Source organism: Flavobacterium zhairuonense (genome assembly GCF_004352915.1).
GTDB lineage: Bacteria > Bacteroidota > Bacteroidia > Flavobacteriales > Flavobacteriaceae > Flavobacterium > Flavobacterium zhairuonense.
Window position 1 is genome coordinate 115,344 of the sequence record NZ_SJSY01000073.1, and the last position, 115,343, is coordinate 230,686.

103 protein-coding genes and 2 tRNA genes (2 of these 105 cut by a window edge) are annotated in these 115,343 nt (G+C 33.8%); 50 read left to right on the forward strand and 55 right to left on the reverse strand.

The genetic code is table 11. The features are described from left to right. The 6 genes from EYY60_RS12685 to EYY60_RS22285 all read left to right on the forward strand — a co-directional run. A protein-coding gene (locus tag EYY60_RS12685) for a CinA family nicotinamide mononucleotide deamidase-related protein (protein WP_132989690.1) crosses the window boundary here: on the forward strand, nucleotides 1-430 show its 3' end. The gene continues 824 nt to the left of window position 1, outside the view; only the last 430 of its 1,254 coding nucleotides appear in the window; the start codon falls outside the window, past its left edge; the stop codon is at nucleotides 428-430. Nucleotides 431-501: 71 nt separating this feature from the next. Next, on the forward strand, nucleotides 502-738 hold the full coding sequence (gene rpmB / locus EYY60_RS12690) for a 50S ribosomal protein L28 (protein WP_008468080.1): 237 nt from the start codon (nucleotides 502-504) through the stop codon (nucleotides 736-738). A gap of 27 nt (nucleotides 739-765) precedes the next feature. Beyond that, nucleotides 766-948 carry a 50S ribosomal protein L33 gene (gene rpmG, locus EYY60_RS12695; protein ID WP_008253902.1) on the forward strand — a complete coding sequence of 61 codons (183 nt, stop codon included), beginning with the start codon at nucleotides 766-768 and terminating at the stop codon, nucleotides 946-948. Between the two features lie 74 nt (nucleotides 949-1,022). Beyond that, nucleotides 1,023-1,175 (forward strand): DUF4295 domain-containing protein, encoded by a 153-nt coding sequence (locus EYY60_RS12700; protein WP_008468081.1) that lies wholly within the window; start codon nucleotides 1,023-1,025, stop codon nucleotides 1,173-1,175. A gap of 189 nt (nucleotides 1,176-1,364) precedes the next feature. Continuing rightward, on the forward strand, nucleotides 1,365-2,318 hold the full coding sequence (gene ftsY, locus EYY60_RS12705; protein ID WP_132989691.1) for a signal recognition particle-docking protein FtsY: 954 nt from the start codon (nucleotides 1,365-1,367) through the stop codon (nucleotides 2,316-2,318). Between the two features lie 6 nt (nucleotides 2,319-2,324). Beyond that, nucleotides 2,325-2,489 (forward strand): hypothetical protein, encoded by a 165-nt coding sequence (locus EYY60_RS22285; RefSeq protein ID WP_162847883.1) that lies wholly within the window; start codon nucleotides 2,325-2,327, stop codon nucleotides 2,487-2,489. 72 nt (nucleotides 2,490-2,561) lie between these two features. Here the strand turns inward: EYY60_RS22285 and EYY60_RS12710 are convergent, their stop codons facing one another. Beyond that, a complete protein-coding gene (locus EYY60_RS12710) occupies nucleotides 2,562-3,626 on the reverse strand; it encodes a serine hydrolase domain-containing protein (RefSeq protein WP_132989692.1) in 1,065 nt (354 codons plus the stop codon). 259 nt (nucleotides 3,627-3,885) lie between these two features. Here EYY60_RS12710 and EYY60_RS12715 point away from each other — a divergent pair, with 259 nt between their 5' ends. The 3 genes from EYY60_RS12715 to EYY60_RS12725 are packed head-to-tail and all read left to right on the forward strand — an operon-like array spanning nucleotide 3,886 to nucleotide 5,066. Beyond that, nucleotides 3,886-4,326 (forward strand): hypothetical protein, encoded by a 441-nt coding sequence (locus tag EYY60_RS12715; RefSeq protein ID WP_132989693.1) that lies wholly within the window; start codon nucleotides 3,886-3,888, stop codon nucleotides 4,324-4,326. Next, nucleotides 4,307-4,603, forward strand: coding sequence for a DUF721 domain-containing protein (locus EYY60_RS12720; RefSeq protein ID WP_026728031.1), 297 nt, complete (start codon nucleotides 4,307-4,309; stop codon nucleotides 4,601-4,603). The genes EYY60_RS12715 and EYY60_RS12720 overlap by 20 nt, the downstream gene beginning before the upstream one ends. 28 nt (nucleotides 4,604-4,631) lie before the next feature. After that, nucleotides 4,632-5,066: a hypothetical protein gene (locus EYY60_RS12725; protein WP_132989694.1), complete on the forward strand. Its 435-nt coding sequence runs from the start codon at nucleotides 4,632-4,634 to the stop codon at nucleotides 5,064-5,066. A gap of 134 nt (nucleotides 5,067-5,200) precedes the next feature. Here the strand turns inward: EYY60_RS12725 and EYY60_RS12730 are convergent, their stop codons facing one another. The 3 genes from EYY60_RS12730 to bshC all read right to left on the reverse strand — a co-directional run bounded on the left by EYY60_RS12730 (nucleotide 5,201) and on the right by bshC (nucleotide 8,935). Then, nucleotides 5,201-5,620: a nucleoside-diphosphate kinase gene (locus EYY60_RS12730; RefSeq protein ID WP_115888905.1), complete on the reverse strand. Its 420-nt coding sequence runs from the start codon at nucleotides 5,618-5,620 to the stop codon at nucleotides 5,201-5,203. Between the two features lie 243 nt (nucleotides 5,621-5,863). Continuing rightward, complete coding sequence (locus EYY60_RS12735; RefSeq protein ID WP_132989695.1) at nucleotides 5,864-7,135, reverse strand: acyltransferase family protein; 1,272 nt, start codon at nucleotides 7,133-7,135, stop codon at nucleotides 5,864-5,866. Nucleotides 7,136-7,345: 210 nt separating this feature from the next. Further along, nucleotides 7,346-8,935, reverse strand: a complete 1,590-nt coding sequence (gene bshC / locus EYY60_RS12740; protein WP_132989696.1) for a bacillithiol biosynthesis cysteine-adding enzyme BshC — start codon at nucleotides 8,933-8,935, stop codon at nucleotides 7,346-7,348. Nucleotides 8,936-9,208: 273 nt separating this feature from the next. Here bshC and EYY60_RS12745 point away from each other — a divergent pair, with 273 nt between their 5' ends. The 4 genes from EYY60_RS12745 (at nucleotide 9,209) to EYY60_RS12760 (ending at nucleotide 12,899) form a co-directional block, all read left to right on the forward strand. Further along, a complete protein-coding gene (locus tag EYY60_RS12745) occupies nucleotides 9,209-10,486 on the forward strand; it encodes an MFS transporter (protein ID WP_132989697.1) in 1,278 nt (425 codons plus the stop codon). 99 nt (nucleotides 10,487-10,585) lie between these two features. Continuing rightward, nucleotides 10,586-10,840 carry an autorepressor SdpR family transcription factor gene (locus EYY60_RS12750; protein ID WP_132989698.1) on the forward strand — a complete coding sequence of 85 codons (255 nt, stop codon included), beginning with the start codon at nucleotides 10,586-10,588 and terminating at the stop codon, nucleotides 10,838-10,840. A gap of 5 nt (nucleotides 10,841-10,845) precedes the next feature. Continuing rightward, nucleotides 10,846-11,514 (forward strand): SdpI family protein, encoded by a 669-nt coding sequence (locus EYY60_RS12755; protein ID WP_132989699.1) that lies wholly within the window; start codon nucleotides 10,846-10,848, stop codon nucleotides 11,512-11,514. A 20-nt stretch (nucleotides 11,515-11,534) separates the two neighbouring features. After that, nucleotides 11,535-12,899, forward strand: a complete 1,365-nt coding sequence (locus EYY60_RS12760) for an alpha/beta hydrolase family protein (RefSeq protein ID WP_132989700.1) — start codon at nucleotides 11,535-11,537, stop codon at nucleotides 12,897-12,899. A 78-nt stretch (nucleotides 12,900-12,977) separates the two neighbouring features. On the opposite strand, the gene EYY60_RS12765 is transcribed toward EYY60_RS12760, so the two are convergent. Then, entirely contained in the window at nucleotides 12,978-17,087 is a 4,110-nt protein-coding gene (locus EYY60_RS12765; protein WP_132989701.1) for a DUF7948 domain-containing protein, read from the reverse strand. A 137-nt stretch (nucleotides 17,088-17,224) separates the two neighbouring features. Here EYY60_RS12765 and EYY60_RS12770 point away from each other — a divergent pair, with 137 nt between their 5' ends. Then, complete coding sequence (locus EYY60_RS12770) at nucleotides 17,225-19,417, forward strand: B12-binding domain-containing radical SAM protein (protein WP_132989702.1); 2,193 nt, start codon at nucleotides 17,225-17,227, stop codon at nucleotides 19,415-19,417. Between the two features lies 1 nt (nucleotide 19,418). Here EYY60_RS12770 and EYY60_RS12775 read toward each other — a convergent pair whose 3' ends face one another. The 3 genes from EYY60_RS12775 to EYY60_RS12785 all read right to left on the reverse strand — a co-directional run bounded on the left by EYY60_RS12775 (nucleotide 19,419) and on the right by EYY60_RS12785 (nucleotide 22,222). Further along, nucleotides 19,419-20,183: an MBL fold metallo-hydrolase gene (locus tag EYY60_RS12775; RefSeq protein WP_132989703.1), complete on the reverse strand. Its 765-nt coding sequence runs from the start codon at nucleotides 20,181-20,183 to the stop codon at nucleotides 19,419-19,421. Nucleotides 20,184-20,276: 93 nt separating this feature from the next. After that, nucleotides 20,277-20,963 carry a response regulator transcription factor gene (locus tag EYY60_RS12780; protein WP_132989704.1) on the reverse strand — a complete coding sequence of 229 codons (687 nt, stop codon included), beginning with the start codon at nucleotides 20,961-20,963 and terminating at the stop codon, nucleotides 20,277-20,279. Further along, nucleotides 20,960-22,222: a sensor histidine kinase gene (locus tag EYY60_RS12785; protein ID WP_132989705.1), complete on the reverse strand. Its 1,263-nt coding sequence runs from the start codon at nucleotides 22,220-22,222 to the stop codon at nucleotides 20,960-20,962. Before EYY60_RS12785 ends, EYY60_RS12780 begins: the two co-directional genes overlap by 4 nt. A gap of 165 nt (nucleotides 22,223-22,387) precedes the next feature. Here EYY60_RS12785 and EYY60_RS12790 point away from each other — a divergent pair, with 165 nt between their 5' ends. Both EYY60_RS12790 and EYY60_RS12795 read left to right on the forward strand, forming a co-directional pair. Then, nucleotides 22,388-22,801, forward strand: coding sequence for a DUF1573 domain-containing protein (locus EYY60_RS12790; RefSeq protein WP_132989706.1), 414 nt, complete (start codon nucleotides 22,388-22,390; stop codon nucleotides 22,799-22,801). Between the two features lie 156 nt (nucleotides 22,802-22,957). Continuing rightward, nucleotides 22,958-24,535 carry a L,D-transpeptidase family protein gene (locus EYY60_RS12795; RefSeq protein ID WP_132989707.1) on the forward strand — a complete coding sequence of 526 codons (1,578 nt, stop codon included), beginning with the start codon at nucleotides 22,958-22,960 and terminating at the stop codon, nucleotides 24,533-24,535. Between the two features lie 139 nt (nucleotides 24,536-24,674). Here EYY60_RS12795 and EYY60_RS12800 read toward each other — a convergent pair whose 3' ends face one another. Beyond that, complete coding sequence (locus EYY60_RS12800; RefSeq protein ID WP_132989708.1) at nucleotides 24,675-25,181, reverse strand: C40 family peptidase; 507 nt, start codon at nucleotides 25,179-25,181, stop codon at nucleotides 24,675-24,677. Nucleotides 25,182-25,398: 217 nt separating this feature from the next. On the opposite strand from EYY60_RS12800, the gene EYY60_RS12805 reads away from it, so the two are divergent. From EYY60_RS12805 to bglX, 3 genes are all read left to right on the forward strand, one after another. Further along, nucleotides 25,399-26,493: an SGNH/GDSL hydrolase family protein gene (locus EYY60_RS12805; protein WP_132989709.1), complete on the forward strand. Its 1,095-nt coding sequence runs from the start codon at nucleotides 25,399-25,401 to the stop codon at nucleotides 26,491-26,493. Continuing rightward, nucleotides 26,483-27,862: a sialate O-acetylesterase gene (locus tag EYY60_RS12810; RefSeq protein WP_132989710.1), complete on the forward strand. Its 1,380-nt coding sequence runs from the start codon at nucleotides 26,483-26,485 to the stop codon at nucleotides 27,860-27,862. Before EYY60_RS12805 ends, EYY60_RS12810 begins: the two co-directional genes overlap by 11 nt. Nucleotides 27,863-28,223: 361 nt before the next feature. Then, complete coding sequence (bglX, locus tag EYY60_RS12815) at nucleotides 28,224-30,521, forward strand: beta-glucosidase BglX (protein WP_132989711.1); 2,298 nt, start codon at nucleotides 28,224-28,226, stop codon at nucleotides 30,519-30,521. Nucleotides 30,522-30,615: 94 nt separating this feature from the next. Here the strand turns inward: bglX and EYY60_RS12820 are convergent, their stop codons facing one another. Both EYY60_RS12820 and EYY60_RS12825 read right to left on the reverse strand, forming a co-directional pair. Next, nucleotides 30,616-30,939, reverse strand: a complete 324-nt coding sequence (locus tag EYY60_RS12820; protein WP_235832328.1) for a DUF5615 family PIN-like protein — start codon at nucleotides 30,937-30,939, stop codon at nucleotides 30,616-30,618. Between the two features lie 11 nt (nucleotides 30,940-30,950). Next, entirely contained in the window at nucleotides 30,951-31,181 is a 231-nt protein-coding gene (locus tag EYY60_RS12825) for a DUF433 domain-containing protein (protein WP_132989713.1), read from the reverse strand. Nucleotides 31,182-31,292: 111 nt separating this feature from the next. Between EYY60_RS12825 and EYY60_RS12830 the strand changes: the two genes are divergently transcribed. After that, nucleotides 31,293-32,249 carry an aldo/keto reductase gene (locus EYY60_RS12830; protein WP_132989714.1) on the forward strand — a complete coding sequence of 319 codons (957 nt, stop codon included), beginning with the start codon at nucleotides 31,293-31,295 and terminating at the stop codon, nucleotides 32,247-32,249. A gap of 117 nt (nucleotides 32,250-32,366) precedes the next feature. On the opposite strand, the gene EYY60_RS12835 is transcribed toward EYY60_RS12830, so the two are convergent. The 9 genes from EYY60_RS12835 to EYY60_RS12875 all read right to left on the reverse strand — a co-directional run bounded on the left by EYY60_RS12835 (nucleotide 32,367) and on the right by EYY60_RS12875 (nucleotide 44,353). Further along, nucleotides 32,367-34,346 carry a glycoside hydrolase family 97 protein gene (locus tag EYY60_RS12835; protein WP_132989715.1) on the reverse strand — a complete coding sequence of 660 codons (1,980 nt, stop codon included), beginning with the start codon at nucleotides 34,344-34,346 and terminating at the stop codon, nucleotides 32,367-32,369. A 3-nt stretch (nucleotides 34,347-34,349) separates the two neighbouring features. Beyond that, nucleotides 34,350-35,909: a glycoside hydrolase family 28 protein gene (locus EYY60_RS12840; RefSeq protein ID WP_132989716.1), complete on the reverse strand. Its 1,560-nt coding sequence runs from the start codon at nucleotides 35,907-35,909 to the stop codon at nucleotides 34,350-34,352. A 166-nt stretch (nucleotides 35,910-36,075) separates the two neighbouring features. Beyond that, on the reverse strand, nucleotides 36,076-37,362 hold the full coding sequence (locus EYY60_RS12845; RefSeq protein ID WP_132989717.1) for a glycoside hydrolase 5 family protein: 1,287 nt from the start codon (nucleotides 37,360-37,362) through the stop codon (nucleotides 36,076-36,078). Between the two features lie 168 nt (nucleotides 37,363-37,530). Beyond that, nucleotides 37,531-38,766: a glycoside hydrolase family 26 protein gene (locus EYY60_RS12850; RefSeq protein ID WP_132989718.1), complete on the reverse strand. Its 1,236-nt coding sequence runs from the start codon at nucleotides 38,764-38,766 to the stop codon at nucleotides 37,531-37,533. 8 nt (nucleotides 38,767-38,774) lie between these two features. Further along, nucleotides 38,775-39,329: a hypothetical protein gene (locus EYY60_RS12855; protein WP_132989719.1), complete on the reverse strand. Its 555-nt coding sequence runs from the start codon at nucleotides 39,327-39,329 to the stop codon at nucleotides 38,775-38,777. Nucleotides 39,330-39,370: 41 nt separating this feature from the next. Then, entirely contained in the window at nucleotides 39,371-40,561 is a 1,191-nt protein-coding gene (locus EYY60_RS12860) for an AGE family epimerase/isomerase (protein WP_132989720.1), read from the reverse strand. Nucleotides 40,562-40,567: 6 nt separating this feature from the next. After that, nucleotides 40,568-41,758: a glycoside hydrolase family 130 protein gene (locus EYY60_RS12865; RefSeq protein ID WP_132989721.1), complete on the reverse strand. Its 1,191-nt coding sequence runs from the start codon at nucleotides 41,756-41,758 to the stop codon at nucleotides 40,568-40,570. A 29-nt stretch (nucleotides 41,759-41,787) separates the two neighbouring features. Next, a complete protein-coding gene (locus EYY60_RS12870; protein WP_132989722.1) occupies nucleotides 41,788-43,179 on the reverse strand; it encodes an MFS transporter in 1,392 nt (463 codons plus the stop codon). 37 nt (nucleotides 43,180-43,216) lie between these two features. Then, nucleotides 43,217-44,353 (reverse strand): glycoside hydrolase family 26 protein, encoded by a 1,137-nt coding sequence (locus EYY60_RS12875; RefSeq protein WP_132989723.1) that lies wholly within the window; start codon nucleotides 44,351-44,353, stop codon nucleotides 43,217-43,219. A gap of 293 nt (nucleotides 44,354-44,646) precedes the next feature. On the opposite strand from EYY60_RS12875, the gene EYY60_RS12880 reads away from it, so the two are divergent. From EYY60_RS12880 to EYY60_RS12910, 7 genes are all read left to right on the forward strand, one after another. Continuing rightward, complete coding sequence (locus EYY60_RS12880; RefSeq protein ID WP_026728055.1) at nucleotides 44,647-45,525, forward strand: AraC family transcriptional regulator; 879 nt, start codon at nucleotides 44,647-44,649, stop codon at nucleotides 45,523-45,525. 312 nt (nucleotides 45,526-45,837) lie between these two features. Next, entirely contained in the window at nucleotides 45,838-49,029 is a 3,192-nt protein-coding gene (locus tag EYY60_RS12885; RefSeq protein ID WP_132989724.1) for a SusC/RagA family TonB-linked outer membrane protein, read from the forward strand. Between the two features lie 13 nt (nucleotides 49,030-49,042). Beyond that, nucleotides 49,043-50,641 carry a RagB/SusD family nutrient uptake outer membrane protein gene (locus EYY60_RS12890; protein ID WP_132989725.1) on the forward strand — a complete coding sequence of 533 codons (1,599 nt, stop codon included), beginning with the start codon at nucleotides 49,043-49,045 and terminating at the stop codon, nucleotides 50,639-50,641. Nucleotides 50,642-50,661: 20 nt separating this feature from the next. After that, nucleotides 50,662-51,696 (forward strand): IPT/TIG domain-containing protein, encoded by a 1,035-nt coding sequence (locus EYY60_RS12895; RefSeq protein ID WP_132989726.1) that lies wholly within the window; start codon nucleotides 50,662-50,664, stop codon nucleotides 51,694-51,696. A gap of 93 nt (nucleotides 51,697-51,789) precedes the next feature. After that, nucleotides 51,790-53,022, forward strand: coding sequence for a glycoside hydrolase family 27 protein (locus EYY60_RS12900; protein WP_132989727.1), 1,233 nt, complete (start codon nucleotides 51,790-51,792; stop codon nucleotides 53,020-53,022). Nucleotides 53,023-53,033: 11 nt separating this feature from the next. Next, nucleotides 53,034-53,999: a glycoside hydrolase family 5 protein gene (locus EYY60_RS12905; protein WP_132989728.1), complete on the forward strand. Its 966-nt coding sequence runs from the start codon at nucleotides 53,034-53,036 to the stop codon at nucleotides 53,997-53,999. Between the two features lie 595 nt (nucleotides 54,000-54,594). Next, nucleotides 54,595-55,668 (forward strand): outer membrane beta-barrel protein, encoded by a 1,074-nt coding sequence (locus tag EYY60_RS12910; RefSeq protein ID WP_132989729.1) that lies wholly within the window; start codon nucleotides 54,595-54,597, stop codon nucleotides 55,666-55,668. Nucleotides 55,669-56,030: 362 nt separating this feature from the next. On the opposite strand, the gene EYY60_RS12915 is transcribed toward EYY60_RS12910, so the two are convergent. From EYY60_RS12915 to EYY60_RS12935, 5 genes are all read right to left on the reverse strand, one after another. Further along, nucleotides 56,031-56,936 carry an N-acetylmuramoyl-L-alanine amidase gene (locus EYY60_RS12915; RefSeq protein WP_132989730.1) on the reverse strand — a complete coding sequence of 302 codons (906 nt, stop codon included), beginning with the start codon at nucleotides 56,934-56,936 and terminating at the stop codon, nucleotides 56,031-56,033. A 35-nt stretch (nucleotides 56,937-56,971) separates the two neighbouring features. Continuing rightward, nucleotides 56,972-57,517, reverse strand: a complete 546-nt coding sequence (locus EYY60_RS12920; protein WP_132989731.1) for a hypothetical protein — start codon at nucleotides 57,515-57,517, stop codon at nucleotides 56,972-56,974. Nucleotides 57,518-57,557: 40 nt separating this feature from the next. Continuing rightward, complete coding sequence (gene rimO / locus EYY60_RS12925) at nucleotides 57,558-58,871, reverse strand: 30S ribosomal protein S12 methylthiotransferase RimO (protein ID WP_132989732.1); 1,314 nt, start codon at nucleotides 58,869-58,871, stop codon at nucleotides 57,558-57,560. Between the two features lie 200 nt (nucleotides 58,872-59,071). Next, nucleotides 59,072-60,577, reverse strand: coding sequence for an OmpP1/FadL family transporter (locus tag EYY60_RS12930; RefSeq protein WP_132989733.1), 1,506 nt, complete (start codon nucleotides 60,575-60,577; stop codon nucleotides 59,072-59,074). A 45-nt stretch (nucleotides 60,578-60,622) separates the two neighbouring features. After that, entirely contained in the window at nucleotides 60,623-61,633 is a 1,011-nt protein-coding gene (locus tag EYY60_RS12935) for a hypothetical protein (protein WP_132989734.1), read from the reverse strand. Nucleotides 61,634-61,734: 101 nt separating this feature from the next. Here EYY60_RS12935 and proS point away from each other — a divergent pair, with 101 nt between their 5' ends. The 4 genes from proS (at nucleotide 61,735) to rpsT (ending at nucleotide 63,885) form a co-directional block, all read left to right on the forward strand. After that, a complete protein-coding gene (gene proS / locus EYY60_RS12940) occupies nucleotides 61,735-63,213 on the forward strand; it encodes a proline--tRNA ligase (RefSeq protein WP_132989735.1) in 1,479 nt (492 codons plus the stop codon). A 78-nt stretch (nucleotides 63,214-63,291) separates the two neighbouring features. Next, nucleotides 63,292-63,363 (forward strand) — tRNA-Glu (locus EYY60_RS12945). A 45-nt stretch (nucleotides 63,364-63,408) separates the two neighbouring features. Further along, nucleotides 63,409-63,480, forward strand: a tRNA-Glu gene (locus EYY60_RS12950). Nucleotides 63,481-63,633: 153 nt separating this feature from the next. After that, the gene (gene rpsT, locus EYY60_RS12955; protein WP_089052957.1) at nucleotides 63,634-63,885 is read left to right on the forward strand and encodes a 30S ribosomal protein S20; all 252 of its coding nucleotides are present in this window, start codon (nucleotides 63,634-63,636) and stop codon (nucleotides 63,883-63,885) included. Nucleotides 63,886-64,025: 140 nt separating this feature from the next. On the opposite strand, the gene EYY60_RS12960 is transcribed toward rpsT, so the two are convergent. Both EYY60_RS12960 and EYY60_RS12965 read right to left on the reverse strand, forming a co-directional pair. After that, entirely contained in the window at nucleotides 64,026-64,439 is a 414-nt protein-coding gene (locus tag EYY60_RS12960) for a response regulator (protein WP_132989736.1), read from the reverse strand. A 4-nt stretch (nucleotides 64,440-64,443) separates the two neighbouring features. Next, a complete protein-coding gene (locus EYY60_RS12965; protein WP_132989737.1) occupies nucleotides 64,444-66,153 on the reverse strand; it encodes a PAS domain-containing sensor histidine kinase in 1,710 nt (569 codons plus the stop codon). Nucleotides 66,154-66,322: 169 nt separating this feature from the next. On the opposite strand from EYY60_RS12965, the gene typA reads away from it, so the two are divergent. After that, on the forward strand, nucleotides 66,323-68,119 hold the full coding sequence (gene typA, locus EYY60_RS12970) for a translational GTPase TypA (protein WP_132989738.1): 1,797 nt from the start codon (nucleotides 66,323-66,325) through the stop codon (nucleotides 68,117-68,119). A 92-nt stretch (nucleotides 68,120-68,211) separates the two neighbouring features. Here the strand turns inward: typA and EYY60_RS12975 are convergent, their stop codons facing one another. The 4 genes from EYY60_RS12975 to EYY60_RS12990 all read right to left on the reverse strand — a co-directional run bounded on the left by EYY60_RS12975 (nucleotide 68,212) and on the right by EYY60_RS12990 (nucleotide 74,825). After that, the gene (locus EYY60_RS12975) at nucleotides 68,212-70,653 is read right to left on the reverse strand and encodes a T9SS type B sorting domain-containing protein (RefSeq protein ID WP_132989739.1); all 2,442 of its coding nucleotides are present in this window, start codon (nucleotides 70,651-70,653) and stop codon (nucleotides 68,212-68,214) included. A 62-nt stretch (nucleotides 70,654-70,715) separates the two neighbouring features. Further along, nucleotides 70,716-73,001, reverse strand: coding sequence for a T9SS type B sorting domain-containing protein (locus tag EYY60_RS12980; protein WP_235832329.1), 2,286 nt, complete (start codon nucleotides 72,999-73,001; stop codon nucleotides 70,716-70,718). A gap of 72 nt (nucleotides 73,002-73,073) precedes the next feature. Further along, nucleotides 73,074-73,910, reverse strand: a complete 837-nt coding sequence (locus tag EYY60_RS12985) for an ABC transporter permease (RefSeq protein ID WP_132989741.1) — start codon at nucleotides 73,908-73,910, stop codon at nucleotides 73,074-73,076. A gap of 3 nt (nucleotides 73,911-73,913) precedes the next feature. Then, nucleotides 73,914-74,825: an ABC transporter ATP-binding protein gene (locus EYY60_RS12990; RefSeq protein ID WP_132989742.1), complete on the reverse strand. Its 912-nt coding sequence runs from the start codon at nucleotides 74,823-74,825 to the stop codon at nucleotides 73,914-73,916. A 107-nt stretch (nucleotides 74,826-74,932) separates the two neighbouring features. Between EYY60_RS12990 and EYY60_RS12995 the strand changes: the two genes are divergently transcribed. Both EYY60_RS12995 and EYY60_RS13000 read left to right on the forward strand, forming a co-directional pair. After that, a complete protein-coding gene (locus tag EYY60_RS12995; RefSeq protein WP_132989743.1) occupies nucleotides 74,933-75,985 on the forward strand; it encodes a hypothetical protein in 1,053 nt (350 codons plus the stop codon). Nucleotides 75,986-76,075: 90 nt separating this feature from the next. Further along, nucleotides 76,076-76,933, forward strand: coding sequence for an SdiA-regulated/phytase-like domain-containing protein (locus tag EYY60_RS13000; protein ID WP_132989744.1), 858 nt, complete (start codon nucleotides 76,076-76,078; stop codon nucleotides 76,931-76,933). Between the two features lie 91 nt (nucleotides 76,934-77,024). Here EYY60_RS13000 and EYY60_RS13005 read toward each other — a convergent pair whose 3' ends face one another. Beyond that, nucleotides 77,025-80,771, reverse strand: a complete 3,747-nt coding sequence (locus tag EYY60_RS13005; protein ID WP_132989745.1) for a metallophosphoesterase — start codon at nucleotides 80,769-80,771, stop codon at nucleotides 77,025-77,027. A gap of 27 nt (nucleotides 80,772-80,798) precedes the next feature. Between EYY60_RS13005 and EYY60_RS13010 the strand changes: the two genes are divergently transcribed. Continuing rightward, nucleotides 80,799-81,986, forward strand: coding sequence for a Pycsar system effector family protein (locus tag EYY60_RS13010; RefSeq protein WP_132989746.1), 1,188 nt, complete (start codon nucleotides 80,799-80,801; stop codon nucleotides 81,984-81,986). A gap of 85 nt (nucleotides 81,987-82,071) precedes the next feature. Here the strand turns inward: EYY60_RS13010 and EYY60_RS13015 are convergent, their stop codons facing one another. Then, complete coding sequence (locus tag EYY60_RS13015) at nucleotides 82,072-84,441, reverse strand: GAF domain-containing protein (protein WP_132989747.1); 2,370 nt, start codon at nucleotides 84,439-84,441, stop codon at nucleotides 82,072-82,074. A 229-nt stretch (nucleotides 84,442-84,670) separates the two neighbouring features. Between EYY60_RS13015 and EYY60_RS13020 the strand changes: the two genes are divergently transcribed. Both EYY60_RS13020 and EYY60_RS13025 read left to right on the forward strand, forming a co-directional pair. Next, on the forward strand, nucleotides 84,671-85,423 hold the full coding sequence (locus EYY60_RS13020) for an SDR family oxidoreductase (protein WP_132989748.1): 753 nt from the start codon (nucleotides 84,671-84,673) through the stop codon (nucleotides 85,421-85,423). A 73-nt stretch (nucleotides 85,424-85,496) separates the two neighbouring features. Further along, nucleotides 85,497-86,078, forward strand: a complete 582-nt coding sequence (locus tag EYY60_RS13025; protein WP_132989749.1) for a TetR/AcrR family transcriptional regulator — start codon at nucleotides 85,497-85,499, stop codon at nucleotides 86,076-86,078. 67 nt (nucleotides 86,079-86,145) lie between these two features. Here the strand turns inward: EYY60_RS13025 and EYY60_RS13030 are convergent, their stop codons facing one another. The 11 genes from EYY60_RS13030 to EYY60_RS13080 all read right to left on the reverse strand — a co-directional run bounded on the left by EYY60_RS13030 (nucleotide 86,146) and on the right by EYY60_RS13080 (nucleotide 94,846). Further along, the gene (locus EYY60_RS13030; RefSeq protein ID WP_132989750.1) at nucleotides 86,146-87,108 is read right to left on the reverse strand and encodes a hypothetical protein; all 963 of its coding nucleotides are present in this window, start codon (nucleotides 87,106-87,108) and stop codon (nucleotides 86,146-86,148) included. Beyond that, nucleotides 87,105-88,157, reverse strand: a complete 1,053-nt coding sequence (locus tag EYY60_RS13035) for a hypothetical protein (RefSeq protein ID WP_132989751.1) — start codon at nucleotides 88,155-88,157, stop codon at nucleotides 87,105-87,107. The genes EYY60_RS13030 and EYY60_RS13035 overlap by 4 nt, the downstream gene beginning before the upstream one ends. A 192-nt stretch (nucleotides 88,158-88,349) precedes the next feature. Further along, complete coding sequence (locus tag EYY60_RS13040) at nucleotides 88,350-89,408, reverse strand: nucleoid-associated protein (protein WP_132989752.1); 1,059 nt, start codon at nucleotides 89,406-89,408, stop codon at nucleotides 88,350-88,352. Nucleotides 89,409-89,454: 46 nt separating this feature from the next. Continuing rightward, nucleotides 89,455-89,814 (reverse strand): four helix bundle protein, encoded by a 360-nt coding sequence (locus EYY60_RS13045; protein ID WP_132989753.1) that lies wholly within the window; start codon nucleotides 89,812-89,814, stop codon nucleotides 89,455-89,457. Nucleotides 89,815-89,909: 95 nt separating this feature from the next. Then, entirely contained in the window at nucleotides 89,910-90,452 is a 543-nt protein-coding gene (locus EYY60_RS13050) for an IS1096 element passenger TnpR family protein (protein WP_132989754.1), read from the reverse strand. A 226-nt stretch (nucleotides 90,453-90,678) separates the two neighbouring features. Beyond that, entirely contained in the window at nucleotides 90,679-91,278 is a 600-nt protein-coding gene (locus EYY60_RS13055) for an HPP family protein (protein WP_132989755.1), read from the reverse strand. 84 nt (nucleotides 91,279-91,362) lie between these two features. After that, nucleotides 91,363-92,643 carry a chloride channel protein gene (locus EYY60_RS13060; RefSeq protein WP_132989756.1) on the reverse strand — a complete coding sequence of 427 codons (1,281 nt, stop codon included), beginning with the start codon at nucleotides 92,641-92,643 and terminating at the stop codon, nucleotides 91,363-91,365. A gap of 307 nt (nucleotides 92,644-92,950) precedes the next feature. Further along, complete coding sequence (gene gloA2 / locus EYY60_RS13065; protein ID WP_132989757.1) at nucleotides 92,951-93,340, reverse strand: SMU1112c/YaeR family gloxylase I-like metalloprotein; 390 nt, start codon at nucleotides 93,338-93,340, stop codon at nucleotides 92,951-92,953. After that, nucleotides 93,340-93,915 carry a sugar O-acetyltransferase gene (locus tag EYY60_RS13070; protein WP_132989758.1) on the reverse strand — a complete coding sequence of 192 codons (576 nt, stop codon included), beginning with the start codon at nucleotides 93,913-93,915 and terminating at the stop codon, nucleotides 93,340-93,342. Before EYY60_RS13070 ends, gloA2 begins: the two co-directional genes overlap by 1 nt. 2 nt (nucleotides 93,916-93,917) lie before the next feature. Further along, nucleotides 93,918-94,373 (reverse strand): YciI family protein, encoded by a 456-nt coding sequence (locus tag EYY60_RS13075; protein WP_132989759.1) that lies wholly within the window; start codon nucleotides 94,371-94,373, stop codon nucleotides 93,918-93,920. A 14-nt stretch (nucleotides 94,374-94,387) separates the two neighbouring features. Beyond that, entirely contained in the window at nucleotides 94,388-94,846 is a 459-nt protein-coding gene (locus EYY60_RS13080; protein ID WP_132989760.1) for a DinB family protein, read from the reverse strand. A 141-nt stretch (nucleotides 94,847-94,987) separates the two neighbouring features. On the opposite strand from EYY60_RS13080, the gene EYY60_RS13085 reads away from it, so the two are divergent. The 12 genes from EYY60_RS13085 to EYY60_RS13140 all read left to right on the forward strand — a co-directional run bounded on the left by EYY60_RS13085 (nucleotide 94,988) and on the right by EYY60_RS13140 (nucleotide 103,116). Then, nucleotides 94,988-97,153, forward strand: coding sequence for a TonB-dependent receptor (locus tag EYY60_RS13085; protein WP_132989761.1), 2,166 nt, complete (start codon nucleotides 94,988-94,990; stop codon nucleotides 97,151-97,153). A gap of 345 nt (nucleotides 97,154-97,498) precedes the next feature. Then, nucleotides 97,499-97,906 (forward strand): DUF2141 domain-containing protein, encoded by a 408-nt coding sequence (locus EYY60_RS13090; protein ID WP_208749473.1) that lies wholly within the window; start codon nucleotides 97,499-97,501, stop codon nucleotides 97,904-97,906. Nucleotides 97,907-97,955: 49 nt separating this feature from the next. Continuing rightward, a complete protein-coding gene (locus EYY60_RS13095; protein WP_132989762.1) occupies nucleotides 97,956-98,579 on the forward strand; it encodes a hypothetical protein in 624 nt (207 codons plus the stop codon). A gap of 22 nt (nucleotides 98,580-98,601) precedes the next feature. Continuing rightward, on the forward strand, nucleotides 98,602-99,960 hold the full coding sequence (locus tag EYY60_RS13100) for a 2TM domain-containing protein (RefSeq protein WP_132989763.1): 1,359 nt from the start codon (nucleotides 98,602-98,604) through the stop codon (nucleotides 99,958-99,960). Then, a complete protein-coding gene (locus tag EYY60_RS13105; RefSeq protein WP_132989764.1) occupies nucleotides 99,960-100,289 on the forward strand; it encodes a 2TM domain-containing protein in 330 nt (109 codons plus the stop codon). The genes EYY60_RS13100 and EYY60_RS13105 overlap by 1 nt, the downstream gene beginning before the upstream one ends. 2 nt (nucleotides 100,290-100,291) lie before the next feature. Next, nucleotides 100,292-100,594: a 2TM domain-containing protein gene (locus EYY60_RS13110; RefSeq protein WP_132989765.1), complete on the forward strand. Its 303-nt coding sequence runs from the start codon at nucleotides 100,292-100,294 to the stop codon at nucleotides 100,592-100,594. Nucleotides 100,595-100,596: 2 nt separating this feature from the next. Continuing rightward, the gene (locus EYY60_RS13115) at nucleotides 100,597-100,899 is read left to right on the forward strand and encodes a 2TM domain-containing protein (protein WP_132989766.1); all 303 of its coding nucleotides are present in this window, start codon (nucleotides 100,597-100,599) and stop codon (nucleotides 100,897-100,899) included. A 2-nt stretch (nucleotides 100,900-100,901) separates the two neighbouring features. Further along, nucleotides 100,902-101,231, forward strand: a complete 330-nt coding sequence (locus EYY60_RS13120) for a 2TM domain-containing protein (RefSeq protein ID WP_132989767.1) — start codon at nucleotides 100,902-100,904, stop codon at nucleotides 101,229-101,231. Further along, entirely contained in the window at nucleotides 101,222-101,539 is a 318-nt protein-coding gene (locus EYY60_RS13125; RefSeq protein WP_132989768.1) for a 2TM domain-containing protein, read from the forward strand. Before EYY60_RS13120 ends, EYY60_RS13125 begins: the two co-directional genes overlap by 10 nt. An 18-nt stretch (nucleotides 101,540-101,557) precedes the next feature. Further along, on the forward strand, nucleotides 101,558-101,926 hold the full coding sequence (locus EYY60_RS13130) for a 2TM domain-containing protein (protein ID WP_132989769.1): 369 nt from the start codon (nucleotides 101,558-101,560) through the stop codon (nucleotides 101,924-101,926). A gap of 18 nt (nucleotides 101,927-101,944) precedes the next feature. After that, nucleotides 101,945-102,313: a 2TM domain-containing protein gene (locus tag EYY60_RS13135; RefSeq protein ID WP_132989770.1), complete on the forward strand. Its 369-nt coding sequence runs from the start codon at nucleotides 101,945-101,947 to the stop codon at nucleotides 102,311-102,313. A 35-nt stretch (nucleotides 102,314-102,348) separates the two neighbouring features. Then, complete coding sequence (locus EYY60_RS13140; RefSeq protein WP_132989771.1) at nucleotides 102,349-103,116, forward strand: LytR/AlgR family response regulator transcription factor; 768 nt, start codon at nucleotides 102,349-102,351, stop codon at nucleotides 103,114-103,116. Here the strand turns inward: EYY60_RS13140 and EYY60_RS13145 are convergent. After that, entirely contained in the window at nucleotides 103,097-104,122 is a 1,026-nt protein-coding gene (locus EYY60_RS13145) for a COX15/CtaA family protein (protein WP_132989772.1), read from the reverse strand. The genes EYY60_RS13140 and EYY60_RS13145 overlap by 20 nt on opposite strands. A 113-nt stretch (nucleotides 104,123-104,235) precedes the next feature. Beyond that, nucleotides 104,236-105,699: a CCA tRNA nucleotidyltransferase gene (locus tag EYY60_RS13150; protein ID WP_132989773.1), complete on the reverse strand. Its 1,464-nt coding sequence runs from the start codon at nucleotides 105,697-105,699 to the stop codon at nucleotides 104,236-104,238. Between the two features lie 490 nt (nucleotides 105,700-106,189). Here EYY60_RS13150 and yaaA point away from each other — a divergent pair, with 490 nt between their 5' ends. Then, the gene (gene yaaA, locus EYY60_RS13155; protein ID WP_132989774.1) at nucleotides 106,190-106,948 is read left to right on the forward strand and encodes a peroxide stress protein YaaA; all 759 of its coding nucleotides are present in this window, start codon (nucleotides 106,190-106,192) and stop codon (nucleotides 106,946-106,948) included. A 193-nt stretch (nucleotides 106,949-107,141) separates the two neighbouring features. Here yaaA and EYY60_RS13160 read toward each other — a convergent pair whose 3' ends face one another. The 9 genes from EYY60_RS13160 to trpB form a co-directional block, all read right to left on the reverse strand. Next, a complete protein-coding gene (locus tag EYY60_RS13160; RefSeq protein ID WP_132989775.1) occupies nucleotides 107,142-108,731 on the reverse strand; it encodes an MDR family MFS transporter in 1,590 nt (529 codons plus the stop codon). Between the two features lie 5 nt (nucleotides 108,732-108,736). Next, nucleotides 108,737-109,816 carry an HlyD family secretion protein gene (locus EYY60_RS13165; RefSeq protein ID WP_132989776.1) on the reverse strand — a complete coding sequence of 360 codons (1,080 nt, stop codon included), beginning with the start codon at nucleotides 109,814-109,816 and terminating at the stop codon, nucleotides 108,737-108,739. Between the two features lie 12 nt (nucleotides 109,817-109,828). Further along, the gene (locus tag EYY60_RS13170) at nucleotides 109,829-111,169 is read right to left on the reverse strand and encodes a TolC family protein (RefSeq protein WP_132989777.1); all 1,341 of its coding nucleotides are present in this window, start codon (nucleotides 111,167-111,169) and stop codon (nucleotides 109,829-109,831) included. Further along, nucleotides 111,159-111,788: a TetR/AcrR family transcriptional regulator gene (locus EYY60_RS13175; RefSeq protein WP_132989778.1), complete on the reverse strand. Its 630-nt coding sequence runs from the start codon at nucleotides 111,786-111,788 to the stop codon at nucleotides 111,159-111,161. The genes EYY60_RS13170 and EYY60_RS13175 overlap by 11 nt, the downstream gene beginning before the upstream one ends. Before the next feature lie 288 nt (nucleotides 111,789-112,076). Further along, nucleotides 112,077-112,499, reverse strand: a complete 423-nt coding sequence (locus tag EYY60_RS13180; protein ID WP_132989779.1) for a hypothetical protein — start codon at nucleotides 112,497-112,499, stop codon at nucleotides 112,077-112,079. A 31-nt stretch (nucleotides 112,500-112,530) separates the two neighbouring features. Beyond that, nucleotides 112,531-113,292, reverse strand: coding sequence for a tryptophan synthase subunit alpha (trpA, locus tag EYY60_RS13185; RefSeq protein ID WP_132989780.1), 762 nt, complete (start codon nucleotides 113,290-113,292; stop codon nucleotides 112,531-112,533). Between the two features lie 166 nt (nucleotides 113,293-113,458). Continuing rightward, on the reverse strand, nucleotides 113,459-114,196 hold the full coding sequence (locus EYY60_RS13190) for a carbon-nitrogen hydrolase family protein (protein ID WP_132989781.1): 738 nt from the start codon (nucleotides 114,194-114,196) through the stop codon (nucleotides 113,459-113,461). 15 nt (nucleotides 114,197-114,211) lie between these two features. Beyond that, nucleotides 114,212-114,529, reverse strand: a complete 318-nt coding sequence (locus EYY60_RS13195; RefSeq protein WP_132989782.1) for a gamma-glutamylcyclotransferase family protein — start codon at nucleotides 114,527-114,529, stop codon at nucleotides 114,212-114,214. Nucleotides 114,530-114,688: 159 nt separating this feature from the next. Then, nucleotides 114,689-115,343 carry the 3' portion of a tryptophan synthase subunit beta gene (trpB, locus tag EYY60_RS13200; RefSeq protein WP_132989783.1) on the reverse strand. Its footprint extends 527 nt past the window's final position, so 655 of the gene's 1,182 nt are visible here — the last part of the coding sequence; its start codon lies off the right edge, out of view; its stop codon occupies nucleotides 114,689-114,691.

The window sequence follows — 115,343 nt, forward strand, 5'->3', positions numbered from 1 at the left end:
AATTTCGACTGCGGAAAGTTGTACAGGAGGGAGAATTGCTTCGCTTTTATCTTCCGTGCAAGGGGCATCTAAATATTTTAAAGGAAGTGTAGTTTCGTATGCAACAGAAGCGAAAGTCAATATTCTTGGGGTTTCGCAGGATTTGATTGATGAATATTCGGTGGTAAGTGCTCAAGTTGCGTCGGCTATGGCTTTGAGTGTGAAAGAGATGCTTGAAACAGACTATGCGATTGCAACGACAGGTAACGCCGGACCATCAAAAGGAGACTCAGATGCTGAAATCGGCACTGTTTTTATAGCTTTGGCAACGCCAAATGAAGTAATTGTAGAAGAATTTAACTTCGGACAACCGCGTGAAAAAGTGATAGATAGAGCGACTATTAAGAGTTTGGAAATATTACAGAAAGAAATTTTAAAAATTGTGCAATAATTTTTTGCTACAATGGTTTATTTTTCTTTTCTTTGCACCCTGATTTTGAATAACGATAAAAGATAAGTATAATGTCAAGAGTTTGTGACCTTACAGGTAAAAGAGCGATGGTAGGAAATAACGTTTCTCACGCTATGAACAAAACTAAGAGAAAGTTTTCTGTAAACTTAGTTAAAAAGCGTTTTTATCTTCCAGAAGAAGATAGATGGATTACTCTTAGAGTAGCAGCATCTACGATAAAAACAATTAATAAAAATGGAATCACTGCAGTTTTGAAAAAAGCGCAGTCAGAAGGATTTATCAAATAATCTTTTCCTAAATAAATATATAGCAAGATGGCAAAGAAAGGTAATAGAATCCAAGTAATTTTAGAATGTACTGAGCACAAGACTTCTGGTGTTCCAGGAACTTCTAGATATATTACAACTAAGAACAAAAAAAATACTCCAGACAGATTAGAGATTAAAAAATTTAATCCAATCTTGAAAAGAGTAACTGTTCACAAAGAAATTAAGTAATAATTAGAGATTTTTATAAATCTCAAATGGTTTGGCCATTCGAGTTTTATGAAAAGTTCAATAACATTTGAATCATGGCAAAGAAAACCGTAGCATCGTTACAAACATCTTCTAAGAGATTATCAAAAGCCATCAAAATGGTGAAATCTCCTAAAACTGGTGCATATACATTCGTAGAATCTATTATGGCCCCTGAAGAAGTTGATGAATTCTTGAAAAAGAAATAATTACAATTACATTATATAGAAAAGCTACTTTCTTTCAGGAAGTAGCTTTTTTATTACCTATATTTGTCTAAAAATTTAAAGAATCGCAACAATTGCTCTTTTTTTGAAAAACAATTACGCTTTCTTTAATAAATTGGATTTCTTGCTTGAAAATCTAGAAATCTAGTAAAACTAAATAAACTACAAAAAATGAGTTTTTTTAAAAAATTATTCTCTACCGAAAAAAAAGAGACTTTAGACAAAGGTCTTGAAAAAACAAAAACTACTTTTTTCTCGAAGTTAAGCAAAGCCGTTGCTGGAAAATCTAAAGTTGATGACGATGTTTTAGATAATCTGGAAGAAGTTCTTGTAGCATCAGACGTTGGTGTAAATACGACTTTGAAAATCATAGAACGAATTGAAAAACGTGTTGCTGAAGATAAATATCTTGGAACTGACGAATTAAACCAGATTCTTCGTGACGAAATTGGTGCTTTATTGTCTGAAACGAATACAGGCGAAGCAACAGAATTTGAAGTTCCTGCAACTAAAAAGCCTTATGTTTTAATGGTTGTTGGGGTAAATGGAGTTGGGAAAACTACAACAATTGGAAAATTAGCTTATCAATTTAAAAAAGCTGGACATAAAGTAGTTTTAGGTGCTGCCGATACTTTTCGTGCTGCAGCAATTGATCAATTGCAAGTATGGGCAGATAGAGTACAGGTGCCTATTGTAAGACAGCAAATGGGTAGTGATCCAGCTTCTGTAGCTTTTGATACTTTGCAATCTGCAGTTGCTCAAGATGCCGATGTTGTGATTATTGATACTGCAGGCCGTTTGCATAATAAAATCAACTTGATGAACGAGCTTACAAAAGTAAAAAGAGTAATGCAAAAAGTCGTTGCCGATGCTCCTCATGATGTGCTTTTGGTTTTAGATGGTTCAACTGGGCAAAATGCCTTTGAACAAGCAAAACAATTTACTGCTGCGACAGAGGTAACATCATTAGCAGTTACTAAGTTAGACGGAACAGCAAAAGGTGGTGTTGTAATTGGTATTTCTGATCAGTTTAAAATTCCGGTAAAATATATTGGTGTTGGTGAAGGAATTGAAGATTTACAGGTCTTTAATAAATATGAATTCGTTGACAGTTTCTTTAAATAATATATAATGAAAAACATATCAGCTCTAACTTTTTATTTTGCTAGCGTAATAGCTTTTGTTCTGGCAAATGTCTTGAAGGATAAGAATCTCTCAGTGTATTATGCTTTGCTGGTTCTGGGAATTGTCTTGTTCTTTTTAGGAGTTTTTAAAAGAATAAAAACTAACCGCTAGTTTTTCGATCTTAAAATATTTGAGCTTTTAAATAAAAGTGTTTTTAATGACTTTTATTTAAAAGCTCTTTTTTTATTGATATAATGCATTGATTTTTTCCCAAAGCGTTTTATCGAAATCAGATAAGGCTAGGTTTACGTTATCTGCGGCATCTCCCATTCTTATTACTACCATTTTCTTGCTTGGAATTACGTAAATTTTCTGATCATTTTTTCCTAAAGCCATGAACATGTCGCTTGGACCGGTTGGAATTACGCTTCCTTGAAAGGTAAGTTGTGATTGTGGTAAATGATAAGAAGTTTTTCCGTTGAGCCACCATAAATAACCATATCCTAAATTAATGTTTTGTGAAGTTGTTGTTGCTTCATTAAAATAAGCTTCGTTCAAAATAGTATTGTTTTTCCATTTTCCTTTATTGAGCATTAACAATCCAAAGCGTGCCATGCTTCTTGTGGTGCTTGTATAGACGCTGTTGACATCGATTTGAACCCAATTACCGTTCATTCCGATTTTATCTCTTAATTTAGTGTTGAAATAGGTTTCCCATTTTTGCCCGCTTGCTTTTTCGACAACGTCTTGTAGCTTTACGTATACATTATGATATGCCCATCGAGAACCGGCATCGGCTTTGTATTTTAAATTGGCAGGTTCAACATCGTCTGTGCTGTCGTCTAATCCCGATGTCATCGTTAATAAATGTTTGCAGGTAATTAGGTTTTCCTGTGCTAATGTTTCGCTTGTCCAGCCAGTGCCCAGATATTTTGAAACTTTATCATTTATATTTAATAAATTTTCTTGCTGTGCAATTCCGGTAACGGTTGAAGTTAATGTTTTCCCAGCGCTGGCCCAATACCATGGTGTTGTTGCTGAATGTCCGTTGAAGTAATTCTCTAACACGATTCGGCCGTTAACTAGGATTATGAACGATTTGGAGTTTTTGAGCTGCAAATAATCTAAAAGAGGCTGAACGGCATTTTGATTCCATTTTAGATCTGCTATTGATTTTGTTTCCCAAGTGTTTCCTGTTAATGGCGGAAAATACATACTTTCTGAAGGAGTTGTTTCTGGTTCAGTAGAATCTTTGCTACAACTCACAAACAATAAGATTGTCAGGATAGTACAAATAGTTTTGGTCATGGTTTTTTGGTTTTAGTTTTGGGGTTTGACCAAAAATATGTAAAATAGTTTAATGGGTTTTGCAAATTTTTATTTCTTTTGAAATTTATAAGTTTAACTTTGTAGTTCACTAAATTTTCTTTTGAAAACGGGTGCCCTAGCCCTGATGGGAGCGGCATCTCCCGATTTAGAAAAACAAGGCTTTTTTAGCCGTAGTTTTTGTTTATCGGGAATACAGCGGACAGCAGGAAGCAGCTCCTAATTAATATTACAAATTATTATGAAAAACATTTTTATGATTTTGGTTTTATCACTTTTGTTTGTGGGGTGCAAACAGGAGATTAAACCGGCAGATATTGCAAAACTTAATGGCTACTGGGAAATTGAAAAAGTTGTTTTTGATAAAGGTGAGGAGAAGGCTTATGGAATGAATGAAAACTTTGATTTTTTTAAAATTAAGGGAACAAAAGGAACGAGGACGAAAGTGATGGCGCAATTGGATGGGACTTTTTTGACTACGAATACTTTTGAGAATTTTTCGGTTAGATTTACAGACAAAGGAACTTTTTTGGATTATAAAACGAATTATGCGAAGTGGAGCGAAGAATTGATTTCAATTTCGGATAAAGAGTTTGTGGTGAAAAATGACCAAAATAAAGAGTATCATTATAAAAAAGCAGGACCAGTTAATATTTTAAACGATGGCAAAGAGACTAAATAACGAAAGTACGATTGGTGCTGTTTTGAAGCAGATTATTCAAACAAACAAACTTCAGTCCGGAATGGATGAAATTGATGTTCGTGATGCTTGGAAACAACTAATGGGAAGTGGTGTGAATACATACACAAGAAATGTTGTTTTGAAGGGAAGCACGCTTTATGTTGAATTAGGTTCGGCAGTTTTGCGTGAAGAGCTTAGCCATGGAAAGTCGAAAATCGTTAAAATGATTAATGAGGAACTTGGGCGCGACGTCGTGAAAGATGTTGTTTTGAGATAGATTTTTTTTGATTAAAGGCAGTTTAATTATGATGATGGTAAAATCGAAATTTAAAATCTTCCCAATTGTTCTAATTTCATATTTAAGTGCTTTGCCACTTTTGCTAATAATTGTATGCCTTGTTTCGCCAAAGCTAAATGTGATTTTAGCTGCTTCGGTTGTATTGTCTATTGTGGTTGTTTTCTGGATGACAATTTTGAAAAGTAAATCACACAGTGTAGAAATGAGTGAAGATGATATTTCTGTGAAGCGCTACTTTGGATTGGGTGAATTGGTTGTTTATAAATATAGTAAGTTAGATGGTTTTGTAACTGTAATGGAATCTGCAAAGGGCAGTGTTTATGAAACTATTTTTATTCTGGAAAATGGAAAGCGAATAAGCTGTATTTCTAGTTTTTATCATAAAAATTTTGAGAACCTAAAGTTGAGATTAAAAGAGAATTTAGTTGATTTAGGAGAGTAAAGCAATTTTAAATAAGAGAAGTTTAGAATTGTTTTGAGTAAGATCAATAAAAAAAATGCTGTTTGGTTTACAAACAGCATTTTTTTATGAATGGCAATCACTGAAAACTGTGACTGCGACTGAAAACTATTTTATTAAAATTGCTCTCTTCCTGCAAAGTGGAATGCACTTTCGATAGCAGCGTTTTCGTCGCTGTCAGATCCGTGAACTGCATTTTCTCCAATTGAAGTAGCGTATGCTTTACGAATAGTTCCTTCAGCAGCTTCAGCTGGGTTTGTAGCACCAATTAAAGTTCTGAAATCTTCTACTGCGTTGTCTTTTTCTAAAATTGCAGCAACAATTGGTCCGCGTGACATAAATTCAACTAATTCTCCGTAGAAAGGTCTTTCTGCGTGAACTGCATAAAATGCTTGAGCATCAGCTACAGTTAATTGAGTTAATTTTAATGAAACGATTTTGAAACCTCCGTTAGTAATCATTGCTAAGATATTCCCGATGTGTCCGTTTGCAACAGCATCTGGTTTAATCATTGTAAAAGTTCTATTTGTTGCCATTTTATTGTGCTTTTTAAATTTTGTGCAAAAGTAGACTTTTTTTATGAATTGATTTTAATAAATTCATAATTTAAACATCTTAGAATGCTGTTTTGAACAAGAAAAGCTTTTTTTTGAACGATATAAGTTATATGAGTTCATTTAAATTGTAGAGATGCACAGCTGTGCATCTAACGCACAGTTGATCTTGGAATAGAAAAAGACGCACCGCAGTGCGTCTCTACATATATTTTAGAATGTTTTTTAGACTTTGAAAATTAATTTGTTTCTGTAGAAGATCCACAAAATAAATGTCCAAATGCAGACATAAACCAATGCGCCTGCCAATGAAGCATTCATAGGATTGGTGAAAAATGGTGCAATCCAGAAACTATACAAGTAATTCAATAAATTTATTTTTTCGGAAGTTTTATGTGGATTTTGAAATTCAATCATTACCAATGCCTGCGGAATAATTTGCGAGCTAAAAAACACAATCATTGGGTTGACTCCCCAAATCAAAAACAGTTTGAATCCTTTTTTGTAATCTGCAATATCTATTATTAAATACAATATTGTCAAGAATACAGTTGCTAATCCGGTTGTATATAAAACATAACTGCTGGTCCAGATTGATTTGTTAATTGGAAAAATGGTGTCCCAAAGCAACCCGAAAAAAATAAGTATTGTTCCTATAATACCCATTTTTTGAGCTTTCTGAATTTTGGTAATATCAAGCAGTAAAAGTTTTCCAATTAATAAACCGATGATTCCGTTTACGATTGATGGAATTGTGCTTAAAACTCCTTCTGGATCCCAAGTTAGGGTTTCACGATACATGTGTCCTTTTAATAAAACGCTATCGAGCCAAGCTGATAAATTTGTCCCTTTTTCAAGATTTGCCTCTCCAATGCCGGGAACGGGAATTAAAGTCATAAAAGCCCAATACCCAAATAATAAGACAATTCCAGTTAAGATTTGCATTTTTTGAGAAGTTTTTAAATACAATAAAGAAACTACAAAATAAACAATAGCAATCCTTTGCAATACTCCCGGAAGCCTTACATCTTGGTAAGCTTCTATGCCACTGTAAGCCAGAAATAAGTATATGAATAGAATCGAAAAAGCTAAAATGTTTTTAATTTTTGAACTGAAATTCCCCATTAAAGCATAACCGACAGCAATAGTTATTCCCAAGCGCCCAATCAAAAGTGGGACACCTTCAAGTCCAAACAGCTGAATTTTTCCGAAGAAGTTGAAGAAAATCCCTAAACAAAGCATTCGTAAGGAACGAATCAGGATTTTGTTGAATGTAGTGCCGTCATAAAATTTATCCGGCATTGCAAGCGGAACTGCAACTCCCATTATAAAAACAAAAAATGGAAAAACTAAATCGGTTGGGGTACAGCCATTCCATTCGGCGTGGAGTAGTGGCGGATAAACATGGCCCCAGTCTCCAGGATTGTTGACGATTGTCATTAATAAAATTGTGAGTCCGCGAAAGACATCTAGCGAAATTAAGCGTTCTTTTACCATTTGTTTTGGGTAAATAGGTTAGTTAATAATTTAAAAAATCGCTATTTGGTTTGGAGAATAATAGTTTTGAGAAGAGAGGTGGTTATTTGGTTTCTCAGAACAATTACTTTATTTTTTAGCCACGAATTGCACAAATTGACGCTAATTTCTTTTTGCAAAAAAAAAATAAAAAATAATTCGTGGGAATTAGTGCAATTCGTGGCTATTTTTTTAAATGGTTATGATGTTAAAATTCATTTCTAATGGTTTCAGTTTTTGGATTAAAAGCGGGATTAACTGATCGCCTTTTTCCATATAAAATTCAGAAAAATTGCTTTGACGTTCTTGTAAGCTGTTATTTGGAAACAATTCGCATTGCAAATCGATTACACGTTGCAATTGATCGTTTAGGTTTCTTTTTTGAGCTTTTAATAATCGTTTTTCTAAGTTTTCTAAGCCTTTTGTCTGTTTTGCTTCCTGTGCTTTTACAGCTCCAGAAAATGATTTGTCAGTCTGATTGGCTAAGTTGTAAAGATATTCAAATTGTGTTTTCAGTGCTTCTTTTTGAGGTGTTAAATCAATTGGAAAAGCAGAAATTTTATGCGTAATAGCATTTACTAAATTCTCTTGTTTTGTAAATAAATCTTTCCAGCTTAAATTTAAATTATCGGCTTTTTTGGCTTGTTTTTCAGTTGTCAAAAGCACCGAATTACGTACTAAAAGGATTGGGAAAGTAATGTTTGCCGCATCGAAAAAAGATTTCAATTCTAGCCAATATGCAATTTCTCCGCCTCCGCCAATGTAGCATAAATTTGGGAGGATGATTTCCTGGTACAGCGGACGCATGATTACATTTGGGCTGAATTTCTCTGGATTGCTTTCTAGCAAATTGAATATTTCATCTTTTGTAAAAGCAATTTTAGTATTGTTTACATGGTATTTGTCGTTCTCAAAAATGATTCTTTCACGCAAATCATCTTCAATATAAAATAAATTGATTTCGCGTGGATTTACCTGAACGGTGTAATCTTTTAGTGATTCAATTGTTTTTTGGACTGCTTTGTATGAAGTGTTCTTTTCTAGTTCTTCTTTAGCAAACGGAATAAAAGCTTGCTTCAAAGCGGCATCGTCGGCATCAATAATAACTAATCCATAATTTGAAAATAAGCTGTCAGCCAAAAAGCGTGTTGCGTTAGCCAAATTATCATGCTTCAAATAAGCGTCTTCAAAAAGCTTTTTTAGCGTATTTGCATTTGTGCTCGATCCTAATTCTAAGGAATATATTTCTAAAAATTCAGCTAAACCTTCAGTTGAAAGTCGGCCCACAGGACCAGTACTTTCTTTGTTCCATCTGAATTTTTTTCCTTTAAAATTAAAATAATTGATTTCTTCAAAATCATGATCTTCGGTCGCCATCCAATAAATCGGAACAAAGTTATTTGATGGATATTTCGATTTTAATTCTTTAGTCAAATTAATTGTCGAAATGATTTTGTACAAGAAATATAAAGGCCCACTAAATAAATTCAACTGATGCCCAGTTGTAATTGTAAAAGTATTTTCAAGTGCTAAAAGCTCAATATTTTGTTTTGTTGAATCTGAAATCTCAATATTTTGATATTGTTTTTGTAAGGTTTCAACCAATGGGATTCGGTTCTTACTATCAAAATTGGATTGTTTTTCTTGGATTTGTTTTTCGAAATTTTCCAAAGTTGGAAAATTGTTATATAAAGATTGCAGTGCTGGTTTTTGATCTAAATAATCTTGTATCAAGGCAGAGAAATATCCTGAGGTTTGATAGCTGATACAGTCGGTAGGCATAATTTTAGATTTATTTTTGATAGCTGTAAATTTAATGAAAATATACAGTTAAAAATGTTTTTAACGATAGCTTATGATTTGATTTTTTGTTAATGATTATTAAAGGTCATAAAATCAAGTTTTTAATTTTAGCCGAAATAAAAATCTGTAAAATGTAAAACACATGAAATTTGTTAAAAAGCAATTGTTGTTTTAAAACTATTTCTGTTAAATATGAATTATTAATAATGAAACTATATTTTTGTAATCAAAAAAAAGTTATATCTATTTTACATGAAAAATAACCCAAATCAAAAGAACTCATTAAAACACGTTCTTTTTGGAAGCCTCATAGGCACCACAATTGAATTTTTTGATTTCTATATTTATGCCAATGCTGCAGTATTGGTTTTTCCTCAATTATTTTTTCCAAGTGCCGATTCAACTATGGCAACCCTAGAATCATTAGCTACTTTTTCGATTGCTTTTTTATCGCGTCCGTTGGGTTCAGCTTTTTTTGGACATTATGGAGATAAAATTGGCCGTAAATTTACCTTGGTTGCAGCTTTACTGACGATGGGAATTTCGACCGTTGCAATTGGATTTTTACCGAGTTATGCTAGTATTGGGGTTGTAGCGCCTTTATTATTAATGCTTTGCCGATTTGGCCAAGGAGTTGGTTTAGGTGGAGAATGGGGCGGAGCTGTTTTGCTTGCGATTGAAAATGCGCCACCACATAAACGAGCTTGGTACGGAATGTTTCCGCAATTAGGCGCGCCAATTGGTTTGTTGCTTTCTGGTGGAACCTTTTTATTGCTGACAGATTCTATGAGTAATGAGGATTTTATGAATTATGGTTGGAGAATTCCGTTTATTGCCAGCGCGCTTTTAGTGGTTGTAGGTTTTTATATCCGAACAAAAATTACGGAAACACCTTCTTTTGAAACTGCTAAGAAAGAACAAGAAGAGGTTAAAGTGCCTTTTTTTGAGTTGGTTAAATCATATAAAAACCAATTGGTTTTCGGTACTTTCGCAGCAATTACTACTTTTTTGGTTTTTTATTTAATGACCGTTTTTACGCTAAGTTGGGCAACATCAGATTTGGGAATCGTTAAAAGAGATGGATTATTGATACAATTATTCTCAGTATTGTTTTTTGCGCTTTTTATTCCGGTTTCGGCTGTAGTGGCTGATAAAATTGGGCGCCGTAAAATGCTTATTTTGGCTACAGCGGCAATTGCAGTTTTTGGATCTTTCTTTTCGTTCTTTTTAAGTACAGGAAATATTACGTTAGTGACCACATTTGCTTGTATCGGAATGGCTTTAATGGGATTTACTTATGGCCCGTTAGGAACCTTTTTGTCCGAGTTGTTTCCAACGAATGTTCGTTATTCTGGTGCTTCTTTGACTTTTAATTTGGCAGGAATTCTAGGCGCGGCTTTTGCGCCAATGATTGCTATTTGGCTGGCTAAAACTTACAGCGTAAGTTATGTTGGCATATATTTAATGATTGCCGCTTTTATTTCATTGATTTCTTTATTAGTGATTAGTAAGGACGAGCATAAGTTTTAGTTTAATTTTCAATTATATAAAAAAGCGGCAATAAGAAAATTGCTGCTTTTTTTTTGCTAATTAAAAAAGTATTTAGATATTTGTCTAAATATATAAATAATGAACGAGATTTTTAAAGCATTAAATGATGCAACCCGAAGAGAAATTCTGGAACTGTTGAAAGAGAAAGATTTGACAGCGGGAGAAATTGCCGATGCTTTTAATATTTCGAAACCTAGTATTTCTCATCATTTAGATATTTTAAAACGAGCCGATTTAATTACATCAGAGAAAAACGGGCAATTCATTATTTATTCCATCAATACCACCATAATGGAAGATGTTTTGCAGTGGATACTAACCTTTAAGAAATAATAAAAATGAATTTAGAATTTAAAAAAGAGCTTCCAATTATTGGAATTGTTCTTATTCCGTTTGCGTATTTGGCATTTATTTGGAACAGTCTTCCGGAAAAAGTACCAATTCACTGGAATATGAATGGCGAAATTGATAATTGGGGAAGCAAGTTTGCTTTAGTGTTTTTGGTTTTTATGTTGCCAGTTTTAATGTACATTATACTATCAGTGGCGCCAAAAATTGATCCTAAAAAAAGGATTTCTTTAATGGGGAAAAAGTTTTATCAATTAAAGTTTTTTTTAGTACTGTTGATGTCTTTACTTTCTTTATTTCTTCTTTATGTTGCAAAAAATCAATCTACTTCTAGTCTAAATTTTATGCACATATTAGTCGGACTTTTAATAATGGTTTTAGGAAATTATTTTAAAGTTATTCAGCCTAACTATTTTATCGGGATCAGAACACCTTGGACTCTGGAAAACAAGGAAGTTTGGAAAGCTACTCATACGTTTGCTGGTAAGCTTTGGTTTTTTGGAGGTTTGGTTATTGTTCTTGGAGGCATCCTGTTTTCGGGATTTATTTTCGCGAAAGCGTTTGTTGGTATCGGAATTACTTTGGCTTTAGTGCCAGTTGTGTATTCTTTTTTCAAATTCAAGCAATTGGAGAAAAAAGAAGGAAATCATAATTCTTAATTATTTAAAGTATCTAAAAAATGATAAAAACAATACTTATTATAATTACAGCTTTAATTTCATTTATAATGAATGGGCAAGAAATAGAAGGACAATGGAATGGACTTTTGAAAGTGCCCGGAACGCAATTAAGAGTTGTGTTTCATGTCAATAAAACTGAAACCGGATACAGTGCAACAATGGACAGTCCGGATCAGAAAGCTCTGGGAATTCCGATGGAAAAAGCGAGTTTTGAAAATTCAGTTTTAAAATTAGAAATGCCAAAAGCATTGATTTCTTATGAGGGGATTTTGAATAAGGACAATACAATTTTTGGGAAATTTACGCAAGGCGGACAATCTTTAGAGTTGAATTTGTCTAAAGAATTGCTTCAGAAACAAGTTTACGGGAGACCACAAGAACCTCAAAAACCGTATTCATATTATACTGAAGATGTAAAATTCGAAAATAAAACAGATAAAGTAGTTTTGGCTGGAACGCTGTCTCTTCCAAAAAAAGAGGGTAATTTTCCGGCTGTGATTTTGATTTCAGGAAGTGGTGGACAAAATAGAGATGGAGAAACTCTAGGACATAAACCATATCTTGTTTTGGCCGATTTTTTGACCAAAAATGGTTTTGCGGTATTGCGTTTTGATGATCGTGGTGTTGCACAATCGACAGGAGATATTTTAAAAGCCACAACTGCTGATTTTGCGCGAGATGTTCAGGCCGGAGTTGATTATTTGCAAACCAGAAAAGAGATTAATAAAAAGAAAATTGGATTAATTGGTCATAGTGAGGGGGGAATAATTGCTCCAATTGTTGCTAGAAATTCATCTGCAATTGATTTTATTGTTTTGCTGGCAGGACCAGGAATTCGAGGTGAGAAATTATTGCTTTTGCAAAAAGAAGCGGTTGAAAGAGTAAGTGGCGTTCCAGAAAGTGAAATTCAAAAAGCACAAGAAATTTTTAGAGGTGCTTATGATATTATTATTGCCTCTTCCGTAAATGATGAAAATTTGAAAAAAAATATCACGGCTTATTTTACGTCAAAATATAATGAGGATTTTGCAAAAACATTAACGCGACAAATTACAAATAATTGGATGTATTATTTTTTAAAAATGGATCCAGCGGTAAATTTAGCAAAAGTAAAATGTCCAGTTTTAGCACTTAATGGCAGTAAAGATTTGCAGGTTCCTTCAGCTCTTGACTTAGCAGCTATTAAAAATACGTTGTTAAAAGCAGGAAACAAAAATGTAACAGTAAAAGAACTTCCTGATTTAAATCATATGTTTCAGGAATGTAAAACAGGTTCTCCCGAAGAATATGAAAAAATAGAGCAGACTTTTTCACCATTGGCTTTAGAAGAGATTTCAAGCTGGATGGTGTTGCAGACGAAATAGATACATTTTGAATTTATGGATTGAAGTTCGCATTGATTTAGATTTTTGTTTAAATCAATGCGAACTTTGTAATTAAATTTACCTTTTCAAGCTGAAATGGCCTCTAAATTCTTTTCCATTTGCTCGCGTAACGATAAACCAATAATCTGAAGCAGGTTGTTGTTGGCCTAGATAATTTCCATCCCAAGCTGCGCCGTTGCTTAATTCTTTGATGAATTTCCCGTATCGGTCAAATATTCTAATTGCGGTATTTGGAGCCAAATAGGCAAAGTCAATTGCCCAATGGTCATTGTAGCCGTCGCCATTTGGTGTGAAGAATTTAGGAAAAGGAAGCTCGTCTACAAAATTGATGCAATTGCTTGTTGTTGCGTCAAGGATTGAGATTGTTACTGGAATTCTGTTGCTTTCACATCCATTAATAGTTTCTGAAGCATAATATGTGGCTCCATTTTCAAGCAAAGTTGATTCAGATAAACTGATATTTGAAACGAGGCTTTCAAACCATTTTATATTCTCTCCAGTAGCGTCAATATCACTAATTTTAGCCTTTTGCTGTATGCAGAATACTTGCGGTGATGCAACAATTGGAGCTTGCTTGTCTTGAACTTTTACACTGATTGCAAACCTTTGGCTTTCGCAATTATTAAGTGTTTGGCTAACGTAGTAGGTTTGATTTTGCAATAAAGCAGTTGTTGGCAAAAGCGCGCCGTTTGTTGCAGAATCATACCATTTGATATTTGTTCCAATGATATTAAGATTTGCAATTGTAGCATTTTCATCAATACAAAAAAGCTGACTGCTATTTCCTGTGGGCATTGCAGTGTCATAAACCTGAACTAAAATTGGAATCCTGTCACTTTCGCATCCAATAGTTTGTGAGGCGTAATACGTTCTGTTGTTTTCCAATAAACTTGTGTTTGGCAAAGTTGATGCAGACATTGCAGTATCGAACCATTTTATGTTTTGTCCAGAAATTTGAATATTGTTTAATGTTGCATTTTCGCTTTTACAGAATGTCTGATTTGCATTTGCAGTAGGAGCAGGTGGAGTATTTACAATCGAAATCGTAACTCCAAATCTCGGACCTTCGCAACCATTTACAGTTTGTGAAGCATAATAAGTTTTGCCATTAACAAGATTTGTTGTTTCTGACAATAAAGAACCATTAGTTTGTGCATCATACCATTTTATTGTAGTTCCAGAAACTTGAATATTAGCGATTGTTGGATTTTGGCCTGTGCAAAAAGATTGATTTGCATTTCCTGTTGGCGCAGAAGTAACTTGGATATTAATGGTAACCGGAATTCTATTGCTTTCGCAACCGTTTATAGTTTGTGAAGCATAATAGGTTGTCTTGTCTTGAGCAACAGTTGTAGGTGAAACAAGTGTTCCGTTTGTTAAGTTACTGTACCATTTTATGTTTTGACCTGTTATTTGAATTTCATTTAAAGTCGCATTTTGCTGCACACAAAAAGTTTGTGGAGAATTTGCTGTTGGCAATGGTTGACTTGTAATGGTTACAGTTTGGTTTTGAGTAGACGAATTTCCGTTTCCATCACTGTAATTCCATACAATTGTATAAGTTCCTGGCAAAGCATAAGACAACGGACTTGTGGTTGTTGCATTGATTATTCCTGCACAAGCGTCATTAGCTGTTGGAATTGTTGTGACCATCGTATTGCAATCTCCCATTATTGTTGGAAGAGTTGCTAAAGCAGGAATTGGAGCTTCTTTGTCGCCAATAATTACCTGAAAATCATAATTTTTTTGACAACCACAGTTATCGCTCGCTGTTAATTTATAAGTTCCGCTATTTAAGTTTGATACATTTGTAATTATTGGATTCTGTAAATTACTTGTAAAACCATTTGGTCCAGTCCATGAATAATTATAGCCAGAATCAGCATTAAGAAGTAGTGTTCCGTTAAGACACACTGGTGAGTTTGTCGTAGGATGAACATCGATGTTGCAACTAATTTCTTCAGAAAAATTTATTAAATAGAAATTCTTCCTTCCGTTTAGATTTTGCTGATAGGAATTCGAATCAGTTATTTTGTTATCTTCAATAGGAGTGTCTGAAAAGACGGCATCTGAACCTGTAGTTCCTCCAATTATAATATTATTATTTTGAAAGCAAATTCTGTTTTTTGAATATTGATCAAAACCATTAACATAAGTTCCAAAAACTAAACTGCCAGATTTAGTGAATTTCCCTATATAACCTTCTGCAAATCCTTTTCTTTTATACGCACATGGAGTAGTTATTGTATTATCTCCACCCATCCCTCCAAGATACAATGAATTATTTTTGAAAATAATAGAATATATTATCGACGATTTTCCTAGATATGTTCCCCATACTCTTTGTCCGTTACTATTTAATTTAGCTAAAAAACCAGCTTCTGTCCATTGTTTGTAATCGTCAAAACTTCCTGGAGTGGCAATATTATCGCCAGTATCACTACTACTTACAGTTCCGCCAATATATACGTTATTTTCGTCATCCACCTCGATAGATTCTACTCTATTCCTAGCTCCATAATAGGTACTCCAAATTGGCTCACCGTCTAATGTAAATTTGTAAACAGTACCGCCTACATAATTACTTGTTCCAAGAGGGAAAGGGTTTTCCTGAAAAGTTCCGGGAGTAGAAATGTAATTTAAACTAAATGTTTTTCCTCCTACAACAAGATAATCAGATGCAACCTTAATCGTATATAAATAATCGAGGCTTTCTCCGCCTACATAAGTACTCCAAATTAAATTGCCGCTAGAAGTGAATTTAGCCAAAAAACCATCGGGTACATTAGTAAAGAATGGAGAACTGGAATGGTTTATGAAAGGTTGAAAATTATTATTTATAGATATCCCAATATTGCTGCTTGTACTCCCGATAATGTAGATGTTATTATTGCTATCAATATCGACATCTTCTGAATAATCTGATTCAGAATTACCAAAATATGTTGCCCATAACCTAATTCCAGATGAGCTAAATTTAGCAAGAAAAGCATTTGTAGAACTACTGCTATTTACTGTTTGAAGATAAGCTCCTGGCGTTGAAATATTTTTTTTACTATCTGTGCTACCAGTAACAATAACATTATTTTGCTTGTCGATTTTAATTCCAGATGCTCTGTCCCAGCTTTCGCCACCATAAAAAGTACCCCATACTCTTTTTCCAGAAGCATCAAATTTTACAATTATTGCATCAGATTGTACAGTTCCTGAATCGAAAACTGTAGTTTGATGCGCGCCAGTTGTCGCATAAATTTTTGATGTACTTGTCGTATAACCTGAAAAATATACATTTCCAAAACTGTCAGTATCGATATCTCCAAAATCATTTGAGTCGCCCTCACCGTAATATGTTCCCCATAATCTCGTTGGCACCGGATCAATAACAACAGTTTTTCCATTTACAGAATTAGAAGAACTAAACCCATAAACATTTTTTTTAACCTTAGTATATCCAATTTCAATTTCCTTTTTGTTTCTCCCATCTTCGATCCAACTGGCTGGTAATGTTTCTTCCATTTTTCCAAAACGAACATTCATTTGGATTTTGTTGTCAACCAAATCTGTTTCAGCGCCATTAAATTTCAATTGAATGTCTGAAATTTTTCCTTTCGGATGAATTACGAAATTATATTCAACGGTTTTTTGAGGATCAGCTGGAATTGTAAAAACAACATCAATATTTGGATAAATGTTTTTATAAGTAACTTGTTTGAATTGATAAACACCAAGAACTCCTTCAGGTTTGTTTGGAACATTATAATAATTATCATAATCAGAAGATTTCTGCTCTGCAATTAATTCAACTTTAGAATTTGAATTTACAAAGTCAATATCAATTCTATGAAAAGTGTATTCTAGTTTAAAATTAGTTTCTTGCTCATTTTTGTTATTTTGAAAATGTGAAGAATTTTCTCGTTCATTTCTAGGATCAATAGGTTGTGCTACAGCAGTTTTTTTTACCTCATAAACATCATATGAAAATCCATTTTTCTTCAATTGAACATTTAATCCGTTGGAATTTAGTAAATACAAAACCGAAGTATTCATCTTTCCTTTTTGATCAACAATCTGACCTTTATTTTCCTTGAAACCAATAGATTGATTTTTGGTTTGAGAAAATAATTGAGTAAAAACTAAAAAGAAAATTACAAGTAATTTTTGTTTCATTTAAAAATGATTAGGACTGTCGCAAATGTAATTAAATATCTACAAAACCAAATCAAAAAATCAAAACGGCATCCGCCAAAATCTTTTCCTGAAAAAGTCCCCAATAACCCGTATTTTTGCAAAAAAAATAAATCCTTTTGAAAACGAAACTTTTTGTAATTACACCTCCATTTACGCAACTGAATACTCCGTATCCAGCGACGGCGTATATAAAAGGTTTTTTAAACACCAAAAACATTGAATCAGTTCAGGCTGATTTGGGTATTGATGTAATCTTAGAATTGTTTTCGAAAAAAGGACTTTTGGATTTGTTTCAATCCATCAACCATCAACCAATAACTGACAACTGTAAAAGAATTTTTGCTCTTCAAGATGAATATGTAAAAACAATCGATTCTGTAATTCAGTTTTTGCAGGGAAAAAATCCAACTTTGGCATTGCAGATTTGTCAAGAAGATTTCTTGCCCGAAGCTTCTCGTTTTGCACAATTAGAAGAGCTCGATTGGGCTTTTGGAACAATGGGAACGCAGGACAAAGCAAAGCATTTGGCGACTTTGTATCTTGAAGACATTTCGGATTTTATTGTGGAATGTGTCGATGAGAATTTTGGCTTTAGCCGATATGCAGAACGGTTAGGTCGAAGCGCCAATTCGTTTGACGAATTGTATTTAGAACTCCAAAAAGATCTAACTTATATCGATTCGATTTTAATTTCGCTTTTAAAAGCTAAAATTGAAGCGGTAAAACCAACCTTGTTTTTAATTTCAGTTCCCTTTCCGGGAAATTTATATAGTGCGTTTCGATGCGCACAATGGGTCAAACAAAATCATCCTGAAATCAAAATTTCGATGGGTGGCGGTTTCCCAAATACCGAATTGCGTTCGCTTTCTGATAAACGTGTTTTTGAGTTTTTCGATTTCATCACTTTAGATGATGGCGAAGTGCCAATTGAAGAATTAATTTCTCATTTAGAAAATACAAATTTGGATTCTTTCAAAAGAACTTTTTTGTTAGAAAACGGAGAGGTTGTTTACAAAAACAATTCTTTAAAACACGATTACAAACAATCGCAAGTTGGAACTCCAGATTATTCGGATTTGCCATTGGACAAATATATTTCGGTTATCGAAATCGTAAATCCAATGCATAGAATGTGGAGCGACGGACGTTGGAATAAACTCACGATGGCACACGGCTGTTATTGGGGGAAATGCACGTTTTGTGATATTTCATTGGATTACATCAAAGTGTACGAACCCGTTGCTGCAAGTTTGCTTTGTGATCGAATGGAAGAATTGATTGAACAAACTGGTCAAAACGGATTTCATTTTGTTGATGAAGCTGCGCCTCCTGCATTAATGCGTGCCGTAGCTCTTGAAATATTGAAACGAAAACTGGCTGTAACTTGGTGGACGAATATTCGTTTTGAAAAAAGCTTTTCAAAAGATTTGTGTTTATTATTGAAAGCTTCTGGTTGTATTGCTGTTTCGGGTGGTTTGGAAGTTGCTTCTGACCGTTTGTTGAAATTGATTGATAAAGGCGTGACGGTTGAACAAGTTGCTAAAGTTACGCGAAATTTTACCGAAGCTGGAATCATGGTGCACGCGTATTTAATGTACGGATATCCAACACAAACAATTCAAGAAACAATTGACAGTCTCGAAATGGTACGCCAATTGTTTGAAGCCGGCGTTTTGCAATCTGGATTTTGGCATCAGTTTGCGCTTACAGCACACAGTCCTGTTGGATTGTATCCGGAGCAATTTGGCGTGACCAAAAAAACTGAAGCAATTGGAACTTTTGCTAACAATGATATTGAATACACTGATTCTACCGGAATCAATCATGATAAATTCAGTTTCGGATTAAAAAAATCTCTTTTCAATTTCATGCACGGAATCTGTTTTGATTATGAATTGCAAGATTGGTTTGACTTTAAAATTCCGAAAACAAAAATCCATCCCGATTTTATTTTTAATGCTTTAGAAGAACAAAACGATTTCAACACAAAACCAAATGCAAAAGTAGTTTGGCTAGGAGGAAAGCCTTCAGCAGAAATCTTCACAAAATCAAAAAAAGGAAGAAGCTGGGAAATGATGTCGCTGACTTTTCATGATAAAAAAGAAAGTTTTACCATTCAGACGAGCAAAAACGAAGGCGAATGGTTGCTTTCAATATTGACAAATATCTCGGTTTCGGGTCCTAAAAATTACACTTTTCAGGAAGTAAAAAATGATTTCGAAAATCAGGATTCTTTAGAAGATTTTGAATTGTTTTGGTATTCAAAACCTGTAAATACGTTGCGAGAATTTGGATTGTTGGTTTTATAAATCAATACTCTACAAAAGTTCCATCGCTGGGAATTGCGGTTTTAGATAACAAATCATTTTCCGAAAGTGCTCTTTTTAATTCCTCACGAGTTGTTGGGCAATGATTTAAAGCTTCTAGATGATTCGCAAAAACTTTTCCAGATGCAAGTGCGGCAAATTTTAAAATGTCATTCATTCGCATTAATAATGGTTGTCCAAAATCAAGTCTGGCACTTCCGCAGGCAACAGTGGCAATATCTGGTTTGAGTTCTACAAGGACTTTTTGGACATCATCAGTAAAAATAGTGTCAGAACTTATGTAAACCGATTTTTCATCGGCAAGCTCAATGTAAAACCCCATTACATTGCCCATAAGTTTTGCAATGAATCCGTAACCATGGAGAGCAGGAATACCGATAATTCTTCCGTCAAGAAAAGGTTGAGGTTCCCAATAATTTAAAGTTTGAACAATTTTTAAGCCTCGTTTTGTCAGTTCTTTTTCATCTTTTGAACTGCATATAACTGGAATGCTTTTTCGTCTTAAATAAACTTCGCCCGCTTTGTCGATATGATCTGGATGCAAATGCGTAATCAAGCAATGCGTTACGTTGCTTAAAATTTCTCTGCTGTTTTTGGGTAACGCAACTAGAGGATTTCTTTTGGGTTTATAACGGAAAATGGTGAATGGCGGGATTGTTTTTCTTTTTCCCAACATTGGGTCAACAAGAATTACATGTTTTTCGGTTTCAATTACCAAAGTCGCATTTCGCAAATGATGTATTTTCATATCTGACAAAATTAGAACTTAAAAATACAAAGATTTTTCAAAATCTATTTACAGATTTTTCTTTATTTTTTGCTAATTTGTTAATATTGAAAACTACGCAATAGAAAATCGAAACCCTATTCCGTGCAGGTTTTCAATAGAAATATCTTTTTCGTTTACCAATATTTTACGCAGGCGCGAAATAAAAACATCAAGGCTTCGGCCCATAAAATAATCATCAGTTCCCCAAAGTGCCGTCAAGATTTGTTCTCTTTTTAAAACGAGATTTTTGTTGTCTAGAAAAAGTTTCAGCAGTTCGGCTTCACGCTGTGTAAGACTGATTTTTTCATCTTTATTAAAAAGAATAAAATTATTGATATCAAAATTATACTTCCCAATCTCATAAACCGATTTTTCTAATGGTGCATTTTTCTGCGAACGTTTTAAGAAAATTTCAATTTTCAAAAGCAGTTCTTCAATACTGAAAGGTTTTACCAAATAATCATCGGCGCCCAAACGCAAACCTTTTATTCGGTCTTCTTTTAATGTTTTTGCTGAAAGAAAAATAATCGGAATATCAGAATTTAATTTTCTGACTTCGGTAGCTAAATCGAAACCGTCCATTTTTGGCATCATAATATCAAAAATGCAAATGTCAAATTTTTCTTTTTTGAAATTTTCCAAACCAGATAATCCATCGCAACAATGCACAACAGTATAGTTGTTTTGTTCCAAATTATCTTTGGTTAAAAACGCTAAAGTTTCATCATCTTCGGTATAAAGTATTTTGAATTGTTTCATTTTTTATAAGGAATTGATAAAGTTATAGTGATGCCTTTTTCTTGATTGTTTTCGGCTTTAATTTTCCAATTTTGAAGACTGCAGATTTCTTTCACATAATATAAACCAAGTCCAAAACCATTTACTTCATTGCTTTTCTCATTTTTTACACGATAAAACTTATCAAAGATAAAAGAAATGTTTTTAACTGGAATTCCAATTCCGTTATCAATAAAAGCCAATTTTAGGGTTTGATTTTGCTGTGTAATCTGTACTAAAATTTCGGGTTTTTCTGTGCAGTATTTTATGGCGTTGTCCAGTAAATTGTAAACTAAATTATGAAAATGGAAAACATCTGTTTCAATTTTGAAATCTTTTGAAGTTGTTTCGATTTTGACTGAAGCTTCGGGATATTTTAGTTGAATGTTTTCAATCGTTTCTTCAATAATCGGAACAATTAAAACAGTTTCTTTTTTTATTTCCAAGGGTGCATAATCTGACTTGGCGATATTCAGAATCTTTTCAATATGGTTATTCAATTTATTGCTTTGATTGATAATAATATCGGTATACGTATATAGTTTTTTATCTTCTTTAATAGGGTTTTGCTCAATTAAATATTTCGATGCAATTAAAATGGATGACAAAGGCGTTTTAAATTCATGTGTCATATTATTGATGAAATCTCGTTGTAGCTCAGAATATTTTTTTTGCTGTAAAAGCTTAAAAATAGAATACACATAAATAAGCAAAATCAGAATCAATGCCGTCGAAAGGACAAACCAAAAACGCATCGAGCTAAACAAGTAAGTGGTTTCGTTTGGAAAACGCACGGCAAAATAATACACCAAATTTTTATGTTTCGGGAAATAAACTGTTTTGTTTTGTTTTCCTTTTTGAGTTAAAGAAACATAATCGCCATAAACCATTTCATCGCTTTGGCAATTGTACATCGCATATTCAAAATCGGTCGTAATATTCATTTTTTTGAATTCGGATTTTAGATAAAATTCTAAAATATCGGGCTCAAAATCATTCTCTATGTTGACAATATAATAATCGTTCGAAATTTTTTGAACAGGATTTTGGCAAGAATGTTCATGATCTGTTCCTTCATATAATTTTCGGGAAACTTCAAGCAAGGCAATATGGGCTTTTTGGCTCAGTTTTTTTTGTTCCAATGTAAAAGCCTCTTTTGTCCAAAGCAGTTGCGCTACCAAGATGCTAATAATGGCAATTAATCCGAGGAGGATAATACTATTAAGTCTGTTTATTTTCAAGAAAAATGGCTTTTTAAAAGTGTAATATTAATCAAATTTATGCTTAAAAACACCCCTTAACAAGTCGTTAACAAAGATTTGAAAGCGGTTAACAGCGATTTGATTTATTCTGAAATACTTTTGAAATACAAATTTAGAACTATAAATCACTTAAAATATTTAACTATGAAAATGATCAAAATCTCCATGTTAGCTTTGGCATTAGGTTTAATGTCTTTCTCAGCTGTTGCGCCAGTAAAATCATTAGTTTCAGAAACTAAAGTTGTAGAAGCAGCTTCAACAATTGTTTGGAAAGCTGAAACAATCGATGTTGGACAAATTCCGCAAGGAACTCCAAAAGCAATTGTTTACGAATTTAAGAATACAGGAAAAACGGCAGTTGTCATTACTAACGTTCAAGGATCTTGCGGTTGTACTGCAACAGATTATACAAAAGAGCCAATTCAGCCAGGAAAAACAGCTAAAGTTACTGCGACTTATAATGCAGCAAACAAAGGCGCTTTTACAAAAACGGTAACGGTTACGACAAGTGCTGAAACAACTCCAAAAGTTCTGACATTAAAAGGAACTGTTATTTAATTAGAATTTTAATAGGTTGGTTATATCGTGAGCCCCAAATACAAAGTGTATTTGGGGCTTTTTTTGTTTGTTTTGGGACTTTAGATTTATTAAAAAATTCATTTTGGAAAAGTTTATTTTAATGAAAACTTTCCTATTTTTATTAAAAATTTTATTATGAAAATCTGGTATCAGTTTATTGCCGCCGTTAGCCTTTTTGCTGTCGTTTCATGTAATTCAAAAGGGGATAAAAAAGAAGAAAATCAAGTAAAAGCCAAAGTCGAAATTCCAGAACTTCATCTTACAATTGATAGTTCTAAAATTGCTTCTTTTTATGCAACATATCCAAAATTAGCCAAATTTCAAGATGAGGTTTTTACTTTGTACAAGAAAAATAAATCAACGCAATTGTGGCAGGATAATAAAGGAATTGATGAGTTTGCACATACTTTATTCAATAAATATAAAGGCCTTGATGAAGAAGGATTAAAAGCAAATTTTCCTTATAAAGAAATCACCACTATTTTTGAAACAATTGGCGACAATAAGATGTCGAAAGAAAATACAGATTTAATGATTTCAAATCTGTATTTCTATTATGCTGAAAAAGTATATTCTGGTGTTGACGAAAAAACTAGTATTTCGCTTGAATGGCTTTTGCCGAGAAAAAAATTGAATTACCGAGCTTTAACCGATTCAATTTTTCAAAAATCGACTATCAATGACGATCATAAAAGCAAAATGTTTAGTCAGTATTATAAGTTGCGTGACATTTTGAAGAAATACCGTGATATTGAGAAAAAAGGAGGCTGGAAAACTATTGAAACAGGAGATGATTATAAAAATCTGAAGTTAGGGGATTCGTCAAATATAGTGGCTCAAATTAGAGAAAGGCTTTTTATTACAAACGATATCAAAGAAGACAATAAAAGTGCAGTTTGTGATACAGTTTTGATTAATGCGTTGAAAAACTATGAACTGCATCACGGATTAACGCCTAAAAATATAATCCTGCCAGAGCATATCGCAGAAATGAATATTCCAGTTTCTGACCGAATAAAAACCATTATTGTCAATATGGAGCGTTGCAGATGGATTGATCCTGAATTGGAAAAAGGAAAAAAATACATCGAGGTTAATATTCCTGAATTTAGATTGTATATAATTGAAGATGCAAAAATTGCTTTTATTTCACCTGTTGTGGTTGGAAAAGCGATGACAAAAACGGTTATTTTCAGTGGAATGATGAATAATATTGTTTTCAGTCCGTATTGGAATGTTCCAACAAGTATTATCAATTCAGAGATCAAACCTGGAATGGCCAGAGATAAAAACTATTTGCAAAAGAAGAATTTAGAATGGAATAATGGTGCCGTTCGTCAGCTTCCAGGAAAGAACAATTCGCTTGGTTTGGTGAAGTTTTTGTTTCCAAATTCAAGCAATATCTACTTGCATGATACGCCAGCAAAAAGTTTATTTGAAAGAGAAAGCAGAGCGTTCAGCCACGGTTGTGTACGTGTTGCGAAACCTCGTGAATTAGCGATTGAATTATTAAAAGATGATCCAAAATGGACTCCAGATAGAATTGACAAAGCGATGCATGCAGGAAAAGAAAACTGGGTTAGCCTAAAAAAGAAAGTTCCAGTTTATATTGGATATTTTACGGCTTGGGTCGACCGAAAAGGGAATCTAAACTTCTACAAAGATATTTATGGAAGAGACGAAAGTCTGCTTAAATTATTGACGGAAGATTAAAAATAGTTTGCAACGTTTTTTCACGCAGATTTAGCAGATGTGAGCAGATTTTATTGTATTTTTTTACTCTTTTTAGTAAATAAATCTGCGCACATCTGCTTCAATCTGCTAAATCTGCGTGAAAAATTTTGGCACAAAACTATTTAGACAAAACATCAACACATTTGTAAAAACGTTTGGTGTAATGTTCTGTATCAAGTGAAGTGATAGTCACGCATTGTGCTTTTCCAGAAGAGGCATGAATAAATTTCGATTGCATTCCATTGGCTTCGCAAATAATTCCGAGGTGTCCAATATGGGTTTTGTCTTTATAACCATAAAAAACCAAAATATCACCAACTTTAAATTCTTCGGGGTTTAAGGTAGTGCCAATATTTTTATATGAGCCAGAACTTCTCGGCAAAGTAATTCCGTAGTTTTTAAAAACATAACTTACAAAACCGGAGCAGTCAAAACCTTTTTTTGGATCGCTGCTTGCGTAAACATAAGGTGTTCCTAAGTATTGTTTGGCGTAGGCAACAATTGAATCTCGATTAATTTCTGTTTGGAAATTAATATTCTTAGTTATTTGCTGTGTTTTTTCTTTTTTTATAAAAGACGAAAATAGCAGAATAGAGCATATAAAAAAGATAATTTGAGATTTCATTTTTAAAAAGTAAAAAATATTGAAACGGTAAATATAAGTTCTAAATTGTTAGCGCGAAGAAACTATTTTGGCTAATTTGTAAGAATTAACATTCAAAACTGCTTGAATGATGTGTTTATGTGGTGTTTTTTTATTACGTTTTGACATTTTAGTATCTTTTTGAATAAAGAGATTCAAATATATTTGTGAATCCTATTTATGTTTTAACAAATTAATTATGTTTCTCAAAAAAATACCTTTTTTAATTTTGTTTTTGCAGATTGCAACCGTTTGTGTTTCGCAAAACCAAAATCAAAATAAAACTTTTTTATATGAAGGCCGAGTTGAAAAACTCCAAAATGACAATATTGTTTTGATTGGAACTGCCTCTTCGATTTCATTCAATTTTACTGGAAATGAATGCTCCATTTCACTTCAAAGTGTCGATTCGTATGAACATCATAATTATGTTGCGTTAGTCTTGGATGGAAAGTATCTTGGGAAAATCAGAATCGAAAAAGGAGCCGTGCAGTCTTTCCCCGTTAAAGTAACTTCGAATAAAAAAGAGCATAAACTGGAAATTTATAAAAATACTGAAGCACATACTGGCGGTATTTTATTTGCAGGAACAACCGCAAAATTGACTACAATTTCATTTAAAAAGAAAAAGAAAATTGAATTTATCGGAGATTCTATAACATGTGCGGCGGCAAGTGATTCTGTTGATTGCGATAAAGGCGAATATATGGATCATCATAACGGATATTATGCCTATGGACCAACGCTTTCAAGAACAATCGGTGTTGATTATTTGACAAGTTCTGTTTCTGGAATTGGGATGTACCGTAACTGGAACGATGAGAATAAAGATGAAGCGATAATGCCAGATGTGTATCAGAATTTATATTTGACAAAAGACAATTCGAAGCCTAAATATGATTTTGCTTTTCAGCCAAATATTATCAGTATTGCTTTGGGAACCAATGATTTTTCTAGCGGAGATGGCAAAAAAGAAAGATTGCCGTTTAATGCCGATAAATACGTTTCGAATTACATCAATTTCATCAAAATGCTTTTTGAACACAATCCAAAAGCACAAATAGTTATTACAAATAGTCCAATGGTCAATGGTGAAAAAGCTGTTGTTTTTGAAGATTGTCTTAAAAAAGTCAAAAGCGCTTTCGCGAATGATAAAACCCACAAACCGATTTTGATTTTCAAGTTTAAGCCTATGACGCCAAAAGGCTGTTTAGGACATCCAGATGTTGCAGATCAAAAAGTGATGGCAGATCAATATGGCCCTTTTTTAAAAAAGCTATTAAATGAAGAATAATATATTTAAGTTTGTTTTCTTTTTATTGATTTCCAGTACTATGAAGGCAAACGTGGCGCTTCCGAATATTTTTAGTGACAATATGGTTTTACAGCGCAATTCTGAAGTGAAAATTTGGGGTTGGGCAAGTCCTAAAGAGGAAATAAAATTAGTTTCGAGTTGGAATAATCAAGAATATAAAACGGTTGCAAACAATCAAGCAAAATGGGAATTGTTGATTAAAACTCCAGAAGCAGGCGGGCCTTTTTCGATTTCGATAAAAGGTTATAATGAGGTTGTTTTAAAAAACATTTTGATTGGTGAAGTTTGGCTTTGTTCCGGACAATCAAATATGGAAATGTCAGCAAGCTGGGGAATTGACAATGGTGAAGAAGAAATGAAAAACGCAACGAATCCTAATATTCGTTTTTTTACGGTTCCGAAGTTGACTGCAACAACACCACAAAATAATTTACTTGGAAACTGGACAGAATCGACTCCAGAAACCATGAAATATTTCAGCGCAATTGGCTATTTTTTTGCTAAACGTTTAAGAGAAGATTTAAAAAATGTTCCAATTGGACTGATTTCTTCGAATTGGGGCGGAACGCCTGCAGAAATCTGGATGCCGGAAGATGTTGTAAACAACGATCCTCTTTTATTAGAAAATGCAAAAAAACTGAACGAGCAAGAATACGGCCCAAGACAACCTGGACGTGCGTACAATGCTATGATTTATCCAATTGTTGGATTTAAAATTGCTGGAACGCTTTGGTATCAAGGAGAATCTAATGTAGGTTCTTTGGTTTATGATAAAACATTAGGTGCTTTGATCACTTCATGGCGAAAAGAATGGAAAGATGATTTTCCGTTTTATTATGTTCAGATTGCGCCATTTAAAACAGGAAGCAATAATTTCTCGAATGTAACGGTTCGAAATTCACAGCGAAAACTTTTAAATGAAGTCTCAAAAACCGGAATGGTTTTGACTTCTGATATTTCAGATACGATTGATATTCATCCAAAGAATAAAAAATCAGTTGGAATTCGTTTGGCTAATTTAGCTTTAACTGATACTTATAAAATCAATTCTAATTTGGTTAACGGTCCTCTTTATAAAGACTTTAAGGTAGAAAAAAGTAAAGTAATTGTCTCTTTTGATTATGCTGACGGACTATATTTTAAAGACAAAAAATTGAATCAATTTGAAGTTGCTGGTGCCGACGGAAATTTCTTTCCTGCTGAGGCTACGATAAAAAATAATGAAGTTGTTTTAATTTCTAAAAAAGTGTCAAAGCCAACAAAAGTGAGGTTTGCATGGGGAAATACAATTCAGTCTGATTTGTTTAATAAAGCGAATTTACCGGCTTCGTGTTTTATTACGGAGTGATTTGATTTTAGACTTTTAAAGAAGAAAGAGTCAAGAAGAAAGATTTAGATTTTGCGCATTTTTTGTCATTCCGAGGAACGAGGAATCTCCACAAACAAAATCACCAATCTTTGTCGAGCTACTCGTGGAGATTCCTCGTTCCTCGGAATGACAAAACGGTGTGTTGAAAACAAGAAGTTAAAACGTTCTTTTAAAACCGTTCGCGTGAGGGATAGCAGTGGAAAGCCCACAGCCTGACGAAGGAAGAGCGAGGACTTGAAACGGATAGCCTCCCGATAGCTATCGGGACAAGCTCACGCCAAAAAAGAAACTTAGAATCTTAGTATCTCAGCACCTTAGCTCCTTTAAAAAAAAACTAACCATGAAAAATAAAAAAATAATAATTATTGGGGTTTTGTCCCTGTTTACTGTTGGAAATATGAATGCACAAAAAAAGCCGTATCTGGATAAAAATAAAACTATTGAACAGCGTATAGATTTGCTTTTGCCTTTAATGACTTTGGAGGAGAAAGTAGGACAGATGAATCAATATAACGGTTTTTGGGATGTTACAGGACCAGCTCCGAAAGGTGGAACAGCCGAATTAAAATACGAACATTTAAGAAAAGGATTAGTCGGATCAATGCTGACGGTACGCGGTGTGAAAGAAGTGCGCGCTGTTCAGAAAATTGCAGTTGAAGAAACTCGTTTGGGGATTCCGTTGATTATTGGTTTTGACGTAATACATGGCTATAAAACGTTAAGCCCAATTCCGTTGGCAGAAGCGGCGAGCTGGGATTTAGAAGCGATCAGGAAATCGGCAGCTATTGCGGCTGATGAAGCTTCGGCATCTGGAATTAACTGGACTTTTGGTCCAAACGTAGATGTGGCGAATGATGCGCGTTGGGGACGTGTGATGGAAGGTGCAGGAGAAGATCCTTATTTGGGAAGCAAAGTGGGTTATGCGCGAGTAAAAGGTTTTCAAGGAGAAACTATTGCCGATTTGGCTAAAGTAAATACCATCGCGGCTTGTGCGAAACACTTTGCGGCGTATGGTTATGTTGAAGCTGGATTGGAATATAATATTGTAGATATCAGTAATTCGAAATTGTATAATTCGGTTTTACCTCCTTTTGAAGCGACGGTTGATGCTGGAGTTCGTACGTTTATGAATTCGTTTAATACACTGAATGGTGTTCCGGCAACAGGAAATGTCTTTTTGCAGAGAGATATTTTAAAAGGAAAATGGAAGTTTGACGGATTTGTGATTTCTGATTACGCTTCGATTCGTGAAATGATCGCGCACGGTTATGCAAAAGATGAAGCTGATGCAACTGCTAAAGCAGTTATTGCGGGTTCTGACATGGATATGGAATCGTATTTGTATGTGGCCAAATTAGTTGATTTGGTAAAATCTGGAAAAGTAAAAGAATCTTTGGTTGATGATGCTGTTCGTAGAATTCTTCGTGTAAAATTTGAATTGGGATTATTTGATGATCCGTACAGATATTGCGATGAAAAACGCGAGAAAGAAGTTGTTGGAAGCAAAGCTAATAACGAAGGCGTTTTGGACATGGCGAAGAAATCGATCGTTTTGTTGAAGAACGACAAGAATTTGCTTCCGCTAAAAAAATCAGGACAAAAAATTGCTTTGATTGGCGCATTGGCAAACGATAAAAACAGTCCGCTGGGAAGTTGGAGAATCGCGGCTGATGATAATACAGCTGTTTCTGTTTTAGAAGGAATGCAACAATATAAAGACAATCAGTTGATGTTTGAAAAAGGAGTTGATTTATTAAAGCAAAAAGCGACTTTCTTGACTGAAACAGTTTTTAATACTACAGACAAAAGCGGATTTGAAGCGGCAAAAATAGCAGCGAAAAATGCTGATGTTGTGGTAATGGTTTTAGGTGAATATGGCTTCCAAAGTGGTGAGGGAAGAAGTAGAACAGATTTGAATTTGCCAGGATTGCAACAGGAATTATTGGAAGAAATTTATAAGGTAAATCCGAATGTGGTTTTGGTTTTAAACAATGGCCGTCCGTTGAGTATTCCGTGGGCTGCAGAAAATATTCCGGCAATTGTTGAAGCTTGGCAATTAGGAACTCAAACCGGAAATGCTGTGGCGCAGGTTTTGTATGGAGATTATAACCCAAGTGGAAAATTGCCAATGTCGTTTCCAAGAAATGTGGGTCAGGTTCCAATTTATTACAACAAATATAGCACGGGAAGACCAATAGACAGTGATAAAAACGTTTTCTGGTCGCATTATATGGACGTGGAGAAAACACCTCAGTTTCCGTTTGGATTTGGATTGAGTTATACAACTTTCGATTATAAAAACCTGAAATTGAATAAAACCTCTTTTGCAAAAGGTGAAAAAGTTCAAATAAGCGTTGAAGTTACAAACACAGGAAATTATGATGGAAAAGAAGTTGTACAATTATATATTCATGATGAATATGCAAGCATCGTTCGTCCGATAAAAGAATTGAAAGGTTTTGAATTGGTTAATCTGAAAAAAGGAGAAACTAAAACGGTAAACTTTACTTTAACGAGTAAGGAACTTGGTTTTTATAATAACGAAGGAACTTATTTAGTTGAACCGGGAACTTTTAAAATCATGGTTGGAGGAAGTTCTGATAAAGGTTTGCAGAGTGGTTTTGAGATAAAAGAATAGTTTTTTGTCAAAAAGACGCTAAGATGCAAGTTTTTTTCGCCACAAATTCACAAATTAAGTATTTAAAAATTCGTGAATTTGTGGCGATTTACTTTTAATATATTTCTAAAATCATTAATTCATCATTCAAAATAAACGATTCAATGATTTCTTTTTTTGAAATCAGAATTTCAGCAATTTGCTTAGTATTTTTATTTAAAGTTTTTAAAATAATAACTTTTGGCGGTGGCCCTTTTAAAAGTAACAATTTTTCAAAATCATCATCATGAGTGAGAATTGTAAAGTTATTTTGTTTGGCGAATTCCCAAATTTGAATATCTTTTGCTGGTTGATTTACTTTGAGTTCATTAGCATGGGAACAATCTGAAAAATCATTTTCAATAAGTTTGATTATTCTCCATGAAATATTTGCATCCAAAAGAAGCTTCATTACGCTGCAATTATTTTGGTAATATTTTCTCTATTTGCAGCAAAAGCTAAGGCAGCAAGAATATGTTCTTTTTTTAACTCAGGAAAATCGTCAATAATTTCTTCAAAAGACATTCCTGTCGAAAGCCATGAAAGAATATCTGAAATACAAATCCTAGTTCCTGTAATTACTGGTTTACCAAATCTGATGTCAGAATCTATTGAAATTAAATTTTGCCAGCTATTTTCCATAATTTTATTATTTAAACAAATTTACAAAAATAAAACACTATTTGGTTTTAAAATAATCAGGTTTGTTTTTACCTTTAAAATCTATTAAACTTCCAACCTTAAACTAAAATAATGAAATATAACAGATGTGGAAAAAGCGGGTTATTACTGCCTGAAATTTCTTTAGGATTATGGCATAACTTCGGGTCAGTTGATAATTTTGAAAACGCTGAAAGTATTGCTGTTGAGGCTTTTGATAAAGGAATAACTCATTTCGATTTAGCAAATAATTATGGACCGGTTCCAGGTTCTGCAGAGGAGAATTTTGGTAAAATATTATGGCATAATTTTCAGGGGAATCTGCGTGATGAAATCGTAATTTCGACAAAAGCAGGTTATACAATGTGGAAAGGACCTTACGGTGACTGGGGTTCACGAAAATATCTGCTTTCGAGTTTAGATCAAAGTTTGAAACGAATGAATGTTGATTATGTAGATATTTTCTACTCGCATCGTCCGGATCCTGAAACTCCGATTGAAGAAACTATGATGGCTTTAGACCATGCCGTAAGAAGCGGAAAAGCTTTGTATGTTGGGATCAGTAATTATTCTGCTGAACAAACTCGAGTTGCAGTTGATGTTTTGAAACAATTAGGAACGCCTTGTTTGATTCACCAAGCGAAATATTCGATGTTGCAACGTTGGGTTGAAGATGGATTATTAGATGTTTTAGAAGAAAAAGGAGTGGGCTGTATTGCTTTTTCGCCTTTGGCACAAGGACTTTTGACAGATAAATATTTAAATGGAATTCCTGAAAACTCACGCGCTCATAATCCGAATGGACATTTGAGAGAAGACGAGGTGACGCAGGAACGTATTCAGAAATTAATTCAGCTGAATGAAATTGCTAAAAATAGAAATCAGTCTTTGGCGCAAATGGCTTTGGCTTGGCTGCAGAAAGACAAACGAATTACATCGGTTTTAATTGGTGCAAGTTCTGTAAAACAATTGTGTAATAATATTGATTGTTTGCAGCATACAGAATTTACCCATGATGAATTGAATGCGATTGAAAAAATCTTGTCTTAATTTGCTCTCATTATCTAAACTGGACTGAAGTCCAGCTCTACAAAATAATTCGTTCCTTCGGAACTATAAAAGAGCTTTGGCTCGATCTATATTGTAGGGCTGGACTTCAGTCCAGTTTTATTTTACGATCATTGCTAATCCGCCACCGCTCGCTAAACGATATTTTAGTTTAGTTGCTGAATCAACGGTTATGATTTCTTTTTTATAATCGGTTGCGGCTTTGTCAGCGTTTAGACCGTCTGAGAAAATTTCGGCTTGGAATTTTTTGCTTTTTTCGAGGAAAGAAAAATCAATTGTAATTTCTCTGGAATCCCAGTTTGTAATTGCGCCTAAATACCAAGTATTGTCTTTTTTTCGGGCAATTGAAACGTATTTTCCCACTTCGCCATCAAGAGCGATAGTTTCATCAAAAGTAGTTGGAACTTTAGCAATGTAATCTGTGCTTTCTTGTTCTTTCATAAAAGCTGTCGGACTGTCGGCCATCATTTGTAAAGGCGCTTCAAAAATCGTGTAAAGCGCCAATTGATGACATCTTGTTCCCTGACTCATTGGATTCGAATGACTTGGCTTGAATTCACTTTTAGTTGCATTTCGCATCGCGCCCGGCGTATAATCCATTGGGCCGGCCATCATTCTAATAAATGGAATTGTACAATCATACAACGGAACATCATCATTTGGCGTCCATTTATTATTTTCCAAACCTTTTACACCTTCAAAATTTAAAATATTTGGGTAAGTTCTCTGAATTCCAGTTGGTTTATACATTCCATGGAAATCAATAATTAGTTTATGGTTTGCCGCTTTTTGAGCAATATCATAAACTGAATTTACCATTTTAGCATCGTCACGATCTATAAAATCAACTTTAAAACCTTTTACTCCTAATTTTGCATAATTGTCAAAAACGGCTTCAATTTTATTATTGATTGCCATCCATGAAGCCCACAAAATAATGCCTACTTTTTTTTCTTTTGCGTAAGCAATCAAATCTTCCAAATCAATATTCGGATTATGTTTCATAATGTCAGTTTCAATACTCCAGCCTTCATCCAAAACCACATATTCAACTTTGTTTTTAGAAGCAAAATCAATATAATATTTGTACGTCTGTGTATTGATCCCGGCTTTGAAATCGACATTGTAAATATTCCAGTCGTTCCACCAATCCCAAGCTACTTTTCCGGGTTTTATCCATGAAATATCTTTTAATCTTGACGGTTCGGCTAATTTCTGAACCATATCATTATTGGCCAAATCGGCATCATTTTCAGCAATTACAATTGCTCTCCATGGAAAATTTCTTGTTCCTTTGGTTTTAACTAAATAATCAGCTCTTTCTGTAATTAATTTGTTGAGATAATTAAATCCGCCGTTGGTTTCTTGCGTTGGGTATTTAGAAAAACGAGATTCAAAACCCGATTTATCTTTGTTATTCGTTACAAATAGGCCTGGATAATCTTCTAAATCTGCTTCCAGGAAAACTGCTTTTTTATGGTTTTTATAATCAATTAGAAAAGGTAAAAATGCTAAAGTATCTTTTGAAAATTCGCTTATTTTTTTGTTTTCATAATGCGATTCAAAAGACGAAATAAACTGATCTTTGGGGTTTCTTAAATCACGAACGTAAGGCATCAAAGTGTTGTAGTCTTGATCGAAATTCAAAACTACTTCTTCAGATTTAACCATAATCTCTTTTTTCTTTTTGATTAGAAATCGATAAGCTGCGCCATCATCAAAAATGCGAAATTCAATTCCAAAATCATTTTTAAAATTGATAGTCAATTTATTGTATTGATCTTTTACGGATTTCTTTTTGTATAAAGGTGTTTCAAAAGAACTGTTTATGCTTTCTTTTTTTGAATTTAAAACGATTGGATTTTTTCCTAGAATCTCATTTTCATCCAAAATCATAGCCATTTCTGACGGAGCTAAAATCAAATCTTTTTCATGAGAAATTGACCATGAAATTTTATCGTTCAAAATAATTTTTACTTCAATTTTTCCATTGGGGGAAACGACTGCAAAATCTTGTTTTTTCTGTGCAAAAGAAAGATTTACGAGCATTAAAGAAAAAAGAATAAATGTGTTTTTCATTTTTTAGTTTTTGACATTAACCATTTTTACAACCATCTTTTTATCTAAATCCAGATTTGTTTTAGTGCCGTTTTCCAATAAAATAGGAACTGCATTTTTATTAATTGGCGATCCGATTCCTTTAAAATTAATAATTCTTACGTCCCTAAAATTATTGATTTCGATTCCGTTTGTAAAATATGGCATTCTGGTTTTTGTCCAAATTAATTTAAAATCTTCAATAGTTAATCCGTCAACATATTGACCATAAATTCCCGGAATATCGCGCTGAAAAAGTTGTTGTTTTTCGTCCAGACAACCACGAAGATCAATATTTCCGCCAGCAACATCATTTAGCTTGCTATCGATAAATTCGAAAGTTATATTTTTAAAATTAATGTTTTGCAAAATACTTTCTTCAGAACCGTAAACTAAAATTCCGTTTTCGGCTTTGCAGTTTATGTTGCTGAAAGTTACATTTTTCACAATACCTAAATTTTCAGTTTCTGTTCCAATAACTTTTGGTTTTCCGCGAACAGCCGAAATATGAATTGGTTCGCCATTTCCCCACCAATCACCAGTTCTCAATTTGGTTTCGATATTTACATTTGAAATATTGATATTTTCTAAAGAACCCTGATCTCTTAAAAAGATTCCAATTCCGCGTGTTGAATTCGTAATGTTGCAATTTGAAATATTGATATTTCGCACCGAATTATGATCAAAATAACCAATTCTAATGGCACTTGAAGCCGATTGCAAATTGCAATTGACAATATTAATATTTTCAGAAGTGTGGCGTAAATCCTTGAAGCCCGGAACTTCAAAGTGCGAGGCGTAACCCACAACAATAATGGCGTCGTCACCCGTGCGAATATCACAATTACTGATTGTTATATTATTTCCCGAAGTAATGTCAATTCCATCTGCGTTGGGCGTCAACATATTTGTCCAAAGTTTTATTCCGTCAATTAGTACACTATCACAATCTGCAATCAGCATCGTCCAGAAAGAAGAATTCGAAATAAAAACATCTTTAATCGTGACTCTTTTGCAGTTACTAAAAATCAATGTTTGATATGGTCTTTCTTTGGGAACAATTGGACCGTCGCCAATTCCGCCATCTGTAACTTTTCTGAAATTTTCTTTTTGACGAGTTCCTGAAGTTCCGCCCCATTCTATTTTTTTAGCTTTAGTAGCATCAAAAAAAACGGCTCCATTTGCGTCAATATTTCCGCTTCCAGAAATAGTAATGTTTTCTGAATTTTCAGTAAAAAACATTCCATAATGGACACCGTTTACAGGGATATAGTCGTTTAAATCAGCACTTCCTCTTAAAACTGCGCCATTATCTAAATATAGATTTACATTGCTTTTTAAGTTCAAAGTTCCCGTCATGAAAACGCCCGTTGGAACCAAAACAGTTCCACCGCCATTTTTAAAACAAGCGTCAATTGTGTTTTGAAGCGCTTTTGTATTTATCGTTTTTCCGTCGCCAATTGCGCCATATTTTGTTATGTCAAAAGTCTGGGCATTTGCGATTATAAAAAAGAAAACGAATACTATCGAGAGATATTTTTTCATCAAATTTTGATTCGGTTATTCCGTAGAGTCACATACAGTTGAACATTTAACGTCCAATTTATATTTGGAATATTCATTGCGCATAAGACGCACTACTGTGCGTCTCTACGAACAATAGAAATGCAACATTAATATGTTCTTAAATTACTTATATGGTTCGAAATTTTTATTTTTTCAATTGTAAATTATAATCCTTTACAATTTGCAAAGTCGATTTATCTGAAGAAAAAACCGAATTCAAGCCTTGTGGTTCTTGTGGAGGATCTGTGGTTAAAGGATCGCCCGGATTCCATTTTCCAGATTCGTTAACGGCTTTTCCTTCGCCACCAAATCCCCAGAAATTTGCTCCTTGCAAAGCATCGTTGTTTTTAACGCTTTCAGCAACTCGGCCAAAAATATAATTGTAAAAAACATCTCTGTTTGCAACCGATGCTGTAGGCAGTAAACTTTCGTTTTCTCTTCCTAAGCCAAATTCCTCAATAATAATTGGGCGTTTCAAATGGTTTGCAACAGTGACATGTTTGTCAATATATTTCCCGGCATTTTCTAGTGTTGGTGTCAAAGTTTTTTCGGCATTATCAGCTTTAAACCAACCCCAGTTTTTTGGCCAAATGTGCATGGTCAAATAATCAATATTCGGATTTTGATGCGTTCGTTCAAAAATCCCTATATCGTCATTAGAGCTGTTCAATCCTTCAGAACCTGTGGAAATCAAGTGATTTTTGTCTAAACTGTCCATCAAGTTTACAATATTGTTCAGCCATTTTGTGAATTTTACTTCATTTTCAACTGTAAAAAGTCTCGGCTCATTTCCAACTTGCCAGGCCATAATTGTATTGTCCTCAGTATATTTTTTGTGAGAATAGGCATTTGTTCTTCCCATAATAAATTTCACATGATTTTCTAAAGCTTGCATACAAGGTTCGCAACTGTGGAATTGTTCAGTATAAGCCATAAACTGTGGCCAAGTATTTGGCGCAATTCCTGGAACTGGAACAGGACCTTTGCCGTTCCATTCCAAATATTGCGACATGCCGCCAGACCATTCCCAGTTATTGGTTAGGTACAAAACAGCATACATTTTTCGTTTGCTCATTTCATTTATTAGGAAATCCAGCCCGTCAAGCAAATCTGCGTCATATTTTCCCTGTTGGTATTGTAAAGCCGGACGAACGGTAAAATCATATTTTCCGCCATCGCCTCCAACTAAAATTCTTAAATTATCAATGCCGTTTTTACGCATTAAATCCAGTTCACGAAGCAATCTTTTTCGGTCGCCTACTTTTTTAGATGCCAATAAACTTCCATACCAATAATTCGTTCCGATGTATGAATACGGTTTATCGCCTTTATAAAATTGCGTTCCTTTTACCGTAATTCTTTCCTGTGCCTGACAAGCAATTGCAGTGAAGATTAATGCGAAAGAAAGGGTTTTTAAAAATCTGTTTTTCATATGATATTTTTTTAGGAGCTAATCCTGCGATTCCTTTTTTATTGAACTTGCGTAAAACTGGACTGAAGTCCAGCTCTACAATATTTGGTCGAGCCGTTGGCTCTTTTTTTTTAAATGAAAAACCTTTCAGGTTTTGAAACTTGAAACTTGAAACTTGAAACAAAAAAACTATTTCGGCATTTCATACATCTTCGGCAAAGAATTCACTAAAGCCGATTTTGATTTTGTCGCAAATGTTTTAAAATCATTTGCATTCGAAACTGAGCCATTTGGAACGTAATATCCATCTTTATTGTTGTTCCAAAACATTACATAACTTATTTGAATGTCATTTTTAGTTAATGCGCTGTATAAAAGTGTCGAAAACCAATCTGTAATTGCCGGCGTAGAACTTGTTACGCGATAACCCGTTTCAGTCAAAGCAGCGATTTTTACTTTTGTTTTTGCATAGTCTGATAGCATTTTCAGTTTGCTATTGGCTCTGTCAGCTCCCGCTTGGCCTTGATTATTAAAGTCACCATAATTATCCATTCCAATGATATCTACATAATTATCACCTGGATAACGGCTTAAATAATCGGCCTGCGTTGTGTATGAATTGTCAGGAGAAAAAGCATATAAAATATTGTGAACGCCTTTGGTATTCTTTAAATAATCAACTGTGAATTGATATGCTTTTTTGTATTCATCGGCAGTCGAAAAATTGGCTCCCCACCAAAACCAGCTTCCGTCAAATTCATGAAAAGGCCTGAAGATTATCGGAATCAATTCGCCATTTGTCCCTTTTAAATTCGAAACCACGCTGGCTACTTTATCGAGCTTTTTCTTGTACCATTCATTATTTGTTCCGCCAGGTAAAATGCTTCTAAAAGCGGTTGCTTTTTGATCTGCTGTCATATCGGCGACATTAAAAGATTCTTCTTTATTAGGTTCTCTCAAATGCCAGCAAAAAGTATTTACTGCGCCTTTCGCGTAAGCAGCTTTTACATCAGCAACAATTTTTTGTTCCTGTTGATAAAACCAATTATTTGCTGTACCGTCATTGCTTTTATCCGTAATGAACATAAAATCGGAACCTAAAATTGCAGGATCATAACCTGTATTTTTTTTAATATCAGAATCACCGCCTGCATCTTGATAATAACTGTTAAAAGCATCTTGTTGGCCAATTGCGGTTTTAGTTTTGGCTAGTTTTTTTAGATTGTAAAATAATGCAACAGTTTCTTTAGTTGCATTTGGATCCACTAAATAAGTCGCTGCGTTTGTGATCGTCAAAGGATCAGTGTCAATCACGACTGGCGGATCAACTACCACTTGCGGTTCTGAATCATCATTGCTGGAACAGCTTCCGATTGTTAGAATTAATATACTTATGAAAGCTGTTTTTAGAATGTTTGGTTTCATTTCCTTGATTAGTTTTCAGGATTAGTTGGGTTTGCTTTAAGATATTCTGCTTCTGAAAGCGCGATGGTTTTCACATCATCAAAAAATACAGTTCCATTTGTTTGTGCTAATGCCAGCATGATTCTTATTTTTTTTGCTTCAGCTGGAATTTTTATGGTTTTTTTGAAAAAGGTCCAATTTGTAGAACCTGTTGCTTGGCCAATTCTTTCAGTATTAATTTGTTTATCAGCCGAATTGGTAAATTCAACTATTATGGCGCCACATTTATAATCTTCTTTTTGAGCTTCTATTGCATCAGATTTTATCCAGGCGCTGCATTCCAAAGCGAAAGTATTTTTTGGCAAAGTAATTATTTGATCTAACGCTTTCCATTCTGCACCCACAAATTGATTAATTGCGGCACTATTTTTCCCGAATTTTTTTTCAAGTGGAGAAAGTGCGGCATTTTCTTCGCCTCTCCAATTAAGAAGACCAGTTTCAAACCCTCCGTTTTTTACTAAATTGGTTTGTGCATTTGTTATTGTAATTAGAAATAACGAACAAAAAAATAATAGTGTTTTCATAATCAATATTTTAATTCAATTAAATGCTTTAGATATATTTTCTAATCTGGTATCCTCTGAATAAGCTCTAAACAGGCTCTGCTATTATGATACGGGCATTTCCAGAAACCAGCTTTGTCTTTTTCGATTAACGAATAGTCTTGATAAATTCCCCAAAACCATTCTCCGTTTTGTTTGTCGATAATATGTTTTTTGGTGAAATCCCAATTTTTAAAAACAATGTCTAAATACGTTTCGTCATCTGTTAATTGGTAGGCATTATAAAAACCGATTAAAGCTTCTGCCTGAACCCACCAATGTTTTTCGGCAATCAAGTCATTGTTTTCTGGATCTAATTCGTACCATAAACCGCCGTCAGAATCCAAACCTTCCTTCGTCACTTTGGCCATTAAAACAGCATGTTTTTGATAACGTGAAATCAAGCTTTTGTCTTCAGATATTTCGGCACATTGCAATAAAAGCCAAGCAGCTTCAATATCATGGCCATATGAAATTACATCTGGTTTTTCGACCCAGTTTTCATCAAAAAACAAACGTAAATGCCCAGTTTGTGTGTTGATAAAATGCTTGTGGATAGTTTCAAGCAATCCAATAATATTACTTTGAAGTGTTTTGTCTTTCCAGACTTTGAACAAATTGGCGTAAGCTTCTACAATATGCAAATGTGTATTCATTGTCTTTTTTTCGTTGGCATCTTTTTCGCTTAGACGCAAATCATCAATATTTTGCCAATCGCGTGTGAAGGCTTCAAAATAGCCTTTGTTTTCAGAGTCGTAACTATGTTCCTGAATTTTTAAATATAAATTGATGGCTATTTCTAAAGCTTTTTCATCTTTAGAAATAGCATAATATTCAGATAATCCATAGATCGCAAAAGCCAAAGCATAAATTTGATTTTTAGTGTCTTTAGGAGTTTTGTCCGCGTTTATGCTCCAAAATAATCCTCCAAATTCGGCATCATAAAAATATTTGGAAAGAAATTCAAAGGCCCTTTTAGCCAATTCTTTATGTTCTTCATTTTTGGTAACCTGATAACTTGCAGAAAAAGACCATAAAATTCGGGCATTTAAAACCGCACCTTTTTCAGAATTAGCAATGATATGATCATTAAAATCAATTTGGCCAATAAACCCTCCGTTTTGATTATCGATCGTATGTTTTGACCAATATTTTAAAATAGCGTCAAGTTCTGCTGAAAGTTCAGATTTTAGTTGCTTTAGTTTTGCTGACACGACGAATTATATTGCGTTATTTTTTTCAATTTGGCTGATGATTGTTTTTACTGAACCTGCAGAAATAAAAGTGTCTTCTGGGGTATTTGTAACATAATCAATTAGTTTTGCAACTGATGAAACTGCTACATGCATTCGTGTGTCTGATGACGCATAATAGATGTAAACTGTTCCGTCAGCATCTTCGATCCATCCGTTTGAAAACAATACATTTGATACATCGCCAACTCTTTCAATTCCTTCTGGTCCCATGAAATGGCCAGCTGGAACATGCGTTACTTTTGTAATATCATTCAAATCAGTCATGAACATGTAAAGTGTATAACGCAATCCTGCTGCGGTATTACGAACGCCATGTGCCAAATGCAACCAGCCTTTTTCTGTTTTGATAGGAGCCGGGCCAAGACCGTTTTTTAGTTCGTAAATAGTGTGGTATTGTTTTCCGAAAATGATTTTTTCTTCTTTTACAACTGGATTGGTCATATCTTCAACATATCCTAAGCCGATTCCGCCTCCTGAACCTACATCAATAAAACCGTCTTGCGGGCGTGTGTATAAAGCATATTTTCCGTTTACGAATTCCGGGTGCAAAACTACATTTCGTTGTTGTCCTGTGTTCGAAATTAAATCAGGAAGTCTTTCCCAATTTACTAAATCCTTAGAGCGCACAATTCCTGCATTGGCTACAGCCGAACTTGTATCGCCTTTTGGAGCTTGTGGATCTTTTCTTTCGGTACAAAAAATACCATAAACCCAACCGTCTTCATGATTAATCAAACGCATGTCATAAACGTTTGTATCTGGATCTTCCGTTTGCGGAATTACGCATGGTTTTTCCCAAAATTTGAAATTATCGATTCCGTTTGGACTTTCTGCGATAGCAAAAAATGATTTTCTGTCGATTCCTTCAACGCGCACGGCAAGTAAATATTTTCCATTCCATTTCATTGCACCAGCGTTGAAAGCCGCATTCACCCCGATTCTTTCCTGCAAAAACGGATTTGTTTTTTCGTTTAAATCAAAACGCCAGTTCAAAGGCACGTGAGCTGCAGTAACAACAGGATTTTGATAACGCTGATAAATTCCGTTTCCTGCATTTTCTTCAGGAGCATTTTTTTGCTCGATGAGTGTTTTATGTTCTTTTTCTAATGCTGTTTTTCGATCTTGAAAACCAACTGAAGATGCTATTGTTGTCATATATTTTTATTTCTGTATCTGATTTATGTTTAAATTTTTTGGTCTCTTTTTTCGTTTAAATCTTGTTCTATCGTTTGCAGTTTTTCTTCAGATAAAGGGTAGAATAGGATAAAAGCGACTGATATTGCGGCTGCGATTGCAGGAAGTATGCTTAACATTAATTGAATTCCGTGTTGTGCTGTGGCGGTTTGTTCAACATTGGCTTGAAAGCCATAATAACCCAAAAGCCATCCAGCTCCAGCGCCACCAATTGTCCATCCAAATTTTTGAGACATCGATGAAGCTGAAAATACTAATCCAGTAGCTCTTCGTCCTTGTTTCCATTCTGAATAATCAGCGCTGTCTGCATACATTGACCAGATTAATGGGAAAATGCAACCCGCACAAATACTGATTAAAAGTTGAAAAGTCATAATCAAGAAGATATCTTCTTTTCCGAAGAAATAGAAAATGATGCTTAAAATTGAAGCCAAGGCCATTGCGCCAAAAAAGGTTTTTTTCTTCCCGATTTTGTTTGCAATCGGCGTTGCCAAAATCACTCCGATAATATTTGCAGCTTGACCCAAAACCAAATAAATAGAAGTTGGTGTCATATGAAAATCAGTTCCAAAAAGTGAAAAATCGAAGTTGATAGAGCTGCTTACATAATATTTGAAATAATAAACGGCCGCGCCATCTCTGATAGAATTAAAGACTAAAGTTCCAATTCCTGCGCCTAATAGAATCCACCAAGGACGGTTCTGCAGCAAATCTTTTAAGTCCTCTTTTAAATTTGATTCTTCATTTTCAATTGGTTTTACTCTCTCTTTGGTAAAGAAAAAACAAGCCCAGAAAAATGCCGTTGTAATTAATCCGAAAACGGCAATTGTTATTAACCAGCCTGTTTTTGAGCTCAGGCTTCCGCCAAAGTAATTCACCAAAGGTTCTATCAGCCAAAGCGCCAAAAGACTTCCTCCAAAGGCAAAAACCATTCGGTATGAAGATAAAGTGGTTCTTTCTTTTCGGTCAGACGACATTACGCCCAAAAGTGAAGCGTAAGGAACGTTGATTAGCGAGTAAATCATCATCATTAATGAATAGGTTACATATGCATAGATGATTTTTCCTTTTTCATCAAAGTCTGGCGTATAAAAAGTCAAAACTCCAATTACGGCAAAAGGCACGGCAACCCACAATAAATAAGGTCTGAATTTTCCCCATTTGGTTTTTGTCCTGTCGGCAATGATTCCCACAATAGGGTCAAAACAGGAATCCCAGATTCTTGTAATTAAAAACATGGTTCCTACGACAGCAGGCGCTAATCCGAAAACATCGGTATAGAAAAAGAGAAGATACATGCTGAAAATTTTCCAAAACATGGATGATGCAGCGTCTCCAAGACCGTAACCGATTTTTTCTTTTAAATTAATTTTGTCGTGCATTGAGTTTCTTTTAATGGTTGTAATTTAGATTTGGTTGTTATTTTAAAGCTTTTTGAATGTCTTTTTCAAACAGTGTTTTATCAAGATTGTAAAAATCTCTAAAATCTTGTTCACTTGTTTGTCCTGAAAACGGAGCGTAATAGTGCATTTTTTGTTCTTTTTCTTGCCAACCGTGATTTCTCCACAGCAAGACATATGATATTTTGTAATCGCCAATGGCTTTGTTTAAAGTTCCTGTCCACCATTTAGGATCTGGAATTGCTTCATAACCAGCCTCGGCAATGGCGATTAATTTGTGTTTTTCTGAACCAATTTCGTTTAAAACTTTAAGTTGCCTCTGAACTTCATCAATGAATTTTTTGCCGTTTTTGTCATCATTGTTTTGATAACTGTCAAAACTCAAAATATCGGCATAATTGTCGCCGGGATAACTCGCAAGAAAATCTTCTTTTGTGCTAAAACTGCTTGTGTTGTAAATGTAAATTAAGTTGTGAACGCCCTTATTTTGAAGGTATTCAAAAGTGAATTTCCATAAAGCTTTGAATTCTTCAGGCGTACAATTCCCTTTTCCCCACCAAAACCAGCCTCCAGTAAGTTCGTGATAAGGTCTAAAAAGTATCGGAATGTTTTTTCCATTTTTATCTTTTAAAGACAAAAAGAAATTAGAGGCTTTGTCCAGCCAAGAAGTAAATTTTTTATGATTTTCGCCGCCAGGCAAAATGGTTTTTATTGCATTTGGGGTATTGTCCCAAGCATTTTTTCCGGTTGCAGGATTGTCAAAATGCCAGCTTATTGTCGAAATTCCTCCACGTTCATTTGCTTGTTTTATGTATTGTTTCATTTTGTCAAAAGGAACTCCGTCGATATTTTTAGAATCGTCTTTTTCCAAACCTGCAATATCCCATCCATAAACTGCTGGATAATCTCCCGCTGTTTCTTTTACATCACTTCGGCCGTTTTCATACTTCCAGTTTACGCCATAAGCAAGGTCGTCTTGATGTCCGAAAAGGTACCCTTTTTGAATCAATTGGTTTAGTTTTTTGAATAACAAAACCGTTTCAGGTGTCGCTTTTTTATCTGAAAGTGACAAATTAGTATTACTTACAATACTTTTTGAAGAGCATGAAGTTCCTATAATTACAGTTATAAAGACAGCAAGTACGTTTTTTTTCATTTGGTTTTTTTGTGTAATCTGCACAGAATTAGGTTTTGAAAGCGTGATTTTTGCAGTGCAAATTTCAATCTATAATTCGGCATTGTTTTCTAGATAAAATTATTAAAACTATAAAAAGATATTCTATAAAAAATGATTAATGTTTATTATTAATAGGGTTTTTATAAAATTGATAATTCTATTTTTCAAAGATAATTGGATGTTTATTCTGTAATTAATATTATTTTATCAATTATATATCATATTATTGCAAACAAAAAATGACCTATTATTTCATGAAATAGTTTTAAGATATGAGCAACGCTAAAAATTTTTATAGAGAAATCGCGCCGCTTTCGGCTGGAGATAGTTTTTTGGTTTTTGATAGAGTTAAAGATAGTTTTGATTTTCCGGTTCATTATCATCCGGAATTTGAGATCAATTTTATCTTGAACGGAAAAGGAGTGAAGCGTGTTGTTGGCGATAATATTGAAGAAATCGACAATGTTGAATTGGTTTTAATTGGCCCAAATTTATATCACGGATGGGAACTGAATAAATGTACTAGCAAAAAAATCCACGAAATCACGATACAGTTTCATAATGATTTGTTTCATGAATCTTTGCTTTCGAGACGAATCATGAATCCGATCCGAGATATGTTTAACAGGTCTATTCACGGGATTCTTTTTTCAAAAAAAACAGCCGAAGAATTGACGCCAAGGCTTGTGAGGCTTTCTAAATTGGATGGAATGGATTATTTTTTGGAAATCACTTCCTTATTATATGATTTAGCAAATTCCAGAAATCAGCGTTTGCTTTCTACGTATACAGTAGATTATGATACGTTTGATGATTATGATAAAATGAAGTTGGTTTATGAATATGTTCAGAAAAACTTTGCCGATAAAATCACATTAGAAGATGCTGCAAATGTGGCAAGCATGTCTATAATTTCATTTAACCGATTTATTAAAAAACGCACCGGAAAAACTTTTGTCAATTATATTAATGATATCCGAATAGGATATGCGGCACGATGGCTTGTTGAGAAAGATATGAGTGTTTCTGAAGTCGCTTTTAAATCTGGTTTCAATAATATCGCCAACTTCAATCGCAGTTTTAAGGCTACAAAAAATTGTACTCCTAGTCAATATCGCGAAGAATTTTCGGGATTGAAACGTATTTTATAATGATACTTTTTTTTCACAAACAAATATTATTTTTAACGAAATCGTTTGCTTTTGGCAAATTCGTTCATTTTTATTTATAAGAAGTGCTTATTAAAAGGGCGCTATTGCGAAAAATGCAATTAATGTTTGTTTTTATTTTCATATATGTTTTTTTAAGGAGATATAGTAAAAATATTATCATTAAATGATATAATATTATCGATTTGATGTTTTGTTCTGTTATAGATTTGTTAAATAATTTAGAAAATAAATCACACCCTTTTTATTACTTAATTATGAGTAAAACAAATTTAAACTAACCAAACATTTATTATGAAAAAACTAATGACTAACTTTATTCATTGGAATGCTAACCACAGAGCAGTTCCTTTGATTTTATTCTTGTTACTGACTAGTAATTTTATTACTGCTCAGGTAAAAATATCAGGAGTAGTTTCTGATGACAAGGGATTGACCATTCCTGGGGCCAACATTTCTGTTGTTGGCACAAAAACTACTGCCTCAACAGATTTTGATGGTAAATACACGATAGACGCTCCTGCAAACGGAGCTTTATTAGTTTCATTTATTGGATTTGATTCTCAAAAAATAGCTATTGGCGGCAGAACAAAAATCAATGTTACACTGCAATCTAGTTCAGAAGATTTAAAAGAGGTAGTTGTAATTGGTTACGGAACTCAGAAAAAGAAAGACGTAAACGGTGCAATATCTTCAGTAAAATCAACAGATATTGAAAATTTAAAACAAGTTTCTATAGACCAGATGCTTCAGGGTAAAGCGGCTGGGGTTTCGGTAACAAACAACTCAGGACAGCCTGGAGGTGCGGCTTCTGTAAGAGTTCGTGGAACTACTTCTATTACAGGAACAAACGAGCCTTTGTATGTAATTGATGGTGTGCCAATTTCTGGAGATGCAACTGGAAAATCAACAAGTGGTCAGACTTTGGCAGGAAAAGATGGTTTTTCTTCTTCAGGAGGAAGTGGAAATAATGCAATGAGCCCACTTTCTATGATTAATCCAAATGACATTGAATCTATGGATATTTTGAAAGATGCTTCTGCAACAGCAATCTATGGATCTAGAGGTGCAAATGGTGTAATCATTATCACGACTAAACAAGGTAAAAAAGGAACAGGAAAAGTATCTTATGAAAACTATACTTCATTTGCTACTGTTGCAAATAAATTAGACGTTTTGACTTTGCCTGAATATGCGACTTTAAAAACAAATTTGGCGAAATTATGGGGCTTCCAAACGCGTCAGGAATTTTCTCATCCTGAATTGTTAGGACCTGGAACGAATTGGCAAGATGAGGTTTACAGAACAGCAATTTCAAACAGCCATCAGTTATCGTTTTCTGGTGCGAAAGATGGAACAAGCTACTATTTGTCTGGAAGTTATTTAGATAACGAAGGAACTATCATCAACTCTGGTTTAAAAAGATATACAGTAAGATTGAATTTAGATTCTAAAATCAAATCTTGGTTGAGAGTTGGAGGAAACCTTACAGGTGGTATCACAAATGAAAGAATTACAGTAAACCAAAGTTTCTCTGGTTTGATTTCAAATACTTTATTGCAGTCGCCTGATATTCCAGTTAGAAATGTAGATGGAACTTTTGCCGGACCACCGACATCAGAACAAAGTGTTACGTATTATAATCCAGTTGCTGAAGCTTTAACTAGAGATAATAAATTGATTAGAAAAAATTTCCTTGGAAATGTATATGCTGAGGCTGAAATTGTTAAGGGTTTGAAATACCGTATCGAGTTAGCTGCAAATACTGAGTTTTCTGAAAATGACGATTTTAGACCATCGTACAAATGGGGAAGCCAGACCAATTTATTAGCCGATCTTGATGTAAGAAGACAAAATTGGTATTCTACAAACATCAAAAATTTATTGACTTACGATAAAACTATTGGGAAGCATAAATTCACAGTTTTAGCTGGTCAGGAAGCTAACGATTCTCATTGGGAAGGTTTGATTGCATCAGCGCAAGGCTTCAAAACCAATTCAATTCATACAATTAATTTAGCTGATGTAGATAATAATACAGTTACTCAATATAAAGGTAGCGCATCACTTTCGTCTCTTTTTGCTCGTATTATTTATGATTTCAATGATAAATATAGTATTACAGCTTCGATCAGACAGGACGTTTCGTCTAAATTTGACCCAACTACAGACAATCAAAAAGGTGTTTTCAATGCGATTTCTGGTTCTTGGAGATTATCTAGCGAGCCTTTTATGGAAGGAACACGCAAATATATTGACAATATTAAATTTAGAATTGGTTACGGAGAAACTGGAAATCAGCAAATTCCAAACAACAGTTATTCTGCAATGTTAGGAACTCAAAATTCAGGATTAGGAAGCGGATTTTTACCGTCAAATTATCCAAATCCAAATTTAGTTTGGGAATCATTAAACCAAACCAATATTGGTATCGACTTTACTTTGTTTGACAGCAAACTTTCTGCAAGTTTTGATGTTTATGATAAAAAATCAGAAGGTTTCTTGTTTCAAGTGCCATTGCCACTTTACTTAACTGGAGGTGGAGGTCAATACGGAGGAGTTTCTGCACCTTATTCTAATTTAGGTACAATGAGCAACAAAGGTTTTGATTTGACTCTTGGCTATGATTTGAGATCTACAGGAAATTTCAATTGGAATGCTTCAATGGTGGTTTCTCATTACAAAAATAATTTGGATGAAATCGCAAACGGAATCGTTTTGACTCAAGAGGTTAATACAAATGGATATCAACCAGTTGTTGTTACTAATACTACAGTTGGAAATCCAATTGGTTTGTTCTACGGATATAAAACAGACGGAATTTTTAAAGATCAAGCAGTTTTAGATAAAGCGCCGCTTCAATTTGGGCAGGCTGTTGGAACTGGAGCCGGAGAAACTTCACTTGGAGATGTAAAATATGTTGATGTAAATGGCGATGGAAAAATTGATGCTGCTGATAAAACTTTCATCGGAAATCCGCATCCAAAATTCACTTACGGTTTTACAAATAATTTCAAGTATAAAAATGTAGATCTTTCTATCTTCCTTCAGGGATCATACGGAAATGATGTTATGAACTTGACGAAAAGAGCAGGAACAACTAATGCTTCTTTGTATGACAACCAATTAGTTGATGCAATGGATTATTATTCTTCTACAAACACGGCAAGTAATAATCCAAGACCACTTGCTGATGCTTCAAATACTAACTTGCTGATTTCTGACCGTTATGTTGAAGATGGTTCTTATTTGAGAATTCAAAACGTTACGCTAGGATATTCTTTGCCACAGGATGTTATTTCAAAATATAAAATTTCAAGATTAAGATTATACGGATCTGCTCAAAATTTATACACGTTTACTAAATATTCAGGTTACGATCCAGAGATTGGTTCATTTAATCAAAATGTGCTTTTATCAGGAATTGACAACGGAAGATATCCAATTGCAAGAACGTTTTTAGTTGGTCTTAACTTAGAATTTTAAAAATTAAAAAAAAATGAAAAAGAAATCTTTTTTAAATAGATATAGTTTGCTTTTAATAGCAACAGCATTTCTGACTTTTGCGTCATGTTCAGATGATTTTACAGACAGACCTTCTGAAGATGGAATAAGTTTGGATTCATATTACAGCACAAACGATCAGGTTTCATCTGCAACAAATGGTATGTACAGCAGAACTTGGTTTCAAATGTATAACAAGTTTTGGTGGGCTCTTGAAGTAGGTTCTGGAAACATGTATTCTGGTTCTCCTGACGTAAGCGGATTAAGAACATTTTCACTAAACGGGAGTGATCCTGAGCTAGTAAACGGTTGGTCGTCATTATGGGCAAATGTGCAACAGTCTAATATGATTATTAACTTTTTGGCTGCTAGAGTAGGTCCAGACGTTGATAAAACAGTTTTGGACAATACAGTTGGAGAAGCTTACTTTATGAGAGCTACGGCTTATTTTGATTTGGTAAGGCTTTGGGGTCCAGTGCCAATTATCGAAAACCCGCTTGATTATACAAGCAATCCTTATGTAAATACAAATACAGTTGCTGATATTTATAAATTAATCACAATGGATTATTTAAAAGCAATTGAATTGTTGGCTACTAAAACTAGAGGAACTAATTATGCTAATAATGGACACGTTTCTAAAGGTTCTGCAAGGGCAATGTTGGCTAAAGTGTATTTATACCAAAAAGATTATGCAAATGCAAAAGCAATGGCAGAAGCTGTAATCAGTAGCGGAGAATTTAAATTGTTAGGAGGTGATCAATTGCCAACGAAAAGTTTTGGCGATTTGTTTACTTATCCAAACAATAATAACGAAGAATCTATTTTTGCTATTCAATGGAAAGGCGACGGAGCTTATGGTTCTGCAAACAACTGTAACACACAGTTTGGATTCCAAGATGGGACTTTGTCTACATCAAATGCTTCTTATGCAGGAGTTTTTGGTCCAAGCCAAGAAGTGCTTCTTTCTTTATATGGAGCAGGAGATTTGAGAAAACATGAAACAGTTATGGTAGGCGGGGATTCTTATCCAAATATCAAAACTACTCAAGGTATTGGTTTTACAGTTCCAACTGGAAAAGATTTGGCTCAGGCATCTGGTGGTGGAATTAAAAAATACTGTATTGGTATTGTAAACGGAAGTGCTACCGGTCAAGCCGATGCATGGGCGATGATGGATAATAATACATATGTGATGCGTTATGCTGAGTTGCTTCTTATTCACGCTGAAGCAGTTTTAGGAGCAAATGCAAGTACTACAGATGCTAGCGCTTTAAGCTCAATTAATGCTGTGAGAAAGAGAGCAGGTTTGGCAAATTTAACGTCAATTACTTTTGATGATATCTTTTTAGAAAGAAGAAAAGAATTGTGTTTTGAAGGTGATTATTGGTTTGATCTAGGCCGTATTGACAAAAACAAAGCTATCGCAATTATGTCGGCTCAAAATAGAGGAGACAGATATGGCGAACGTCATTATACGCCAGTTTATAGTGAAGATCATGCAACAAATGACTTCTATATGGACTATCCGGACAATGAGGTGGCTAAAAATCCTAAGTTATTGCAAGCGCCAGTTCCGTACACTTTTAAATAATTACTTAAAATTTGACAATTATGAAAAATATAAAAATAAAATACCTTTTGCCTTTTATCATGGCATTTATGGTGCTGGGAGTGTTTTCATCTTGTAGTAATGATGAAGCTTCAAGTAGTGGAGGTGGTCCTGTAATTACAAGCGTATCATTATCTAAAGAAGGGACTTTGGTTCCGGTAACGGTTGGTGATCCTAAAAATTACTATATCATTCAAGGAACTGGGCTTTCGACTGTTTCAAAAATCTATTTTAATGATTTTGATACCTATTTCAATCCAACATTAGTGACAGATACTGCAATATTTGTATTGATTGATGAGAAAACGCCTTATGCAAATTCTAGCAATAAATTAAAGCTGGTTACTAAGCAAGGGACGGTTTTATACGACTTTGTGGTGGCGCCACCAACGCCAAAATTCAACAGCTATAATTCAATTAATGCGGCTGCTGGTGACATTGTAACAGTTTATGGTGATTATTTCTTGAATCCAACAGTAAAAGTTGGTACAATTGATGTGCCGGTTATTTCTTCTACATTGACAGAAATTAAGTTTAAAATGCCAGCAAATGCTACAGACAAATATGTGACTGTAACAAATATTTCAGGTTCTACAACTTCTGAAGAGGCTGTTGGGTCAGCTTTATATGATGATATCTTGCAAGGAGATGCTGGACACTGGATGTGGAACGGCGCAGATACTTTTGACACAAATTTCAAAGACGATAAAGTTCAAGGTGAAGCTGCAATTAAATTTGTTTTTGGAGGATGGAATGGAGCAGATATGAAGTTTAATTCGAGAGATATTTCAAAATATAAAGCATTCAGAGTAAAAGTGAAGAGTGTTTCGACGAATACTGCCGCAAGTGTGATATTTGTTTTTGGAGGTTGGGCGTATCAAATCAAAAAAACAATAACATCGCAATGGACAACAATTGAGATTCCGTTCTCTGATATTGGAAATCCAACAACTTTCGATCAGTTGACGCTTCAAGAATCAGGAAATTTTGGTGGCAACACAATTCTTATGGATGACATGGGATTTGTTTTGAAATAGTAAGCAGTAATTTGGTTTGAGTTTTGTTGAAATATTCCCTAATTAAATGATTAGGGAATATTTTTTTTAGAATAATTAATTAGAAGTTTTAAAATGAAAAAGATTATTTCAGTACTTGTTTTGTTTGTTTCGATCTTAAGTTTCGGACAAGGAAATACACATAATCAAACAGGAGGGAAATTTGAAGGTTTGGCAATGACGCCACCAATGGGGTGGAACTCTTGGAATACCTTTGGGACGGACATCAATGAAAAACTAGTAAAAGAAACGGCAGATATTATGGTTTCATCTGGATTGGCAGCTGCTGGGTACAATTATATTGTTTTGGATGACGGTTGGATGACACACGAGCGTGATGCAAATGGTGATTTAATTCCAGATCCAGTTAAATTTCCTAGCGGAATGAAAGCGCTTGTTGATTATGTACACGGCAAAGGTTTGAAATTTGGCTTGTACAATTGTGCAGGAATTCAAACTTGCGCGGGATATCCGGGAACTCGTGGTTATGAATATCAAGATGCTCGTTTTTATGCTAAATTAGGAATCGATTTCCTTAAATATGATTGGTGCAACACGAAAGGAATTTCAGCTCCCGAAGCTTATACGACAATGAGCAATGCATTGAAAACTGCTGGAAGACCAATTGTTTTCAGTTTGTGCGAATGGGGAGACAATCAGCCATGGGAATGGGGTAAACCAGTTGGTAATCTTTGGAGAATTTCAGGCGATATTTATCCTTGTTTTGATTGCGAATTCAAGCATCCAGAAAATTGGTCCTCTTGGGGATTTATGAAAATTGCAGAAATGCGAAAAGATATCCGTAAATATTCTGGTCCGGATCATTGGAATGATTTTGACATGATGGAAGTTGGAAACGAAATGAATGATATCGAAGACAAAGCGCATTTTGCAATGTGGTGCATGTTGTCATCGCCATTATTTACAGGAAACGATTATCGAAAGATGTCGAAAGAAACATTGGCGATTTTAACTAATAAAGATTTAATTGCTGTTAATCAGGACAAATTAGGAATTCAAGGATTTAAATATACTGCTGAAGATGGTTTAGAAGTTTGGGTTAAGCCTTTGTCAGATGGAAATTGGGCAATTACTTTTTTAAACAGAAGTGATGTTGCAAAAAAGGTTAATTTCGATTTTAAAAAGAATATAATAAAAGACGCAGATTTTGGCTATGAAGCTGATTTTAATAAGGTGACTTATAAAATAAAAGATCTTTGGAAAAACAAAGAAATTGGGACAACTAAAAAGAGTTTTATTTCAGACCTTGCTTCTCATGATGTAATTACACTTCGATTAACTCCTTAAATTTTAAATTTATGAAATCAAAAGCTTGTTTTCTTAGTCTTGTTCTGTTGGTAATTGCCTGTAATTTGCAGGCTCAGTTTGTCAAAAAACATGGCCAGTTAAGTGTAAAAGGTACTCAGTTGGTAGACCAAAATAGCGAGCCAATTGTTTTACGAGGTTTAAGTTTTGGCTGGCATAGCATGTGGCCGAGATTTTACAATGAAAAAGCAGTTAGCTGGCTTAAAAGAGATTTTAATTGTAATGTTGTTAGAGCTGCGACGGGAATTGAGTTAGGGGAGTGGTCTTACATGAAGGATCCGCAATTTGCAAAAGAAAAGATTGAAGCGGTTGTAAATGGCGCCATCAAATCAGATGTTTATGTAATTATCGATTGGCACAGTCATAATGTTAATTTGAAGGAAGCTTCAGCTTTTTTTGCAGAGATGTCAAAGAAATATGCTAAATATCCTAATATAATATATGAGGTGTTCAATGAGCCGGATTATGAAACTTGGTGGGAGGTCAAAACATATGCTGAGGAGATAATACGCATAATTAGAGAAAATGATCCTAATAATGTCATTTTGGTTGGTTGTCCGCATTGGGATCAAGATGTAAATCTCCCTGCCGAAGATCCAATTTTAGGGTACAATAATATAATGTACACCATGCATTTTTACGCGGCTACGCATGGTAAGAACTTGCGAGATCGAACTGATGCTGCGATAAATAGTGGCTTGCCTATTTTTGTTTCTGAATCTGCAGGAATGGAAGCTTCAGGCGATGGGCCGTTAAATATGAAAGCTTGGCAAGAATATATTGATTGGATGGAAGACAGAAAACTTAGCTGGATAACATGGTCAGTTTCAGATAAAGATGAAACTTGTTCTATTTTGAAGAAATCGGCAAAGTCTGAAGGAAAATGGAAAGATGAAGATTTGAAAGAATCTGGAATCAAGGTTAGGGAGTTTTTGAAAAAATATAATACTCAGGAGTAGTACAATTATCCTATTTCCTTTATAGGCCTGTTCATTTTTTTGAACAGGCTTTTTTTTGTTTTAAAATCAAAAATGACTAGAGAGACCAAAAGGTTTTTGGAAACTTTTGTAGGGGTGTTTTTGTAGGAATTTTTGTTTTTGAGAATGAGTGTTTTTGATTGAGATAATTTTTGAAGTAAAATTCACTTTTGTTTTAATTTTTACAATACCCCCTAAAAAAATAGGGGTAGTTGTTTTTTTTAAATGTTTTTTGGTGTGTTTTTGGTTCTATTTTTTGTTTGTATTTCATTTTTTGTGTGATTTTAAGTGTGTAAAAGGTAAAATAGCATTGTTGAATTTTCAAAAATGAATCCGTATAAATATCAAATAACGATTATTGCTTCCTTAATTTTTGTAATCCATAATTCTGCTTCTAAAACGTCAAAAAAGTACTTTTGGATTGTTCTACTCATACAAAAGTTAATAAATTCGCTAATGAAAATGAAGGGGTTTTTTGAGGGTGATGAGGGATTTTAGAATTGACATATACTATTAATTACAGCTATATAAAGATTAACTAACCAGAATCAATTAATAACCAAAAACCAATTAAAACATGAAAAAAGTATTACACATTTTTGCCGCGATGTTAACGAGTTCTTTTGCTTTTGCTCAAGATGATACAGAAACAGCAACTTCACCAGCGACGACATGGGGCGGATCAGCAGATGCGTATTATAAATACGATTTTTCGAAACAAATGAATGGATTAACGAGCTTTACCAACTCTCAGAATTCATTTGAACTAGGAATGGCGTCTGTAGAAGCAGGTCACACTTTCGGAAAAGCTTCTGTATTTGTAGACTTAGGATTCGGAAAAAGAGCCGGCGAATTTTCATACAATGAAACAACAGATAAAGATATAAATGCAAAATTTTTGATTAAACAATTGTTTTTTACATATAATGTTACTGATAAGTTTAAGTTTGTAGCGGGTAGTTTTGGTACTCATATAGGATATGAAGTTCTAGATGCTGTCGATAATAAAAACTACAGTATGTCATATGCTTTCTCTTATGGACCTTTCTTTAATACAGGGGTAAAAGCGCAATATACTTCAGGGAAGTTTACAGCAATGTTTGGGATCACTAATCCAACAGATTTTAAATCAGCAATGGATGCCGGTTCAACTCAAAAAACATTCATTGGACAGCTAGGGTATATTGGTGAAACAGGAAGCGCTTATTTGAATTTTACATCAGGAAGTGCAAATCCTGCGTCTGACGAAAATAAAACACAAATCGATTTTGTGGCATCAAAAACAATAAGTGATAGTTTTGCTCTTGGTTTTAATGCAACTTATGCTAAAACAAAAAATGATTTTGACAGCGATTTAGATGGAGAATGGTTCTCATTAGTAGGATACGCAAATTATTCATTCTCTCCATCATTATTATTGGCTTACAGAATGGAATATTTTGATGCAAAAGATGCTGCGCCAAGTTTAGGAACTTTAACAGGTTCAAATGTATTTGCAAACACAGTTTCTTTAAACTATAAAGTTGGAAAATTGACTATAATTCCTGAGTTAAGATACGATGCTGCTTCTGAAGATATCTTTTTAGATAAAGATGCATTGCCAACAGGCGGATCGTTCTATGCTCTGGTAGCTACAACATACTCTTTCTAGAGATAAAGATTGATATTTTTTTTTTTTTTTTGGAGCTGTCGAAACATATTAATGTTTTGGCAGCTTTTTTATTGGTATAAAATGTGAAACCCACGTGCTTTAATCAGCAAATGTTTTATATGTCGATTTAGTGTTTTTAGAGATGCAATGTAGCATAGCAGTGTGTCTTTTCGTTGCGATAATAAAATTTATTGGGGATAAACAATCGAAATGGCACGCAGAGCACGCAGATTAAATAGGTTTACGTAGCTAAAAAAAACAATGATAATCTGTCAATCTTTGATCTGTGAGTTATTGGCAAGATAAGAAAATATAAAAAAAGAGGCTGTTTTGTACAGCCTCTTTGATTTTGTGTGGAACTATTACTGAACTTGTTTTTTGTAAATCGAGTAAATAGTATCTATTGTTTTTCGGTCTAGCGTTGGAGTTACATCAGTTTGAATGTAATGCAGCTTAAAAGCCATAATTGCCGCCGAAAGATTTTTTGTATTATAACCAATGATTCTCAAAGCCGGCTCAATTTTAAAATCAAAAGGAGCTTCTTCTAAAACTTCATCTGGCCAAATTCCGAAGCCTTTTTCTGCCAATGTTTTCCAAGGAAATAAGGCACTTGGGTCTTGTTTTCTTCCTGGAGCGATATCAGAATGGCCTATTATATTTTGAGTTGGAATATTGTAGTCTTTTTTCAATTTTGTCAAAAGAGCAACAAGACTGCTGATTTGGCTTTCCGTAAAAGGTTTGAATCCATTATTATCTAATTCAATTCCGATTGAGTTTGAATTGATGTCCGTATTTTTTCCCCAAGTTGATGCTCCTGCATGCCATGCTCTTAAATAATCATTAAGCATTTGCACAACTTTTCCGTTTTCCGAAATAATATAATGAGCGCTTACTTGTGTTTTGGTTTTTGTAAAAGTATTTATGGTTTGTTTAAGAGAATCCTGAGCTGTATGATGAATGATAATAAAGCTTGGTTTTCTTAAATTGAAATTCACAGTTCCAATCCACTCGGTTGTGATGCCATTTACTAAATGAGTAGAACCTGTTTTTGATAAAGTATCTTTTACAATGCCTAATTGAGCGGCATAAGTAGTATCAATCACAACTGGGCTAATTGCCGGAATTGCTTGAGGATCTTTACTCGTGATCTGGTTTTCTAAAGTCTTAAGCTGCTGATCGTAAACCTTCTCAGTGCTTTTATATGGATTTGTAGAGCAAGAAGTTATGATAATTGCTAAAATCAAATAACATAAATGTTTTTTTATCATGGTCATTTACATTTTGAGATGAAGTTTTTTTGGTGTTATTCTTCTGCTTTTTTTGTTTTTTCTTCTTCGGTTGCCTCTTTATGATCTTTAGAGTCTTTTTTCTTTTTTGATTTTTCTTTTTGAACTCCTTTGAAATTGGCCATAAATTCTTTGTACTTTTCTATTTGTTCAGCACTCAAAAATGCATTTACTTTTTTAGTAGTACTTTCTCTTAAAGCGTTAATTTGTTCAATTTTTTGCTCTTGGCTACTGCTTTCATTTTTCAAAAGTACACCTTGTTCTCTAATACTGTCTGCTAAAGCGTTAGTGATAGCAATAGCTTGAAGGTCATCAAGTTTAAGTTCAGGTCTCATTTGCTCAACGATTTTCGCAGCAGTTTCTTCTGCAGGAATTTCTTTTGGCTTGCTTGGAGTGCTTTGTGGCCCAGCCATCATGCTTCTGTCCATACCCATTCCGCCACCGCGTCCGTAACCTCCATAACCTCCACCGTAGCCGCTGTTATAACCACCATATTGAGCTGATGCTGCATTAACACAGCACAAAGCAAAAATCAAAAGAAAAAAAATGTTCGTAGGTTTCATAATTAGTTTTTTATCTAAATTGATAATAGTTAGCGTAAATTTAAGCAGGTTCTCCGTATAAATCAAATTCTGTTGCTTCAATTATCTTGATATTAACAAATTCACCAGTTTTTACATAATGTTTAGAGGCATCAATCAAAACTTCGTTGTCAACATCTGGGCTGTCGAATTCTGTTCGGCCAACAAAATGAGCGCCTTCTTTTCTGTCAATAATGCATTTGAAAACTTTGCCAACTTTTTCTTGGTTCAAATCCCAAGAAATTTGCGATTGTAATTCCATTATTTCGTTTGCTCGGGCTTGTTTTACATCGTCCGGAACGTCGTCTTCCAATAAATAAGCATGTGTATTTTCTTCATGAGAATAAGCGAAACATCCCATTCTGTCAAATTTCATTTCTTGAACAAAATCTTTCAAAATTTCAAAATCTTCTTGAGTTTCACCTGGATATCCAACAATCAAAGTTGTTCTGATTGCCATTCCTGGTACCGAAGCACGGAAATCTTTCAATAATTGAGTCGTTTTGGCTTGAGTTGTACCACGACGCATTGATTTTAAGATAGAATCAGAAATGTGTTGCAATGGAATATCAATATAATTACAGATTTTCGGCTCGCGTTTCATAATTTCTAAAACATCCATTGGGAAACCAGTTGGGAAAGCATAATGTAAACGAATCCATTCGATTCCTTCAACTTTGACCAATGCTTCTAAAAGTTCTCCAAGATTTCTCTTTTTATAAAGATCAAGACCATAATAAGTTAAGTCTTGCGCAATTAAAATTAATTCTTTAACGCCATTTTTGGCTAAACCTTCAGCTTCTTTTACTAATTTTTCAATTGGCTGAGAAACGTGAGAGCCACGCATTAAGGGAATAGCGCAAAAACTGCAAGGTCTGTCGCAACCTTCTGCAATTTTTAAGTAAGCATAGTTCTTTGGAGTCGTTGTTAAACGTTCGCCTAATAATTCATGTTTATAGTCAGCGCCTAAAGCTTTTAATAATTGAGGCAACTCAGTTGTTCCAAAATATTGATCTACATTGGGGATTTCTTTTTCTAGGTCTGGTCTATAGCGTTCAGATAAGCATCCGGTAACGAAAACTTTGTCAACTAATCCTTTGTCTTTTTTATCGGCATATTCCAAAATCATATTAACAGATTCGGCTTTAGCATTATCAATAAAACCGCAAGTGTTGATTACAATAATGTTTCCTTCTTTTTCTGCAGGAGCCTCGTGTTCAACTTCTTTTCCATTCGCACGCAGCTGTCCCATAAGGACTTCGCTGTCATAAACATTTTTTGAACACCCAAGAGTGATTACGTTAATTTTGTTCTTTTTTAAAGACTTGGTTCTCATACTTTTATAAATTGGAGTGCAAAATTACACTTTTTTATTCAATCACCGCTTATTTCGGTTTCTTTTAGGTGTTTTTTATGAAGCTAATCCTTCTGTTTTCTATGTTCTTCGCATTTCTGAAGGCTTTCGTTAAGGCTAAAAAAAAATCCGCCAAGAAAAGAACTTGACGGAAATCTTCAATCATCTATTTTGATTTTTAATTACAATTCAAATAATAAAGTAAGAGTTACATTGTTTAGTTTTGAAGTAATGTTGGCTCCATCGGTGAATCCTGTTGCGAAAAATCCTTGATTTGATTTTCTTTCCATATAAGAATAAGCCAAATCTAATTTTGTGCCACCAAAGCTATATCCCAAACCTCCTGAGTAGCTGTTTAAATCGCCGATTGTTCTTCCGTCATTATAAGGGCTTCCTTCAAAACGGTAACCTCCACGAAGACTCACTCTTTGAATTTTGTATTCAGCACCAATTCTTAATTCGCCATTTGATGTCAATTGATTGCTCATATCTGCATTCAATCCTCTGAATCCTGGATCGCTTGTTGGTTTATATTTTGTGTTTCCGTAATTTTTAATGGAATAATCAACACTGATTAGGCCTGATTTTCCGAAAACATAAGCGCCACTGAAAGTAAATTTATCAGGTGTCTGCAAAGTATATCGATCATAAACGTTAATCAAATTCGGATTAACGTTTTCACGTATTTCTGGACCGCCTGTAGCTTGTCTTGTTGTTGATAAACTTTGTGCGACTTCATCATATAAATCATACCAGGTATTTGATTCGTATGCAACACCAAGTCTTAAGCCATCAGTAACTTTGGCGATGGCTCCTAATTGAAAAGAAAATCCATTTCCGTAAGTGTATAAGTCGTTATTGAAACGTAGGTTAGATATTGTCTCGCGAGCTTCTAAAGGATTGCTATTGTCTTCATAAAAACTGCTCGATCTTCTGTAATCTGTAATATGTACGTTTAAGTTGGCTCCGAAATAAATTCTGTCCTTGTATGAAGTAGCAATGTTGAAAGTCAATTTGCTGTTGTAACCAGTAGTATAGACTTCATTTTCTTGGTAATAATTTCCTCCAGCAGGAACAGCAGAAACGTATTGGGTGTTGTTGGCATCATTTGGATTAACAGGGTCAATCACATATCCTTTATATCCGAAATAAGCTTGCTGTTCGTCATAATACATGTCTCGGTATGGAACTCCAGTAATTACGTCTAGTGGTATTCCATTTGCGTAAGTCAAAAAATATTGGTCAATTGAGTTTCTAGGATTTGTTCCGGCAGAAAATATATTGTTATTAAAATTATTCGTGTTTTCATAAGTTGTTCCAATTGCAATTTTTTTCCAATTATTATTTGGATTATGATCATGGAAAACAAAAACAGCTCCAGCTTGATTCAAGATAAATGAATTGTCTTTGTCGCTGGTTTCAGTTCCGAAATAATTGGAGTTGTTCTTCTTGGTTTGATTGCTAAAAGAAACCCCAATTTGATTGTTATTGAATACAGCAGATCCAGCTGGATTGACAGTTAAGGCTGATAAATCTCCTCCAACAGCTCCAAATGCACCACTCATTGCTCGGTATCTTGCCGTTCCGGTCAAGTTATCTTGTGCATAACGTACAGCATCAGATACTTCTTGTGAATGTAGAGCGCTAAAAGATAGTCCTATAGTAAAAAGGAAGAATATTTTTTTCATTTGGTTTGGTGTTTAATGTGATTGAATGATTTGATGAAAGAGGTTTTATCTTCTTCCGCCACCGCCACCGCCGTAGGATCTTCCTCCGCCGCCGCCGCCACTGTAGCCACCACCGCCACCGCTGCTTCTCATGCTTCCGCCACCGCTGTTCATAGAACGAGATGGGCTAGGAGAGTAAGTTCTAGCTGAACTGCTGTTTGGAGTGCTGTAGCTTCTGTTGGTGGCTCCTGCACTTGATCTTCTGTTAGAATAATCATAACCACTGCTTTGACCTTGAGCTGTGCCTCTTCTATCTGTAAAAGTCGGACTTGAATATGTTCTGCCGTTTACAGAAGAACTTCTTCTATAATCTGAGTAGCTTCTACCATTGTTAGTGCTGTAGCTGCTTCTTCCTGCGTAATTTCTTGTTGTGAAATCGTTTCCGTAGCTTCTTCCGGCATAACTTCTTCCAGCATAATTTCTGCCAGCGTATGATGAGTTTCTGTATGCGTATCCTCTAGATCCGTAGTAAGCTGCGGATCCTCTTCTTCCATAGCTATATGAATAATTACCATAATATCCATAACCTGGATATCCCCATCCCGGATAACCCCAACCTGGATATCCCCATCCTGGATAATAACCCCATCCATAGTATGGATATCCCCATCCGTATCCGTAATAAGGGTAACCCCATCCAAATCCGATTCCGAAAGACCATACTGGATCAGAATAATAGGTTACAGAAGTTTCTGTTGTTCCGCTTCCCCAAGCAGGATAAGCGACTGATGCTGTTTGCGTACTATCATTTACAGCATAATTACTGTAATTATCTACATCAGTAAAAATTTCAGTTGGCTGATTTTCGTCTTGAAGCGATTTAAAGTAATCTTTATATTGGTTGTTTACACCTGTCGTGGTCGATTGTGCGTAAGTGTTAGTAGATTTGCCATAAACTCCATCATTGTCATAATAAGAAGTGTTTTGGTAAGAGCCACACGAAGCAAGCAGAAAACTCAGTAGTCCAATTAAGTAAAAGTAACTTGAGTTTTGGCGGAGATAAGTAGAAGTTTTCATATCTGTGGTGTTTTTTATTGTTGCACATTACAAAAATAGTTAGTTTTGTCAAACTATTTAGTTAAAATTATTAAAACAAAATTTGTGCCAAACTATATAATATGAGTAAGAACCTTACTACAAGATCAGAAGATTATTCGAAATGGTATAATGAACTGGTTGTAAAAGCAGACCTAGCTGAAAATTCAGGAGTTAGAGGATGTATGGTAATTAAACCATACGGATATGCTATTTGGGAAAAAATGCAGGCTGAGTTAGATCGAATGTTTAAAGAAACGGGACATCAAAATGCTTATTTTCCATTGTTCGTGCCGAAGAGCATGTTTGAAGCGGAAGAAACAAATGCGGAAGGATTTGCAAAAGAATGCGCTGTTGTAACACATTATAGATTAAAGAATGATGAGGAACGACCAGGGAAACTTATGGTCGATCCAAATGCAAAGCTAGAAGAAGAGTTGATTGTTCGTCCTACAAGTGAGGCGATTATTTGGTCTACATATAAAGGATGGGTGCAGTCTTATAGAGATTTGCCTTTGTTGATTAACCAATGGGCGAATGTGGTTCGTTGGGAAATGCGTACGCGTTTGTTTTTAAGAACTGCTGAGTTTTTATGGCAAGAAGGACACACAGCGCACGCTACAAAAGCAGAAGCTATTGAAGAGTCTGAAAAAATGATGAACGTTTATGCTGATTTTGCTGAAAACTTTATGGCAATTCCTGTTGTAAAAGGTTTTAAAACAGAAACAGAGCGTTTTGCAGGTGCTGATGAAACTTATTGTATTGAGGCTTTAATGCAAGATGGAAAAGCGTTGCAGGCTGGAACTTCTCACTTTTTAGGTCAAAATTTCGCAAAAGCATTTGACGTGAAGTTTGCTAATGCAGAAGGAAAGCAAGAACATGTTTGGGGGACTTCTTGGGGAGTTTCTACTCGTTTGATGGGGGCGTTGATTATGACGCATTCTGATGATCAAGGATTGGTATTGCCTCCAAATTTGGCTCCGATACAAGTTGTAATTGTGCCAATTCACAAAACAGACGAACAATTAGCAGAAATAACAGCTGCGGTTAATGAATTGACGGCAAAACTGAAAAAGCTGAAAATTTCAGTGAAGTATGATGACAGAACCACTCAAAAGCCAGGATTCAAATTTGCTGAATGGGAATTAAAAGGAGTTCCTGTTAGAATTGCCGTTGGGCCAAAAGATTTAGAAAATGGAACTTTTGAAGTTGCAAGACGTGATAATTTGTCGAAAGAAGTTGTAGCTGCAGAGAAAATCGTTGATTATGTAAATGATCTGTTAGAACAGATTCAAAACGATTTATTTACTAAAGCGCTAAATTATCGTAATACGCATATTACACAAGTAAATAATTTTGAAGAGTTTAAAGAAGTTTTAGAAGGCAAAGGAGGATTTATTTCTGCTCACTGGGACGGAACTGCAGCGACAGAGGAAAAGATAAAAGATCTAACAAAAGCGACGATTCGTTGCATTCCTTTAGATGCTGTTGAAGAGGCGGGAGCCTGCGTGTTTACTGGGAATCCTTCGTCTAAAAGAGTGCTTTTTGCTAAGGCGTATTAAAAAATAATATATTTTTTTGCGTTAGGTGTTGTGCAAATAAAAAATAGATGTATCTTTGCATCCGCAATACAGAAGCGCGGTCCGTTCGTCTATCGGTTAGGACGCCAGGTTTTCATCCTGGTAAGGGGGGTTCGATTCCCCCACGGACTACAAGTTATATTACATATTGAATAGTTTCCAACTTAGGAGAATTTAGGTCCGTTCGTCTAGGGGTTAGGACGCCAGGTTTTCATCCTGGTAACAGGGGTTCGATTCCCCTACGGACTACAAAATTAGTTGTAAATAAGTTTTGTAAAACAAAAATTGGTGTCTCGGTTTTTGTTTTATTAGTTAAAACCAAAGTGATTGTTTTGCAATTGTGGGAGGTTTTTCTTTTTTAACTAGTATTTATAATAATTATTACATCTAAAATTAAAAGAAATGGCAAATCATAAGTCAGCTTTAAAAAGAATCAGAAGCAACGAAAAAAGAAGAGTTCTTAACAGATACCAACACAAAACTACTCGTAATGCTATCAAAGCATTAAGATTAGCTACTGATAAATCTGATGCTACGGCAAAATTATCAACTGTAATCTCTATGATTGATAAATTAGCTAAAAAGAACATCATTCACGATAACAAAGCTTCTAACTTGAAGTCTAAATTAACGAAACATGTTGCTAAATTGTAATTAAAACAATTTAATAGATATTAAAAAAGTCCTCTTTTAGAGGACTTTTTTGTTTTATATTCCAAACTCGTTTTTGAAAAATAAAAAATCCAAATTCCATTAGTCTGTTGGAATTTGGATTTTTAATATTGAAATCTAATTTATAGGTCTATTTTCTTTTTAAGGTATTCCAGCATTGGCTGTGTAATTGGTTTTGAAAGGAAATCTATTATTATAGGATATTTTTTTGCTTTGGCTAAATCTTCAGGGTCTATTGTAGAAGATAAGACAATTACATTAGCGGTATTAAATTCTTTATAATCGGTGGAAGTGAAATGGTCTAAGAACTCCCAGCCACCCATAACTGGCATATTAAGGTCTAAAAGGATTAATTCGGGTTTTTTATTGTCTTTGTTTTTGTTGTTGGTGTATTTTAAAGTGTTAAAGTGATGAAGGGCTTCTTCACCATTTTGAGCTGTTATAATTTCATGACAAATTTGTGACTTCGAAATTACTTTTTTACATAACATTAACGTGATTGGGTCGTCGTCAATGCATAAAATCTGCTCGAGCATGATGTTAATTTTTAAATGTTATTGTAAAGGTTGTCCCTTTGTTGACTTCGCTTTCTATACTAATTGTTCCTCCCATAGTTTCAACTTGAGATTTTACTAGGTATAAACCAAGTCCTTTGCTGTCTGGATAATTGTGAAATCTTTGATATAGACCAAAAACCTTGTCGCGGTTTCTTTCTAAATCAATACCAATTCCGTTGTCCTTAAATGTCAATATCGCTTTATTGTCGATTTGTTCTGCAACAATAGATATTTTTAGCTTTCTGTTTTCTGATTTGTATTTTATAGAATTGGTGAGCAAATTAAGCAAAATGCTTTCAATATATGCCTTGTTTGTGTTCAATAAAGGAACGCGTTCAAATTTAAGCTTTATTATTGGTTTGTGCAGTTCGATTTGAAAAGATAATTGACTAAAGACATTTTCAAAGACTTCTTTTAAAGAAACCTCTTCTTTTTGCATCGAAGGATTGTCTTTGATGATGATAACTTTTACTAAATCATTAATTGTTTCATTTAATAAATGAGTTGATTTGGTAAACCCGCCTAAAATCTCTTCGAGCTCTGGATTTTCGATTGGAATATCTTCGATAAGATTCAGAAGCCCGATTAAATTGGATAATGGGGCTCTTAAGTTGTGGGAAGTGATGTATGAAAATTGTTTTAAATCCTTATTGTTTTGAGTTAATTCTCTAATAAGATGCTCTTTCTCGGTTTCAAGCTTTTTTTCTTCGGTGATATCTCTTTGAATTGAAATCCAGTGTGAAATTGATCCTTCGTTGTTGAAAATCGGGATCATAGAAAAACGGACCCAATATTCTTCTTTTTGCTTGGTATAGCTGATGGTTTCAATTAAGCATTCTTCTTCATTTTTGATTGCTCGCAATAGTTTTTTTAATTCTTCAGAATCTGATTTTGGTCCTTTGAAAATATTTGGAGATTTGCCAACAATTTCGTTTGATAAGTATCCTGACATTTGTGAGAAAGCAGGATTTACATAGACAATTCTCGGAATTTTTCGTGCCTGCGAGTTGGCTTCTGTAATTAAAATGGAATCTTTGGATTGAGTGATTACTGTTTCTAATAATTTTAGTCGCTGTTCTTCTTCTTTTTGTTTTGTAATATCTTGAATGGCTCCTATCATTCTAATGGCTCTTCCATTTTCGTCTTTCAATAAAAAGCCTCGGTCCAAAACATATTTGTAGCTTCCATCGGCGCATCTGAATCGATATTGATCTTGCCATTTCTCGGTTTTTTGCTCAATAAAAGAATATAATTTTATAGACATTCTGATGCTATCTTCCGGGTGAATTTTGTCAAACCACCACTTAGAAGTTTTACCAACTTCGTTTGGATTATAGCCAAAAACACCTTCGATTCCTTTGTTCCAGTTTATGCTGTCTTCCTGAATTTTCCAGTCCCAAATGGTGTCGCTTGTTGCTTTTGCTACAATGTCATATTTTTCGTTGGATTCTTTTATTTCTTCGTTTGTTTCTTTTAATTTTTTGAAAACAGTCACATTGTGTTTTTCATTTTTTGAAACTATATATTTGAAAAACAATGCGGTAGTTAAAATGAAGAAAATGTCTTTTAGGAAAAAAAGATAAAAATATTTAACGTCTGAAAAATAAGAGGTAAGTATTTTATGACAGAGTACCGCCATAAATAATGATACTAGAATGTAAACTAGAGTAATTTGGAGAGTTTTACTTTTCATTACTTCAAATATAGTTAATTTAACTATAATTAAACAATAAGTAAAGTTCAATTTAAGGGCTGTATTTAGATGTTTTGTATTAACTAATTGATTGTATATACGCAAACTATGTTAGAAACGTTTTTTTTTAGAAAATAAAGTGTACCTTTGCAGCCATTAAAAATCACAGATGGAATCTATTAGAAACATTGCAATTATTGCCCACGTCGATCACGGTAAAACAACTTTGGTTGATAAAATTATGTATCACTGTCAGTTATTTCGTGAAAACGAAAACACAGGTGATTTAATTCTAGATAATAATGATTTAGAGCGTGAGAGAGGTATTACTATTACTTCTAAAAACGTATCAGTTCAATATAAAGGAACAAAAATCAATATTATTGACACTCCAGGCCACGCGGATTTTGGAGGTGAAGTTGAACGTGTATTGAACATGGCCGATGGTGTATGTTTGCTAGTGGATGCTTTTGAAGGTCCAATGCCACAAACACGTTTCGTGTTACAAAAAGCTATTGATTTAGGTTTGAAACCATGTGTGGTTATCAATAAAGTTGATAAAGAAAACTGTACTCCTGAAGAAGTTCACGAAAAAGTTTTTGACTTAATGTTTGAATTAGGTGCTACTGAAGAGCAATTGGATTTCCCAACTGTTTATGGTTCTGCTAAAAACAACTGGATGTCTGATGACTGGAAAGTTCAAACTCAAAACATTGAGCCGTTATTAGACATGGTTATCGCTAATGTTCCAGCTCCTAAAGTTTCTGAAGGAACTCCACAAATGTTGATTACATCTTTAGATTTCTCTTCTTTTACAGGTCGTATCGCTATTGGTCGTCTTGAAAGAGGTGTTTTGAAAGAAGGGTCTCCAATTTCTTTAGTAAAAAGAGATGGTAAAGTAATCAAATCAAGAATTAAAGAATTACATACTTTCGAAGGTTTAGGCCGTAGAAAAGTTGAAGAAGTTGTTGCTGGTGATATTTGTGCTGTTGTAGGTATTGAAGGTTTTGAAATTGGAGATACTATCGCTGACTTTGAAAATCCTGAAGCTTTACAAACAATTGCTATTGACGAGCCAACAATGAGTATGTTGTTTACAATTAACGATTCTCCTTTCTTTGGTAAAGAAGGTAAATTTGTTACTTCTAGACACATCCGTGAGAGATTAACAAAAGAGTTAGAGAAAAACTTAGCGATGAAAGTTGGAGAAACTGATTCTGCTGATAAATTTATGGTTTTTGGTCGTGGTGTACTTCACTTATCTGTTCTTATTGAAACAATGAGAAGAGAAGGGTATGAGCTTCAAATTGGTCAGCCACAAGTTATCATCAAAGAAGTTGATGGTGTTAAATGTGAGCCAATTGAGGAATTAACTATCGATTTACCAGAAAACCTTTCAGGTAGAGCGGTTGAATTCGTGACTATCCGTAAAGGTGAAATGCTTTCTATGGAAGGTAAAGGTGAGCGTATGATCATTAAATTCAACATTCCATCTCGTGGAATTATCGGTTTAAGAAATCAATTGCTTACTGCTACTGCTGGTGAAGCTATTATGGCGCACCGTTTCATTGGGTATGAACCATACAAAGGAGAAATTCCTGGACGTAACAACGGTTCATTAATTTCTATGGAAAACGGAAAAGCTATTCCTTACTCTATCGATAAATTACAAGATCGTGGTAAATTCTTCGTTGATCCTAACGAGGATATCTACGAAGGACAAGTAATTGGAGAAAACACTCGTAGCGACGATATGACTGTTAACGTTACTAAAACGAAAAAACTTTCTAACGTACGTTCTTCTGGAGCTGATGATAAAGCTAGAATTATTCCAGCTATCAAATTCTCATTAGAAGAAGCTTTAGAGTACATTCAAAAAGATGAGTATGTTGAAGTTACTCCAAAATCTCTTCGTTTAAGAAAGATTTACTTAAGTGAAACGGATAGAAAAAGATACAAAATCTAATTCGTTTTAACTTTCAATATAAAATCCCAAATTCCAATTAGGAGTTTGGGATTTTTTTTAGTGTTTTTTTTGAGTTTGGAATTTTAAAAGTTTTATCTTTTTAAGCTAAAATGACCTTTTGTTTCTCGTCCATCTTCTAGTTTTAAAGTGTACCAATAATCATCTGCCGGCATTGGACTTCCCGTGAAAGTTCCGTCCCAGCCATCACTTGAGGCAGTTATTTGCTTTATTAATTTTCCATATCGATCGAAAATAAAAATTTTGGCACCCGAATTGAAAGTGTCATTTGCTCCTAGGATGTTCCAATAATCATTATAACCATCATTATTTGGAGTAAAGAATTGTGGTACACCAATAATAGCGATCGTTTTGCTTATCAATCCACAATTTTTTTTATCATTAACATAGACTTCATAAATTCCAGCTTTTAGATTGTCAAAGACATTTGAATCTTGGAAAGAAGTATTTGGATCGCCAAGACTAAATTCATAATCTCCTTTACCGTTTACATTAATCGTAACCTTATTAGAATTGCCAATTTTTAAATCTTCAATATCAATACTTTTTATAGTAGCTGTATTTGAAGCTATGACTTCGATGGTTCTTGTTTTGGAACAATTGTTTTTATTGGTTGCAGTGACACTATAAGTTCCAGTACTATTGACTTCTAAATTATGCATTTTTTTATTAGGAATCTCGTTTCCATCTTTTTTCCAACTAAAAGAAAAATCAGCTAATGTGCTCAAATCAATAATTCCGGCATCTAATTTTGCAAAGTAAGAGACATCATTATCGCAGACATTGGTTGTGGTATCTTCGGCTAATTGCGGTAATCTGCTGACCTCAAGCTTGATTTTGCTGATGCCAAAACATTGATTTCCTTCTTCTATTCTGGCAAAAGCAAAATCATTATACGGTATTATATTTTTATATACAGACGGATCGGTAATAGCATTTTGTTCGAGTAAAGCATCATTTTCGGTAGGATAGTATTTTAATTCCTGACCGGTGGTAATTAGAATTTTGGCTTCAATTAAATTAAATAAATGTATTCCATCTTCAGTTCCGTCAGCATCACATTCTATTTCCAATGAATATACTTTTTCTGGTATCTTATTCGCTTCTAATACGAGGTTTGATATACTGCTGCATTTTAATTTTGAGTCGGTTATTCTTGCAAATAATGTTTGAGGATTGGTAGTATTGGTATAAGCGGCAGGTAATGGATTAATGCCGTTAAAGGCGTCTGTTTTATTTAAATAAAAGGATGTTTCTAGCTCAGGGTTGTTATTGGTGAGCAAGACATTTGCTTCATTTAGATTAAATAACACTAGTCCGTTTGCATTTTCTCCAACATCGCATTGTGTTAACTTGATGTTATTGACAGGTGGAGGAGAGATTACGTTAATTTTGATTTCTCCAATTGCTGAGTCAAGTTTGCTTGAAGCTTTTATAAATATGGATTGTTGAAATGGCGTTGTATTGCTAAAAAGATTTGACAATTCATTGGTATTGTTGTCTGCGTCATTTTGAGTTGGATAATAATGAATTTCAAGACCAGAAACGTCATCATTATTAAAAATTAGTTTTGTTAATTGATCAAAAAAAATGCTGGTTTTTCCATCGAGCGGATCTGAATCATTTCCGTCACAAATTTCAACTTTGTTTGTAGGAATGACTACTTTGTCGTCTATTTTGAGTATGAAAGAACTAGTTGTGTAACATTGAGTGACCAAATTTGTGATTCTTACAAAAATTGTTTCTGGGCCAGTCGTAACTTTATAAGCTGTTGGATTTTTTATAGGATTTGCATTGATGATTGCATCGTTTGAAGAATTGTGATAGGTTACTTTTACATTTGTCTGATTTCCAACGATTTTTGGAGAATTTATGGTTAGGTCAAAATTTATAGTTGAATTGCCTCCACTACTATAGTCTGATTTTGAGATATCTAATTCTGTAGCTGTTGATGTGCTTATGGTTGGAGCTTCGTCGAATGTTGCAGTTCCAAGCCATTCCAGGGAAAAATTGCTGACACCAATTGGCCTGTCTATAACAACAAAATAAGAATCACCTGCATTAGCATCTATCCATCTGATAAACCCGTCGCCTTTGAACGATGGGCCTTCGGACAAGTCTTCATAATCGCCGGTCATTCCAGTATTATTAGTCGTCAATTTTGCTGCGTTCGGATTTGTAGTGGAACATCTGATCGGCGAAATTAATGAAGTGCAGCTTGCATTTGGGCCAAATACGAAAAAGTCAAAATCTTCATTAAGATCATTGCTTTCTGGTTTGATTATAAAACCAAATGTGCCAGAAGTCTTTATGGAGATTTTAAGCCACAAGCTATTGTGTTCGAATGAATCGCAGCTAGTTTTCAAATCGATTTCTTGGATATTTCCAAATCCTTGCAGACTTAAACCTTTAAATCCGGAGTTTCCACAAACAGCAAGTGCATCACCACAGTCGTTTTGTGAATAAAGATTGATAGAAAATAAAAATAGAATTAGTAATGTTTTACATAGACTCATTTTGTGTGGATTTACAGTAAATATAAGGTAAATTCTACAAAAAAAAGGTGAGTCTAAAAATTTTATCTTTTTAAACTAAAATGGCCTTTAGCGCTTTTTCCATCAACAAAAATAAGCGTAAACCAATAATCATCTGAAGGCAATTGTTCTCCATTAAAGATTCCGTTCCAGCCCGTACTGTTTTGATTCATTTGTTTCAAAAATTTTCCGTAGCGATCAAAAATGCTTATAGTGTAATTTGGCAATTGATCTATGTTTTTAATTGCCCATAAATCATTATAACCATCACCATTTGGTGTGAAGAATCTTGGATAATCTAAGACGTAAAATAAAAATCTGTTGGAAAGTCCGCAACCATTTTTATCCCGAGCTACAGCATAATACGCTCCCGGAGCCACTCCTGTAAACTCTGGGTTATCTTGGAAAACATTTCCATCTAATGAAAATTCATAGTTTCCAGAACCAGTGTATTTTATTAAAACCGAATTATCAACTCCTGAGAAATCTTTTACGACAGCTTCTGTAATGGTAGCTGGTTCAGATTGAACTACTTTGAATTTTTTTGTTTTCGGGCATCCATTTGCATCAGTTACAGTGACTGAGTAATCTCCAGGTGCATTTACCGTCATTGAATTTGAAGTGCTGTTTCCAGGAGTCCATGAGTAACTAGTAAAACCGGTTGCAACAGAAAGAATAACATCACCATCTTTGCAAATGTATTTTGATTCATCTTCAAAATTTGGCGGATCAAAGGTGTTTACAACAAGAGTAACGGGTGAAATATTGTAGCAATCAGGTCCGTTTATGATTCGAGCATAAATTGTTTGAGTAAATGCGACAGTATTTTTGAAGATATTTGGCAATACATTTGTTTCTGTTACTGCGTCGTTGCTATTTAAAAAATAATGCACTTCCATACCTGCCGGTAAGCCTGCAATTAATTGCGGTGTAGTTTGAGCGTTAAGATCAAATTGATAAAGGCCATCTTGAACGCCATCTTCGTCACATGTTTTAACTGGATTTTGAGATGCTATTGTGTTATTTGAAATCTGAAGTTTTACTTCAGCAATTTTAAAGCAACCGAATTTGTTTTCAATTCTTCCAAAAACAATTTGATTAACGCTCTTATTGGTATATTTTTCAGGATTTGCAATCGGATTTGTTTTGGATTGGGCATCTGCTAAAGTTTCATAATAGCCGTTGTTTGTAATGTCAGGCGCATTGTTTTTAATCAGATTATCGGCTTTTTTTAAATTGAAAATGCTAATTCCATCAGTATTGTCATCACATTGAACCAATGATGTGTTGGTGTAAAGAATCTCAGGAGCATAATCAATTTTTATTTCTCCTTTAGCGACGCAAAGTGTTCCAATAACAGAAGCCTCTACATTGTAAGTTCCGGCATTAGTTACCTCAAAAGTAGAATTTGTACCAAGTATAGATGCTGGGTCATCCTTTTTGTACCATTTAAAAGTATAATCACTAGCACTTAATTTAGTGTCTAAAAGTACTTTTTCTCCAAAACATGCTGGATTATTTCCTGCAATTGTGCGGTCTTCGCCTAAGGAAATACTAGAAGTAAAACTTCCTGCTTCAAGGAAAATTGCCGATTCTAGATTTCTATTTCTATCATCAGCCATTACCATTTTTACATGATATGTTTTTCCAGCGGTTACTGTAGTTTGAGCTGTCATGATTTTTGTTTGACCAGCATAATTAACAGGGCTAGTGTTATTGTTTAAGCCATTAAAGTAAGTCTCATTTGAAGCGTCGCAACCTGTATAAGAGATACCGCCTGGTCTTGTTCCAGCTGTAATTTTAGGACGGATATTTACAGATGAAACAGGAGTATTTGTTTTGGGTATTATTGCTAGATTTTTATACGGATCTGCTGTTCCAACTTCTTTTATCAAAAAAGCAAAACCATCTGAATATTGACACGGATAATCGTACTGATATTCATTTGAAGCAAAAATATAATTAAAACTCAATGAATTTGCCGATGCAACAAAATCAAATTCTAAAACTGTAGCATTTATAGAATGAATACCTAATATTTGGTCAAGATCAGCATCTCCAAGCCAATTTTGACTATCATTGCTAACAAGCTCGCTAACAAATGGCCCAACTGCTGTTGATGCTGTTGATGATGCTAAAACTATTCCTTCTGAAAATGGGAAACTGCTTCCATTGCTATTAAAGTAAGCAAAACTTTGTTTTCCTGGCCTAAAAGTGTCTCCTTTTCCGGTCGAATTCGAAGCAGCTGCACATGAATTGTTAACTAAAACATTTTCAATCAGTTGTTTAGGTGTCCTTTGGTCGTCAATAGTAATATATTGCGCGTTCATTTTGATAGATGAGCAACATAAAACAATAACGAAGAGAAAAACCTTTAAATGAGTCATAGCGTAACAAATATACTACAAATCTCGCTTTTTTAATAATTTATACGAGAAGTAAATGAACAAAAATGTCCAGACTAAAACGATAATGATAGAATAATAGTGTACGCCGTAGTCTTTTGTGTTTTCAACCCCAATTTGTGTTCCAATGCTTTTTATAACTGATAATCTTGTAAATGGTTCAATTATTAAATTTGACATGGCTTCTAAAGGGAAAAATTTCATAATTGTAAAACCAACAGTGCTATTAGGAAAGAGTTTGAAAATCAAAAGGCCTTTTGCAATTCCTTCAATAATATTCCAAACCAAAAGAAATCCTAAGGCAAAAGCAGATCGTTTTACTAAAATTCCCAAGAATAAACAGAACGAAAAGAATCCCGTCAGCTTTACAAAAAAAGCTAAAAGATATTCTAAATCAGAAAAGATGATTCCGAATTCATTGTATGATGAAAAAGACAAGCCAAGAATCAAACTCATGATAAAAACAAAAATCGTTGAGGCAAATGCAAAAAGCACAACCGTCAGGAATTTTGACCAGATAAATTCTTTTTTGCTCAAACCGTCAATTAGATTTTGTTTTAATGTTCCATAACTATATTCATTAGCCATCATTGAAACAATTACAATGGCAAGAAATAATTTTAGAATAGCTGCTATATAAGTATTAAAATGCCAAATAAAAGGGAAATTGAAAATCCCCATTTCGGCTAAATGAAATTTAAATGGCCCAATATCAAATTTTATTGAAGCAATTAATGCAATAAAAGAAAGCAGAATGAAATAAGCCAAAGTCAATATTTTGCTGGCTTTGTTTTTCCAGATTTTTTGAAGTTCTATAGAGATAAGTCGGTTCATGATTTAGTTTTTTTGGATGGTGGCGTTTTTGGTTAATTCTAAAAATTGTGCTTCAAGGCTGTTTCTGCGTTTTACCAAATGATTTAAAACGATGTTTTTTGAAAATAAAAACTGATTTAAATCTGAAGCTGCTAACTCTGATTTTAGGTAAACCAAAATTTTTCCATCTTCTTCCTTAATGTGATCCACATTCGGATGATCACTTAAAATAGATTTTAAAGCGAAGTTATCTTCAGAAGAAATTTCGAAAAATCCTTCATTTGCAGACATTTCATCAACTGAGCCAGAGTATAAAATTTCTCCTTTTCGCAACACTACAACGTGAGAGCATACTTTTTCAACTTCATCTAATAAATGGGAAGCCAATAAAATCGTTGTTCCTTGCGATGCAATTTCTTTGATTATATCACGAATTTGATGAATTCCTTGCGGATCTAAACCATTCGTCGGTTCATCTAAAATCAGGATTTCTGGATCATTTAAAAGTGCCGATGCGATCGCCAAACGTTGTTTCATTCCTAGTGAAAAGGTGCTGAATTTACTGTCTTTTCTTTCGGTCAAACCTACAAGATTCAATTTTTCCTCGATTTTAGAGTAATTGATGCTTTTAATTTTGCAGACTAATTTTAGGTTTTCTTCTGCTGTCATATAAGGGTAAAAGTTGGGGCGTTCAATAATTGCGCCCACTTTTTTCAAGGCATCATGCGTTTGCATTTTTCCGTCAAACCATTTATAATTGCCTGATGTTTCGTTTACAACATTCAAAACAATTCCTAAAGTAGTTGATTTTCCGCTTCCGTTAGGACCAAGAATGCCGTAAACATGGCCTTTTTGAATGCTGAATGATACATTTTTGAGCGCTTGAATGCGTCCGTATCTTTTGCTAAGATTTTCGATAGTAAGGATGGTTTCCAAGGTTTTTTGGGTTTTAGTTTTTAGTATGACGAATCAACTTCCATATTGTTACGTGAAATTTATTTTTATCACGTTATTGATGTAAATTTGTATTAAAGATATTCAAAATGAGCGAGCCTTTAATGGTTTTAAAAAAACCTTCATACCCTTTAACACAACCACTTTTAAGTTATTTGGACAGATACGAGCGTATTTCGAAAGTTTCTGTTTTTTATGATGACTTATTGCGGTTTTCTGGCTCAATCAATGTGTATGACAAGAATGAAACTGATACTTTATGGATTCGCGTTTATTACAGTGAGTTTGAAAGAAATGAAATCGATCTCAACCTGAAGAAAATTTATTCGCTTTTGCATTCTGATGGAAACAGTGAAATAATTCAGTTCTTAAATATTGATGCCATTGATTATTGTACTTTCGGAAATTCAAAGCCATTCAGAATTAAAGTTCGAAATATTCTCAACGATAACTATGTACATTTTTACATTAAAAAAGCTGATGCATCCAGAATTTATGGTTTGGAATTAGAAGATATTCTTTCCCCAGACAAAATCAATTTTTTGGTTTATAATGATACTTTGATTGAAGAACATATTATAGGAATTCCGGGTGATGTTTTTATGGATACGCTTCTGGATAAATGTACTGAAACAGAAAAAGCTCAAATTGCAAAAGAGTTTGTGAAGTTTAATGAGCGTTGCATGATACGACTTTTAGGCGATATGCGTGCGTACAATTATGTAATTGTTCCAATTCATGATTTTGATCAAGTAGTTTACAAAATTCGCCCGATCGATTTTGATCAGCAATGTTATGAGGGAAATTTCAAAGTTTATCGTCCGCAGTTTTTCAAGGAAAATTATCCGATGATCCAGCTTATAAAAGAGAAATTAGAAGAACGTTCGATTATTCAATATAAGGATGAAGAAAGAGCGATTTTGGCAAAACGAATCCATTCTGCCGAAACTAGAATCAAAAAATTGCTGAATATAATGTGCCACGATACCATTTCGACACCAGAACATTTGAATCAGCTCAAAATGGAACTGTATCGCTATACTAATGATATGAAATTCAAAAACGCAAAATCAATGGGACACATCATGCACGCCGCCTTTGAGTTTATTACGCGTAATTTTAAAAACACTAACTTAGTTTAAAAGAATTTTACCATATAAGTTATATAAGTTCATAAAACAAAACTTAAATTTTCTTATATAACTTATATGGTAAAAAAATAAATCAATCTTATGAAAAAATCTTTTTTAGTAGCCGTTTCCATTGTTTTATTGGCTTGTCAGCAACAGACAAATAGTAATTTCAAAACGCTTTTTTCGCTTCCGAAGAAATTAAAAGAAGTTTCGGGAATTACTTATTTTCCGGAAACAAATATGATTTATACTTTGGAAGATAGCGGAAACAAAAATGCCATTTATGCAATAGATTCTAAAGGAAAATTAGCCAAGACCATCACAATTTCAAATGCCAAAAATGTGGATTGGGAAGATATTACAAAAGATAAATCTGGAAATATCTATATTGGTGATTTTGGAAATAACGACAATGAACGAAGAGATTTATGTATTTACAAAGTTGCAAAGAATCAGCTAAATAACGATTTGGCTTCCGCCGAATATAAAATCTCATTTTCATATCCAGAACAAACCGAATTTCCTCCAAAGAAAAAAGAACTATTTTATGATGTTGAAGGTTTCTTCGAACAAAACGGCTATTTTTATCTTTTCACAAAAAATAGAAGCAAAGGTTTTGACGGAACTGCTTTTATTTATAAAATCAAAAATGCAAAAGGAACTCAAAAAGCAGTAAAAATAGGAGAGTTCAAAACCTGCAGCAATTACAATCATTGCGTATTGACAAGTGCGACAATTAGTCCCGATGGAAAAAAAGTAGCCTTGTTGAGCCACGACAAAATTGTTTTGTTTAAGGATTTCAAAGGCGATCTATTCCATAAAGGAAAACAGACGGAATTAAGTTTAAATCACTTTTCTCAAAAAGAAGCAGTAGTTTTCAAAGACAACAACACCCTGCTAATCGCCGATGAAAAAGTCGATAAAATAGGAGGGAATGTTTATGAGTTTAAACTTTAAGGTTCAAAGGCTCAGAGTTGCAAAGGCTCAAAGGTTATCAGTAATAAAAAAAACTTTGAACCTTTGAACCTTTGGACCTTTATACCTCAAGCTAAAAGCTATATGCCGCTCCAAAAATCAACCTTCCTGGTTCATCAGGAGATTGGAAATAGGAAATTCTTGCCGTTACAAGATTAATCGCGTTCAGCCATAATCCGCCACCATAATCTTGGTGCCATTTTCTTGAGCTTTCGCCATCAAGCCAGATTCTTCCGTAGTCAAATCCGCCAAGAATTCCGTATGTTAGTGGAGCAACAGTTTTGTGAATTTTTCCAAGAGTAAAACGTAGATCAGAGCTTTGTGAGAAATAGGAACTTCCTAAGAAGCGCTCGTTTCTGTAACCGCGCAAGTCTGTGTCGCCACCTAAAGTCGCACCATGGTAAAAATCAAAATTGTTGTTTAAGATTGCTTTTCCTTTAAGGAATGTAGCCAAAACTAATTTTCCGTTATGATCAATTTTATGTGTAAAACCTAAAATACTTTCCAGTGTTGGGAAATTCTGTTTAGTGTCGCTCAAATTTGTAGCCCACATTCCCGAAAGCATAAAATACATTCCGAGAGTTGGTTTTGCCACAAAATCAGAATTTTTGAAAACATATTTTACTTTTAAACCGCCATAAGTTTGGCTGTCAAAAACATTCGGATTTACAATTCCTGGAATATCAATAAATCGGTTTTCAGTTTCTTCTACAGTCAATTTTTGAAGTATTGGCTGTATGCTGAATTCACTTCCAAAACGCCCAACATGTCTTGCTGCACCTGCAACAGTAAATTTACGAATGCGGACTCTGTTATAATCCATTCCAAATTCGTCATCGTTGTTTACCGTTTCGTTTCCGTAGCCAAAATAGTTCATCGCAAAATTTGGCGTAGTGAGCTGTGAGTCAACATCAATTACCCATTTTCCTAATAATCCTGGAAAATGTGCTGCATAAGTTAATTCAAAACCTCCCGTTGCAAAATAATAGAAACCGTTTAAAATATGTTTTTGAGTATATGGATTTTGCTTAAAATTATTTACAGTATAATTTAAGTTAAAACCTAATTTTACGCCATCATCAGGATTATAGCCAATACTTGGCAAACCAGAAATTACGTTATATTTAGGCTTTTCATAATTGTACAAATTCACATCATAATCGTCTGTAAGCTGTGTTTTGGTTTTAGTCCCGAGGCCTCGGGATAAATTATAGGTGTTTTCTTTTGATTTGAAATCATAAACAATCACTTTTCTGCCGTTTTCAATATTATAAGTATCGTTGTTTTGGCCACCAATCAAACGAATTTTAATATTTGATTTATGATTTCCTTTTACTTCAAAAACATCATTGTCATCAAGTCCATAAATCCATAAATTAACGGTTTTGTCATCGGTTACTGTTTTGGTGTAAACCAAATCATCGCCTTCTTTTTTAACACGATAAACTTGAATTTCAATGCTTTTTTTGGCGTTATGATTGATTACAAATTTGTCTTTTTTATCTGTTCCAGCAATCATTACGGTACGACTTAACACATCAAAATATTCAGCAGCATATTTTTGAAGATCTCTTTTTCGGTGTTTTAATTTTTGCTTGATTTCATCTACAGTTTCGTCTTGCACTTCTTTCGGCATATTTTTAAAAGCGGCATCAATATCAGCATCAGATAAATTCTCTTGAATGTATTTTGCTTGTTCAATCCAATCTTTTTCTTCAGCTGTTCTTAAAAATGCTAAATCAAGCGGATAAGGTTCTCTTCCAAGCCATTTTACATTGATTCTATCGCCCTTAAAAGTACGCATATGACGAAGTGGAGGCATGTTCATTATAAGTGAAAGCAAAGCACCATCATACTTCACAAAGGCTTGATCACGGTCACGCGGAATTGGTTTGTAAATAACTTTTCCGTCTTGTTTATATTCGCCCCAGCGCCATTGATCGCTGTGTCTGTCCCAATCGCCAATCAAAATGTCAAACAAACGCGCTTTGATATATTCTTTTTGATCAACAGAATATTTTTCATCTTTATGAAGATTCAACATCATATCGTCAGTACTGATGATGTCTGATGGATTTCCGAAACTCTTCGCATCCACATGATTGTCGGCTGGACGTTCTTCAACCATATAAAGTTGATCTCCATAACCAGCGTTAAACTCTTTTAAGCCATTTTGTTTCGGAATGTAATATAAAATTGGGTTTGTGTGCGCAAGCCCAATTTGGTCAGACATACTTCCTGTTACAAACGAAGCATAGGGATGAGAGGTTGTATAAAAATCGTATAAAAAGTTTTCTGTATATGTTTTTTCAAAATCGTTTACGATATATTGATCTTTAAAAGCGACCGATTGCAAAAATACCGTTGCGCTTTTTTTCATGGCACGCATGATGTATTCACGACCTTTTGGATCAGACATTCTTAAAGAAATAGATTGGTGGCCACCGCCTTCGCGGATAGGTTTCAAACCGCCCATCAAAGTGTCAACTGTTGCAACTTTTGCTTCGATTGGCATGCTGTAATATTTTCTGTAATGTTGCCCGAATAAAAATCGGTGAAACATACTTTTATCAGTCATGTCTTTCGTATAAATAGAAGTCGTAATTTTTGAAGGGAAATTGTTTGGAATATCGGATCCCCAATTAATTTCTTGGGCTTTTATAATTTCACGCTCAAAAAGCAGTTTTTCTTTATTGTTTTCATTTCCAAAATAAGAAACTTTTGCGTCACCGCTTTTGTATAAAGTAAGTGTTGCATAACCATTTCCTCCATACGAAAAATCATTTTCGCTGATTGCTCGTGCAGCTTCAGATTTTGACCCTGCACCACTGATAATCTGCTGAATATTTTCTTTGCTGATATATTGCAGATTGTGATCATGACCAGAAACGACAATGACATTTTTCTGTTTTTGCAAAAGCGTTTTTATTCGTTTTGCATAAATTGTATATTGTTTGTTTTGAATGTCTTGTGGATTTGCGCCAGAGGTTTTTCTCAATAAATTAATGAAAGAACCTATAACAGGAAGCGGAATTTTTTGTTCCAAAGGAAATAATTGTTTTTCCATAGAAAATTGCCCGCCGTGCGTTCCGTTGCTTAATAAAGGATGATGGATTGCAATAATTACTGTTTTTTCTTGGTTTTTATTTAAGATACTTTCCAGCGCGTCAAAAAAATCTTCCCTGGTTTTGATTTCGCAATTGTCATTTATTGTCGGATGATTGTTCCAGTCTTCAAGGAACCATTCGCTGTCAATTGTGACTAACGTTGCAGCACTGTCAATTTTCACATCTTCAATAGGACAAGCTTTTCTAGGCAGGAATGCTTTTTTGTCATTTAAATATTTCGTTACAAATTCGGCTTGACGTTCTAGGCCTTTGATACCGCTATACCAGTCGTGATTTCCTGGAATAAAAATGGTTTTTCCTTTAAAACCTTCTGCTAATTTTAATTGATTGGTCAGTTTTGTTTCGGCTAAAGCCTTGTCTTCGGCATTTTTATCTGCAGGAAAACCTTTCGGATAAATATTGTCTCCAAGAAATAAAAGAGTTGATTTTTTGCTGGATTTCTTTAATTTTTGATGCAAAAGCTCCAGTGTTTGCTGGGCTTGCTCTTCATCGGCATTTCCTGCATCTCCAACCAAATAAAAAGTATGTGCAATTTTTATGGTATCGGTTGCGTTTTCCGTTTCGTTGGCGCTTACATTTTTTCCGTATTGCGCTTGGCGAGTTGCACAAGAATAGAAAAGAACTATAGCGGTTATTGCCAAAGAATAGTTTTTAATCTTGGCAATAAAATGATTATCCAAAAACAATTTCATATTTTAGTGGTATTAAAATATTCTCTTATGAATCTAATAGAACAGTCCGAAGATTTCGTTAGTAATTTACTCAAAGATAAACTTTCTAATTTATATTCTTACCATAATTTTAATCATACTTTAACTGTAGTTACCGCAGTAAAGGAGTTGTGCAAGAAAGAAGATGTGGATGATGATGATAAAAAGGCACTTTTAGTCGCTGCATGGTTTCATGATACAGGATATATCGAGGGTTATGAGAATCATGAAGACAAAAGTGTAAAAATTGCTACAGCTTTTTTGAAAGAAAAAGGACAATCAGATGAATTTATAGTAAAAGTTTCAAGTTTGATCTTGGCAACGACCAAGGAATATATACCGAAAACGCATTTAGAAAAAATAATTAAAGATGCTGATTATGCGCATTTGATGGGTACGGAATATGTTACAACTTGCGAATTACTTCGTTTAGAATTAAAAAATACAGGAATTGTGACGTTTTCAAATTCAGAATGGACGAAAGAGAATTTGAACTTTCTATTGAATAAACATCGCTTTTATACCGATTACGCCTTAAGAAAATGGCAACCTTTGAAAGAAAAAAATCTGACTTTGATTCAGAAGAAAATAAACAAACAGGAATTGAAAGCGGCTTCGGCAATTGAAGAAGAAAATAAAAAGAAAGAAAAAGCCGAAAAAGCGGATAAACCAGAACGCGGAATTGACACTTTATTTCGCGTTACGCTCGGAAATCATACACGTTTAAGCGGCATTGCCGACAGTAAAGCGAATATTTTATTGTCTGTAAATGCCATTATTATTTCGATTGCACTTTCGTCTATTATTCCAAAATTAGATAGTCCAAAAAATGCGCATTTGGTTATTCCAACCTTTATAATGCTTATTTCGAGCGTTGTTACGATTATTTTTGCCATTCTTTCAACACGACCTAAAGTGACTTCAGGATTTTTTACGCGTGACGATGTTGAGGCTAAAAAAGTGAACTTGATGTTTTTTGGGAATTTTTACAAAATGCCTTTTGAAGAATACGATTGGGCAATGAATGAAATGATGAAAGACAGAGATTATTTGTATTCTACAATGATCAAAGATTTGTATTACTTAGGATTGGTTTTGCAACGAAAGTATAATTTGTTGCGAATTGCTTATAATCTTTTCATGATTGGAATTATTATAACAGTGATTTCGTTTGTAATTGCTTTTAGATCGATTTAATTTTTAGAAAATAATATGATTACTGATAACTTTGTCAAAGTTTGAAACTTTGACAAAGTTTTACTCATAAAAAAGCTCAACTAACTTAGTTGAGCTCATCTAATAAATCTTGGTAAGTAATTTTTTTCGTTGTTGGACTTGCCGTGTTGTTGATGACTTTTACGCGAATGGCTCTCAATCCCGAAACACCTTGTAAATCTTCTACTTCAAATTGCTCGATTGCAGGTTCAAGTATTTTTTTGTGTTGCAAATACTTGATATATTTTAAGTATTCTGTTTCTTCATTGTTTTGAGAATAGACAATTGTGATTTTCTCTTTCTCGGTAATTCTTTCGTTTGTTCCTTTAATATGCGATTTGTCAATTCGTTTTTTAACAACCTCATATCTTGCGTTATAAGTTCCATCAACGTCAAAACGTTTTTCATCCATTCTAAAACGGATAGAAAGTGGTGCGCTGAAAACTAAAATTAAAGAAGTAACATCTAATTCATATGGAAGCGATTCCTTAAGCTGATGATGCTCTAATTCCATTTCGCATAAAGTCTGTAATTGCCATAATCTTAAATTATGCAAATACATGATGTCGAAAGGTTTAGTTGGCGAAATTGATGCGCCAATATATAAATTGTGTTCTACTCCGTCAGTTTTAAAACGCTCATAATAATGTGGATAAATTTGCTGCGCATCTAATTGCTTTTTATCCAAAACCGAAGCCAATTTTTTATTGATGATCGACATTGCGTTATCAAACTTCTTTCTTTCTTGATAAAACAAGCCCGATTTTTCATCCAGACTTTCAAAATACAAAGCTTCTAATGCTTCATTTTTGGCATTGCCTTTTGTATTTTTTAATATCGGATGAATTTCTTCTTCAATATAACGTTGAATATGTTGCTCGGTATCTGCTTTTAGCGGAAAATCCAATTCGCTTCGAAGCGATTCCAATTCAAATTTTCTTTGTTCCAAAAGAACAAGGTTCGAATTCGGTTTTTGATTGTCGAAAATTTCCAAAAGAGCAGTCAATTGATTTTTAAGGTCAATTTTTACGGTTTCGTTTCGATGTTCAGAAGAACCTTTGATATCGATTTGTCCGTAAAGTGGATATACATTTTTAAACACAATTTCTTTAAAAATATAATCTTTTGTATGATTGATATTTTGAAAATAATTCTGAGATTCTTTTCTGAATTTCCAATAAACGCTCGGGTGAATCGTAGTATATTCACGTTGAATAATCGCTTCAATTTGATGTTGCATATCGGTATTGTAGCGATCAATCGTATCGGTTAAGTAAGGCAGAATCAATTCTAGTTTTGTAGCATTGACGCTATTTAGATCTCTTGGATATTCAGAAACTAATTCAACTACACCCAATAATTGTTCGTCTTTCATGACTGGCGCAAAAACACAGCTTTTAATGCCTTGTTTTAGTAAATGCTCGCCGAGTTTTTTATTTGGAGATTCCTCAATGAATTTTTCGACATTCGAAATCACAAAAGGCTCTTTATTATGCAAAAGATTTTCAAATGAACAGCCAAAAAAAGCATTTTTACAATCGACTTCTTCATCTGTATTCAAAAGAAAACTTTGCATCTGATTGTCAAATTTAATTGGCCTGATGAATTTTTCTTCTTCCGGATTGTAAATAATGAACCCCACTTTTAAACTCGGAATCTTAAATATTGATCTAAAAATATCTTCAATAATGTCAGTTGAGGTAACGCGGGTTGAATCAGGTTTTAATAAATTGCTTTTTAAATTTGAAATAGCACTTTCGGTTGTTGCATCAAACAAAGAAACAATTCCGAAACCTTTTAAGATCCAGCTTCTAGGCGGAAATTTAGATTTCCATAATTCGATATCATTATAATTATCAATTAGTTCGTCAATATCGTTTTGTGTTAATTCTAATGCTTTTTCCGTTGGCATGATTTCCATAAAATCAGCATTGTATAGAATTCTGTAATGTTTTTCAATTCCCTGTTCATCCGGAATGTCGTAAAAGAATGGTTTATTGAAATCAACATTCTGATTGTAATAATATGCCAATATTAAGCAACAGTTGTTGATATAGAATTGATGATCATCAAAATCACGAATTTCCATATCGAATTCGTCTCCAGCATTGCGCAGAATTTTCTTGAAACGCTCCGTATAATTGAAAGAAACATTCTGAAAAGGAATTGTAATAGCCTTTATTTCGTTGTTCGTCAATGCGGTAGGGAATAAATCGGCAACTATGTTTTTGATTAAACCTTCGTTGTTTTTGATAATATTATAGTCATGAATTCCAGTTCTGAATTCCGGAAAAGCTTCAACTTCTTTTAAAATAGCTTTGGCGTAATTAGATCTATAATCGACATCTGATAAAGCAATTTCCTCAAAAGATTCAATCAATTTATGAAATGAGATTATGGTTTCGAAAGGACTTTCATGTGGTAAAAGACGTTCCATCTATTTTTGTTTTAGGAATACAAAATTAAGCAAATATTAAGAATTGTCCACATTTTATAATTTCTTTCATTTATGGTTTGATAGTTATTTCCTTTATAAATAGAGGGTTGAAATTATGCAGTTTTAAATTTAACAAAAAATTAACGATAATAATAACGGAACGATCGTTCCGTTATTATATCTTTGTGCCATAATAATTGAATAATCAATAACTTAAAAAACAAATAAAATGAAAAATTTAGAAAACAAAGTTGCTATAGTAACAGGTGGAAACAGTGGAATTGGATATGCAGCAGCTGCAGAATTAGTGTCAAAAGGCGCAAAAGTAATTGTAACAGGAAGAAATGAAGAAGCTCTTGTTAAAGCTGAAAAGGAATTAAATGTTACCGGATTTGTTGCAGATCAATCTGATTTGAAATCGATCGATAATTTAGTTGAAGAAGTAAAAGCAAAATTTGGAAAAATTGATATCGTATTTTTGAATGCTGGTATTGCTTCATTTGCTCCAGTTGAATTTGCTCCAGAAGATCATTATGATTCTATTATGAATGTAAATACAAAAGGAGTTTATTTTACAGTGCAAAAATTATTACCTATTTTAAACGACGGTGGTTCTATTATTTTTAATACTTCGGTAAATGCTCATTTAGGAATGCCAAATTCTAGCGTTTATGCAGCAAGTAAAGCAGCAGTTTTATCTTTTAATAAAGTATTTGCTGTAGAATTGGCTTCAAGAAAAATCAGAGTAAATGCTGTTTCTCCTGGTCCAGTTGAAACTCCTTTATACGGAAAATTAGGTTTGCAGAAAGAAGAAGTAGAAGGTTTTGGAACTGTTCTTGGTGAAAAAATATTATTGAAACGTTTTGCTCAATCTGAAGAAATTGCCAAAACAGTTGCCTTTTTAGCTTCAGATGATTCATCATTTATTACTGGAACTGAAATTGTTGTTGACGGTGGACTTACTGTAAATGCTGTTGTATAATTTTTTTGACTAATTCAGGAACGATTGTTCCGTTTTATTGTTATCTTTGCGAGGAAATTTAATTTTGGATATCATGGCTAGAACGAAAGAATTTAACGAAGATCAGGCTTTAGATAAAGCAATTGAAATTTTTTGGCACAAAGGTTACAACGGAACTTCGGCTCAGGATTTGGTGAATCACTTAGGATTAAGCCGTTCGAGTTTGTATGATACTTTTGGCGATAAGCAAAAGCTTTTTGTGAAATCATTAAAAAGATATCAGCAACAAAATCATGATATTCTTAAAGAGTTTTTAGGAAGTGCTACAAATATAAAAACGGCTTTTACAGAAATCTTTAAACAAGCAGTTGTTGAAAGTCTGCAAGACAGAATCACAAAAGGCTGTTTTATGGTAAATTCATCCGTCGAATTGGCGATGCACGATCCTGAAATTGCAAAAATTGTGCACGATAATCAGAAAACGGTTGAAGATATTTTTTGCCAAGCTATCAAAAAAGGACAGGATTTGGGACAAATTTCTGATAAGCAAGAAGCTCGATCATTGGCTCGTTTTATTTTTAATAATTATTCGGGAATCCGGGTTTTAGCAAGAGCAGGCGAGAGAGACAAGCAAGTTTATGATGATATTTTAAAATCGATTTTCGCCTTGTTTTAGAAAATCAATTGAAATAAAAAAGGGCAGTTCATTTTGAACTGCCCTTTTTCTATAAGATATTGAGTATTTATTTTAATTGCATTGTAACGTTTTCGATTACAGTCATAGTCATAGTGTTTCCTTCTCCGTATTTGCTATGTGTCTTTATATAATATTTGTCGGTTTCATATTGAATGCCGGTAGAATCTTTTAATTCTTTGATAACTTGTTCTTTAGGTATTTTGAAGTTGCCAACTACAAAATCCTTGTTGTGTATATATAACAACATTTTGTTTGCTGGATGAACTAAAACAAGTTCTTTTTTCAGGTTATTGATAAATCCAAATCCACCGATTTCACTTTCTTGCGGTTTCCATCCGCCACTAATTTGTTTCAAAGATTTCTCTAAATTGGCTGCGTCTTTTGCAGTAATAAATTTTTCTAAATCTTTGAATTCTAGACTTCTGTTGGATATGTTTTTAAAGTTTTTGATGCTTTCGTCATCAACCAAGACTCTGAAAATCTGCGGATTTTGTGGTAAATAAATAATTTCTACTTCTAATCCAACACCCACTTTTCGATACGCTTCTGATGAAATATCGGTTACAACTTTATTTACTTTATTATCAGCTGAGGTAAAAGTAAGCGAAAGCGTATATTCGGTATGAGAACCGCTACGAGATGATTCGGTTGTTTCAGAAAAACCACTGTCAATGGTTGCTGTACCAAAAACACCTTCTTTTTTTATTTTTTTCTCCAGACGAGCGCTAAAATTACTATTGATAATAATGGATCCAAAAAGAAATGTTGCAATAGGAACTATGTACATCAATGGATTTCCTGCATTAGGATTTTCGGAATTAAAATAGGATAATTCAGAAAGGGAACTAATTCCGGCAATACCAAGAAAAATAAAAAATGCAACTAGAAGAGAGGTTACAATTCCGATTGCCCAGCCGCTTGAATTGTATTGCGTTTCAGGAATTAAATAGAAACAAAGAAAAACTGTAATTACTGCGAATAAATACCATTTTAGGTTGCTAAAGTTCATGATTTTGAGGTTTGAGTTTTTTCGATTGAATTAGAGGTTCCTGTTCCACTGATTAGGTACGTGTATTCGATATTGTTCGAGTCCAGGATTTTTATTTCGGCGCTATAAGTATTGTTTCCGTAAAATGAGAATTTGCCGTTTTCAGTATTTTCAAGAATAAATTTAGTTGGTTTTGACGCTGTTCCTGAAGCAACTTCCATTGGCAATTTTGCATTCCATGGTATCGAATTTGAGATGTTTTTAATAGATAAAATTTTAAAAGCACTGCTACTGTTCGTTAATTCGATTTGAATTATTTTATAATCAATATAGGTTTGTGTGATGTCGATTTTTGGTTCAAATTTCTTTTCGATTGAAGTTATCGCATACATTTTTTTTGAGCCTAATAGATCCTGTCCTTTAAAACTATAATCTTTAGATGCTTCATAATCCAAGTTCAGTGCTTTTTTTAATAGCGCTTTTGAAATAACAATAGTGTCTAAATTGCCTTTGTTATCATTATAACATTCCTCTAATTCTAATTGCGAGGAGTTGAGAAAGAACCCCGGAATGAGGCTAAACATAATTCTATCATGATATATTTTCTCAGTCTTCAAATACATTATGGCATCAGAAGAATTGTCTTTTGTGTCTTGAAGTGTATAGAATTGGGTTGTGGTAGGATGATCAATGTCCTGGGTTAATTTTACGACATTTTGCGAAAAATTTTCAATATTCTGTTTTTCATAATTATGTTCCTTAATTTTTTCATTTAGGAAATAAGCAAAAAATCCAAAACAGACTAATAACGGAATAGAATACGTGTACCAAGGGCTTCGTACTTTGATATTTCTTCTTTTTATTTCGCGATGATATTCTAGGGGTAGTTCGTATAATTCTCCATCTTTTCTTATCCCCCAGATTTTTCCAGTTCCGAAAAAAGGAATCCAGTAAATGTGAAAATATTTTTGACGAATTTCAATAGTATAGCCAATATTGTTGCTGAGGCCAATTTCGTGAGGATAAATATCTTTGATTTTAAAATTTCGAGTACCGAAAAATATTCTCATATTGAGGCTGTAGGTTTAAGTAAGTGGTTTTGGGTTAAATATTGTTTTGGACGAATATATAAAAACTTGTTAAATAAGCTACAATTTTAGAATCAATAGTTTTTAAAAAATTTTGACACAATAAAAAACGGCAGTTACATTTGTAACTGCCGTTTTCTGTTTTAGTAAGTAAGTAATAGAAAATGAAAACCCTTAGTTTTTCTCTTCTTTGTTGAAGTAAACTAAGTAGTAATACATTTGTTTTTCTTCATCCCAGCCTTTCTCGACAAATTTTTCTGCACTTTCAGGATTGATAAAATCCATTTTAATCTGAATATGAGTATCCAAATTAATTACATTTTTAATCGATTTTCTAGCGTCAGAAACTGCTGCGTTGGCAATAGGGAATGAGGTAACATCTTCGATGCTGTATTTTTCTCCTTTATCAACTTTATAGTTTTTAAATTCAGGAATCAAATCAGGATTGTCTAGTACTTCATTCAAGAAATTCTGCTCTTCAAACTGATCGTTTTTAGCGAAATAATTCACAGATCGGTTCATAAACATTACTTCCTCTTTCTTGTCTTCGGCTGGCAAAACCACGTCTTTTGCGAAGTTTTGACAGAATTTCAAATATTTTTTAGTGATGAAATTTTCATCTTCAAATGCATCAACAGATAAAAAGTGCTCTAACCAGTAACGTGCGTCATAACGGTTGCTGTCAACAGTCAGGATTTTGTATCCTTCTTCTTTTTTGTAGTTGAAAATCAAACATCCTTTGTCTAATTTGCTCAAGTTGATTCCTTGTTGTAGAATCATTTCAAGGTTGCTTCCGTTTTCTTCAAACTGTAAGAAGTCTGCTTGTAATTCACTTTTAAAAATTCCGATTGCATCAACAACATTATTATCAATGCTTAAGTTTGTCAAATACGTTACATAAACCTCTCCGTTTTTGATATGCGGGTGATTTGACTGTTCAAATAAATGCTTTGTGATGTTTTTAGAAACCTCATGAACATTTGACGGATTAGCAAAAATCTCAGTTGCATATTTAAACATGTCGTTGTAGTCCAAGTCCACTTCGTGCGCAAACTGATAATAGTTTTCTTCTTTTTCTCTAAAAGGCTTAAAAAAGAATTCTTTAATCAAAGGAACAATTTCATCATTAAGATTAAATGGTTGCTCTGATAAAAAAATAGCTTCGTTACGGCTCTTGTTTCCTACGCGGTGTATCGAAAGCGTGTCGATGTGGGTATTGAATAAGTTGATCATTTTTTTTGAGTTGCTGAGATTCTAAGTTTCTAAGATACTAAGTTTTTTAGATAGTGTCTTTTAATTTTTTGATTAATGACGCTAGCATTCTTTCGATCTCTCTACTGTCCTCATATAAAAGGTTAAATTCTTCTTCGTTTATATAAATTATATTTTTTGCAATTTCAAGCTGGGTCTGCATTTCAAATAGAGAGCCGAGAGAAATATATAAAAACCGTAAAAAATCTTTATTACTTTCTCTTCCAGATCCTTCTGCAATGTTACTTGGAATTGATACTGAACTTCGGCGTATTTGCGAAGTTAATCCAAAAGTTTCTTCTTTTGGAAAAGTTCTTGTTACTTTATAAACTTTTGTAACTAAGGAAATTGATTTCTGCCAGACTAAAATCTTTCTAAAATGACTCATTAACTTATTTTTTAAAATAAATTCAAAAATAAGAAAATTCGTTCAAATATTAAAAACTCAGAATCTTAGAGTCTTAGCATCTTAGCAACTTAACGTTAGTTCCAATTTTCCTCAAATCCATAATCTTCGAAGCTGTCGTCGCCTTCGAACATGTCAAGATCATCTTCGTCTAGGTCGTCTTCAAATTCTCCGTAGATATCATCGTGCATGTCATCAGCTTCAAAGTTTTTTTCGATAGCGTCTGCTGGCATTTCACCGTGAGAATATAAAGTTTCAGGGTAAGTAGCTCCAACAGTTTCGTCTTCGACTGCAGCCAATTCAACTAAGAAAGTCCACATGCTGATGAAGTCATAAACGTAGATAATCTTAGTATTCTGTTTGTCTAAAATACTAGATAATGGATAATCATTCATGGTTCTTATTTCGCCAGGAACATCTCCTGTATCAAAAAGCGGAATTTCATCTTCTTGATTCCAAGTATCATCACACGTATAAAATGAAGCCACTTCTGAACCGTCAAAGCCAAAAGAGTTGAAGATTGCATTGTGTAAATCCTCAAGCGTATCATCCTCAAGAATAGCAATGTCTCTGAAAATATCTTCTTCGGCGTCTAGAATAACTCTAAATTTATAAACCATAATCTTTGTTTTTATTGAGAGGTCAAAGGTAAAATATAAAAAACGAAATACGAATTACGAATCGTGATTTGTTGAAAAGATTTTAGAAAATTGATTTTCAATGTATTTGTCATTTCGAGGAACGAGAAATCGCACTAGAAACTCCGCAAAGAAATATCGAAAACCTTTATCAATCAGCTTGTGTGATTTCTCGTTCCTCGAAATGACAAACGAGACCTGATAACTTTTACTTCCCAGCCAATCTCTTTCTGATTTTATGATACTGTTTGTGATAAGTGCTATGACTTGGATAGCTTCTGCTTGGCGTCATGTTGTTAAAAATCAAAGCAGTGAAAAGTAAAGTCAAAACTCCAGTCAATACAGGTGAAAGCACATACATATAACCTAAAGCTTTTACTTTTTCGGTACCGATAACGGCAATTAAAGCGGTTGCACCTCCTGGCGGATGAAGTGTTTTTGTAATCTGCATTAAAATAATAGCGATAGAAACGGCCAATGGCGCAGCAATATACATAATATCTGGAACAAGTTTATGGACGGTAACGCCAACAATGGCTGAAATTACGTGACCACCAACTAAATTTCGAGGCTGTGAAAACGGACTCTGAATAATTCCGTAAACCAAAACGCTCGAAGCTCCAAAAGAACCAATTAAATATACGGCATCAGGACCAGAGAAATGTATGGATTGAATATAAGCCAAAACTCCAATTCCGACAAATGATCCTAAAAACGACCAAAAATGTTCTTTGTAATCAATTAAAGTTTCTTTGTATAGAATGTAACGTGTTTTGCGATAGCTTCTTTTTATTTTTTCTGTTGGCATTATTGTGATATTATATTTTGCTCGTTATGCTTTTAAATATACTTTGCTATATGTTTTTAATCTCCAGATTATATTAGTCTGAAATTATTTAACTAAGCTTGGAGAATAGCTGTATACAGTATAAGGATAAATTGTTTTTGCAGTGTATTTTGAAATCAAACACACGACAAGAATTGGGAAAAATAAAGTATAATCGTTTGTCAATCCGCAGACTAAGAAAATTGCTGTAAAAGGAGCATGAATACTGGCACTCAAAACCGCGGCCATTCCGATAATCATAAAATTAACTGGAATCACATTTACATGAAAAAAGCTGTTTAAAACCGAAGCTAATAATAATCCTAAAAAGGCTCCAATAAATAAACTCGGTGCAAAAACACCTCCATCACCACCCGAAGCTAAGGTTATTGAAGTTACAATTGGTTTTAAAATCAATATTCCAATAAAAGTGAAAGCTAAAGTTATTGTTAACTGAATTTCTGATGCATTTCCGAATATCCCTTTTATCGCGTGATAACCTTCTCCATATAATTGTGGAAAAAAGAAAAGCGAAATACTTAAAACTGCAGATCCAATTAAGATCTTATAATAATGTGTATCTATTTTTCCGAATTGGGATTTAATGAATAAAACGCATTTGGTCAAATAAACCGAATTTATTCCGGCCAAAATTCCTAAAAGAATAAAATACGGAATTGCTTTTAAATGCCAAGTCGTAATAGATACGGCAAATAATGGTTCTTCTTTTAAAATGGTCAATAAACCAAAAGCAATTGAAACCGCAATGACATTTGAAATAACAAAAGCGCGTGTAACTTTTCTGGAGATAACTTCAAAAGCAAATAAAATTCCCGCAATTGGACTGCTAAAAAGTGCTGTAACTCCCGCGGCAACACCCGCGCAGATTAATTCGGTTTTGTATTGGCGGAAAACATTTTCCTTTTCGTGAGCGACTGATCCAATAGTTGCGGTTGCTACAACTGTAGAAACTTCGATTCCGGTTGAACCTCCAAAAATAACCGTTAATAATCCGTTTATAAAGTGAGATGGAATTTTATATGAAGGAAGATTTTTAGATTTTGATGCTGTACTTTCAAAAACTTCTTTGATCCCTTTGTTTTCTTTTTTCTTAAAAAGATATTGTCTTAAAAAATAAATTACTGACAAACCAAAAACTGGAAAAATGATGTAAAATATGGGGTGAACGGATACTTCGTGGAAAAAAATATGTTCGTAATATTCTGTAATTCTTTTTAAAGATATTCCGAGAAAAGCCGAAAGAAAGCCAATTAAAAGAGAAACAATAACTAATTTTCGAAGTTTGATTAATTGATGATTTTTTTTGATTTGCGCCGTTTTGTTCATCAGAAGTGATTTTGTAGTCGCTAGATTTTATTTGCGATTTCACAAAATTAGGCAATCAAATTTGTTTTTTAATAATAATTGGTCTTTAATATATGTTAAAATTGTCAAAGTAAGATAATACATCGATTTTGTCATTTCGACAGAAGGGAGAAATCACACTAGGAATTCCACATGTTATATCGCTAATTTTTGTCGAGTTTCTAGTGTGATTTCTCGTTCCTCGAAATGACAAACTATACTTTTATTTTTTAACTTAAAGAAAAACCTTTGCAACTCTGTGCCTTTGTCACTTTGTCCCTATAAAAACCTATCTCTCATAAAATTCAATTGGCAATAAATCAGGATCTGCAATAAAAGTAAAACGTTTTTCTGTCGTTTCATCAATTCTAATTGGTTCTGATTCAATTTTTTTAGAAGTTAAAAAAGCAATCGTTTCTTCCAGATTAATGACTTCAAAAGCCAAATGTCTTAAACCAACCGCCTCAGGTCTTGAAGGTCTTTGAGGAGGATTCGGAAACGAAAATAATTCGACAACATAAGAACCATTTAAAGCCAAATCTAATTTGTAGGATTGGCGTTCTTCACGATAGATTTCTCGGATAATTGTTAAACCTAAAATTTGAGTATAAAAGTGTTTCGATTTTTCGTAATCGGAACATAAAATAGCAATATGGTGAACTTTATTAAGGGTAAGCATTATTTTTTTAATTCAGGTTCTTGATTTAATTTTCGGATAACTTTTGCAGGATTTCCAACAGCAAGCGAATTGTCTGGAATATCTTTTGTGACGACAGATCCAGCGCCAATAACACAACCTTTTCCAATTGTAACGCCTGGACAGATAACAGAATTTCCGCCAATCCAGCAATCGTCGCCAATGGTAACAGGATAAGCATTTTCCAGGGATTTTCGTGATTCAGCGTCAAGCGGATGTGATGCAGTATAAATTTGAACATTTGGCGCAATAAAAACATTTGAACCAATATTTACCGGCGCACAGTCTAAAACCACACAATTCACATTGAAATAAACGTTATCACCGCAAAAAATATTATATCCGTAGTCACAATGAAAAGGCGGTTCGATATAAAGACCAGTTCCTGCATTTGGAATTAATGTTGCCAAAATTTCTTTTGCTTTTTTGGTAACTCTATATTCTTTCACATTTAAGCTGTGCAAAAGATTTTTTGCTGCTCTTCGGCCTTTAAGTAATTCTGGATCAAAGGCGTTGTAATATTCGCCAGCGATCATTTTTTCTTTTTCGGTTTTCATATTTACATTTTCGTCTTGGCAATTTTTTCATGCATTTTTGGGATTTCTTGCAATGCAGCTGAGCAATACCAAGGCGTTAATTCGGCTTCGAGTAAGTTTGCTTTTATTGCAGGGTCAGTTGCAACTAGCGCTTTAGCTTCTTCTATGGTTTCAACATTAAAGATATAGATGCCGCGATAATTTCGATCGTTTTTCATGAAAGGGCCGGCTACAGCCAGTTTTCCTTCTTTGGCTAATTTGTTGATATTAGCCATATGGCCTTCAAAAAGCTTTTGCGTTTCTTCTTTTGAAGCCGTCGTATTGCTTCCTGATTTTAAAAGGCAGAAAACATATTTTTTCATTCCGTATTCATCGGCATGAAGCGATTTGGCTAAAGCTTCATCATATTTCACTTGGGTTTCTTGAGAAAAACCAATTGAACAGCATAATAACGCTAGAATTAAAATTGAATTTTTCATTTGTATTTTATGTTTTAAAGGAGTTTCTTCAAAATAACAATCTGTCCTAAATGATAAACATCATGCTGAATAATTCCGTGAAGATGTTCATAGTAAGTATGGCCGTTATTGATATAAATTTTAGACAAATGTTCATCACTAAAATCTTCAAAAAAAGCATTCCAAGCTTCTTGTGATTTTGCTAAAGTTTGAAGCGACTGTTCCCAAGCAGCTTCAGAAGGATCTAAAACAGGGACAAAATAATTATGATCTGGAGTAATGATGGTTTCGCCCTGCATACGCTGTAAAATATTTCTTCTCCATTGAATTAAATGGTTTACAATTTCCCAAATAGTGTTCAAGTTTGGGTTTATTTTATGGTAAGCTTGTTTTGCTGTCACATTTTTTAAAGTGCCCGCAAGAGTAACCTCTAGAAAAGGATTTCCGTTATAAACAGATTGATATAAATTTGAAATTCTTTTATTTTCTGACATAATTAGGTGATTTTGGAATTCCTAGCTAATATACAAATTAGTATTTTACAACTCATCCTCGAAATTCTACAATTGGGTTATTATATATTTTTTAACGTTAATTGTTAAAATACATTTGCTTCATCAAAAACCAAAGATGACATGAAAACCAAATTATTTTTTACAATAAGCTTTTTATTTTTTACAGCTTTAACTTTTGCTCAAAATACAATTTCAGGAAAAGTAGTGGATCAGAAAGGAAAACCAGTTGCAGGTGCAAATATTTATATTGATGGAACTTATGACGGAGCAACAAGTTCTGAAACTGGAGATTTTTCTTTTCAAACCAGCGAAACAGGAAATAAATTTATTGTGGTTAGTTTTTTACTTTTTGAAACTTTCAAACAAGAAATTGATGTTGCAAATTATAAAGATCAAGTGATCAAATTAAGAGAAAATGTTAACGCGCTGGATGCTGTTGTAATTACTGCAGGAACGCTTGAATCTGGAGACAAAGCAAGAGTATCAGTTTTAAAACCTTTAGATATTGTTACAACTGCAGGTTCTGCTGGAAATATTGTTGCCGCTTTGCAGACTTTGCCAGGAACGCAGAATGTAGGCGAGGATGGACGTTTGTTTGTACGTGGAGGTGAAGCTAGCGAAACGCAAACTTTTGTTGATGGAATTCGCGTTGCACAACCTTATGGAGCAACCACAAATAATTTGCCTACAAGAAGTAGATTTTCTCCTTTTTTGTTTAGTGGAATCGCATTTTCTACTGGAGGTTATTCAGCAGAATATGGCGAAGCTTTATCCAGTGTTTTGCTTTTGAATACTCAGGATGAGGCAGATCATGAAAAAACTGATATTTCATTTATGACTGTTGGTTTAGGACTTGGAAATACGCAAAAATTCAAGAAAAGTTCGTTGAGCGTAAACATGATGTATGTAAATCTAGCGCCTTATCAAGCTGTAATTCCTCAAAATGTCGATTGGAATAATCCGTATCAATCTCTTGGTGGAGAAACGGTTTACAGATACAACTTTACAAACGGAATCTTCAAATTATATGCTTCTTTCGACTCAGAAAAATTTGATTTGAATCAAAAGAATGTCAATTTCGAAAATCCGATAAGAACGGATATGAACAATAATAATTTCTACCTGAATTCTTCTTATAAAGGAACTTTTGGAACAGGTTGGCAATTGACTTCTGGAATTAGCTACGGCTATAGCAAAAATAAAATCACATACAATATCACTGATGTTGACAACAACGAAAACGCTGCTCAACTGAAATTGAAATTGCAGAAAAAAGTCTCAAATTATTTCAAATTGTCTTTTGGTACTGATTATTTCATTACGAAATTCAATGAAAATGTAGATGACAATATTTCTATTAATGTTGCAAATGGCTACGATTCTAACATTTTTGCCGCTTATGTTGAAGGAGATATTTTATTTTCTAAAAAACTGGCAATGAAAGTCGGTTTGAGATATTCAAACAATAGTTTGCTGAATGAAAACAATTTTGCGCCAAGAGCTTCATTGGCTTATAAAGTCTCAAAAAGCAGTCAGTTTTCTTTTGCTTACGGAGATTTTTCACAAACGCCTGTTGTCGATTATATCAAATATTCAAAATACCATCAGTTTGAGAGCGAAAAAGCGAGACATTATATTTTGAATTATCAATTTACAAAACCAGGACAAACTTTTAGAGCCGAAGCTTATTACAAAGAGTATGACAATTTAGTTCAATATAATACGAGAGATATTCAATACAATTCGGTTTTCAATAATAACGGTTCAGGATATGCAAAAGGAATCGATTTGTTTTGGAGAGACAGCAATTTGTATAAAAATTTAGAATATTGGATTTCATATTCTTACATCGATTCTGAAAGACAATATAAAAACTTTCCAAACATGGCGACACCAAGTTTTGTAGCCAATCATAGTTTGTCTGTTGTAACAAAATATTTCATTACCGATTGGAAATCGCAAGTTGGTTTTACAAACAGTTTCAGTTCAGGGCGTCCGTACAATGATCCAAACCAAACGCAATTCATGAACGGAAAAACAAAATCATATAATAGTTTGAGTTTCAACTGGGCATATTTATTGACCACGCAAAAAATCCTTTATTTCTCTGTGTCAAATGTTTTAGGAACACAAAATGTTTTTGGATACGATTACGCAAAAACACCAGATGCAACCGGAGTTTATCAAAGACAAGCTGTTGTTCCAACTGCAGACAGATTTTTCTTCATTGGTTTCTTCTGGACAATCAGCCAAGATAAAAAAGAGAATCAGCTTAAAAACTTGTAGTTTTTTAGGTGCAAAGTTGCAAAGCAACAAAGGTTCAGAGGTTTTGCATAGATATGTTTAAAAAGAAAAACCTTTGTCACTTTGTAACTCTGAACCTTTGTTACTTAGAAAAAACAATTCAGTAACCAAATTCGACAACTCAGTATCATTTAATTTTAAAAGACTAAAAACCAACATACTTTTGAAGTGTAAATTAAAAGTCGCTAAGTGTCTAAGATGCTAAGTAAAAAAGCTTAGAAACTTAGTTTCTTAGAATCTTAGAGACTAAAAAAGAGTTTTAATCATCAACAAAAAAGCTAAGAACCTTAGCAACTTAGAATCTTAGTAACTTAAAAAAAAGAAATCATGACCAAAATTATCACAATAACTATTTTATTTATCTGCAGCTTAATGTCTGCACAAAATGTAAAATTAACTGTTGCTGTTTCAGGCTTAAAAAATGACACAGGAGTTGTTAAAGTAGGATTATATAATTCAGACGGGACATTTCTTAAAACAACGTATAAAAGTCTTGCTTCTGAGATTAAAAACAATCAGGCGGTTGTAACATTTGAAAATCTTCCTGCAGGAGAATATGCTATCTCAACTTATCATGATGAAAATATCAACGGAAAACTTGACAGAAATGCAATGGGAATTCCATCAGAAGAATATGCAGCTTCAAACAATGCAAAAGGGTTTATGGGACCTCCAGCATATGCAGACGCTAAATTTAACGTCAGTAAAGACTCAAAAGTCGAAATTAAATTCTAATAAAGAAATAACTAATCTATATAAACAAAACCATTAAATAACTTATAAAATGAAAAAAATCATCACTTTAATCGCATTATTTGTAGTAGTAATAACTTCAGCACAAACACAATTTGAGCAAGGAATGGGAAAAGCTTTTGGGCTTTGGAAAGAAGGAAAAAATGCAGAAGCTTCGGCAATGTTTGAAAGAATCGCTGCAGCGGAGAAAAACAGTTATCTGCCAAATTATTATGTAGCTTTGATTAATACGACATCGGCTTTCAGTGAAAAAGATAAAACGAAAATCGATTTGTTGTTGACTAAAGCGCAAGATGCTTTAGATGTTGAATTCATAAAAGATCAAAATAATGCAGAACTTTATGCATTGCAGGCCTTGATTTATACAGCGTGGGTAGTAGCAGATCCAATGACAAACGGAATGAAATATTCGGCTAAAGTAATGGAAGCTTATGCAAAAGGAAAAGCGATCGATCCAAATAATCCAAGAATTGTTTTTGGTGAAGCTGATTATCAAATTGGAGGAGCAAAATGGTCAGGAGTAGATACAAAACCATTATGTGCACAAGTTGACAGAGCTATCGAACTTTTTGCTACTTTTAAACCAGCAACACCTTTTTCTCCAAAATGGGGATTAGAAAGAGCTTTGGAAACTCAAAAAAATTGTAAAAAATAAATTTAATTTAAGCTGATTTAGAATGAAAGACTATAGAAGTAGCTTTGCAGATGTAAGAAGTGGAACGATAACTTGTTTCAAGATTTCTATGGTCTTTGCAATTATATTTTCAGCATTTTTAGGAGACGATTTTAACGTTAAAAATGTTCTGGTAACCTTTTTTGTAAGCTGTCTTTATTCTTTCGGACTCGGTTTCGGGAACGGATACATTAGTGTCTTTCTTGATAAAAAATGGGACTGGCTCGAGCACACGAATCTGAGAGTTTATTACGGAATTCTTTGTACGGTTCTTTATACAGTTCCTGTAGTTTTAGGAATAAATTATTTCATTTTTGTTGTCTTGCAGCATGTGACTTTAGATGTGTTTTTTAGTGCTAGAATGCTTTGGGTGCATCTTTTTTATATTGTAGTTTCTCTAGCAGTTTCAACTTTCCTTCAAGCCAGAAGTTTTATGGTAAAGTGGAAACAAGCCTCAAAATTTGAAATAACGCAGCAAAAGATTATTGCCGGAACTGCAAATGCACAATTCGAAAGTTTAAAAAATCAAATTGATCCGCATTTTCTTTTTAACAGCTTGAACGTTTTAAGTTCTTTGATCGAAGAAAATCCAGATAATGCACAGCGATTTACAACTTCTTTATCAAAAATTTACCGCTACGTTTTGGAGCAAAAAGATAAAGAATTGGTTTCTGTTGAAGATGAATTGTCATTTGCAAAAACCTATATGAATTTGCTGAAAATGCGTTTCGAAAACAGTCTTTTTTATGAATTGCCAGCAGGAGATATAAATCCAGAAGCAAAAGTAGTTCCGTTATCACTGCAACTTTTATTAGAAAACACAGTGAAGCACAATGTTGTAAGTGAGCAAAAGCCCTTGCATATCAGGATTTTTATAGATGGAGATTATCTGGCAATTCAGAATGATTTTCAAAAGAAAGAAGTTTTGCAGGATCGAAAAGGTGTTGGACTGCAGAATATTGTAAACCGATACGGAATTGTAACGAACCGAAAAGTAGTGATCGAACAAAATGAAGAAACGTTCACCGTTAAAATTCCAATTTTAACCAAACAAATTACAGTTATGGAAACAAGTGCAGACTATAGCGACGAAAATAAAGCTTATTTCAGAGCTAAAAAAAGAGTAGAAGAATTAAAAGGATTTTACGGAAATGTAATTTCATATTGTTGTGTGATTCCATTTTTAATTTTTATAAATTTGAGGTATTCTCCTGGATTTCAGTGGTTTTGGTTTTCGGCTCTAGGCTGGGGATTTGGAGTTGTAATGCATGCTTTTAAAGTTTTTGGTTACAGCTCAGATTGGGAAGAGAGAAAAATTCGTGAGATTTTAGAAAAAGAGAATAAACAAAAAAGCTGGAAATAATGAGAACAAATTTCACTAACGATCCTGAGGATTATGATTTACAGCAGTTTGCTAAGAGAAAAATAGAAAAGCTTAAATCGTTTTATTCACATGCATTTGTCTTTTTTATTGGATGGGTAATTTACATATTGAAAGAATATTTTGGAGTACCGTTTAATTTTTTGCCCTTAAAATATATTAACGGTTTTGTTATGGCAATTTGGTCAACAGCATTTTTAATCAACGCGATCGATTTATTTGCTTCGTTTAAAATTTTTGGAGCAGAATGGGAAGAGCGTAAAGTAAAAAGTATCTTAGAAAAAGGAAACGAAAAACACAAATGGGAATAATTATGGAACCAGATTACACAGAAGCAGAACGTTATTACGAGGCTCAAAAAAGAGTAAAAGAGATTAAAGAATTTTATCAGCATTTGACCGTATTTCTTCTTTGCAATCCAATTGTAATAGTCGTAAATCTTATGACCTCTCCGGGTTATTTGTGGTTTATTTGGTCTGTTTTGGGATGGGGATTTGCAATCGTTATGCACGCAATGAAAACTTTTAGAATTTCGCCAGCCTTTAGCAAAGAATGGGAAGAAAGAAAAATTAGAGAGCTTCTAGAGAAAGAAAACAATAAAAAAATCTGGGAATAATCATGGAACCTGATCGCACTGAAGCAAAACGTTATCATAAAGCTCAAAAAAAAGTAAAAGAGATTAAAGGATTTTACGAGCATTTAACCGTTTTTATTTTGGTAACCGCAATCTTGATCTTTATAAATTTAATGACTTCGCCCGAATATTTATGGTTTATATGGTGTATAATGGGCTGGGGAATTGGAGTAGTGATACATGGTCTAAAAGCTTTTGAAATTTCTCCTGCTTTCAGTAAAGAATGGGAAGAAAGAAAAATCAAAGAAATTTTAGAAAAAGAAAACAATAGACAAACTTGGAAATAATTATGGAAACAAATTGTAATAATGACCGAGGAAAATTTGAGTTTGAAAAAATTTTCAACAAAAAATCTGTTCAATTCAGATCTTTATATGTTCATGCATTTATTTACACGATTGGATTGACAATCTATCTTTTAAAAGAATGTTATGGAATTTCGTTTAATTTTTTTCCGTTGCAATATTTGAATAGTGTTGTAATGGTAATTTGGACAAGTGTATTTCTAGTATCTGTAATTGATTTATTTGCTTCTTATAAAATCTTCGATGATGAATGGGAAGAGCAAAAGATGAAAAGCCTTTTAGATAAAAAAGTAAAAAAACAAAAATGGGAGTAATCATGGAAGTAAATTTTAATGACGAGGATAAATATTACTTGGCAAAAAAGAAAGTCGAGAATATTAAAGGTTTTTATGGAAACTTGACAGCCTTTATTTTAGTAAACATCATTCTGATAGTTATAAATTTAATGACATCACCAAATCATCTTTGGTTTTATTGGCCATTACTGTGGTGGGGAGTTGGAGTTGTTTTTCACGGATTAAAGGTTTTTGAAGTTTTCCCGGTTCTAGGAAAAGATTGGGAAGAGAAAAAAATCAAAGAATTCATGGAAAAAGAAAAAGAGAACAAAAAAAAGTGGCAATAATCCTTAAATAAAAATAAAATGGGACGTTTAAGAAGACGCATGTACGAAGAATATAGACAAGAATTTTCGAATGATGAACACTTTGATATAGCATACAGAAAAGTTAGAAGAATAAAAGGTTTTTATTCGCACTTGAAGGTGTTTTTAATTGTTAATGCAATTATCATTATCTCGAGTTTAAACCGAGAATTTATTGGCAGTCATTTTACTGACAGCGGTTTGTTTGAGTGGCACACTTATTCAACAACTTTTTATTGGGGAATTGCATTATTGATGCATGCAGCGTCAGTTTTTGGACGAGATATTTTCTTTGGTGATGATTGGGAAGAAAGAAAGATTAAAGAATACATGAATCAAGAATCACAAAAGAGTACTAAATGGCAATAACTTTAAAAAAGTAATAAAATGAAACGTTTTGGACAAAATATTTTTGAAGATCACGATGAGCAATTCAGCACTGATGAAAACTTCAATATTGCATACAGAAAAGTAAAAAGAATAAAAGGTTTTTACTCGCATTTAAGAGTTTATATTATTGTAAATGCAATAATTATAATCACAAATTTGAATCGTGATGTATTTGGAAAAGATATAATTTACAACGGTTTATCAGACTGGCACACTTATTCTACCGCTTTTTACTGGGGAATTGCACTTTTGATTCATGCATTTTCAGTATTCGGGCCAGATATCTTTTTTACGAAAGATTGGGAACAAAAGAAAATCCAAAAATTTATGGAGAAAGAAGCTCAAAATAAGAATAAATGGGAGTAATTTTAACCTGAATTTCCAAAACCTTAACCAACCAAATGACCACATTAATTATAGAAGACGAAAAACCGGCAGCAAGATTGCTGCAACGAAAGCTTGAAAAACTTGATATTGCGGTAAAAACCATGCTGCATTCTGTAGAAGAATCAGTAGATTGGTTTTCAAACAACGAACATCCAGATTTGATCTTTTTGGATATTCAGTTATCTGACGGTTTATCGTTCGAAATTTTCGAAAAAATTGACATAAAAAGCGCGATCATTTTTACAACTGCTTATGATGAATATGCTTTAAAAGCGTTCAAATTAAACAGCATCGATTATCTTTTAAAACCAATTGACGAAGATGATCTTGAAATTGCTGTTGAAAAATTTAAAATGAGACTTCCGAAAGCAGTTGCTGAAACTTCTAATCTGCAGTTGGACTTTGAACAAATTCGTCAAATGTTGTCAAATCCTTTTGAAAAGACTTACAAAAAGAGATTCACCGTTAAAATTGGTCAGCATTTAAAAGTAATTACTACAGATGAAATCGAATGTTTTTTTAGCGAAAACAAAGGAACTTATATTCATACTTTTGATAACAGAAATTATCTGATAGATTCGACTCTGGAAATTTTGGAACAGGAATTAGATATGAAGGATTTTTTTCGCGTAAGCAGAAAATTTATTGTACCGCTTCAGGCAATAAAAGAAATCCAGGTTTACACCAATTCTCGTTTAAAAGTAATTTTACCGACTTACAAAGACGATGAAGTAATTGTAAGCCGTGAAAAAGTTCAGGATTTTAAGAGTTGGCTTGGATAGGCTTTTTCGCTTCCAGAATCATATAGAATTGTATTCCAAACAAGATTGAAGCTAAAACTAAGTGTATGGCCTGACTTCCTATTGGGAAATCGAAATATGCCATTGCAATTCCGGTTACAATTTCAATTGCAATAACGGCAAGTACCCATTTCATTTTTGAAAAACCTAATCCTAATTTTGTATTTTGAACATACAAATAAAGATTTACAAGTAATACTATTATAGAAAAAGAGCGGTGAACGTAAAAAGTTACCGAAGGATTTTGTAACCACAAAATACTCGCTGTTAAGCCATTTTTTACTTGTTCGTCTACAAATTGACGTACTTGCGTTCCAATTGCTACCTGAATTAATGTCAGTAAAAGCGAAATCAAAAGTACGTTTCTGAAAGTAGAATTAAATCTAACTGCAGCTACTTTAGGTCTTGCTAATTGAATAATGTAAAGTATTACAGCAACAATTATCAAAGCCATAACCATGTGAACTGTAATTTTTATTGGATTCAAAACGGAATACACCACTTTTGCACCAAGCCACGCCTGAAAGCCCATCATAAAAACGACTAGCCAAGAAAGCAAAGTAATTTTTTTGTTTTGTTTCCAAAATCTAAATGAAGCAATTGCCATAAAAAAGCAAGCCATTCCGGCTAAAGCACCACATAATCTATTTATATATTCAATCCAGGTATGAAGCGGGTTGAAAAGCGCATAATCATGTTTGGTGTATTTTTCCCAATGTGAAGCGTCAAAAGTTGTTAGTGTTGTAAAATTATCTTTAGCAACCAAAAGTGTTTCATCTTTAATGATTACTTGTCCTTTTTCGAAAACACGATTTGGTTCCCAAGTCAGTTCCTTGATATCTGTTGGTGGAATATAATAACCAAAACATTTCGGCCAATCCGGACACCCCATTCCTGAGCCTGTCATGCGGACTAATGCGCCGGCAATAATTACTAAATAAACTAAAACTAATGCTGTTTTTGCGATTGTAGGGAAATGCTTTTTCATTTTTTTTTAGTGGCAAAGTTGCAAAGAAGCAGAGGTTCAAAGTTTAGAATCTGTATTTGTAACTTTAATGTATTTTAAATAATTAATAAAACCTTTGTTGCTTTGAAACTTTGTTACTTTGAAACTTTAACCAAGCCCATTTTTGTTGCTCTTTTAATCACAAAATCATAAGCGGCTTGATATTCATTTGGAATAATACCTTCTAAAATGGCTTCTTTCACCGCTTCTTTTAAAACGCCAATTTCACGTGAAGGTTTTAAATCAAACATTTCCATAATTTCTTCGCCTGTAATTGGTGGCTGAAAATTACGAACATGATCGCGTTCTTCAACTTCAACAATTTTCTTGCGGACAAGCTCGAAGTTTTTATGGTATTTTTTGAATTTTGATGGATTTTTGGTCGTAATATCGGCTTCGCATAAAGTCATTAGATTTTCTACATCTTCGCCAGCATCAAAAACCAAACGGCGAACTGCGCTGTCGGTAACAATATCTTGAGCCAAAACAATCGGACGAGAACTCATAATAACCATTTTTTGCACAAATTTCATTTTGTGGTTCAAAGGCATATGCAGACGTTCGAAGATTTTTTTCGCCATTTTTCCGCCTAAAAATTCATGTCCATGAAAAGTCCAGCCTTGTTTTTTGTTGAAACGTTTTGTCGGCGCTTTTCCAATATCATGCAATAAAGCTGACCATCGCAACCAAACATCATCAGTATTTGGGCAAATATTATCAACAACTTCAAGTGTATGATAAAAATTGTTTTTATGTGTATGGCCTTCAATTTCTTCGACTTGATTCAATGCCGTTAATTCAGGCAAAATTAAATCTAAAAGTCCGGTTTTGTATAAAAGCAAAAATCCTGTTGATGGTTTATCTGTCAAAAGAATTTTATTCAATTCGTCTACAATTCTTTCACCAGTAATAATTTTGATGCGTTCTGCATTTTTTGTGATTGCATTCAATGAATTTTCTTCAATTTCGAAATTCAATTGTGTTGCAAAACGAATTGCGCGCAACATTCGCAAAGGATCATCAGAATAAGTAATATCTGGATCCAAAGGCGTTTTTATTGTTTTGGTTTCTAAATCGGCTAGACCATTAAAAGGATCTAAAAGATCTCCGAAATTATTTTCATTTAAAGATAAAGCCAAAGCATTTATCGTAAAATCACGACGATTTTGGTCGTCCTGTAAAGTTCCGTTTTCGACGATTGGATTTCGGCTGTCACGGTTATAAGATTCTTTTCGTGCGCCTACAAATTCAATGTCAGTATCTTCAAAACGAAGCATTGCTGTTCCGTATGTTTTAAAAACCTGAACTTTTGGTTTGTTCGGAAGCAAGTCTGAAACTTTTAAAGCTAATTCGATGCCACTTCCAACAGCAACTACATCAATGTCTTTTTTAGAGCCTCGATTTAAAAGCAAATCACGAACAAATCCGCCGATCACATAAGAGTCAACATTTAGTTCCTGAGAAGCTTTCGAAATAATATCGAAGATTTTGTTTTGTAAAGCAGATTTATAGTTTGTTTGTATAGCCACGAATTCACTGATTTTTGAGTAAAAATGCATTTCGAATTTCAGACGAAATAAAATGCATGCAAATTTACAACATAGAAAATGTCTATTATAATCTATCGCTCACTTTTTTGAACAATTTCACATTTTGTCATGCTGAATTTTATTAAAATGAGAATCGTTGCCACGAATTGCACTAATTTTCACGAATTTATTTTTTAGCTACAGATTAAAGGATTAAAAAATATGTGTGAATCTTTTGATTTGTGGCAGAGAAAATTGATTTATCACAAATTGCACAAATTTTCACAAATTGATTTTTAATTCTGTTATTGATTACAGAATTAAAAAATCTGTGGAAATCTTTTATCCCGATAGCTATCAGGAGTGGCAAAAAAAATATCCGATTTGTGTCAAAAAATAATTTGTGGAAATTTGTGTAATTTGTGGCTAAAAACATTTATGCAACAATAAAACAAATCAATTAAGATAATCAATTTTTAAAATTTCAATTTGTATTTTTGGATCATACAAAAAAGCACAAATGAAAATAGTTATATCGCCAGCGAAGTCTTTAAATTTTGAAAAAGAATTACCAACTACACAATATACAGAACCACATTTTTTAAAAGAAGCACGCGTGGTTCACAAAGTTGTGAAGCAAAAAAAGCCAGCTGAATTATCTGAATTAATGTCGATTTCAGACAAACTAGCCGATTTAAACTGGAAACGTAATCAAGAATGGAAAACTCCTTTTACGGCTGAAAATGCTCGTCCGGCAGTTTATACTTTCGATGGCGATGTTTATACAGGTTTGGATGCCTATTCAATTCCGTTAGAAAAATTAGATGTTTTGCAAGATAAATTAAGAATCTTGTCAGGACTTTACGGACTTTTAAAACCATTAGATTTAATGCAAGCTTATCGTTTGGAAATGGGAACTAAGATGCCAGTTGGAGAATCTAAAAACCTGCACGAATTCTGGAAACCTACAGTTACAAAAGCTTTAAACAAAGAATTGAAAAAAGGAGAGTTGTTTGTGAATTTAGCAAGTAACGAATATTTCTCAGCGGTTGATGTAAAAGCTTTAAAAGTGCCTGTAATTACTCCAGATTTTAAAGATTACAAAGATGGAAAACTAAAAATGATCAGTTTTTTTGCAAAAAAGGCGAGAGGGATGATGGTTCGTTATATTATCGATACCAATGCAGAAACTATTGATGATTTAAAAGGTTTCAATTACGAAGGATATCAATTTGATGCGAATCTTTCTAAAGGAAATCATTTGGTTTTTACAAGATAGCTTTTTAAGATACTAAGGTTCTAAGATGCTAAGATTCTAAGTTTTTTATTTGAGAGTCGGAGACTCGGAACATATTGTAGGCAGGGATTTCAATCCCTGAAAATTTTAGAAATAACAAAAAAAAATAAACGCCGAATTCTAAATGATGAATTCGGCGTTTCTGCGTATTATAAAATTATTATTATTATTATTATTAATGCATTGCGTCGGCTGCACTAATCTTGTTCTTCCCTTTCTTGATGAAAAGGATAATCGGTATGCAACATAAAAACATAATTCCTAAGTACATGAAAATATCCATGTATGACATTACTGTACTTTGTTTTAGGATTGAATATTCTAAAGCTTGATAGGCCTTTTTTAACGCAACATCTGCACTGTAGCCTTTCGCCATAAATGCATGTTGCATTCCTGCTATACGTTGTTGAACATCAAATTTTGCAGGATCTAAATTGTTTATTAAATCTACTCTGTGTGACTGGGTAAAACGAGTGATAAAAGTGGTAATAATGGCAATACCAAATGAACCACCCAACTGTCTCATCATTCCGGTAAAAGCCGCACCTTCACCAATTTGTTTTCCTTTTAATGTTGAAAGTGAAAGCGTTGTAATAGGCACGAAAAGCAATCCTAAACCAATTCCTCTCAAAATTAATGGCCAGTACATATGTTCTACACCTGTGTCAGGAGTCATTCGTGTGTACATCATAAAGGTGAAGAGGAAGAAAATTAAAAATCCAACTCCTACCATGTAAGCCTGTGGAACTCCTTTTTGAATCATATTACCCACAAATGGCATCATGATTGCCGTTGTAATCGACCCCGGAATCAATAATAAACCGGCATCAGTTGCGGTCCATCCTAAAATAGATTGCGTGTAAATTGGGATAATCAATGTAGATCCGTATAATCCAAAACCAAGAATGAAACATAAAACGGTTCCAATTCTTAAATTTCCATCTTTTAAAACACTTAAATTTACAATCGGATATTTGTAGGTAAGCTCTCTCCAAATAAATAATACCAATCCAAGAACGGTTACAACACTTAATGTTACAATTAATGAATCGTTAAACCAGTCGTCTTGTTGTCCGTGTTCTAATACGAATTGTAATGAGCCAATAAAGGCACTTAATAATATGATTCCCCACCAGTCAACCTGGTTCGCTTTTAGTTTTTCACCATATTTTGGGCTTCTTACAAAAGTAAGCGCTAAAATTGTAGCAATAATTCCTAGTGGAATATTGATGTAAAAAATGTAAGGCCAAGAGTAATTATCTACCAAATATCCTCCTAATGGCGGACCTAAAGTTGGGCCTACAATTACACCCATTCCGTAAATAGCTTGCGCCATTCCACGTTTTGCCGCTGGGTAACTTTCAGTAATAATGGTTTGTGCGGTTACAAGTAATGCACCTCCACCCATTCCTTGAAAGAATCTAAAAGCTACAAGTTCCCATATATTGCTGGCGTTCCCACATAAAAAGGAACAAACCGTAAATAATATAATCGAAGCCACAAAATAATTACGTCTTCCAAATTGCTGGGAAAGCCAGCTTGTCATCGGAATTACAATAACATTCGCAATTGCGTATGCTGTAATAACCCACGCCACATCAGTCAAGGTAGCGCCAAGACTTCCGCGCATGTCTGTTAGAGCTACGTTTACAATCGTTGTATCTACAATTTCCAGCAGTGCACAAAGTACCGCTGTTATCGTAATGATAACACGTCTGAAGCCGTATTCTACTAAATCGTCATCTGCTTGTACTGCTGTTGCCATTTATCTTATTTCAAATGTACATCTACGTCAACATTCATTCCTGGACGTAATAATTTTACTTTTTCTGGATCGTTTGAAGGATCTAAACTAATTTTTACTGGTAATCTTTGAATTGTTTTTACAAAGTTTCCTGTTGCATTGTCAGGTGGCAATAAAGAAAAACGAGATCCAGTTGCAGGAGAAAACGAAGTTACAATTCCTTTGAATTCATAGTTTGGATACGCATCTACTTTTAAGCTTACTTTTTGTCCCACAACCATTTTGTTTAATTGTGTTTCTTTAAAGTTTGCTACAACCCAAGCTTCATTATTATTGATGATGTAAAATAAAGATTGTCCTGGCTGCACTAATTGTCCTGGCTGAATATCAACTTTAGAAACTTGTCCGTCAATAGCAGCTGTTACTACAGTGTAAGTAAGATTCAATTTTGCAACATCAAGCATTGTTTGTGCTTTTTTGATATTAGCAGCAGCAACCTCAGTTTGTTTGTCTGAAACTTTAGATTTAGATTGGATTACTGATTTTTGGTATGAAGTTGCTTTTTGTTGTTGTTCTAAAACACGTACTTGATTTTCAGCTTCTTCTTTAGCAGTCAAAGCTTGCTCATATTGTTGTTTTGTAATTGTATGTGTTTTGTACAAATTATTGTAACGGTTGTAATCGTTTGTAAGCTGTCTCAATCTAATTTTAGCGCTTTCGATAGAACCACTTGCAGATTTCATTTGAGCATCAGAAACATTAATGCTTGCGTATGCACTTCCAATATCAGCTTTTGCAGCTTCATATTGACTTTCAGCACCTAATAATGCAGCGTTTGCTTCATCAATTTTTAATTGATAATCTCTTTTATCGATTGTAAACAAAGTATCTCCTTTTTTTACAAAATCATTATCTTTCACATAAACTTTGCTGATATATCCTGATACTCTAGGAATAATAGGATTCATTTTTTTCTCGATTTGAGCATCATCCGTTTCTTCGTGAGCTTGAGAGTGCAAGTATTTAGATATCCCGTAAGTTCCGCCTCCTAAAATAAGAACTGCAAGTATGATGATGAATTTTTTATTTGTTTTTTTCTTTTCCATGAGAGCTATCGATTATATTTTAGAAAGATTGAATGATTGAGAAATTTGTCCTGTTGCCGTAAGCAATTCGTAATACTTCTGAATGATATTGGCTTTTGATAATGCTTTGTTAATTTGAGTGCTTAATTGATCTACATCTGCTTCAAGTAAGTCATTTGTGTCTGATAAACCGTTATCGTATTTATCTTTTACAATACGGTAATTTTCAGATGCTTGAGCTACAGCTTCTTCAAAAACAGCATCTTGGCTAATTGCTAAATCATAATCTTCAGCTGCCTTTTGAACTTGTACTTTAATATGATCTGTTAAAATTTCTTCAGAATGTTTAACTTCTTCAGATTTGCTTTCAGCCACCTTAACATTGTTGTTGTTTTTTATCAAGCCAGATAGGTCATAAGAAAGTCCAACTCCAACATTAGTTAAATTCGTAGCGTTTACAAAGTTTTTAACGTCTAATAGCGCATAACCGCCTAAAAGAACAATTGAAGGGTAGTAGCTGCTTTTAGCAATTTTTATATTGTTTTCGCTAGCTTTACTTTGTAAGCGAACAGATTCTAAATCTTTTCTGTTTTCTAATGCAATTTGTGTGTCAGATTGTAAAACACGAGGCTCAAACTTAACTAAATCTGCTTCATTAACTGCAATTTTAGTATTTGGATCCATTTTAAGAAGGGTAACCAAATAATAATTTGTAATGCTTACATTGTTTTTGGCTTCATCAACCAATAATTGAACTCTAGAAAGTTGCAATTGCGCTTTTAAAAGATCATTTTTAGGGATGATTCCGTTTTTCTCCAATTGAGTAAAATCAGTCACACGTTGTTCTGAACTTTTTTTATTTTCTTCTAATAATTCAAGACTTTTTTGTGCTTTGTATAAGTTGGTATAATACTGAACGGTACGTAAAGCAACATCTTCTTTAGTTTTTACTGCATTAGCACTTTCAGCTAAGTACATATTATTGTGGAGATCAACATTATTCTGAATTTTAAATCCAGAAAAAAGTGGCATTGTAACTCCTGCTTGAGCAAAAACAACTTGATTCATTTTTGGAGCAGGCCCAGCATTAGGATCAGAAGAATTATCACTAGATTGTGATTCCATATGAATGTTTGCTGTTGGAAAGTATTGATATTGTGACGACAATTTAAGATCAGGATACTGACTGTCTTTTGCCGTTTGCAATTCATATTTTTTTGAGTTTACCTTAGAATTGGCAAGTGACGATTCACTACTTTTTTCCCAAGCCAGTTTTACGGCTTCGTCCAAGGTTAAACTTGTTTTTTCTTGTGCTTCTATTGAAGATATTCCGATAAAGAAAACCCCAAAGAGCATTAATTGACTAATTTTCATAAACAAGTAGCGCTTTTATAGTTTGTTGAATGTGCTTTGTAAGATTGTTTTTAATGTAATTGTTAAACATTTCTTCCGTTTTTAAATCCAGTAATTCTTCGAAGAAAGAACGATTCATATGAAAGTGAAAAAAGGTTCCAATAATTGTTGGCGTAATCAATGGGATATTCAAATCTTTTCTAAAAACCCCTTGATCTTGCCCTTGTTTGATAATGCTTTCTACAGATTTTAAATTTCCTTTTTTAAGTTCGGTAAAAGCTTGAAGGCTTTTTTCTCTCTTTTTGTTGTATAGTTCAAAATGTAAAACCCTGTAAATCCCTTTGTTAAGGCAAATTCTGTTAATGTAAATTTCGATTAATTTATTGACTTTTTCAAGCGGTTCAATATTTTCCTGCAATAAATTTTCGAGTTGTAATTTTAAATCGGTGGTTTTATGGAGGATCAAAGCTTCAAGAAGACGCTCTTTTGACCCAAAATAATAAGACACCATGGCAATGTTGATTTTTGCCTCTTTTGAGATGTCCCGAATGGACGTCCCTTCAAATCCTTTCTCAGAAAACAGCTTTTCCGCAACCTCAAGAATCTGAATTTTTTTATCGTTTAATTCGATGTTTGACATGGTATTGTTTCTAATCGAGTACAAAATTAAACAGTTGTTTAATTTAAACGCTTGTTTAATTTTATTTTAACATAATATTAACATAAAACGGTTTCGTTTTTTTGATAAAAAAAGCCTAAAAACTTCAGTTTTTAGGCTTTTTCGCAATCTTGTCATTTCGACGGAGGAGAAATCTTCGCAAGTGGCTCCGTGAAGTGAATCGCCAATCTTTGTCGATTTTGCAACGAAGATTTCTCCTCCGTCGAAATGACAAACTAGACTTTTTTATCGTATTTTAATCTGTTGTGTTTAGCTTTCTAATTGTAAGTATCCTAACAAAATTCCTTTTGTTTCTCTTTCGTCGTAGTACATTATTGTTAAATCTATTTTCGCTTTTTCAAATAAACTTTGAATTTTACTTCTGGCTATTTCTAATTCGTTACTATTTTCATAATCAAATTCTATCACAACGTTTTCTCTGTTCAATAATTTAATTTTCTGTTTTCCGTATGATTTTGTATCACGAAAGAAAATAATTTTCAATGATTTAAAATCATCATTCTTTTTTATTATTCCAGTTAGTTTATAACATTCGAACTCATTGCTACGAAATAATAATTCTGAATCTTTGTATATCTGCCAATTTGCAATTGTATCTGTTTCTGGTTTTGCCCAGCCTAATTGAGAAAAAATAATCAAAGAAAATAATAGTAATATTTTAAAATATTTCATTTGAATAATATTTGTCTGCAATGTTGTATAACTATTGAATCCCTCCAACAAATTCAGCAATTTTCCCACTGCCGCTTTCACTCAAATGTTTAATAAAAGCACTACCAATAATAGCGCCTTTTGCATATTTTGTTGCCTGATTAAAAGTTTCTTTATTAGAAATTCCGAAACCTACAATTTGTGGGTTTTTTAAATTCATGCTTCCAATTCTTTCGAAATAATCTTCTTGAACATTACCAAAACCAGATTGAGATCCCGTAACGCTTGCAGAACTTACCATATAAATAAATCCGTTTGAAACGCTGTCGATAAAACGAATTCTTTCGTCTGAAGTTTGTGGCGTAATCAAGAACACGTTTATTAAACTGTATTTTTCGAAAATCGCTTTATATTCATCAGCGTAAACATCAACTGGAAGATCTGGAATAATTAAACCATCAATCCCGATTTCGGCACATTTCTGGCAAAAAGCTTCAACACCGTATTGCAACATCGGATTGAAATATCCCATGATAATCAACGGAATTTTTACGCTTTCGCGGATGTTCTTTAGTTGGTCGAAAAGAATTTGAGTTGTCATTCCGTTATGAAGTGCCTGCGTTGAGCTCGCCTGAATTGTTGGTCCATCTGCCAAAGGATCACTAAAAGGAAGCCCGATTTCAATTAAATCAACTCCGTTTTTTTCTAAATCCTGAATTATCTGCACGGTATCGTTTAAGTTTGGATATCCTGCAGAAAAATAGATCGAAAGGATCTTTTTATCTTCTTGTAATTTTTGAGTTATTCTGTTCATTTTGATATGTTTTTCTCCTGCAAGGTTTTCAAAACCTTGTAGGTATATTAAGTTTATTTGAAAATTATTTCACGCAGATTTAAATTGATTTACGCAGATTATTTAATTTAAATCTGCATAATCTGCGTGAAACAAATTTTTTAAAATTGTTTATTCAGTTATTCTTTTAAAATTTAATAATCTGACTTTTCCAATCATCACCTTGTTTTTCAACTAGAAATAATCCCGAATCTGAATCATTCATTTGGCCAATTAATTCTCCTTTAGTATTCCAAAAAGCACTTTGTCCCGCTGAGGGCGAACCCCAAGATTCTCCACTGAAATTCGACATCAAAACATTCATTTGATGTTTTTCGGCATAATTTTGCAAATCCCTGTACGCATTCGGAATTCCGTTTGGCGAAAAGAAAATACTGGCAATATAAATATCAGTTTCTTTATTCTTGGCATTTTCAGGATGCTTCGGATTGTCAATATCAGCACAAATCGCAAATGAAATATTCTGATTTTCAATCGTAATCATCGGATTGTAATCAAATGTAGATTGGAAAAATTCATCTTCACCTTCATGCAAAAATTGCTTCGTATATATTGAAACCGAATTATCCGGAGAAATCACAAATTCGCCAATAAACATTTCATTTTCAACTTGAATTGGAGCGCCTGCAATAATGATAATATTATTTTTGACAGCCAATTCTTTTAAATGATCAATTCTATAATCGTCTTTTGTAAAAGCTAGCTGTGCCGCATTTTCTCTTTCATAGCCTGTGATAGACATTTCAGGAAAAGCAATCAAATTGGCACCATTTTGTGCGGCCAATTCAATAAGCTGATAATGATTCAATAAATTGGCAGATATATCTCCGCGTTTTGGTTTTGTTTGTGCAGCTGCTAAAATCATTTTTTCTTCTGAGATTTAACTTTCCATATAAATCCAGGCAGTTTCTCCTGATTGCAGTTTTACCTGAACTCTTTTGTAAGCATTGGATTCAAATAAATCTACTTTAGCTAAATCTGCAATTGAAACTTCGAAAACTACACCATGAATAATATCAACAGGATTTTCGCTCGGAACTACAACAACATAATCAGCCATTCCAAATTCTTCTTCTATTTGTAAACTTTTAAGTTTGTAGCCCAAAAGCTGATCTGCAACACCTGTTAAGACCCTATTAAAAACTTGTCTTTGGATTTCTTTTGACCTTAATGTTCCGTATGAGAATAACTTTTCCATAATTATTAATTTTCTCGTTATTTGTTTGCGTTAGGGGTGCGAGCGGTATCTCCTGATTAGAAAAACAAGGCCTTTTAGCCGTAGTTTTTGTCATCGGGAATATAGCGGACAGCCTCCCGATAGCTATCGGGATAGGGAACGCCCAAATTACGATTTTTATTACAATTTAAAATAGTCAATATAATTATCTAAATCTTTATCACCACGTCCTGAAAGACTGATTACTACAACATCTGTTGGTTTAAATTTCTTTTGATCTAAAACTGCAAAAGCGTGAGCACTTTCAATCGCCGGAATAATTCCTTCTAGTTTTGTCAATTGCAAACCTGCGTTCATTGCATCATCATCTGTTACAGAGAAAAATTCGCCTCTTCCTGTTTGTGCCAAATGCGCGTGCAAAGGCCCAACTCCTGGATAATCTAATCCCGCAGAAATAGAATACGGTTCTGTAATTTGCCCGTCAGGAGTTTGCATTAATAAGGTTTTGCAGCCATGAATAACGCCTACTTTTCCTAATTTGCTTGTTGCAGCACTATGACCGCTATCGACACCTTTTCCGGCTGCTTCGACAGCAATAATTCCAACTTCTGGTTCATGCAAAAAGTGATAATACGTTCCGGCAGCATTGCTTCCTCCGCCAATGCAGGCTACAACATAATCAGGATTTTCGCGTCCTTCTTTTTCTTTTAACTGCCATTTGATTTCTTCAGAAATAATACTCTGAAAACGCGTTACCATATCTGGATAAGGATGTGGCCCAATTGCCGATCCAATAATATAATGTGTGTCAACCGGATTATTGATCCAGTCACGA

What these genes read in the sequence shown, in the direction of transcription:
- EYY60_RS12920 (WP_132989731.1), bottom strand. Translation starts at nt 57,517, where the DNA reads ATGAAACCTACGAACATTTTTTTTCTTTTGATTTTTGCTTTGTGCTGT.
- EYY60_RS12865 (WP_132989721.1), bottom strand. Translation starts at nt 41,758, where the DNA reads ATGACAACAATAGCATCTTCAGTTGGTTTTCAAGATCGAAAAACAGCA.
- EYY60_RS12880 (WP_026728055.1), top strand. Translation starts at nt 44,647, where the DNA reads ATGAGCAACGCTAAAAATTTTTATAGAGAAATCGCGCCGCTTTCGGCT.
- EYY60_RS12850 (WP_132989718.1), bottom strand. Translation starts at nt 38,766, where the DNA reads ATGAAACCAAACATTCTAAAAACAGCTTTCATAAGTATATTAATTCTA.
- proS (WP_132989735.1), top strand. Translation starts at nt 61,735, where the DNA reads ATGAGTAAGAACCTTACTACAAGATCAGAAGATTATTCGAAATGGTAT.
- rpmB (WP_008468080.1), top strand. Translation starts at nt 502, where the DNA reads ATGTCAAGAGTTTGTGACCTTACAGGTAAAAGAGCGATGGTAGGAAAT.
- trpA (WP_132989780.1), bottom strand. Translation starts at nt 113,292, where the DNA reads ATGAACAGAATAACTCAAAAATTACAAGAAGATAAAAAGATCCTTTCG.
- EYY60_RS13025 (WP_132989749.1), top strand. Translation starts at nt 85,497, where the DNA reads ATGGCTAGAACGAAAGAATTTAACGAAGATCAGGCTTTAGATAAAGCA.
- EYY60_RS13000 (WP_132989744.1), top strand. Translation starts at nt 76,076, where the DNA reads ATGAAAAAATCTTTTTTAGTAGCCGTTTCCATTGTTTTATTGGCTTGT.
- EYY60_RS12810 (WP_132989710.1), top strand. Translation starts at nt 26,483, where the DNA reads ATGAAGAATAATATATTTAAGTTTGTTTTCTTTTTATTGATTTCCAGT.
- EYY60_RS22285 (WP_162847883.1), top strand. Translation starts at nt 2,325, where the DNA reads ATGAAAAACATATCAGCTCTAACTTTTTATTTTGCTAGCGTAATAGCT.
- EYY60_RS12840 (WP_132989716.1), bottom strand. Translation starts at nt 35,909, where the DNA reads ATGAAAAAATATCTCTCGATAGTATTCGTTTTCTTTTTTATAATCGCA.
- gloA2 (WP_132989757.1), bottom strand. Translation starts at nt 93,340, where the DNA reads ATGCTTACCCTTAATAAAGTTCACCATATTGCTATTTTATGTTCCGAT.
- EYY60_RS12900 (WP_132989727.1), top strand. Translation starts at nt 51,790, where the DNA reads ATGAAAAAGATTATTTCAGTACTTGTTTTGTTTGTTTCGATCTTAAGT.
- EYY60_RS12730 (WP_115888905.1), bottom strand. Translation starts at nt 5,620, where the DNA reads ATGGCAACAAATAGAACTTTTACAATGATTAAACCAGATGCTGTTGCA.
- EYY60_RS13170 (WP_132989777.1), bottom strand. Translation starts at nt 111,169, where the DNA reads ATGAAAATTAGTCAATTAATGCTCTTTGGGGTTTTCTTTATCGGAATA.
- EYY60_RS12775 (WP_132989703.1), bottom strand. Translation starts at nt 20,183, where the DNA reads ATGAAAATACATCATTTGCGAAATGCGACTTTGGTAATTGAAACCGAA.
- EYY60_RS12965 (WP_132989737.1), bottom strand. Translation starts at nt 66,153, where the DNA reads ATGAAAAGTAAAACTCTCCAAATTACTCTAGTTTACATTCTAGTATCA.
- EYY60_RS13195 (WP_132989782.1), bottom strand. Translation starts at nt 114,529, where the DNA reads ATGGAAAAGTTATTCTCATACGGAACATTAAGGTCAAAAGAAATCCAA.
- EYY60_RS13130 (WP_132989769.1), top strand. Translation starts at nt 101,558, where the DNA reads ATGGGACGTTTAAGAAGACGCATGTACGAAGAATATAGACAAGAATTT.
- EYY60_RS13145 (WP_132989772.1), bottom strand. Translation starts at nt 104,122, where the DNA reads ATGAAAAAGCATTTCCCTACAATCGCAAAAACAGCATTAGTTTTAGTT.
- EYY60_RS13080 (WP_132989760.1), bottom strand. Translation starts at nt 94,846, where the DNA reads ATGTCAGAAAATAAAAGAATTTCAAATTTATATCAATCTGTTTATAAC.
- EYY60_RS12835 (WP_132989715.1), bottom strand. Translation starts at nt 34,346, where the DNA reads ATGAAAAACACATTTATTCTTTTTTCTTTAATGCTCGTAAATCTTTCT.
- EYY60_RS12960 (WP_132989736.1), bottom strand. Translation starts at nt 64,439, where the DNA reads ATGCTCGAGCAGATTTTATGCATTGACGACGACCCAATCACGTTAATG.
- EYY60_RS13110 (WP_132989765.1), top strand. Translation starts at nt 100,292, where the DNA reads ATGGAACCAGATTACACAGAAGCAGAACGTTATTACGAGGCTCAAAAA.
- EYY60_RS12890 (WP_132989725.1), top strand. Translation starts at nt 49,043, where the DNA reads ATGAAAAAGAAATCTTTTTTAAATAGATATAGTTTGCTTTTAATAGCA.
- EYY60_RS13095 (WP_132989762.1), top strand. Translation starts at nt 97,956, where the DNA reads ATGAAAAAAATCATCACTTTAATCGCATTATTTGTAGTAGTAATAACT.
- yaaA (WP_132989774.1), top strand. Translation starts at nt 106,190, where the DNA reads ATGAAAATAGTTATATCGCCAGCGAAGTCTTTAAATTTTGAAAAAGAA.
- EYY60_RS13030 (WP_132989750.1), bottom strand. Translation starts at nt 87,108, where the DNA reads ATGAACTTTAGCAACCTAAAATGGTATTTATTCGCAGTAATTACAGTT.
- EYY60_RS12710 (WP_132989692.1), bottom strand. Translation starts at nt 3,626, where the DNA reads ATGACCAAAACTATTTGTACTATCCTGACAATCTTATTGTTTGTGAGT.
- EYY60_RS13015 (WP_132989747.1), bottom strand. Translation starts at nt 84,441, where the DNA reads ATGGAACGTCTTTTACCACATGAAAGTCCTTTCGAAACCATAATCTCA.
- EYY60_RS13035 (WP_132989751.1), bottom strand. Translation starts at nt 88,157, where the DNA reads ATGAGAATATTTTTCGGTACTCGAAATTTTAAAATCAAAGATATTTAT.
- EYY60_RS12985 (WP_132989741.1), bottom strand. Translation starts at nt 73,910, where the DNA reads ATGAACCGACTTATCTCTATAGAACTTCAAAAAATCTGGAAAAACAAA.
- EYY60_RS13190 (WP_132989781.1), bottom strand. Translation starts at nt 114,196, where the DNA reads ATGATTTTAGCAGCTGCACAAACAAAACCAAAACGCGGAGATATATCT.
- EYY60_RS12915 (WP_132989730.1), bottom strand. Translation starts at nt 56,936, where the DNA reads ATGATAAAAAAACATTTATGTTATTTGATTTTAGCAATTATCATAACT.
- EYY60_RS12935 (WP_132989734.1), bottom strand. Translation starts at nt 61,633, where the DNA reads ATGAAAACTTCTACTTATCTCCGCCAAAACTCAAGTTACTTTTACTTA.
- EYY60_RS12870 (WP_132989722.1), bottom strand. Translation starts at nt 43,179, where the DNA reads ATGCACGACAAAATTAATTTAAAAGAAAAAATCGGTTACGGTCTTGGA.
- EYY60_RS13070 (WP_132989758.1), bottom strand. Translation starts at nt 93,915, where the DNA reads ATGAAAACCGAAAAAGAAAAAATGATCGCTGGCGAATATTACAACGCC.
- EYY60_RS12975 (WP_132989739.1), bottom strand. Translation starts at nt 70,653, where the DNA reads ATGAGTCTATGTAAAACATTACTAATTCTATTTTTATTTTCTATCAAT.
- EYY60_RS12885 (WP_132989724.1), top strand. Translation starts at nt 45,838, where the DNA reads ATGAAAAAACTAATGACTAACTTTATTCATTGGAATGCTAACCACAGA.
- EYY60_RS12980 (WP_235832329.1), bottom strand. Translation starts at nt 73,001, where the DNA reads ATGAACGCGCAATATATTACTATTGACGACCAAAGGACACCTAAACAA.
- EYY60_RS12855 (WP_132989719.1), bottom strand. Translation starts at nt 39,329, where the DNA reads ATGAAAACACTATTATTTTTTTGTTCGTTATTTCTAATTACAATAACA.
- EYY60_RS13020 (WP_132989748.1), top strand. Translation starts at nt 84,671, where the DNA reads ATGAAAAATTTAGAAAACAAAGTTGCTATAGTAACAGGTGGAAACAGT.
- EYY60_RS13125 (WP_132989768.1), top strand. Translation starts at nt 101,222, where the DNA reads ATGGGAGTAATCATGGAAGTAAATTTTAATGACGAGGATAAATATTAC.
- EYY60_RS13105 (WP_132989764.1), top strand. Translation starts at nt 99,960, where the DNA reads ATGAGAACAAATTTCACTAACGATCCTGAGGATTATGATTTACAGCAG.
- EYY60_RS12755 (WP_132989699.1), top strand. Translation starts at nt 10,846, where the DNA reads ATGAATTTAGAATTTAAAAAAGAGCTTCCAATTATTGGAATTGTTCTT.
- EYY60_RS12805 (WP_132989709.1), top strand. Translation starts at nt 25,399, where the DNA reads ATGTTTCTCAAAAAAATACCTTTTTTAATTTTGTTTTTGCAGATTGCA.
- EYY60_RS13175 (WP_132989778.1), bottom strand. Translation starts at nt 111,788, where the DNA reads ATGTCAAACATCGAATTAAACGATAAAAAAATTCAGATTCTTGAGGTT.
- EYY60_RS12725 (WP_132989694.1), top strand. Translation starts at nt 4,632, where the DNA reads ATGATGATGGTAAAATCGAAATTTAAAATCTTCCCAATTGTTCTAATT.
- EYY60_RS13160 (WP_132989775.1), bottom strand. Translation starts at nt 108,731, where the DNA reads ATGGCAACAGCAGTACAAGCAGATGACGATTTAGTAGAATACGGCTTC.
- rimO (WP_132989732.1), bottom strand. Translation starts at nt 58,871, where the DNA reads ATGAGAACCAAGTCTTTAAAAAAGAACAAAATTAACGTAATCACTCTT.
- EYY60_RS12895 (WP_132989726.1), top strand. Translation starts at nt 50,662, where the DNA reads ATGAAAAATATAAAAATAAAATACCTTTTGCCTTTTATCATGGCATTT.
- EYY60_RS12780 (WP_132989704.1), bottom strand. Translation starts at nt 20,963, where the DNA reads ATGAAACAATTCAAAATACTTTATACCGAAGATGATGAAACTTTAGCG.
- EYY60_RS13140 (WP_132989771.1), top strand. Translation starts at nt 102,349, where the DNA reads ATGACCACATTAATTATAGAAGACGAAAAACCGGCAGCAAGATTGCTG.
- EYY60_RS12765 (WP_132989701.1), bottom strand. Translation starts at nt 17,087, where the DNA reads ATGAAACAAAAATTACTTGTAATTTTCTTTTTAGTTTTTACTCAATTA.
- EYY60_RS13100 (WP_132989763.1), top strand. Translation starts at nt 98,602, where the DNA reads ATGAAAGACTATAGAAGTAGCTTTGCAGATGTAAGAAGTGGAACGATA.
- EYY60_RS12790 (WP_132989706.1), top strand. Translation starts at nt 22,388, where the DNA reads ATGAAAATGATCAAAATCTCCATGTTAGCTTTGGCATTAGGTTTAATG.
- EYY60_RS13075 (WP_132989759.1), bottom strand. Translation starts at nt 94,373, where the DNA reads ATGAAAAATTCAATTTTAATTCTAGCGTTATTATGCTGTTCAATTGGT.
- EYY60_RS12845 (WP_132989717.1), bottom strand. Translation starts at nt 37,362, where the DNA reads ATGAAAAACAGATTTTTAAAAACCCTTTCTTTCGCATTAATCTTCACT.
- EYY60_RS13085 (WP_132989761.1), top strand. Translation starts at nt 94,988, where the DNA reads ATGAAAACCAAATTATTTTTTACAATAAGCTTTTTATTTTTTACAGCT.
- typA (WP_132989738.1), top strand. Translation starts at nt 66,323, where the DNA reads ATGGAATCTATTAGAAACATTGCAATTATTGCCCACGTCGATCACGGT.
- EYY60_RS13150 (WP_132989773.1), bottom strand. Translation starts at nt 105,699, where the DNA reads ATGCATTTTTACTCAAAAATCAGTGAATTCGTGGCTATACAAACAAAC.
- EYY60_RS12875 (WP_132989723.1), bottom strand. Translation starts at nt 44,353, where the DNA reads ATGAAAAAAAACGTACTTGCTGTCTTTATAACTGTAATTATAGGAACT.
- EYY60_RS12795 (WP_132989707.1), top strand. Translation starts at nt 22,958, where the DNA reads ATGAAAATCTGGTATCAGTTTATTGCCGCCGTTAGCCTTTTTGCTGTC.
- EYY60_RS13165 (WP_132989776.1), bottom strand. Translation starts at nt 109,816, where the DNA reads ATGGAAAAGAAAAAAACAAATAAAAAATTCATCATCATACTTGCAGTT.
- EYY60_RS13005 (WP_132989745.1), bottom strand. Translation starts at nt 80,771, where the DNA reads ATGAAATTGTTTTTGGATAATCATTTTATTGCCAAGATTAAAAACTAT.
- EYY60_RS13045 (WP_132989753.1), bottom strand. Translation starts at nt 89,814, where the DNA reads ATGAGTCATTTTAGAAAGATTTTAGTCTGGCAGAAATCAATTTCCTTA.
- ftsY (WP_132989691.1), top strand. Translation starts at nt 1,365, where the DNA reads ATGAGTTTTTTTAAAAAATTATTCTCTACCGAAAAAAAAGAGACTTTA.
- EYY60_RS13010 (WP_132989746.1), top strand. Translation starts at nt 80,799, where the DNA reads ATGAATCTAATAGAACAGTCCGAAGATTTCGTTAGTAATTTACTCAAA.
- rpmG (WP_008253902.1), top strand. Translation starts at nt 766, where the DNA reads ATGGCAAAGAAAGGTAATAGAATCCAAGTAATTTTAGAATGTACTGAG.
- EYY60_RS13180 (WP_132989779.1), bottom strand. Translation starts at nt 112,499, where the DNA reads ATGAAATATTTTAAAATATTACTATTATTTTCTTTGATTATTTTTTCT.
- EYY60_RS12715 (WP_132989693.1), top strand. Translation starts at nt 3,886, where the DNA reads ATGAAAAACATTTTTATGATTTTGGTTTTATCACTTTTGTTTGTGGGG.
- EYY60_RS12800 (WP_132989708.1), bottom strand. Translation starts at nt 25,181, where the DNA reads ATGAAATCTCAAATTATCTTTTTTATATGCTCTATTCTGCTATTTTCG.
- bshC (WP_132989696.1), bottom strand. Translation starts at nt 8,935, where the DNA reads ATGCCTACCGACTGTATCAGCTATCAAACCTCAGGATATTTCTCTGCC.
- EYY60_RS12825 (WP_132989713.1), bottom strand. Translation starts at nt 31,181, where the DNA reads ATGGAAAATAGCTGGCAAAATTTAATTTCAATAGATTCTGACATCAGA.
- EYY60_RS12995 (WP_132989743.1), top strand. Translation starts at nt 74,933, where the DNA reads ATGAGCGAGCCTTTAATGGTTTTAAAAAAACCTTCATACCCTTTAACA.
- EYY60_RS12745 (WP_132989697.1), top strand. Translation starts at nt 9,209, where the DNA reads ATGAAAAATAACCCAAATCAAAAGAACTCATTAAAACACGTTCTTTTT.
- EYY60_RS13060 (WP_132989756.1), bottom strand. Translation starts at nt 92,643, where the DNA reads ATGAACAAAACGGCGCAAATCAAAAAAAATCATCAATTAATCAAACTT.
- EYY60_RS13050 (WP_132989754.1), bottom strand. Translation starts at nt 90,452, where the DNA reads ATGGTTTATAAATTTAGAGTTATTCTAGACGCCGAAGAAGATATTTTC.
- bglX (WP_132989711.1), top strand. Translation starts at nt 28,224, where the DNA reads ATGAAAAATAAAAAAATAATAATTATTGGGGTTTTGTCCCTGTTTACT.
- EYY60_RS12750 (WP_132989698.1), top strand. Translation starts at nt 10,586, where the DNA reads ATGAACGAGATTTTTAAAGCATTAAATGATGCAACCCGAAGAGAAATT.
- EYY60_RS12930 (WP_132989733.1), bottom strand. Translation starts at nt 60,577, where the DNA reads ATGAAAAAAATATTCTTCCTTTTTACTATAGGACTATCTTTTAGCGCT.
- EYY60_RS12830 (WP_132989714.1), top strand. Translation starts at nt 31,293, where the DNA reads ATGAAATATAACAGATGTGGAAAAAGCGGGTTATTACTGCCTGAAATT.
- EYY60_RS13135 (WP_132989770.1), top strand. Translation starts at nt 101,945, where the DNA reads ATGAAACGTTTTGGACAAAATATTTTTGAAGATCACGATGAGCAATTC.
- EYY60_RS12735 (WP_132989695.1), bottom strand. Translation starts at nt 7,135, where the DNA reads ATGGTAAAAGAACGCTTAATTTCGCTAGATGTCTTTCGCGGACTCACA.
- EYY60_RS13090 (WP_208749473.1), top strand. Translation starts at nt 97,499, where the DNA reads ATGACCAAAATTATCACAATAACTATTTTATTTATCTGCAGCTTAATG.
- EYY60_RS12910 (WP_132989729.1), top strand. Translation starts at nt 54,595, where the DNA reads ATGAAAAAAGTATTACACATTTTTGCCGCGATGTTAACGAGTTCTTTT.
- rpsT (WP_089052957.1), top strand. Translation starts at nt 63,634, where the DNA reads ATGGCAAATCATAAGTCAGCTTTAAAAAGAATCAGAAGCAACGAAAAA.
- EYY60_RS13055 (WP_132989755.1), bottom strand. Translation starts at nt 91,278, where the DNA reads ATGCCAACAGAAAAAATAAAAAGAAGCTATCGCAAAACACGTTACATT.
- EYY60_RS12905 (WP_132989728.1), top strand. Translation starts at nt 53,034, where the DNA reads ATGAAATCAAAAGCTTGTTTTCTTAGTCTTGTTCTGTTGGTAATTGCC.
- EYY60_RS13040 (WP_132989752.1), bottom strand. Translation starts at nt 89,408, where the DNA reads ATGATCAACTTATTCAATACCCACATCGACACGCTTTCGATACACCGC.
- EYY60_RS12720 (WP_026728031.1), top strand. Translation starts at nt 4,307, where the DNA reads ATGGCAAAGAGACTAAATAACGAAAGTACGATTGGTGCTGTTTTGAAG.
- EYY60_RS12760 (WP_132989700.1), top strand. Translation starts at nt 11,535, where the DNA reads ATGATAAAAACAATACTTATTATAATTACAGCTTTAATTTCATTTATA.
- EYY60_RS13115 (WP_132989766.1), top strand. Translation starts at nt 100,597, where the DNA reads ATGGAACCTGATCGCACTGAAGCAAAACGTTATCATAAAGCTCAAAAA.
- EYY60_RS12700 (WP_008468081.1), top strand. Translation starts at nt 1,023, where the DNA reads ATGGCAAAGAAAACCGTAGCATCGTTACAAACATCTTCTAAGAGATTA.
- EYY60_RS13120 (WP_132989767.1), top strand. Translation starts at nt 100,902, where the DNA reads ATGGAAACAAATTGTAATAATGACCGAGGAAAATTTGAGTTTGAAAAA.